The organism is Streptomyces sp. NPDC056883 (assembly GCF_042788835.1).
Taxonomy (GTDB): Bacteria; Actinomycetota; Actinomycetes; order Streptomycetales; family Streptomycetaceae; genus Streptomyces; species Streptomyces stoeckheimensis.
This window is the reverse complement of record NZ_JBHUBS010000001.1, coordinates 1028970-1118758: the sequence shown is the minus strand read 5'-3', so window position 1 is coordinate 1118758 and position 89789 is coordinate 1028970. Positions and strand designations below refer to the sequence as shown.

The following is an 89789-nucleotide window of genomic DNA, read 5'->3' as shown; positions in this document are numbered from 1 at the left end:
CCCCAGGGCTCCGCCCTGGGCAAGGGAAGGTGGGCGCTTCGCGCCTCCCACGCTCGCGCTCCGCGCGAGCGGATGCGGTTCGCTCCGCTCACCGCTAGGCGGAGCCGCTCCGCGACCCCGCCAACAGCAGGGGAGCCGGAGCGCCTTCGGCGCCCCGGCGGCCGGCCTCCGGCCGCCCTGTGGCCTCCGCTCCGCTCCAGCCACCACACGCGCTCCGCGCGTGCGCCACAACCGGCAGCAAGAGGAGAGGGGGTGACGGGGCGTTGCGGGAGGGAATGTGGGGCGTTCGATGAGTCAAGGGCTCATTCTAAAATGCGTCAAACTGGAGCAGGGATTGATTATGGACTGAGGCACATGCAGCGGTCAACCTTGACAGAGCGCGAAGACTGGTTGATGAAAAAGGGCAGCCGGATCGAGCAAACAGGCTGCTTCGGTCGATCCAAAGTTAACCAATTCGGCAGATTGGGTGAGATGAGAAAAGCAGCAGAATGATTCAGTCCAGAATATCGAGACTCGGGTTCGCTGAAAGGTTGGAGCCTGGAGGGTGGAGAACGGGCCCGGAGGGCTTCAGGGGACAGGGGTGGGTCCCGAGACCCCAGACGCCGCGCGAGGCGCCACAAAGGCCACCTGGAGGCCTTCACGGCCCCACGGAACTCCTGACCGTGGATGACGCAGGCGCCAAGGCCAGCTTTGGGACTGGAGAGGGTGCCGGCTCCTTACGCGCCCGCGAGGCCCTGGGCGCGCCCTTCGCGCGCGCGTGCGTCTTAGGGAAAAGAGGGCCACTGCGCGAAACAGGCCTTGACCTGCAGTTTCGCGCAATGGCATGTGTCGGCGCTGACACATTGACCTGCAGAAATGTGTCCGTGGTGCCACACCGACACCCAGATTGGCCAAGCTAGCTTGTACAACGAAGCATCGCAGCTGGTGGGAGCTGGTTTTGAGGAAGCACTCCCCCGCAGGGTGTGTCGGTGGCGACACCAAAGCGACACGCCAGCATGTACAAATCTGCCAACTGTGGTTGGACAACTGCTAGGGTCCGTCGCGACCGTCAAGATCGAGGAACAGGACGACCGTCGATGGCTCCCCAGCCAAAGCGCCCTGCCTCCGGCCGCAGCAAGGGCCGGATCGCCGCCGTTCAACCGGGAGGTGACAGCGCCTTCCGCGAGACCCTGTCCTCCAAGCTGGGGCAGAACATCAAGCCGCCGACCCGGAAGCGGCCGGTGCAGCAGATGGACGTCAAGGTCCGGTACACGTACCGGGCGCCCCACGAGATGTACGGCGAGTCCGGCTACAGCGTGGTCTCCAATGACTTCCTCGCCGACGTGCTGGCCGTCCTGATCGCCCAGCACGGCATGTCGCCGATCCAGTCCGCGGTCCTGCTGTGGTGCATCGGCCGCCAGCGCGAGGGGTGGCTGAAGGCCACGCACAAGAAGATCGCGGACAAGCTGGGCGTGGAGCGGTCGAACGTCACCCGGGCGCTCGGGCGGCTGGAGGAGTGGCACATGCTCCAGCGCGTCGACACCGGCTTGATCTTCGTCAACCCGCTCCTCGGCTTCGAGGGCAACGGCGACGTCCAGCAGGAGGTCCTGGAGGCACTGCGCAACGGTGCAGCAGAAGGCGCCTTCCCTGAAGTGAAGCCCCCGCCGGCGCCGCGTAGCGTGCAGCTGGAACTCGGGTCCGAAGGCGGGGAAGATGAGGGTGTCGACAAGAAGGGGCAGGCATGCTGATCCAGGCGAGTGCCGGTTTCGGAATGCTCTACCGGCTGGACCTCACCAAGGCCGCCATGGAGCTGCTGAGCGTCCTCATCGAGCGCCAGGAGCCCGGCGGTGAGGTGAACGCCTCTCAGGCCGAGCTGGGGGCCCGCGTGGGCCTGTCCCGCAACTCCGCGAACACCGCGATGGCGCTGCTGGAGAGCCGGAACCTGGTCCTGAGGCCTGAGAACCGCAAGTACCGCACGTACTACCTCCACCCCTACGTCGCTTCCTACGCCTCTCAGGAGGAACTGGAGGAAGCGATCGAGGATGCCTCCGAGCGCATCGCCACCGGCGAGCTGCCCGAAATCACGGCTCCCTTGTACGAGACGGCCCCGCCTAAGCGTCAGCCCCAGGTACCCCTGCGGGCGGTCCGAGCTGCCGGGTAGGGCGGCCTCCCAGGCCGATGCGGCGCCTCGCCCTCATCCCGAGGGAGCGGCGCCGCTTTCGCGTGCGATCACGGAGCCGCCCGGATGTCAGGCGGCTCACCTGATGCCGGGACCCTGCTCGGGTCACCGATCTGGTGAACTTCTTCAGAGCTGTTCTCCAGGCATGCCGCGAGCCCTAACGTCCGTGCCATGACGACAGAGTTCCGTGAGCGCTGGCCCGAGATTCTCGAAGTTGTGCGGCAGCGGCGCCGATTCTCCTGGCTCTTGCTCAGCCAGAACGGCAAGCTCGCGAACGTTGACGGCCAGGTGGTGACGGTCGCCTTCCCGAATCAGGGCGCCACGGACAACTTCGTCAGCACCGGCAGCGACCGGGTTCTGGCGGACGTCTTGGACGAGCTGCTTAGCGCCGGCTGGCGGGTGGAGTGCACGGTGGACCCCGACGCAACCCCCAGGACATCCGAGGCCCCGCGCAGGACAGCCTCCAGGACGCCCGGGACTCCGCGCCGGCGGACCGGGCCACCCGTGGACGACAGCGTGAGTCTCGACCATCTTCCAGTCGCCTACGGGTACAACGAGGATGACGACTCGGGATACGGCCCTGGGTCCTACTTCGAGCACGCCATGGGCAAGGACTGAGTGGGCGGCTGCTGCGGCATCGGCAGCGAGCTCCTCGGCCCAGTGCCTCCAAGGAAGTGGAAAGGAAACCACAGCCCGACTCCACGAAGGCGGTTGTGGTTCAGGTGTATAAGCAGGGTTGAATTCCAGTGGCTTAAAGTCCAATATTGCGGATTTCGAGGTCTGCGAAGAGCACCTCAAGGTCACGTGCCGGCCACCGCCGACCCGAATATATTTGTCGCCTTCTGTCGATGAAATGAGTCATTGCGGTGCTGCGTCCGTCGCTCAGGCCCCCAGGAGGCCAGGATTGCGACGGCGCCCGAGGGGGGATCTATCGCCTGGGCGGCGCGCACTCCTGATGTCCAAGAAGCCTCCAACTCGCCCCGATCCAGGGCGCCCTGACGGTGCCCCTGCCGGTCAGGCAGTCTTCAGCGCAGTGGTCGGCAGGGCGATGACGGCGGCCTGCTTGGCGGATTCGAGGGCAGCGCTGAAGCTCGCGGCGACGGCTGCTGCTTCACCGATCAGGCCTTCGATCTCGGCGATGGCGAGGCCGTCGCGGGCGGTACGGGCAAGGAGGTCGAGGACGTCTCCACTGCCATCTGTGAGCCGCTGAATCTGCTTCAGCTCTTTGAGCTGCAGATCCGCTTCCGCGACTTGGCTGGCGTATGCCTCCAGGGCGATGACCCGTCCTTCGATGCCGGCCAGGCTCAGGTCCAGGGCCCGCCGCCGGGCTTCGAGGACGGTGACGACCTTCTCCCCGTCAGCATCCTTCGGTGCCCTCCTCACGAGCCGGCTGTACTCCCGCAGGGACTCAGCGATCTCCCACTCCTGCAGCGGCAGCGAGACCTCGTTTCGCTGCCGGTCGATCAGCCCTTGCTGGCTGACCGCAGACTTGAGGACCGCGCTGGCCGCCGTACTTGCCCGGGACAGGAGAGCGCGGCACTCCTCGGTCAGCCCTTCCCAGAGCATGTACTGATCGCGTATGGCGTGCATTCGATCGCGTCGGGCGTGGTTGTGCCTGCGCTGCACGACTGAGCTGGCAGCCCAGCCGACGACCACGACGGCGCCGATGATCAATGACCCCCTCAAGAACGGCTCGAAAGCTGGAGGGGTCGTCAGCCACAGACCGGTCCAACCGGCCGCGGCCATGGCGGTGTCGGTCCGAGCTGGAGCGAGCAGACCCCACCAGGCGCTCCGGCCGCGGTGCGCCTTGGGGTTCCGAAGCACCCTCGGCTCACTGGCCAGCAGCAGCCTCCGCATGTCGTCCGGCACGTCTGGGCTGATGATCAGCTCAGGAGTCGTGACGATGCTGGCGCCCGGCGGCCGGCTCGTGTTCTCGTTCAACGTAGCGTCCCCCCTCTTGAGCTGGGTGCAGTCGGTGTGCGACCACGTTCTCACGCACCGACTACACGACAGCACCCTCCCCAGCCAGCTCTGCGCCAAGCGTCCCGGGAACTCGCCTCGATCGTGCAGGCGCTCCGAGGCGTCGTTGACGCGGCCTTTGGCCTCAGGAGTTCCGGGACGCGATCAGGCGGTTGGTTAGCTCCACCGTGCCCAGGTACCACCAGAAGATCCAGTCGAGGAATGCCTCGTCGTATTCGGCGCGCTGATCGGCTCGTCGATGGCGCAGGTCGAAGCGGTTGGCGATCTCAAAGAGGGCCCCTTCGTCCTTCCCGAGCTGCTCCTTGATCAGGGCACGGCGCTCCTCAAGGACACGGCCGAGGTTGAAGATCGCCGACCGCTTGCTCTCGGGCGACGCCTCGCGGCTGCGGAAGAGGGCGATGGCGTGCCGGACGTCGGCGGTGATGTCGGGCGGGCTGTCGTTGAGGGTGTGGTGCACCAGGGCGCTGCGGACGTCGTCGGTGATGGCGATCAGGCGGCCCAGGTCCTCGCCCTCGGCGGCCAGCTCGTAGTCCGTTCCAGCTGTGCGCAGTAGCTCGTTGACCTTCGTTCGGTACAGGATGCGGGCCGGCCCGTTGTGGAACTCTGAGTGGTGCCAGCCGCAGCTGCCGTAGGGGTGGAAGCGGCGCATTCGGGGGCGGCTGACGAGGTCGTGGAGGACTTCGATCAGACCGTAGAAGGTGTCCTCGTCCCAGGTCTCGGGGGCCAGGGGCCACAGGTCGGGAATGCCGAGGCGCCGTTCGATCAGCGCGGAGCAGTCGGGCATGTCGTTCGGGTCGTCGATGCATTCCTCGCCGAAATGCTCGACGAGGTAGCCGTTGTCCTCGAAGCCACCGATGATTCTGGCGAAGTCTCGGCGGGCGTCTCGCGCGGTGCTGCCGTCGACGGATATGCCGCGTCCCTGCCGCTGCGGCCAGTAGGGCCGGGGCGCGGCCGCCGGCCGGATCTCTGCGGCGCGGCTGATGAGCTCGGAGAACCAGTCGTGCTTCGTCACCACGACGGACCGGCTGCCCCATCCAGGGGCGGTGGTGGCCCAGGGGTCGTCGTTGTGACCCGAAAGCTCACCGAAGTCCGCCACGGCCGTGGACCCGGACAGGGCCTCGGTCATGAGCCACTCTGCGCGTTCTTCCCAGGAGGAGCCGGCTGTCTTGAGGAGGCGTTCTCCCTCGGAGACGAATAGGGCCGGGGGCCAGAGGAGTTCGTAGTTGCTCAGGTCCAGGCTCACCGCAGCATCATCCCCCATCTGCTGCGTGTCCGAAGCGGCTCCGTGGGGTCCGGTCCCGGCGTGAAGCCGGGACCGGACCGCTGGGCGACCTACGTGCCCATGGACGCGGCGAGCGCCGCAGGCGGCGCGGCCAGGTCGATGCACGGGTGGGCGTTCCCGTCCTGCGGAGAGAGGAGGCGGGCAGCCCATCCTTCCGCAGCCCGAACGATCTGCGGCGTCGCATCGGAGCGGATCGGCAGAACGGTCAGCAGGGCCCATTCGGCCTGCCGCTCCCGGCCTTCCGTCGGGTGCTTGTGGTGCTCGGCGAGCCGAGCACCCACCGCTGTCCGTTCCTGGCGGTCCACGCTGCCGACGTAGCGGCAGCGGCACCGGACGTCCCAGGCGATGTACACCGCGTTGGCCTCGTTGATGCTGCGACGGACCGCTTCAGCCGTGGCTCGGGAGGTCAGGCGGGTCGAGAGCCCGCCACCCTGGTCCAGGGCGCTGGTGTCGAGCAGCGGGGCCATCGTCCGGAGTACGGGCGTGAGCTGGCGGAGGATCTGCCGGGGGATCGCGGCGGGGCTCACTCGTCGTCGTCCTCGTCGTCGTCCAGGTCCAGCAGGCCGGTCGGGTGGGGGCCGTAGGCGATGAGGAGCTCGTCGATCTTCTTCAGCTGGTCGCGCATGGTCTGCACGCCCTCGGAGCTACCGAAGACGTCGCGGGTGCGGATCTGGCTCAACTTGGCCAGCGTGTTCGCGGCCTTTACGGCGCTCTTGATGCCCCCGTCCAGGAGCCGGCGCTGACGTACGTCCTCCGCGGTGCCGTCGTCGCCGGTGCCGCTGCCGTCGCGCTGCTTCTGGTTCTCGGCGGCAATGGCGGCCTCGGCCTCCACCGGGTCCGCGGCGTAGACGAGGTCCCACTCGTAGACGATGGTCACCATCGCGCCGGCCTTGTCACGGCGGGGGTCGCCGTCGCGGACGAGAACTCCGTCGATGTGGCGGTTGGCGGTGTGGAACTGCTTCGGCAGGATGGCGGGGTCGGCCGCCACGTGTGCGTACGCGATGGAGTGGAGCATCCGCAGCCCACCGAGGGTGGACGCAAGCATGTGCAACATCTTGTTCGGCACGGCACGGAACGGCGCCTTGCCGCTCTGACGGGTGGCCCCGAGCTTGGAACCGCGGTCGCGGGAGATGTAGCCGTCGAGGATCGCCGCAGTGCCTCCCAACACGGTCAGCTCAGCGATGGCGCCGGACTCCCCGGCTTCGGCGCGCTCGAGGATGTCGTCGAGGACCTTGAGCGGGTCGAAGCCGGTCGTCAGTTCCCACGGGCTCTTCCACACCGTCTCGGTGATCGTGCCGCCGTTGCCGAACGTGCGGACGGCCTGGTCGATGTTGGGAGAACTCCGGTAGGGAGACAGGGCCATGGGCGCCATGTGGGCGCTGATGCGCTGCCGGTCGGCCTTGCCCATGCCGAATTCCTGCTTGATGATCAGGTTCATCTGCGTGGCCGAGCCGGCCAGCACGACCTGCTGGTGGAGGGCCGAAGCCCACAGCCGATGCGGCGGCAACTGGAGCAGGTCGTGCATCTGCCCGGGGCCGACCTGGCCGAGCAGCACCTTGTAGGCGGCTGCCTTGATCAGGCCGTTCCCGGACGCGTGCCGGTAGACGCGCTGCATGCCCTGGGTGTGCTGGGCTCCGTCGGTCCAGGGGGTGACGTGCACGTGGGTGCTGGCCAGGAGGTCGTCGCGCGCAGCGACCAGGTCGGGCAGGGCCGTGTTCTCCTCCGTCTGGGCGCCGACTACGACGGTGGCCGGGAAGGTGATGGTGTGTCCCTCCCGCCGGGTCGCCTCGGTGAGCAGCGGCTCGGCGAGACCGTTCCGGACGCGCGTGGCCATCTGCGTCACCATCGTCCGGATGGAACGGTGATCGGCCGGCCGACGCGGTCCGTGGTGGTCGACGGGACCGATCACGGCGGCCGTGCAGGCGGCCGCCGCGGCGTCGATGTCGCCTCCGGTGCGGGCCAGCCACATGCTCACGAGTCGGCTGTTGCCGTCGCCGGTGACGAGGTAGGTCTCCGAGGTGCCGTCGTCGAACACGACGCGCACCAGGAACAGGGTCAGCGGCTCCTTGACGCCCTGCTGCAGCACGCTGTCGGTGTAGATGTTCTGCTGGCCCTGGGCCTCGTACGTCTTGCGCATGCTGTCGACGACCACGGCGGCCAGGGCCTTGCGGTCGGCGACGCGGACGACGAACATCGCGCGCGGCTGTCCGCTCTCCTCGTCAACCAGGGTGTCGTAGGTGACCGTCCCCCTCGGGGAGGGGTCGACGTCCATGGCGGTGCGGACCTGGTGCAGCCACCGCTGGTTGACGAAGTCGGGCAGCACGTTCATGTCCAGGTAGCGCGAGTGCGGCGGGATCACGTAGAGGGTGCCGCCCACGACCGGCTTGGCGAGGAGGAGGCCGGAGTCCGCCATCTCTCCGTGCGCCTCGACCAGCTGGCGCAGCCGGTGCGGATCCACCACGCCGCCCGTGACCACGCTGACCGCGTCGTCGTCCAGCGAGTTCACCGGGTTGTTGAGGAGTGCCTTGCGGGGACCGCGCAGCTGCGTCACGGAGACCGGGTCGGGCACGTGATTGGGCCGACGCAGCGAGGGAGGCAGGTTGCCGTCGTCGAGGTCGTCGAAGTCGTTGAAGTTCACGTAGAGCCCTTTCAGGGACCAACGCGCCGCAGGAGCAACCTGCTGTCCTGGCAACCGTGCCGAGGATTCCACTGCGCGCTGTCGCAAGGGCAGCGAGCGCCGTCACGTTCCCTCGCCGGCTCTTTGTCCGGGACGTCCCGTGCCGACCGGCGTTCCACGGGACTAGGCGAGCTGCTGGTCAGCCAGGTCATGTTGACCTGAACTCCCGTTGAGACGGGTGCCAGCCGCCCTTCACGCAGCAGGTCGAACCCTGCCACGTGCAGTTCCGTATATCCGGAGCGGTGCGCGGCCGACACGCAACTTCCATGTCGGCAGCGGAAGCGTAACGCACCGTCACCCGGATGCTCAAGCAGTGCACTTCAGGAGCCATCTCGTCCGTCGGCGTGCCTGATCGCGCCCTTCCCGAGGCCCTGAACGCCGTCCTGGCTGGCGAGACCGCCTCCCGTTTTCGGGGATCTAGAGCTGGACGTCGATGTGGTCGACGTCGGTGAACTCGACGAGGAGGCCGCCTGCGCGGCGGCCGCGGTCCTTGAAGTAGATCTCCTGGAATCCCTCGGCGGCGATGTCGAGGAGCTGCTGCTCGGTGGCGCCTTGCTCCTGGGCCTCGAAGAGGCGGGCGGCGTAGGCGGGGGGCAACGCCTGGGTGAGGTGGCGCATGCGGCCGTCGTCGGTGGTGCCGGCGGCGGCGGTGTAGCCGAACCGGGCGCGGGTCTCGATGACGAGACCGCCGCTGGTGGCGGCGGCCTTCTTGGCCTTGGCGCGGATCTGGGGCTGCCACCGCTTGCGGACCTCCCCCGTGAGACGGGCTGCGAGCTCCGCACGGGGCCGCTTGAGCTTCCCGGCGATGTACCGCTCCACGGTGCGCTGGGAGACGCCCAGGACGTCTGCTGCGGCCTTGGTGCCCTTGAGCTGCTTGACGAGGTACTTCATCTGCGCCTGCGCCGACTTGGGCGCGGCGCGTGTGAACGCCTTCGCCACCGCCTGGTCGAGGCTGTCCCCGAGCTTGCCCATCGCGGTCTACTCCCCGTCGTCCGTGGCGGTGTTGCCGCCGCTCTTGATGATCCGGGCGATATTGGTGTGCGGCCCGTCCTGCTCGTACTGGGACTCGGCCCAGAGGGTGGTCTGGCTGCCCTCGTGCTTGACCAGGCCTGGGGTGACGCCGAGGCGGAACTCGCCTGGCCCGGGGGCGGCGGGCAGGAAGTCGAGCGGGCTGGGTCCGTCGGAGGGGTAGACGATGCAGTCCGAGTTGATGGCGACCGGGTACAGGCCGCGCGCGGCCATCTTCATGATCTTGCGGTGCATGATGATCCGGCTCGTCGACAGGACGGCGGCGCGGATGTCGGGGCGCCAGGTGGGCCTCGACAGCGCCGGCCACGGCTGGCCGGGCTTCGTGTCGCGGGGGCGCTCGCGGAGCTTGCCGATGCCGCCCTTCGCGGTGGCCTTGATCGCGCGGAGCACCATCGTCAGTTCCGGGTCCACGGTCTTGGAGGCGGCCATCGCGTCGAGGAACGCCTGGCCCTCCAGGTCGGTGGTGACGCCGAGGTCGGCCATCGTGGCCAGGTAGGCGTCCTTCAGCCGGGTGTACCAGGGGTCCAGGTAGCGGCCGCTGTCCGGGCGCAGGTGCGCTTCGAGTGGCGTCACCGGGAAGCCGAGTTTCGTGGCGTAGGCGACGGTCGGCGTCGCGTACCAGGCCGGCCCTTCCGGGCGCTCGCCGGTGCGGGTGAACGGGCTGGGCAGACGGGGGTCGAGTTCCACGTGGGAGAGGTCGACGAGCCACGATCCGGGCGTCTTCGAGTCGAAGGCCGGGGTCTTCACGTGGATGGGGGCGCCGAGGCCGACCATGGTGCCGTTGGCGGCGGCGGCGAAGGCCATGTTCACGTCGATGCCGACGACATGGCTCTTGAGACACTCCTCGTCGGTCAGGGGCCGGCCCCAGTCGTAGGTCTCCTCCATCAGCATCTCGGCCGGGCCCCTCTGGTGGAAGCGGGGCAGGTCGGCGAGGAGGGGGTGGCCGTCGGGCACCTCGCACGGCACCGCGTCCAGGATGCGCTCCGAAAGCGAGCTGGGAATCCGCTCGCGTACGAACTTGCCCTCGGCGTCGGTACGGAACTCGCCGGTCTCCTCGTCCCGCGCGCGCCGCGACGGCGGCCGCAGGGCGGTCATCAGTTCCAGGCCGGTGACGGCGGTGGTTCCACGCGGGGTGAGGACCCGGGTCGCGAACGTGCCGAGGATCCGCGCGAGCTCCGGCGCGGGCAGCGTGGTGGGCAGAAGGCCCTTGTCCCGGTCCCCCCACTCTCGGACATCGAGAGCGTCCCAGGAGACGACGCACAGCTGGACGCAGCGCCGCTGCCCGCTCTCGGCAGGCCGGTAGATCCGTGCCCACGGGCCGAAGCCACGCTGGGTGAGCTGCCAGTCGGCCTTCGCCAGTTGCTTGAGGACCTTGTGACCTTCCGGCAGCCGGCCAGCCTGGCGCTCCGCATCGCTGAGCTTCGCGGGAAGCCCGTACCGGACGGCGGCCGCCTCGGTGAGTACGACGAGCGGATCGCTGTCCTTGCCGAGCGGGTGCAGCCGGGGTGCGCCGAGCTTCGAGTGGGTGAGCGTCCATTCCACGAGCGACGGGAGGGACTTGGCGGGGACGTCGAGAACGAGGCCGTTGACGCAGTACGCCGACACATCCCCGTCCGTGACGTCCAAGACCGCCAGCGGCCCGTTCTCGAACCGCGGGGCGGGGGCAGCGGCCGCTGCAACGGAAGGGGAGATGCTCTTCGCGGCCGTCTTCGGAGCCGTCCGCTGCAACGAAGGACCGGGACTGGTGGCCTCCGTATGGTCCGGAGCGGCCTCCACCGCCGGGACGACCAGCGTCGGCGGCTCGGCAACGGGCCGATTCGGAGGGGGCAGGACGTGGGCGGCCGGCGCCGCCGGCGCCATCGCGCGCGACTCCAGGGCCTGACCCGAGGTCGGTTCCGGCGGTGTCGCGGACGATCCGCTGTCCCCGTACGAGCCAAGTGCCGAAGAGGGGAAACGTGCGGCCAGGCCCTCCAGGAGCCGGGCGTAGGCGGCGCGCTTCGGCGGCCGCGGCTCGGTCCGGCCGGCCTCCCAGTTACCCACTGCCTCACGGCGGGCCTGCAGCACCTTGGCGATCTGATCCTGGCTCAGCCCCGCCGCCTCACGGAGCCGTCTGCGCTCTGCGGGGGCGGGCAGCACGTCCTGTGCGACCTGCTCCAACAGCGCATCGACCGCACTGAACAGCTCGTTCTCATCCGTGGACACAGGGGTCACCTCCACCGACATCTTAGTTCAATCGCGCGTGGATCGCGCAATGGATCGCGCAATGGATCACTCAGGGGGTGGAGCGCCGTGTGCCGCAGGGGTGTCGTGCTGTCAGAGTTCTCGCAGGTCAGAGACCCAGAGCGATGCTTCAACGACCAGTTGCTCGGGCTGACACACTCGCTGCGGCTTCGGCGCCGGTCTGTTTGCGCGGGACATGCTCGTTGGCCACACACCGTCTTTCCACGTACCGGGGATCCGTGATCCTCTGGGCCTGCGGATCAAGGGGGACGCTGTGGACAAGGCACGCCTGTACCAGAACGACACGATCGGCAAGAGGGTCTTCGCCCGCGAGATCGACGACGAACCCTGGTGGCGTAGCCAGAAAGTTCCGCTGATCTGCCCTTTCTGCGGAACGCGCGTGGTGTCTCAGCGCACCACCGTGGGCCGAGCTCCCCGGGGAGCACTCTTCCGGCTCGCAGCAGACCAGCTTCACGAGGCCGTCTGCCCCCTCAACCCAACCGAGGTCCTCCAGAAGATCGCCCACGGCTCCCAAGGCGTAGCCACCATCCACGGCGATGAACTTCACCTGGCTCTGCCCGACGACATGGGCCAGATCGACGCCACGGCCCCCATCGCCGACCCCGGCGCCACCGGCAACGGCGGCTCCTTCGGGGTGGACATCTCCACGGTGCACCCCCTGCTGCCCCCGCTGATCAACAGTGCGGTTGTCATCGCCCGCTTCCTGCAGAAGCACGGCTTCGACGCCGACGTCGTCGCCCAGTTCAAGGTGCGCCGCCGTGGCGAGAAGGCGGCGGTGAGCTGGAGCGAGTTCTGCCACGGACCCGCGCCCGCCGATCAAGCCCGCCTCCACGAGCGGCTGGCCGGCGGGCTGAAGCCGAAGCACCCGGTGGCCGTCTACGGTCGCGTCACCACGGTTGAGTACGACGGCCAGGACAGGCCGGTCCTGCGTCTCGCGGACGGGAGCGGCTTCACCGTACGCATCCGCTCCCAGCACCCCAGCCTTCTGTCCCCGCTTACCGTCGGCACCTATGTCCTGGCCGTCGGCACCTGGAAGGTATGGACACCGCGCCGGGGCAGGCCCGAGCTGCAGCTTTTCGCCGAAGAACACTGGCAGCTCGCCCACTGGACCTACGACAACGTCACCGGCCGGAACAGCGCGCCCGCCTGCCCTCCACCGCTCTCCCTCGCCCAGCGCGCCCTTCGTCAGGCCCGCACAGCAGCCGCCACACCCAAGCCCTCACTGGGGAGAGCTGCCGGGCCCTCCCCCAGGCCCCGGTCGAGCGAACCGCGCCCGCCCATCACGCCCGCCCCGGCCGCTCGACCGCCGATCCCGCCGGCACCGGCCGATCCCGTCGCGGCTCCTGCCGCCCACCCGAAGCCGACTGACCCGCCAATTCCCGCCGTACCTGAACCTGCACCAGCACTCGCCCCACCTGAGCTCCCCGCTCCGGCAACGCCGCTTCCGCCGCCCCGGCCTGCAGTGCCGCCGCGGCCAACTGCAGTGCCCCGCCTCGCGCGACGGGGCTGGTGGCTGTTCGGCCGCCGGCGCTGAACAGCGGACGGCGGCGGCCCTGTGCTCAGCCGGTCGCGCTCCGGACCGTCACCTCTCCGTTGGAAAGGGAGAGCCCCGCGTACTGGTCGACCTCGAACGGCGCGCTCCCCGAATCTGCGGAGCGGTCCTGCCCTGATTTGCCGTCGAGGACCACGGATCCGTTCGAGGTTCTGCCGTATGCGGCACCGTGCCAGAAGGCCGTCACCCGGGGGATCAGCCGTCCGGAGCCGTCGGGCAGCTGCCACAGCTTCTGCATGCTCGACGCGTTGAAGACGACGATGCTGCTGGTGCTCCCGCCACCGGTCTCGAGCGCGCACAGCACGAGGGACTGCTCGTCGTATCGGCAGATCCACGACCCGCCGAGCTTCTCGGAGTTGTCGGCCGTAGCCCGCACGGCACCCGTGGCGGCGTCGAAGATCGTGAGCTTCGCGGCGCTGCTCGTGGCCAGCATCCCGGGACCTGCGGCGGAAACGGGTAGGGGGCCCTTGCCCTTCAGCGCCGTCCAGCTCGGCTGCCCGCTCTCCACCGCGAAGCCGGAAATCTGGCCCTGCATCACGTCGGTGGACTGGGAGCCTGCCACCACGCCATCTGCGAGGACGGCGGCGCGGAAGCCGGGCTGCTTCCAGCGCACGCTGCTGTCCTGCCGGCTCAGCACGTATGTCGCGTTCGAGGCCACCACCACGACGTTGTCGTTGTCGACGGCGACGACCTGCGGAGCCCGGACCTCGCTGAGACTGACCGGCCCTCCCGACACCGGCTGGAACTCGGCCGTCCAGATGGATTTGCCCGTAGTGGCGTCTACGGCGAGCACCTCGATGACGTGGCTGGAGGGTGTGGTCCCCTGCGCCTTGACCGTCCGGTCGAACGCCGCGAGTACGGTCGTGACTCCCTCAGAGGCTTTCACCAGAGGAGCAGTGCGTTCGTGGCCGAAGCCGCCCAGCTCGGGAGGGTTCTTCGTGTCGGCCTCCCACTTCGCGGCGCCGGTCTCAGTGTCGATGGCCTTCAGGCCGCTCTCCGCAGTGACGTAGGCGGTTCCGTCGGCCAGCGTCACCGCGGGCCGGCTCGCATCGCCGCTGCTGGTGCTGGGCTGACGCGCGTCCGACAGGTCCACCCGGCTCGTCCCGGATCCGTCGAACTTCAGGGGCGGATCGAAGGCACTGCGAGCGGGCCTGGTTGGCGAGGGGGAGTGGACCTGCGGGTTCCCGTTCTTCGCGGGCTGCTTGAGGTCCTCGCCTCCGCAGCCCGTGAGCACTGAGCTGGCTACGACGGCGCCCAGCGTCAAGCCGACGAACCTTCTCGAACCCCATTGAGACGGCATTTCTCCCCGATCGCGTGTCTGACCAAATGGTTCGGCCAACCATATTCGCCGGGTTGATCAAGGGGCTGTGGTTTCCCGCAAAGCTGGCTCGGCTTTCGGGCGTGTCCGGAGATCAGGCCTCTACCAGGCCCAGCGCCGGGCAGAGGTCGAGTTTGAGCCGGTGAAACGTGCTAGCACCGGATGCGGAAGTGGCTGTTCCAGACGCAGTCCGGTTCCTCGGGCCCGAAACCGCCGGAAACCTAATATCAACTGCCCCTGAGGGGCCAGCGCAGATGGTTGCGGAGATTTTCAGCCTTTCAGGTTCCAGATTTGGCCAACCCTCTGAGGGGCTACTGGTCCGTAGGCGAACTGACGAGGCTCCGCGCCCAGGCGCCGCTCGTCGTGTATTCCTGCTGCCGATGTCCGACCTTTCGGACTTAGTTCCGAGGAGACCTAGTCGGTGTGCGAAAACATGCCGGTTTGTTCCCATCGCGTGTCCGTGAACTGCACTAACCGCTTTCGGTGTTGACCAAACTCTGCGTAACGTGTGGGAAGGTCCGGCTGGATGTGGCGGTTGAGGTTTAAGCGCGCAACGGCTTGCGGCTGCCTGCGCCAGCAGATTCTGGCTCGGTTCTACGGGGAGGTAGCGGTACCCATGGCACTTGTTGAACTGCGCCGTCGGACCGGAAGGAATCGCAGCCGGTCCATCCCCCTATTCCTCGCCGCCTGCGCAATCTTCACTTCAGCCTGCACCTCGTCCAAGGAACCCGACAGCAAGGCGAGCACGCCCGTCAGCCCGCCCGTATCCACAGCACCAACCAGCAAGGCGCCAGCTGATCCGGCGGAGACCGCGAAGGCGGATGCCCTCACCGCCTATAAGGGGTACTGGACGGAGGTGCCCAAGGCCTTCGCGATTCCGGCGATCGAGGGTACGGACCTAAAGCTATATGCCGCCGCTGAGGCCCTCAGTAAGGCCGAGGCGACCGTCGGCAACCTGACGAAGAACGGCAGGGTCATGACCGGCGAGCCTGTCGTCTCCAGTTCCACCGTGACCTCGGCCGAGCTGGAGAAGAAGACCCCGAACGTCAAGGTCTCCAGCTGCCTGGACGTATCGAAGTGGCAGATCGTCGACAAGAAGACGGGGCAGCCGGCTCCCGTGGCTTCCAGCCCGGTGAGCAAGTACGTCATCACCAGTCTTCTGGAGCGATGGGACGGCTCGTGGAAGGTGCTCAAGTACGAGCTGCACGCGGATCAGCCGTGCTAGCCCGTCGGTACGCCGTGCTCATCCTTCCCTTTGCGGCTGCGCTTACTCTCCCCACCCCAGCTGCTGCCGTGCCGCCCGGGTGTGATGCCGACTTCGTCTGCCCGATCGTCATAACGCCTCCAGGTCCCGGCGCGACGCACCCGCCGGGCGGCGGGGACACTGGCGGTGGTGGTGGCGACACCGGGGGTGGGAAGGGCCGGTACACCTGCACCTACACCCTGGCGGACCCGCAACCGGCAGACGACAGCTCGCTGTGGGGGCCTAACGGCCGGCAGCCCGGTGTCTCGATGTACTTCGAGGACTGCCTCGACAACGTGACCGGCATGCACGAGGTCAGGAACATCTTCACCACGGCCCCGCCCGGCGGCGGAGGCCCGGTGATCGACCCTGCGGTCGTCGCGCAGCAGGCCGTGGACAAGATGCTGCTGCGTCCGCCGGCGATCGGGATCACGCCGAAGCCGGGCGGCACGGGCGTGGTCGGCATGCCGGTCTACATGTGGACCGCGACGGGCCCCGAGACGTACGGCCCGAACGTCGCGTCCGCCTCCATCGGCCCGGTCAGCGTCACGGCCACCGCCAGGGTCAGCAAGATCGTGTGGAACATGGGCGACGGGAAGTCCGTCACCTGCACTACAGCCGGGACCCCCTACAAGGCGGAGTACGGCAAGACGCCCTCACCGGACTGCGGGCACCGCTACACGGCGCCGTCGTCCACCGCAGGCGGGAAGTACCACGTGACCGCGACCTCGACCTGGTCGATCGACTGGCAGGTCACCGGCGGCGCCCAGGCCGGGCAGCTCACCGAAGTCCGCACCACCTCCGTGGACATCACCGTCGCCGAGGTCCAGGTCCTCAACTAGCACGTCGCACCTGCTCTTCCCCGAGAGGCACCCGTATGGAATCCCCCGTCGCCCCGCCGGTGCCGCGCCCCGCCGGCCCGCGCACCGACCTGCCCATCACCACCGCCGTCCCCGTCAAGCGCCAACGCCGCTACGGGGTCGCGGCCCTGTGCACCGTGCTGGCCGTCGCGGGTGCGCTCGGCGCCGCCGCCGCGGTCACCTCGGTCGGCGAGCGCACCAAGGTCCTCGCGATCGCGCAGGACGTACCGGCCGGGCAGGCGCTGACCGACGCCGACGTGGTTATCGCCGAGGTTTCCGCCGACGCCGCGCTCACCCCGTTGCCCGCTACCGACCGTGCCTCGGTCATCGGGAAGCGCCCGGCCGTGGACCTGCGCAAGGGCGGCCTGCTCCTGGCCTCGCAGCTGAACGCGGGCACCGGGCTCGGAGACGACAAGGCCCAGGTCGGTGTACAGATCAAGCGCGGCCAGGCCCCGGCGGGCGCCCTCGTCCCCGGCGACAAGGTCCTCGCGGTCACCGTGCCCGCCCAGGGTGAACAGGGCAGCGGGAAGGAAGTCGAGGCCCCGCCGGTCTCGGTGAAGGCAGTCGTCGTCTCCGTCAGCCGGCCAGACGCCTCCGGCGCGGTCGTCATCAACCTGGCCGTGGCCGTCTCGGACGGCCCGCTCCTGGCCACCCGGGCCTCGGCCGGCCGCGTCGCCCTGGTCCGCGAAGCACGGAGCACCTCATGACGGTGACCGCGCTCGTCTCCGCGAAGTCCTGCGGCGTCACCACCAGCGCCCTGGCCCTCACCCTTGCCTCGTCGAGGCCCTCGCTGCTCGCCGAGTGCGACCCGGCCGGGGGCACCGTCCGCGCCGGCCTGTTCGAAGGCCGGGTCGATGCCTCGTACGGGCTGTACCACCTGGCGGCCGCCGAGCGCGCTGGGGACGACGCGCTCGCGCACACCTTCGCCAGCCACCTGATCCCGCTGGACGCCTCCGGCAACCGCAAGGTCCTGCCCGGGCTGACCGACCCCGGGCAGGCCGCCGCGCTGGGCCGGACCTGGCCCGCGCTCGCGCAGGTGATGCGGGTGCTCTCCGATGAGGGCGGCTACGACGTCGTCATCGACGGCGGCCGCATCGCCCTGGAGTCCGGCAACCTGCACCCGGTCCTGACCCCGGCCCCGCTGCTCCACGGCGCGGACCTGGTCCTGCTCGTCGTACGCGGCACGAAGCAGTCCCTTTCGCTGGCCCGCCACATCGTCGAACCCCTGCGCAGCGAACTCGCCGAGCGCGGCTCCGGAGCGGACGCCCTGGGCCTGCTCCTCATCGAGGACGGAGCTGTCCGCGCCCACGAAGTCGCCGACACCCTGCGCCTGCCGGTCCTGGCCACGCTGCCCTTCGACCCGGAGACCGCCAGCTACCTCACCTACGGCGGGCCCCCACCACGCAGCAAGCGCGCCACCCTGCTGGCCCGGGCCCGGACCGCGGCCGAGGACTTCCGGGCGGCGTCCTCGCGCCGTGCGCTGCAACGCCAGTACCCGCAGCCGGCCGCAGCGGCGTACCCGCAGCTCTCGGGTGTGCTGCAGCGCCTGAACCAGGGGGCGGGTTCGCGTGGCTGACACCCACCAGCGCCCCGGCCCCGCCGCTGCCGGGCCGGCGGACATCACCAGTCTGCTGGCCGGCCGCATCGGCCCCAGCCGCGCTCCCGGCCACAGCCTGCCGCCCGCGGCGCCAGCCGCGCTGCCCGCGGTCCCCGCGACACGCCCTGCGGCCATTGCAGCGCCGGCCGGAGCGGCCTCGGTCCCCCGACTCGCCGGGCTGCCCGGTGAACTGCCCGTCACCTGGGACGTCATCGAGTCCCTGCAGGCCGAAGTGTCCCGCAGCCTCACGGCCGAGGACCCCACCCGGCTGCTGGATGACGAAGACCGACGGGCCCGGGCCCGCTCCCTGGTCAACGCGTCGGTCGCGAACTGGGCGACCCTCTATGCCCAGGGCAACACCCCGCTGAGCTCGCTGCAGGAGCGGGCGATAGGCGATGCCGTCTTCGACGCGATGTTCCGCGGCGGCCGGCTGCAGTCCCTCCTGGACCAGGACGGCGTCGAGGACATCATGGTCGACGGTCTCACGGCCCACATCGAGTACTACGACCAGCCCCGGCGCACCATCGACAAGGTCTCCGACTCCCACGGCGAGCTCATCGCCTGGGTCAACAGGATGGCCGGCCTGTCCGGGCACGGCGAACGCTCGCTGACCCAGTCCACCCCGAACGTCGGCTTCCGTATGCCCGATGGCTCCCGCGTCACGGCGAGCCTGCTCACCAGCCGGCCCTCCGTGGCGATCCGTAAGCACCGGATCCGCGAGCACGGCCTGGACAAGCTCCTCGAGTGGGGCACCATCAACCCGCTCCTGAAGGCGTTCCTGATCGCCTGCGTCCAGGCCAAGCTGAACCTGCTGGTCGTCGGCGACATGGGCGCCGGCAAGACGAGTCTGCTGCGCGCGCTGGGCCGCGAGATCCCCGCGAGCGAGCGGCTGGTCACCCTTGAGTCGGACCGCGAGCTCTACCTGGACGACCCCGGTCCTCCCGAGAAGCCCGGCCCTCTCACCTTTGCCTTTGAAGCCCGTCAGTCCAACGGCGAGGTCCGAGGCGGCGACAAGGCCGGCGCGATCTCCATCTCGGAGATGTTCGAGACCGCCCTGCGGTACAACGCGACCCGGGTGATCGTCGGAGAGGTCCGTTCCAAGGAAATCCTGCCCATGCTCGACGCCATGTCCTCGGGCGGCAAGAGCTCCATGTGCACCCTTCACGTACGCCGGCCCCACGGCATCATCAGCCGCCTCGTGCAGCTGTGCACCAACGCCGGTGTGCAGACGGAGGCGGCCCACCACTTGATCGCGTCCTCCATCGACGTCGTCATCTACCTCACCTACCTCGACGAGACCGCGATCGGCGGCAGGAAGCACCGCTTCGTCAGCCACGTGTACGAGATCCACGACGTCGTCGGTGAAGGCGGCCGGCCCACCACCACCGAACTCTTCGCCCCGCAGGGCAGCGAGCGTCGCGCCGTCTACCGCAACATGCCCTCCTTCATCGACTCCCTCGAACTCACGGGCAGCTTCTACCGGCAGTGGCTCACCGCGCACGAGCCCGAGAACGCCTGGGGACCCGCTCTGCAGCTGGTGAGCCGATGACCGCATCTACCTGGGAGGCCCGGTGAACTCCAGCCAGCTGGCCCTGGTCGCCGCCTTCTGTGCCGTCCTGATGGTCCTCGCGGGCATCGGCGCCGTCCGCTCCTTCCGGGGACGCATCGTGGACCCGGGCAAGCCCGCGACCCGTACGGCCGGGCGGCTCCAGCGGGCACGATCCGAGCTGCCCGCGGCCTGGCAGAGCCGGTGGCGGCACCTGTGCATGGCCGCCGCCGTGGTCACGCTCGGCGTGTGGGCGTGGACGGGCTGGCCCGTCCACGGCCTGCTCGCCGGCGCCGCTGTCATCGGCCTGCCCTTCCTGTTGAACCCGGGCACGGCTGCCGAGCAGCGCATCGAGCGCCTGGAGGCGATCGGGCAGTGGCTCAACGGGCTGGCGGGCATCCACACCGCGGGCATCAGCCTCACCCAGACCATCCGCTCCAGCGCCCGTAACGCCCCCGGCCCGATCGCGCCCCAGGTCCGGCTGCTGTCGGAGCGGCTGCGGTCGGGGATGGACGCCAAGCTGGCGTTCGCGGGGTTCGCCGACGAACTCGCCGACGGGGTCGCCGACCACGTGGTGCTGCTCTTCCAGTCCCACGCCGTCTACAAGGGTCCGGGCCTGTCCCACGCGCTCGAGGCCCTCGCGGTGACGATCCACCAGCAGGCTGCCGACGCCCGGGACATCGAGTCCGACCGCGCGAAGGTCCGCAAGTCCTCCAGGATCGTGTCCGTGGTGATCTGCGTGGTCTTCATCGGCTGCATGCTCAATTCGGCCTGGTCCGCCTGGTACCAGTCCCCGCTGGGGCAGGTCGCCCTCGCCATCCTGGGCGGCCTGTTCGCCTGGACGCTGTCCTGGCTGCGCCGTGCCGCCCGCACCAAGCCCGACCCGCGCCTCCTCAACCCCCTGCCGCAGCTCGCGGACCCGGCCACCCTGTCGGGAGGACTCCGATGATCCCTCTCTCCGCGATCCTGCCGGCCGCAGCAGCCGGCGCCTTCGTCGGCCTGGCGATCCGGGCGCTGAGGCCGGCCCGGCCCGACCTCGCCACCGCTCTGAACCGCCTCGACGTCGCCCACACCTCAACCCGTCTGACCCACGCTCCCACCGAGGGAACCGGGTCGATGCCCGAACGAGTCGGTGTCAGGATCCTGGCTGCGGCCGGCGACCGGATCGCCCTCCCGATGCGGGACTTGGCACTCCTGCGCATCTCGCCCGCCGAGCACCTGGGCAAGCGCTTCCTGTTCGCGCTGTACGGGCTGGTCCTGATGCAGCTCGCGGCAGCGTTCCTGGCTCTCCTGGGCGTCGTCTTCCCCTTCGTCATGCCCGTCGGAGCCTCCCTGGCACTGGCCGTGTTCTTCTGGATGTGGCCGGTCCGCGAGGTCAAGAAGGACGCCGCCGCAGCCCGCCTGATCGTCCGGCACGCCGCTGCCTCCTACCTCGACCGGGTCGCACTCGCCCGTATCGCCAACGCGGGCGCAGCCCAGGCCCTCACGGAGACAGCGGAGGTCGGTGACGGCTGGATCTTCGAACGGATGCGGCAAGCCTTCGCCGAAGCCGACCTGTCCGGCACCACCGTCTGGGACGCCCTCAAGCAGCTCGGGGAGCAGCTCGACATCCCCGAACTGACCCGTCCCGCCGACACCCTCGCCCTCGCGGGCGACGGCGCCGCCGTCTACACCACGCTCCAAGCACAGGCCCGCCAGCTGCGCGTCGCGATCCTCGCCGACTCCAAAGCCCAGGCCAACGAAGCCTCCACCGTGATGGTGCTGCCGGTGACGTTCGGCGTGCTCCTCATGCTGATCTTCGTCATCCTTCCGCCCATCGTCTCGCTGTTCAACGGCTGACCCCAAAGGGAGAAAAATCATGAACCTGCGCCCGCTGACCGTCCTGCTCGCCGCCCGCTGGGAGCGCCTGCGGAAGAACCGCGGCGACGCCGGACAGACCTCGGCCGAACTCGCGCTCATCGCCGGAGTCGTCATCGCCATCGCCATCGCCGTCGTGGCCGCGATCAAGACCTTCACCGACGCCAAGATCCCCCTCATCGGGGCCTGAACCACAGCACGAAGAAGGGGAGCGGAGTGAAAGACCAGGACAGCAGCCGATGGGGGCGCCTCCGGGCACGCCTGCAACAACGAGGGGACCGGGGCTCGGGCAGCGTCGAGCTCGCCGTCCTCGCCACCATCGTGCTGGTCCTGGCCTTCGCCGCGATCCAAACCGGCATGTACTTCCACGCCCGCAGCGTCGCCCGCTCCGCCGCCGTCCAAGGTGTGGAAGCCGGCCGGCAGATCGGCTCCGGCCCGGGCGACGGCATCGCCCAGGCCCAGGAGCTCCTCGCCAAGTACGGCAGCGTGCGCGGCGCCACCGTGTCCTCTGAAGGCAGCGGCGCCGAGCAGATCCGCATCACCGTCCGCGGCACCGTCGCCACCCTCGTCCCCGGCCTCGAGCTCTCCGTCGTCCAGCACGCCGAGGCACCCGTCGAGCGCTGGGTCGCGGCCCCGTGACGCGGGCACGGCGCTTCACCTGGCGCGAGCGCGGCGACCGGGGCAGCTACTCCGTCGAGACGGTCATCCTCGCGCCGGCCATCATCGGCCTGATGCTCCTCATGATCGCGTTCGGGCGGGTCACCGACGCCTCCGGCGCCGTCGAGTCCGCCGCCCGCGCGGCCGCGCGAGCCGCGTCCCTTGAACGGGATGCCGGGACCGCTCAGGCCGCCGGGTCGGCGGCAGCGGCCCGCAGCCTCACCGGAGAGGGAATCCGGTGCGCCTCGTCCAGCGTCTCGGTCGACACCTCCGGCTACTCGCTCGACCTCGGCCAGGACGCCACCGTCCGGGTCACCGTCTCCTGCACGGCTCCGCTCGGCGAGATCGGGCTGCCCGGCCTGCCGGGATCCCGCACCCTCCAGTCGTCCTGGACCAGCCCGATCGACAGCTACCGAGGCCGCCAGTGATCGCCATCCTCATCCGCTGCGCCGCACGGCTGCGGGCCCGCCGCTCTGACCGCGGCTCGCTCTCCCCGTTCTACGCGGTCGCCGCGCTCGGCATCATCATGATCATGGGGCTCCTCGTCGACGGCGGCGGCGCCCTCAACGCGACGAACCGCGCAACCGGCCTCGCCCAGGAAGCCGCCCGCGCCGCCGGCCAACAGCTGAACGTCGCCCAGGCCGTCGAAGGAACCGCGATCACCGTCGACCCCGACGCCGCCATCGGAGCAGCCCAGGACTACCTCGCCGCCCAGAACGTCCAGGGCGAGGTGTCGATCACCGACGGCGGCCAGCGCCTGCAAGTCACCGTCCGCGACACCTACCAGACCAAATTCGCCGCGTTCGTCGGCAAGACGGCCATCAGCGTGTCCGGCACCGCACACGCCCGACTGCACACCCAAGCTGGAGGCTGAGCCACCGTGGCCACCCGAACCCCCGCTCCACTCCGCGCTCTCGGCCGCCTGTTCCGGGCGCTCCTGGGCCTGGTCGCGCTGATCGCGCTCGTCGCCGGCATCCCGATCCTCCTGCTCGCGGTCGGACACCAGCCGACCGAGTTGGCCGCTGGCTGGGACCTGCTGACCCAGCAGGACGACGGCAGCCTGTTCCTCACAGCCCTCACCTGCATCGGCTGGGCCGCCTGGGCCCTCTTCGCGTTCTCCACGCTCGTCGAACTCTTCGCACTGCTGCGGCGGCAGAAGGCACCCCGGCTCCGGGGGCTGGGAGGTCTGCAGTCACTGGCCGGGTTCCTGATCGGCTCGATCGTGCTGCTCGCCCCGGCGGCCGCCGCCAACGCCGCAACCCCTCCAGCAGCCGCCACGGTGAGCGCCCTCCAGACGAACGCCTCGGGCGGAACGAGCGCTACCTCGACACCAGCGTCCTCCAACAGCTCCGCGGCGCCCGCGCCGAAGCACACCGTGTCCTCTTCGACGGAGCTCCCCTGGGACCTGGCCGAGCAGTATCTCGGGGACGGAAAGCGCTGGAAGGACATCGCAGCCCTCAACCCGACCATCCCCGAACTCGTCGCCGGCGACCAGTACCTTCCCCAGGGCGTGGTCCTCACTCTCCCCGCCGACGCGCACCCCGCAGGGCCGGCGGCTGCCCATACTCCCCCGTCACCCGGGGAGCAGTCGGCGCCCGCTGCGGCCGGTCCCTCCGCGGCCGTGCCGGCCGCGGGCACTACCGAGACGGTGCAGCCGGCCGACACCCTCTCGGACATCGCCGACCGCCACGGTGAAGCGGATGACTGGCCGGCCCTCTTCGAAGCCAACCGCGGCAAGCCGCAGCCCGGCGGCGGCACCTTCACCGACCCGGACCTGATCTACCCCGGCCAGGTACTGGACCTCCCGCAGTCCTGGACCACCACCCCGCCGCCCACCACAGCAGAAGTCCCCGCGAAGCCCCCCGCAGCAGACACCGACACGCACACCCCGAGCCCCGGTACAGATGAGCCATCGGACCAGGCACAGCAGCCGGCACCGCCCTCGGCTACCCCTGCCACTCCCCCGCCGAGCAGTGCCGCACCCAGCACACCGGCACCGGTCGCATCACCGACGCCCACGACGCCCCACCATGAAACGCCGGAGGCAACTGTGGCAGAGGACGAGGACTCGGACACTGCCCTGCCGGCCGCCGTGTTCATGGGGGCAGGGGCACTGGCGGCGGCTCTGGTCGGAACCCTCACGGTTCGCCGGATCCTCCAGCAGCGCCGGCGGCGACCAGGCCGACGCATCGCCATGCCCAGCGGTCGCGCCGCCGAGACCGAGCAGCAGCTGCGAGCCGCGCAGCACCCCACCGGGTTCGCGCTCCTGGACCGGGCCCTGCGCAGCCTCGCCCTCAACCTCGCCGGAACCGGCCGCGACCTACCCGCGATCGAGGCGGTTGTGGTCCACGACACGAAGATCGAACTCCACCTCGCCCACGACAGCGCACCGATGAAGCCCTTCACCGCAGCGGTCGCACGCCAAAGCCTGTGGACCTGCTCAGCGAGCAGCCCACACCTGGCCGACGATGACGCGCTGAAGACCGCGGAGGTCCCCTACCCCGCGCTGGTCTCCCTGGGCTGGGACACCGCGGGTCACCTGGTCATGGTCGACCTCGAGCACATCGGCATCCTGCACCTTGGCGGCGACGCCGACTTCGCCCAGCACGTCCTGCAGGCCATCGCCGTCGAGCTGGCCAGCACTCCCCTGCCCGGACACCTCGAAGTCACCACGTACGCCGACGCCGCGGCCGGCCTGGAGACCGCGGTCCCCGAACGAGTCGTCCGCGCCAGCTCACTCAGCGAGGCTGCCGACGAGCTCGTCGACCACACGGCCGACCAGCGCCGGACCCTTGCGGCCCTCGGCGCGACCAGCCTGCGGGCCGCTCGCCTCCTCGACGACGCGGGCGACTCGTGGACCCCGCACATCCTCCTCGCCCAAGACCTAGCCCACGGGGATGTCCCCACCTTCCTGCTGGACGCCCTCACCGCGACGCCGCGCGCCGCCGGCGCCTTCGTCGTCTCCGGCACCGGAGGGAGCGCCGCCGCCGGTTGGAGCCTGGACTGCCAGGGACCCGACGGCATCGTCATGCTGCCGGGCTCCAACCTGCCCATCCGTCTCCAGGGATTGAACGCCGCGACCTTCGCCGACGCCATCGAACTGCTCACCATCGCGGACACCGACACCGATGTTCCGGCCCCTGCCGGGACCAGGAGCGACAACGATGAGGACGACATCGCCGGGATCGATATCGACGGCGCCCAAGGGCATCCGGTTGAGCCCGGGCAGCCGAGCGAGGACCTTCTCCTCGGTGCGGACATCGACGGACTCCCCGACGAGTACGACGAGCCCATGCCGGACGACGCGATCAGCGCGGACCTCGCGGAGGCCTCGGAGGACCAGGACGACGCCGGCCCCACCCCTCCCACGGCCAACACTCCGCTCACACCGATCACTGGCGAGGCGGCCGGCCCTGTGGGCCTGACCCTCGCCGACGTCCTCGCCGAAGACGACGCGCTCCCCACGAAGACTCTCGGCAGCACAACGCCCGCCTGCTCCGCAGCCGGGCCGGCTGTCCACGTGACCATCCCGGAACCGGCACCACTGCCCCCGGAATCCTCCGACGCCCAAGGTGCAGCCGAGGACGAGCCTGCGCGAACCGAGTCCGCTGACGCGGCAGCACCTTCAGTGCTGCTCCTTGGGCCCGTGCTCATCGAAGGCGCGACGGGCCGGATCGACTCCAGCCGCCGCACCGTCAGCACCGAACTCATCGCCTACCTCGCCCTGAACACCGGTGTCGACCACCACGCCATCGACAACGCCCTGTGGCCCGGTCACCTCGGCAACCCGAGCATGCGCAGCGGAGCCGTCTCCCGCACCCGCTCCTGGCTCGGCAAGGACGCGGAAGGCAAACCCCACTTCCCCCTCGTCCAGGACACCGGCGACAGCCGATACCGCCTCGGACCCGCAGTCACCTGTGACTGGACCCGCTTCCAGCGCCTCGCACACACCGGGCTGGCCCACCACGACGAAGACGGCGACCTCGCACTGCGCCGCGCCCTCGCCCTTGTCCGCGGACGCCCCTTCGAAGGCACCAACCCCCGCCGCTACGCCTGGGCTGAACCCGCGATCCAGGAGATGATCTCCACCATCACGGACGTCGCCCACGAGCTGTCCACCCGGCGCCGCGAAGCAGGCGACACGGCGACCGCCCTCTGGGCCGCAAGGCAAGGCCTCCTCGCCTGCGAGGAGAACGAGGTGCTACACCGCTGCCTCTTCCTCGCCCACCACACCGCCGGCGACCTCGGCGCGCTCCGCGACGCAGCCGCCCGCCTCGCACACATCAACGAGCAACTCGGCGGAGACGGGGGCGTCGACATGGAGGCCGAGACCAGCCAGCTCCTCCAGAACCTTCTGCCACGCCCCAACCCTGCTCGTACACGTTCGCGCCAGTCAGCTGCATCGGGCTCGGCGTAGGACTCGCGACCGCTGTTCCTTCACGCTCACCCCGGCCCTCGGCGGTGACGGCCGCGTGGCCGCCACGGTAGGGAGGAAGTCGACGTCGGACTGTCTCGCCAAGAGCAAGGGCCCGGCCACCCCCGAAGGCGGGTGGCCGGGCCCTTGCCGCTTCCATTGGAAACGGCAGTCGAGTCCCGTCGGGGATCATCAGCTTCCGGTAGCCGGATCGGTCATGACCAGTTGACCGACGAGGCTCAGATCGGTCACCGGTCGCAGATTCGTGCTCGACCGCACCCGGCCGGTCGTCGGTCACGGCATCGGTCACCGGGCCATCAGCCATCGGTCACGGCATCGGTCACGCCTTCATAGGTCACGGCTGGCACCCTCGGGGACATGGTGTGGCCGATGGCCGGGCTCCGGTATCGGTCACTCCTGAAGCGGCGGTCGATGAGCCGCTCACCGACCGGAAGCGTGCGCGGCCCGACGTGGCCACAGCTCCGGGGGTTCAGGTAGGTCTGGAAGGCAATCTCCGCAGAACCCAGAGGTCGCCGGATAGGGGGCCCGGTTTATCCAAGGGGGGCGGCCGGGTCCTTGCCGTTTCCATTGGAAACGGCAGTCAGGTCAGGCGGGGAAGCCGGTCATCGGCTTCCGGGGGCCTAATCGGCCATGACGAATTGACCGACGCGGCAGCTTGGTCACCGGTCACGGATCCGTTCTCGGCCGCACCAGGTCGACCATCGGTCACGGGTATGGAGAACAGGCCACCGGTCACTGGTGACCGGTCACCGCATCGGTCACGGGGCTGTCGGTCACCCGTCAGGGCATCGGTCACGCGATCACCGGTCATGGCATCGGCCACCGGTCCATCGGTCACCGCCACGGCGTCGGTCATACCGCCATCGGTCACGGCCGGCGCCCGAGGGGACATGTGGGTGGCCGATAGCCGGGCTCCGGTCATCGGCCATTCTCGAGGCGCCAGCTGATGAGCCTTTCCCCAGCCGGAGCGTGCGCAGCCCCACGAAGTTACGGCGCCGGCTCAGGTACGGCTGCAGTACCGCCGACACCGGAGGAGGCCGTCGTAGAGCAGAAGGGCCCGGCTACCCCACGAGGGGATGCCGGGCCCATGCCGTTTCCATTGGAAACGGCGGTCAGGTCAGGTCGGGAAATCCGATGTGGGTCATCAGCTTCCGGTAGTCAACGGCCGGCACCGAGTTGGGCAGCAGGATGGGCAGGGGGCAGCAGTCGTCGTACAGCTTCTTCGCGTCGGCGGAGTAGCGGATGTACGGCGTGAGGATGTCGCCGTACAGCGATTCGGCGAGAGCCGTCGCCTTCCTGGCTGAGGCTTCGGTGTAGCTGGCGGTCGGGGTGCCGGTGAGGATCAGGTGGCTGACCGTCGGTCGGCCGGGCACGGAGCGGCGGAGGCGGTTCTTCTCCCGGACGCGGTCCAGCTCCTCGAACAGCGGGACCAGCAGCTTGACGTCCTTCGGGTCGGCACGGACCGACGGGATGACCGAGTCGTCCTCGTCGAGCATGCGGATCACGGAGTAGACCATCTTGCCGTAGCTGGCGGGGAAGTCGAGCCAGAAGACGTCGTCCTCGTCGCCTTCGTAGCCGAGGAGGATCTCGGCGAACCAGTCCTGCCGGTCCGCGTCCTCGGCGATGGCGGTGTCCGCGGTGGACATCTCCTTGCAGCTGGGCACGATGCGCAGTCCGGGGATGTAGGCGAAGGCGTCGTCGTCGTATCCGTCGCCGATGCGGTAGCGGGCCGGCAGCGCTACCTCGTCCAGGGTGGCGGTTCCGTGGATGAGGTCGAGGACGGTCTTCCGTCCCTTCATCGCCTCCTCGTCGTAGCCGAGGATCGTGGTCGTGGACCGGTTGGCGTCGAAGTCGAAGATCGTGCCCTTGTACCCGCGGAGTGCCGCTTCGGTGGCCATCGACGTCGCGCTGGTGGTCTTGGTTGAGCCTCCGCACTCAAGGATGAAGGCGTAGATCTTGGGATGGCGCCGCCCACGGGGGCGGAAACGGGGCTCTACGATGCGTGTCACGCGGTCTCTCCTGTGGTGTCCAAGCCCAGTTCCTTCTTCTCCCACGCGGTCTCAGGCAGGTACTGAGCGTGGTCCTGGAGGAGGCGGAGGTAGCCGACCTCGCGGCTCCCCCACGAGTGCCGGCGGGCAGCGGTACGGAGCTCCGCGGCGGCGAGGGCGCTCGCGAAGGCAGCGAGCTTCTGCAGGTCGCCGTCACCAGACTCCTGTACGGCGTTGAAGTAGGCGCCGGCGTTCTGGTCGTCGATGCTGTGGCGATCTGCCCGTCGGAGCCAGACCAGGGCCCGCTGCTGAGCAGCGGACTGCTGCTGCGGTGCCAGCAGGGCGCCGGTCATGGCCGTCAGGAGGAGCTTGGCGTCGCCCGCGTCGCCGGTGTCGACGGTCTCGACGAGGAGCTGGCAGGCAGCGTCCCGGGCCGCGGCCGCGGTGCTGCGGTCCTGCTCGTACTGGTCGGCCGACGGCTTGGGCTCTTCCTTCTTCGGCGCCCGGGGCTTGGTGGCAGCGTTTCCATTGGAAACGGCCGTGGGCTCCGGAGCCGGACCGTTTCCATTGGAAACGGCGTCTTCGCCCGGGGTCTCCTCGGAGTCGCGAGCGTCCTCGGCCTGCCGCTGCCGCGCGAGGATCTGCGTCTGCGCCTCCACCGGACGCATACCGCCCTGGACGAGGGTCACTGCCTCCCGCTGGTCCTCGGCGCTCATCTTCTGGAACTTCTCCGCAGAGCTGACGGCCAAGGTGCCGTCTCGCAGCGCGCCCTGGACCGTCGGGTCCAGGTTGAGCAGCTGCACGCGCTTCCAGACGGTGCCCTTGGAGATGGCTCCCTTGGCGGTCTCCCCGACCTTCTGCGCGATCTGTTCGTACGACAGCCCGCTGCTTCGCAGGGCCTCGTAGTGCTCCGCCTCCTCGAGGGGGCTCAGCTGGGCGCGGCGGAGGTTCTCGATGAGGGTGATGAGCCGGGCATCGGTGACCCTGTCGTCCATCAGGACGCTGGGAATCTTCTCCCAGCCCAGGGACCGGACCGCGCGCCACCGGTGCTCGCCGAACAGGATGACGTTCGCGGCGGTGATCTTCTCAGCTGTCTCCGGGTAGTGCGTCAGCCAGACATCGGCCGGGATGTGCGCGATGTTCTGGAGGAGGCCGACTTCCTCGATCGTGGCCGCGAGCTCCTCGATACCCGACATGGCCCGCCGGTTGAACGGGTTGGGGCAGAGGTCATCGGGGTGGAGCTCAACGGTGTCACCGCTGCGGTCCTTGCCACCCCGGTAGAACGTCTCCGCCTTGGCGGGAGCCGCAGGGGGCGGGTTGGTGCTCGTGCGCTTGGGCCTCGGGAGGGTGGCAGCCATAGATTCTCCAGGACGACAGCATGAAAGTACGGCCCGAGAGTAGCCGTTTCCATTGGAAACGCTCAGCCCCTCGCGCGTACCCGAGTATGGGCAGCCAAGGTCCCACTGCGCGCGGCGCTGCCGTTTCCAATGGAAACGCCGGTCCCCCCACGGGATCTGACGGAGGACCATGTGCGCTGCGGTTGCCTTGGACTGGGTGCCGTTTCCATTGGAAACGGCAACGGACAGAATCTCAGAAATCTCACAAAACAGAAAAAGCCCTGTCCCCGGCGGTGCCGGGAACAGGGCTTCTGCGAGGGGAATTGCGGATCAGGCCGCCCAGGTCGCGGGGGCACCTTGATCAGGGTTCGGGATGTCTGCGGCGGCCACCAGTGCGGCCGGGTGCCGCAGGGCAGTAATCGGAACCGCTCCGGACTCGGTTGCTGGTGCCCAGATCATGCGCCACGTGTCATCCCACTCGCAGCCACAGCCGTGTTCGGGGTGCGGGTGCCGTAAGAAGACGCCGTGGGTGTGGACGGCTCGCGGGATGCGGAGGATGAGGTCTGTCGGGTCGTCGCCGGGGTAGAGGTGCAGGTTCCGCCAGCCGTGGATCCGGGACATGTACGCGGCGGTAGCCTCGATGACGTCGCTCCACCTCTGATGCCCGAGGACGACGAACGCGATCGGGTAGAGATGGTCCTCGGTCGGGCCGTCGATTCCGGTCACGTATAGGCCGCGATGGGAGACGAAGCCTTTGTCGGGTGCGTCGTCGGTGCGCGGCGTCCAGAGCTTCTCGACGGGGTGCCTGGTGCCGTCGTCGCCCTCGCTGGTCGCGATCTCGTACCGGATCGGGGTGGTCATGCGCTCACACTCGCGAGGGCGGCGTCCAGGAGCGCGACGGCGTCGGCTTCGTACGGGTCGGCGAACAGCTGGTGGTCGCGGACGTCGAACGGCCCGAGCTTCGCGGCGACTCGGAACCCGGGCGCCGCGATGGTTTCTCGGCCCTCCAGCGTGGCGGCGATCCGGTCGAGGTCCTGCTGGGCGTGCCGGGTCTGGGTATACGGACCGAGGCGCAGCAGGGTGTGGCCGGCAAGGGCGTCGTCGTGCTTGCGGGCCTCGACGTGGAGGGCGTAGTGCGCGGGGTGCATGCCGATGTCGTCGGGCAGGGGGAGGTTCGCGGCGGCGTGGGTGAGTAGCGCGTAGCCGGGCTGCCAGGTGCCGAGGATCGTGGTGGTGTCGCAGCGGAGCCAGCCGCGTTCGGTGTAGCCGAGGTGGCGGCCGCTCAGGTAGGCGACGGCGTTGGGGGTGTCGGGGTGGACCAGGGCGACGGCGATCATCTCGGGGCCGTGGTTGTCTCCGGGCCGGGTGTGTGCCCGCTCGATGAACGGACCGACCCGGACGGCGATGTCCTGCGTGTGGCCGGGTGTCCAGGGCTGCGGATTGCGTACGGCGGTGAGCATCGCGCGGAACTGGTCGACGACGGCCTGGTCCTCGGGAGAGGGGGCACCGGGCGCGTGACCGCAGCGGCGGAAGGAGGGTCGCTTCATCGGGTGGACTCCCGTTCAGGGGTGAGGTGGCCCGGGCCGCTCGACAGGGCCGGGCTCAGGTAGCGGGCGGCGGTGTTCACGAACTGGTCGTGCGCGTTCTTCGCGGCCTCGCGGGCGGCGGTCAGGCCCTCGGTGGTGGCGTACGCGTCCCGGATTGCGTACGTCAGCGTGATCATTCGGTCGGCGGCGGCTCGCACGGCCTGGTCCTCGAAGAGGACGCGCAGGGCAACCAGCGGGCGGGTGACGGCGCTGCGGGTCATGTGGCTCTCGCCGCGCAGCGTCTCGATCCGGTCGGGGCCGGCGCCCTTGAGGACTGCATCGCCGCGCCTCCACATGGCCGTGCGGTGGTCGCTGGCGGCGCAGGCCAGCGCGGTGACGGCCTCCAGGCGGTCGCGTCGGATCGCCTCTCCGTGGCTGACGCGCACCTGCCGTTCAGCGGCGCGCTCCTGGAAGCGGCCGGAGACGATTGCGCCCAGCAGGGTGGCGACGATGGCGAGCGCTGCGGTGATGAGGGTGGCTAACACGCGGGACCTTTCGGAGTTGCTGACGGCGGTGGGAGTGAGGGAGCGGCGCGCCTTGGGCTGGAAGGGTGGGGCGCGGCGCTCCGGTGTCGCGGGGCGTGCGGCGTGTTCAGGCCCTGGGAGCCGTGGCCGCGCGGAGGATGTCGGCGTGGTCGAACGCCAGCCGGCCCGGCAGCTTGCTCAGGGGCCACCAGCGGGCGGTGCGGGCGTCATCCCCGGCGATGATCGGAGTGCCGGCGGGGACGGTGACGGTGTAGGCGACGGTGACGTACCGGCCGCGGGGGTCGCGGTCGGGCTGGTCGAAGACGCCGATCTGGCGCAGGTCGTCTGCGGCCACGTGGACGCCGGTCTCTTCGGCCAGTTCGCGGGCGGCGGCCTGACGGCTGGTCTCTCCAATGTCTACGTGCCCTCCGGCGATGGCCCAGTGGCCTTCGAACGGGGGCCAGTCGCGCTCGATCAGCAGGGCATCGCCGTCGGGTGTCAGGACCACCACGTCGGCGGTGTAGCGGATGGTCTCGAACGTCTCGGTCTCGCTCATGTGCACCTCTCGGTGGGGCGTTGGGTGGGGGGTCGGGGTGTGCGCTGCGCGCCCAGCAGGAGCTCGCAGTTGCGCTTTTGCTCAGCGGGCGTGAGGGGCCGGGCTGTCGCTGCGCCGTGGCGGTGCCAGAGCGGGGAGGCCGGCGGCTCGGGGTAGACGAGAGCGCGGTCGACGTCGCGGTCAGTGCTGCTCATGGGGGCCTCCGAAGGGGAGGGTTCAGGCGTGAGTGGCGCTCTGGGTGCTCTTGGGCTGGGTGTCGGAGGCGAACCGGCCGAGGCGGGCCTCAACGGGGTTCTCGGCGATCCAGTCCTCAGCGCACGCCTTGTGGACGGCCTCCCCGGCGTGGGAGCGCAGCCGCGTGGACTGGTCGCACAGCGCGCAGGGGCGGTCTTGCCAGTGGTCGAAGTGCTGGCTGTCGCGCCATTCGAGGAGCGCGCCGGGAGCCGGGACCAGGCCCGGCTCGAACGGCGGCTTCTTCTTGCTCCGAGTGGTCACGGCCGGAAGTCGGGCCGCTGCTGGAAGACGCGCTCCAGCAGGTCCGGCGTCGGCTTCCACGGCACGACCTGCCCCCGCGCGGGGACGGGCAGGGGCAGCTCTTGGACGTCGTCGAGCACCAGGTGCCAGGCGCCCGGGTGTGCCCACGGCGAGCAGAGCGGCGCGCCGGCGGGGTCCTGGTGGCAGTCGGTGATCCGGGCGATGCCGACGACCGCGCCGGTGACCAGCTGGCTGTCGCGGATCGTGCGGCCGATCAGCGGGACGCTCAGGGCGGGCCGGTCGAGGGTCTGACTCGTGTGCAGGAGCACCCAGCCGGTCCGCCACCGGTTGGGGCGGTTCTCCACGGTCTTGGCCCCGGTGAGGATGCAGGCCGCGTGTGGCTGCCGGATGCTGATGCCGCGGATCCAGTCGCCCTCGGGCAAGGTCGCGGTGCTCATGCGGCCCGTCCCCACACGCTGGTGCCCGGACGGCCGGCCCGGCGCCCGTTGATGGACGCCACCGTGACGTGCTGGCGCGTCGCAAGGACAGCGTGGCCAGAGTGCTTGCCGTCGTAGAGAGCGGCGTCGGCGGCCCTCTGCAGCACGGACAGGTCGCGGGAGCCGACCGAACCCGGGGCCGCGGCGCCGACCGAGGCGGCGACGTCGACGATGCGGCCGTCATCCAGGGTGACCGGCCTGTGCAGCATCCGGATCAGCTGCTCCAGACGCTGCGCCCGGTGGCCGGCGCTCAGTTCCAGAACCACGGCGAACTCATCGCCCCCGAGCCTGCCGACGGACGCACGTGGGCCCGCCCACGCGGTGAGCCGGGCACCGAACGCGGCGAGGACCGTATCCCCGGCCGCATGTCCCATATCGTCATTGATCTGCTTGAACCGGTCGGCGTCGACCATGACCACGGTCGTGTTGTCGCCGTGGCGGGTCAGGAGGCGGCGGGCGCGGGCGGTGTAGGCGTCGCGGCGCAGGAGGCCGGTCAGCGGGTCGCGCTTGGTGGCGGCGAGCTTCTTGTGCAGCGCAACGGCGTGGACCACCCAGCCGGTCAGCGGCACGGCGGCGGTGGTGATCAGGAGGGTGCGCGGGCCGAAGCGGCCCCGGGCGTGTAAGGCGGAGTCCATACTGAGGATCTCCCTCTCGTCTCGTACGGGTTGGGTGGGCCCGGGACGGGCAGACTGGTTTGGACGCCGATGTGCGCCTGTCCCGGGCAGAGCTACAGCTCGAAGGCGCTGGGCTTGGCCCACCTGTTGGGGTTCGTCCAGCGGCCGGCGGTCGCGGCGGGCCAGTCGAGTTCCCAGCCGGGCCGGTACCCGCAGGCACCCCAGCCGTCCGGCCGTCCGTGGGGGATCTCGTGCCCGGCCTCCTGAGCGGCGCGTGCCGCGTCGTAGACCTCGTGGGCGATTCGTACGGCGGCACTGTGGCTGTCGGCCCGGCCGGTGAAAACGTGCAGACCGTGCAGGCCGGGTGCCTCGGTGCTGCGTATGGGGACATCCACCTCGAAGTAGGGCAGCGGCACGTCCGTCTCCTTCCTGTGTTGAGGGGCCACTGCGACCGCCCCGTCCCCGGCGGTACGGGGTCCGGGGCGGCACAGAGTGCGCTCAACTCAGGGCGGGGTTCAGCTGGCCGTCTCGATGGCGTCGCGAAGGTGGGTCCGCGCGCGGGCCAGGAGCGCGGGCTGATCGGCGCCGGGCTCGGTCAGCGCGTCGGTGAGGTAGGTGGCGGCGGAGTCGAGTTCCTCGCTGGCGTCCTGGAAGTTGCCGAGGCTGGAGTCGGCGAGGATGTCGCGGACCTCTTCGACCAGGTCGAGGAACTGGTTCGGGGTGAGGCCGCGCGCCGGTTCGCTGCCGATGAGGGCGGCGAGGTCCGCGGTGAAGCAGGTGTCGAGCGCGGTGAAGGTGTTGGTGTGGGCGGTCTGGACGGCCATGAGGGCCTCCTTTGTCAGAGGTCGAGCCGGATGGTGATGGGGGTGCGGTGGTCGCCGTAGTCGCGGCGGGGGTCGTGGACGGTGCGGCGGTGGGCGGTGAGGGCGGCCGCGCCGCCCTGGATCGGGGTGGTGCAGTCCGGGCAGCCCTGCCACCAGTGGTCACCGGTGGGGAGTTCGGCCGGGGTGAGTGGGTGCGGGTGCGGTCCGTCGGCGGCGCGGCTCACCGGCTCGCGCCTCCGGCCGGCTTCCGGTCGGCGAGCGCCAGGAGCTCTGCGGCGAGGTCCGGCGCGGCCAGGATGGTGCGCAGGATCGAGGCGAGGCCGTCGCGTTCGGTTGGGTTGAGGCGGTCCCACACGGTGTGGGCGTCACCGTGGGCACGAACGGCCTTGAGGTAGTCGGTCTCGGTCGTGGCGGTGTGCTCGGTGCCGCACCGCCCGCACCGGGACACGGCCTGGTCCCATCCGCGCGTGGGGGTCGTGCCCGTCATCCGCTGATCGCTTCCAGGACCTGCGCTTCGAGGTCGGCACCGCCCTCGGAGTCGTCCTCCTGGTCGTCGCCGTCGTTGGCTCCGTGGACGGTGCAGACGATGTCCTCGTCGTCGTCCAGGTCGCCGTTGAGTGCCCGGAAGAGGCAGGTGACGCTGTAGGCGGGCGCCCAGGCACGGCCGGTGCATTCGTCGTCGTGCGGGCACGGGACCGCGACGTCGAAGCCGATGTCTCCCCCACCGTCGATGTCGGTGCGCAGGGCGAGGGTGAGGTACTGCTGGCCGAGGCGGATCTCCGCGACACAGTCGCCGCCGGCGGCGTTCGAGCCGGGCTTCCAACGCCACAGCGGCAGGATCTCCTCGCCGAACACCCGCCGTACGAGGTTCAGGTCACCGAGGCCGGTGCTGCCGTCCAGTCCGAGGTCGGCCTGCCGGGTCTGGCTCAGACGCTCCAGGTACGGCAGCAGGCGGCAGAGGCTGTCGGAGAAGACGATCTCGGGGATTCCCTCCACCTTCAGGGTCCGGTGGGAGTTGACCATGTCCTGCCGCTGCTGAATGACCACGTCCTGCGGCACTGTGCGGTTGGCGGGCCGCGGGCCCTGGCGCTCGATGCAGACGCTGCCGGGGGTGGAGACCATGACCGCGATGGGGAGCATGCTGTGACGGTTGGCGGCGGCGACCAGCGGCTTTCGGGCCGCGGCCGTGACGTTGGTTGCGTCGATGACCGTGAACAGCCGGCGGCGCATCCTCGCCTCCAGAAGCAGGTGCAGGGCGGCGACCGCGTCGGCGGTCGCGGCCTGGTCCCCGGCGTCGTCGCTGACCGTCTCGCGCAGCGCGTCCAGGGACAGGACCTGCGAGGCGGGCCACGTCTTCGCGATGGTGGTCTTCCCGGCGCCGGAGGGGCCGATGAGGATCACGAGGCTGTGCTCGGGCATCTCCGGGTAGATCAGCTCGGTCATGCGGATTCTCTCCTTGCGGGTGAGGGCGCTGGGCAGCGCGGATGAGGCGCTGCCCAGCGTGATCAGTGAGGAGTGCGGCGGCTGCGTGTGGCGCCGTCAGCGGACGATCATGTGGTCGGGGTGGCCGTTGTTCATGTGGGCCACGCACTGCGAGCAGTCCTCGCGCGGACCGAGTCCGGCGTGGGCCTCGCGGCTGGCGTACGCGTGGTACCAGCACTGCGTGCACTGCCCGCGGGGCGGGTTCGTTGCCTTGGTGCTCGCCATGTCAGACGTCCTCATGCGGGTCGAGGCGCGGGTCACCGGCGGGCGCCGGGGCGGGTGGTGAGCCAGGTGGTGACGGCGGCGGCGCCGATCCCGATGGCGCGGTGGAGTGCCGCATCCAGCTCCATCCACGAGCTGCCCGGCCCGGTGAGCTCCTTGCTGACCGCGCCTTCGTCGTTGAGGCGGACCGCCTGGCAGTGCTCGATGTAGCCGGTCTTCTTGGTCTTCTTCGCCAGCCACAGCAGAACGGCGCCGCGGTCGATCGCAGCGTGCGTTCCGGCGTTGATGGCCGCTCCGGCGAGCAGCGCGGTAGGGGTGACGCGGTAGCCGAACGCGCGGGTGATCGCGATGGTCGCCCCGAGCTGTACGGCGGTGTACGAGGCGACGTGGCTGGCCACGGCGCGCCTGCCGAGCGTGCTGGTAGTCATGGTCGGGCGGGTGGAGTCCGGCGTGGCGGGGGAGCCGTCGGCGTGGACCAGGTCCTGGCCGTACAGCCGCTTCCGCGAGGCCGTCTTCGAGCCCTGGACCCAGTGGTCGCAGGCGGGATGCAGTTCACCGAAGGTCGCCAGCAGGGTGCCGAACAGGGCCAGGCGCTCGGTGGTGAGGGAAAGACGGTGCATGCTGGAGGTCTCCTGATCTCGATTTTCGGGTGACGGGGAAGCGGGGCGGCCGGCCTCTTGCCGATGCTGCGGCCGACCCCGCGAGCGGTCTCCGCCCCGGCCTGCGTGGCCGGGGCGGAGGTCGTTTCAAAACGGCGGTTCGTCCGGCCAGGCCGCGCCGTGCCGGAGCCGGATGCGCAGCTCGCGCCGGGTTGCCCAGCAGCCACACGCCTCCATCTCGGGGAAAGCGCCGCCGGTCCACCAGCCGCCCGCGCCCCGGCAGTCGGTGCAGGAGCGGCGGGGACGGGGCTGAAGCTCGATGCGGTACCGGTCGGCGTGCAGCTGCCAGTGGCCGGCCTTGAGGATGGCGGCGGCCGCGGCGACCGTGACGGGCACTGCGGCCGCGACCAGCACAGCGGTGCGGGCGCGCATGGTCAGGGCCGGCCGAAGGGCTGGACGGTGAAGCGTGTGCCCTGTCCGGAGTTGGCGGGCGCAGCGGTGAGGAAGCCGGGGTCGGACCGTGCGATGTCGACCAGCAACGCCTTGATCCAGTCGGTAGGTCGCTGGACGTCGACGCGGAGCGCGGTGAAGTCGGAGAGCCTCACCAGGTGCGGCTGGGCGCCGTAGCGGCGCGCCCACAGTCGGGTGCGGATCAGCTTCGCGGCCTCGGTGTCGTCGGGGCGGGCGGGCACGCTGCGCGGCACGGCCCGGCAGGTCGCAGCGTGGGCGTTGGCGCCTTGGGCTGCCTCCGTCTCCGACATCACGTTGCCCGCAGTGTTGCGGTCCGCGCGGTGCGTGCAGCCGAGGCAGGCGATGGCGTAGCGGGCGCTGACCCGGTCGGTGTCGGCGGTGTAGACGAGGACGGTCGCGCCCTCCAGCGCCCGGAAGCGCTGGGAGACGAGCGTGCCCTCGGGCGTCCAGGTCTCGGGGGCGGGCGCGGAACGGGTGAACAGCGGCATGGTGACGCTCCTGGGTGGGGTTCGTTGGTCAGGCGGCGAGGCGGTGGGTGACCGGGGCCGTGGACGCGAGGTAGGTGTCGGGGCTGGGCTCGTAGCCCTGGGCGCAGGGGTCGCAGCGGCCCTGGGTGCGCAGTGGCAGGCAGAACCAGTACCTGCGCCCGCATTCGGGGCAGGTGGATCGTGCGGCCATCGCCCGGTCCAGGGCCCATTCCTGGGCGAGCGACGGGGCGCGCTTGGGCGCGGCCAGGTCGACGCGGAGCAGGAAGCCGCGGTTGGGATGGCGGCAGGACCATTGCGGGCGGGTCGCGCACAGCTTGCAGCGCAGGATCGCGACCGGGCCCGCATTGGCGCCGGGGCTCAACTGCATCTCCCGTAATTGCCTTCGGGTCACGAGCCCTTCGGGCACCGTGTTGCGGTCGAACTCGGGCAGCGCCGCCTCGCTGCGCGGCACCCGGACCGCCACCTCGCGGCGGCGCCTGATGCGGCGGCGCGGCATCACCGGCTCCAGGTGCCGGGCAGGCGGTGGGGGAGGTTCGGGTAGCGGGGGCCGGGGCGCTGCGGGCGGGGCCGGCCGATCCGGCGGCGCGGGCGGGGAGTGAGCACGAGCGGTTCCTCCTGATGTCGGTGGACAGCAAGCGCCGCGCCCCGCCGACGTCGTGCTGGTCGGCGGGGCGCGTGGTGGCCGGTCGGCCTGTCCGGCCCTCGCTCGACCCGAGGTGCGGGTGAGCGAGGACCAGGCGGAGCGACCGGGTCAGTCCCGGAAGGGGCAGCCGGTGTGCGGGTGCTGTTCGGCGGCCGGGGCCGGCGGCTGGACGGGGACGTGGATCTCGGGCTTGACGGTGACCTTGGCCGGGCGGCCGATGACGACGCGGCGGCGCAGGGTCAGGCCGCGCATCGCGAACGCGGACAGGAACGTCCAGGCGAGGACGGCCAGCCCGGCCGCGACGGTGCGGCCGGTCTCCGGGGTGGCCGTCCAGACCATGAACACGGTGGCCGCGCCCCATCCGCTCCACATGGCGCGCACCCCGTTGTTCTTGGAGAGGAAGCCGAGGATCAGGCCGGCGAGGCCGGTGAGCAGCCACAGCGTGTAGACGGTGGAGCCTTCGACGACGAGGCCGGCGGAGTGCTGCGCGATGTACGTGCGCACCGGCTGGTCGACGACGGCGGCGACCCCGCTGGAGGTGTCGACGCCGACCTGCACCTTGGGCACGGCGGTGAGCAGCTGGTGCAGCGCCTGGAGGACGACATGCCCGGCGGCCTTGGCCAGCAGGACGACGAAGGACACTCCGGCGACCATCAGGACGGCCCGGATCCAGGGGGCCATGTACCGGGGACCGTCCTCGGGAGCGCGAAGGACGTCCTGCCACATCTCGTGGAGGACGCCGTCGACGTCCCAGGCGTCGTTCCATCCGGCCCGCAGCTTGTCGCGCAGCGCGGCGAACCGCGGCGCCCTGGGCGGCGCCTTCGGGAACGCGACGGGGAGGTGGGTGAGCTCGTGGCGGTTCTGGCGGGGGGTGTTGTCGTTGGACGGCACGGAGCAACTCCTGCTTGTCGATGAGGTGTTCACGGGGCGTGCGAGTGGGACAGGCTGTGCGGGACAGGACCGGAGAGGGGAGGCGGCGCGATGGGGTGGTTCACCAGCGATGACCCGGAGGAAGTCGTCTTCGATCAGGTCGTGGACACGGGCGGGACGATCTGGCCCGCGTTCACCGACGACGACGGCGTGCTGTGGATCGACGTGGACTACGACGTCGAGGTGACGGTCAACGGCGCGATCGTCGATGGTCAGATCCGGGGTGCCGAGGTCGATGACTACGGCCGGATCTGGATCGACTACGACTGATCCGTGAGGCCGGACGGCCTGTCACGCACCCGAAGCCCGGCCTGCGTGGCGGGGTGTCGGATACGAGGCAGGGCGTCCGGGATTCAGCGGACGTCGTTGCGGGTGCGGGAGAACATCCCGCGCTGGTTGCTGGTGTTGCTGATCCGCGTGTTCTGCACGACCGGGCCCTGGAACACGTTCTTCGTGACGGAGCTGCGGGCCTTGTTGATCGCGCCGCCGATCGCGGTGGCGGCCATGGCGAGGCCCGCGAACGGCAGGGTGACCATCAGGACGCCGTAGAGCGTGACGGAGGCCAGGCCCTGGAGCACGAGCCAGGCTCCGCAGCCGATGCCGGTGATGCCGGCGCCCACCCCGATGGAGGCCACCGCGAGCCCGGCCGCCCACGCGGGCACGATCCGCTTGTCGTCCTGATGGACGGGCGGGGTGTCGCCGTACGCCGGGACCTCGGAGTCGTCGCGAAACGACGTCGGGAACTGCCGCACGGGCGGTGTCTGGGGCTGGAAGGACCGCGTGATGATCCGCTCGGCTTCGGCCCTGGCTTCGTCGTCGGTGAGCGGGCGGGTGATGTGGTCGAAGTCCACGGTGATCTCCGTTTCGGGGCAGACCCAACGCGCCCTCCCCGCCGGTGGGCGGGAAGGGCGCGTTGGGTGGGGGTGTGGGCGGGCTACTGCTGGGTGGCGGCCTCGAGCGCGCTGGGCGTCGGGTACTGCCAGTGGGGCAGCGGACCGCGTCCTTCCAGGCGGACCGCCAGGCCGTTGCGGCGGCCGGTGCGCAGCAGCTCGTTGACGAGCTCGCGGGCCTCGGGGCTGGCCGCCAGGACGTCGGCTGCGTCGTCGATCACGAGGACCAGGGGGCGGTTCATCGTCGTGTTCTCCTTCTCGGTTCGGCGAGGTCGGGCTGGGTGGTCAGAAGCTGCTGATCCATCCGGTGACGGAGGAGACGGCGCTGGTGATGGTGGGGGCGATGCCGGTGTTGGCGAGGAAGAAGCCGAACATGCAGACGGCGATGCCCGGCGCGATCCGCTGGTAGCCGGTGCGCACGAGGATGAAGACGATGATGCCGAACAGGACGACCAGGGAGATCGACACGGCCACGGGTATCGGTTCCTTCGGTGAGTAGGTGGGTGGGTCAGCTGTCGGCGAGCTGCCAGTAGCCGCGCTTGCGCGAGACGGCCAGGCCCTTCGCCTTGAGCTGGGTGCAGGCGTTGCTGACGCTGGAGGGCTGGAACCCAGGAAGCGCGGCGCGCAGGTCCTTGAGCTGCTGGGGTCCGTCGGCGAGGAGTTCGAGGATCTGGTCCTGAAGGCCGGGCTCTTCCCCGATGTCGGGGGTGCTGTCGCCGAACGGGCTGCCGAACGGCGTCTCGAACGGGACCGGCGCCTCGCTCTCGTCGTCGCCGTTGGTGTCGGGGGGCGGGGGGCCGGCCGCCGGCTTGCTGCCGGGAGCGTCGGAGAACGCCTGGGCGAGGGTGTCGCAGTCCGCGTACGGGTTGGTGTGCCGGACCTCGTAGATCTGGACGGCGGTCTGTGCGGCCCTGGCTTCGCCCTCGGTGAGGCCGTTCGCCGGTGCGTCGCCGTACAGGGCGATCAGGTCGGGGTAGACGCCGTCGACCTTCTCGGCGAAGAAGGTGCGCATGAACTTGGCGCGCCCGTCGAGGAACATGTACGCCATGCCCGCGGTCGACTCGCCGTCCTCGTCGTCCTTGCCGGAGAACAGCGCCTCGATCTGCCCGTTCTCGTAGATCCGGGCGGGGATGTTCTCCATCTGGAAGCCGGGAGGGGCGATGCCGTCCAGGCCCATCTCCTTGGTGGAGGAGGAGGCGGTGCGCATGAGGAACAGTGCGCCGACCTTGCCCTGCTGGCGGATCGCGTCGTCGTCGCCCAGGTCCTTGAGGTGCAGGGACTGGACGGCGAGCCGGATGCCGATGCCGACCTTGCGGCCGGTCTTTTGGATGTCGGCGATGAGGTAGGCGGTGGCCTTGCGCATCGCTTCGTCCGGGTGGGACAGCAGCCGGTTGATCTCGTCCAGCGTGATGTTGATGAGCGGCCAGGGCCGGCCGAGCGCGAAGTCGCCGCGCCCCATCTCGTTGGAGAGCCGCTCGCGGTACTTCATGACCGCGTGCGCGGCCGTGAGCATCAGGAGCGTTTCGACCGGGCCCTTGGCGAACCAGTCGACGCGCCCTTCCGCCTCCGGGAGGGACATGCCGCCCTGGACATCGCCGACCCAGGAGACGACGCCGGAGCGCTTCTCCGCGGCGAGGATCAGGTTCTGCAGGACGGACTTGCCCGCGCCGGTGACGCCGGCGGTGATGCCGCGCAGCGCGCCCTGGCTCGGGTCCCACAGCCGCATCCGGGCGGGCTTGCCGTCGTGGCAGACGCCGATGGTGACGCGGCCCTTGGAGTCCATCGTCAGGTCTTCGACGGTGGCTTTGCGGACCTTCATCAGCGGGTTCGTCTTGTAGATGGAGACGACGCCCTGGCGGATGCCGTCGGTCTCGATGACGAGGCGGGACGGGTCGTCGATGCCGAACGCCGAGCAGATCGCCGTGTGCGGGAGGCGGATCTCCTTGCCCGGAGGGGAGGCGACCAGGAGCACGATGCGGTGCGGCTCGGAGCGGTAGTCGATCAGGTCTACGCCCGGGGCGGCTTTGCCGGGGGCGGCGACCGCGGTCTCCCACAGCCCGCGCAGCCCTTCGGCGGCGGCCTCGAGGTCCTCTGAGGTGGGGCGGGCGACCAGCCGCATCCGGCCGGGCCCCGAGCCCTGCACGGGCCGCATCTTCACAGTGCCGACGGGGAAGTCGAACGCGGCGGCCAGCTGCACGTCGGTGAAGGCGGGCACCGCCTTCCCGGCCTGGGCGACGACGACGGCCTCGAAGTCGGGCCGGTCGGCGCGGAACGGGGTGATGGACACCAGGCGGGTGCCGTCGCCGGTGGCCTGCGCCCACTTCGCGGCGAGGAACTCGGTGTACGTCAGCTCCCGGGCGGGACCGGTCTGCGCCTGCTGCTCGCTGAGCTCCAGGACCAGGCCGGCGCTGCGGGTGATCGGCGCCATCCAGCCCATCAGACCGGCCCAGGCAGCGGCGTCGACGATCTCCCACCAGTTGAAGCCGGGGGTGATCAGGTTCGCCACGTAGGTGCCGGCGGCCGTCAGGAGCGGGAGCGCCCGCTGCGCCCGGGTCAGTACGTTCAGGCCCTGGTCGGGGTTCTTGGTCTTCGCGTACAGCCAGGCCAGGGTGCCCAGTCCGATGCCGCCGGAGGCGAGGTAGGACCAGGCGCTGTCGTCCAGCTGCGGGCCGATGGCCATACCGGCCGCCGCCAGGGCGTAGGAGGTGCGTTCGGCCAGGACGCGCCGGTAGATGACGTGGCTCGGGACGGCCTTGGTGGTGTCGGCGGGCGGCGCCGCCTGGTCGATGGTGCTCAACACAGCCTCCGTTCGAGGGCAGGGGCAGCAGGGGCCGCGCCCGGTGTGGCGCGGCCCCTGCTGCGGTGGGGGTGGGGTGGGTCAGCGGCGGCGTCCGGTGCGCCGGTAGAAGCCGGGCTTGCCCTGGCGGACACCGGAGCCGTTGGAGGCTTCGTAGCCGGAGCGGTACTCCCGTTCATGCGCGCCGTTGAAGCCGCGGGCGTCGGTGTCGACGGCGTCAGCGGCGTTCACCATCTCCCCGGACGCTTCGGCGACCCCGGTGAGGGCGGTGGAGGTGTCCATGATCATGGAGGTGAAGCGGGGCTCGACTTCGGCCTGGCCGCACATCTCCGCCAGGCGCATCGCCGCGGTGGCGTTGGCCTGCATGTGGGAGCGGAGCAGGTGCATGCCCTCCTTGAGGAAGAGGGCGGAGGCGGCGAGCTTCGCGGTCCGGCCGGCCAGGGCGAGGAAGCCGAGGCCGCTGCTGGCGCTGCCGGTGCTGCTGGCGACGCCGTTGTTCATGCCCGGGATGGCGGGAAGGTTGTCGCTCACGTGATCTCCTTTCAGTTCTCGTTGTGGACGCGGGCGGCGGGCACGGCCAGGCCCGCGTCCTCCGTGGCCTGCTGGAGGGGCCGGTAGGCGTCGAACATCGCGTTCTCCGCGCTCTCGGAGAGCTCCGCCGCGACCAGGGACTTAGTGGCCATCTCGTCGGCCTTGCGGGCCAACAGCTCCATGGACTCCGCGAGCCTGGCCATCGCGGCGCCGGTCAGGCGGCCGATGACGTTGTGCGTGGAGCGCAGGTCAGCGGCGAGTTCGTCCAGCTCGTACCGGATCTGCCGCGCCTTCCTGGCGAGCTTGCGGCAGGTCTCGTGCGCCGTGAACGACTGCGCGGTGAGCTCCTCCAGGACGTCGAGCGTGTCGTCGAGGGTGACCTCGGTCTCGTGCTGCGCGTCCATGTCCGCGATGCCGCCGCTGCCCCACATCGCCATCCAGTTGTCGCGGGTCAGATCCGGGGCGGTGCTCACACTGTTCTCCTTCGTGCTCGGGTTGCCGGCGGGAAGACCCGCGCCGGACGTCGCCGGGCCGGGCCCGGGGGAGTCGGCTCGCTCGACCGTGATCGGACCGGCCGGATCGGACACCGCCGTCGCCATGCCCATCGCCTCGAACGGCGAGAGGCGCGGCGTGCCGGTGCCTGGCACCGTTCCGCCGCCCGCCGGGGCCGTTGCGGCTGCCGCAGGAGCGGCTCCGCCCGGCGGCGGGGGCGGTGTGGGGCCGGTCGTCGGCGCCGGGTGGGGTACGGGGACCGTGGTGGTGCGCATCCGGGCGCGCTTGCGGGCCCGTGCCTTGGCCGTGGACCAGGGCGTGCGCCGGGTCGGTGCCACTGCGGCGGGACCGGCCGGCGCCTTCGTAGCGGGACCGGCGGGCTTGGTGCCGCTGGGCTTGGTCTTGGTCTTCGGGCCAGCCTTCTTCTTCGGCTTCCTGACCTTGACCTTCGTGAAGACCGGATGGCCCATGTTCTTGCGGCGCCGCCTGAGCCGCTTCTCAGCGGTCTCGTGGACGGCCTGGCCGAAGGTGGTCCGGCCCCGGGCCGCGGACTTCATCGCCCCGAGGACCTTGCGGCTGTACTCCTTGTGGAAGCGTCGGCACTTGCGGCAGCGGCAGCCGTACTTGTCGGTCGCCGCGAACGTGCCGTGCTCGATGCCCGGCGTGAGCGTGATCTTCTTGCCCTTGCGGGACTTGCCGCCCGGCGACCTGGGCACCGAGGCCGGACCGCTCCCGCCCTTGCCGGGGCGGGTCTTGCCCTTCTTCCCTCCGCGCTTGCTGCCGGGCGCCGTGGTGCCCGCACCGCCGCTGCCCTTCCCCTTCGGCTTCGTCTTCGGGCCGGTGCCGGAGGTGGTGGTGCCGGGCTTCTTGCCCAGGGTTCCGGACGGTCCTGTCGTGCCGCGCGGCGACTTCTTCGTCCCGCTCTTGGGGCCGGTCCCCGATCCCTTGCCGGTGCCAGGGCCCTTCGAGCCGGTCGTGCCGGGAGGGGTCTTGCCGCCCGTTCCTGTGCCGGTGCCCGTCCCCTTGCCGGTGCCGGGGCTTTTGGTGCCGGGGCCCGTCGTCTTGCCGGTTGCTGTCCCGGAGCCCGGTCCGCGCTTGGCGGCCGGGCTGCCGGACGAACCGCCGGCCCCGGCACCGGTGCTGCCGGGACCGCGCTTGCGGTTCGTGGTGGAGCCGCCTCCGGAGGAGCCGGACCCCCCGCCGCCGCCGGAGGCGCGGTTCTTCCTGACGCCTCCGCCGCCGGTGTTGCCCGATCCCTTGCCTCCGCCGGAGCCTCCCGAACCGCCTGCGCCGGACGATCCGGGGCCGCGGTTCTTCTTGAGGCTGTGGCCGCCGCCCTGCGAGTTCCGCTTGAGGGGGGTGATCCCGGAGCCGTTCTTGTCGGGCGAGGTGGTGCGACCGCCGCCGCCCGAGCCGGAGCCCGGACCGCGTCCGCGACCACCGCCCAAGCCGCTGGGCGACCTGGTCGTCGACCCGCCGCGCCCCCGGCCCCCCGAGCCGCTGAACGCCCCTGAGCCGCCCCGTCCAGACCTGCCCGGACCAGAGCCGCCGGAGCGGCCTCCCGGACCGCCAGGGCCCTGCTGGAGGGTCTTGCGGCCGTATTCATGCCCGGGCTGCACCTGCCGCCTCGAACTGCCCCCGGGGGAGCCGTCCTTGGCGGTGCTCGCGGTCTTCGCGACCGCCTCACGCTGCTCCCGGTTGGCCCGGCCCGTCGCAACGGCGGAGTGAATCCCGCGCATCGCGGCCAGCGACACCGCGAGGATCGCCGCCAGAGACAGCGCCCCCAGCCGCGGCCCGGCGGCCGGCTGCCCGCCCTCCGAGCGGAAGGTGTCCGGGACCTGCGCCCCCGTCCCGAACGGAGCCTCGGCAGGCTCCGAACCGGCGGCGAACGGGGTGCCCAGACCCGGCTCAGGGAGCGCCGAGATGGCATCCAGAGGCGAGGTTCGGATCGCGGGTTCAAACGTTTCGGGGGTGTCGGTGGGGGCCGGAGTGACATCGGCGGGGGCCGCGAACGGCACGTCGGAGGGTGCCGGACCGGTGCTCTCCGCAGGGGGGTCGGCGGGGGCGGTGTAGCCCACGCGGGGGAAGTGGATCAGGTTGTTGGGGCCGTCGTCGTCGGCCATGACGTCTCCCTCGAGGAGTTGACAGACGGTCACGCCTGGGGCACCCTCGCGCGCGCACGGCACGCGCGCGCCTCGGGGTGCTCCAGGCGGAGGGGAGGAGGCGGTGAAGAAGAAGAACTTCGTCACCCTCCGTTGTTCTTGAAGAAGTCGTGCAGCTCCTCGGTGAGCTTGCGCCACACCTCGGGGCGGCCCTCGCGTTCGGCCTTGAGGGCCAGGGTCCGGCACGCGTCGTACCAGACCCCGGCCCGCTCCTTCTCGGTCCGGGCTTCCGCGATCCGCGCGTTCCAGTGCTTCGCACGGTTTTGCGTCTGCCGAGGCGTCGTCAACGTCCCTCTCCCTGCGGGAAGTAGTCGTTGATCGTGCTGGTCGGCCGCTCACCGCCGGCTGCCATCGGCCACTGCTGCCAGGGGTTGTCCGGGGCCAGGAACTCCGCCGGCCTCGCCTGCGGGACCGCGCCCAGCATCTGCTCCTGGGGGGTGTTCAGCGCGGTCACCGTCCGGTTCAGCGAGCCCGCGACGGCCGCGCCGACGGCGGCCTGGCGGCCGCTCTTGCGCTCCAGCTTCTTGGCCGCCGCCGTCTCCCGGCGCTTCGGCAGCGCCAGGACCTCGTTGACGTAGGTCGCGTACAGGGCCTCGGCCTTGCTCGCGGCCTCACCGGACGCCTTCTGCATGGCCTTGAGCTGCCGCGACACCTTCCAGGCACGGATCTTCTTGGCCGCCCAGACCCAGCGGTCGCCTTCAACGGGCGTCTGCTCCAGGCGCCGGCGCACGATGTCGGCGATCTGCCCGTACTGCTGGGCATCGCGAACGTGCTGGTCGCGGACGGTGGCGGTGAAGGCCCTCAGACCCTGATCCGTGAACAGGGAGTTGATATCCATGAGCTGCGGCTCCTCCTTGGAAGGACAGGTTGCTTTGTGGTCATTTGCGCGTCTCGGCGAGAGCGCGGCAGCTTCGTCGGGACCAGCCGATACCGGCCTCGCAGGAGCCGAAGACAAAGGAGGTCCCAGTACGGGAGACCGGCCTGCTGAAGGCGGTGAATCTGGTGTACTGGGCGGGCTGTGGCTGCTTCCGGCAGTCGCGGCGAAGGCCAGCCCAAACTCCAATTGGGCTGGCCTTCACTGGTGGTGTCGGACGCGGGTGCGGGGCGGGTTCAGCGCTAGCGGCGCGTGCCCGGGATGCGCGGGTGGCACCAGAAGCAGCCGGGGCCGTGGTCGTACGTCGCGCGGGAGTGGGCGATCAGCAGCGGCGTGGCCACGACGGTGGCCAGGGCCACCAGGACGAGGACCATGCCGATCACGTACTGGAGCGTGCTCACAGGACGAGCTCCCATCGGTCGGGGCGGGGTAGCGGCGCGGCCTGGTTGGCCGCGTTGTCTCACGAGACGTTCTTGAAGCGGGACCGTGCGATCTCAAGACGGCGGCCGGCGGTGGCCCGTGAGACACCGAGGATGTCCTTGGCCTCGTCGACTGAGACGGTGTCAATGCCCTGCCGCCGGTACATGAGGCTCAGCAGAGAGGTGACCTGTCCTTCGATCTCAGCGTCCCTGGCGAGGATGGGGCGGTTCGTCTCAACCGACCGCAGCGGCAGGGCTACCGTGCCCCCGGTGCTGGTGGTCGTCTCACGCTCTGACCTGCGGGTCTCACTCGTGTGAGACGTCGTCTCAGTCGTGCTCACCGGGGCCCCGGTCTCACCGGGTGCCGTCTCAAGGGCCCACCGTGTCTCACCCTCGCCTGTCTCAACGGAGGGGGCCGGAGCGGTGCGGGGGTGGGGGACCGTCTCACAGGGGGCGGTGAGATCGGCGGAGCGGGCGGTGCCGGTCTCACCGGCGGCCCGGGTGCGGTCCGTCTCAACCGGCTGCGCCATCGTGGCCGTGCCGGTCTCACCGGGTTCCTTGGTGATCTGGTGGATCCGCCACATCACCCACGGGGCGATGGCGGCGACCGAGACGATCAGCCACCACAGCGGCTTCAGCTTGTCGCCGACGGGCGTCTCAACGCCGACGAGCCCGGCAGCGGCCAGGTGGTAGGCGGCGTTCGCGGCGACCATGAGGATGAGTGCGGCGGCGACGTCGCGGTGCCGGCGGAACGCCTGCACGACGTACACGTCGATCGCCAGCGGCAGCGCCCAGGCAACCTGCCAGGGCCAGCCGGACAGCTTGGCCAGAGCGAACTCGCCGGACGCGGTGAGAACGATCGTCGCGCCGAGCGCCACGCGCGGGCCCCAGGTGTTGACCAAGTTCTTCCTCTGGGCCTGACGTGTGATGAGCGCCTGCGCCTGGGCCACTTCCTCCCGGGTGGCCGTCAGCTGCTGCTGAGCGCTCTGCTGCTCGGCCCGTGCCCGGGAGCGGACCGCGTTCGCCTGCTCCTCGGCCTCGGCGACCAGGCGGGCGGCTTCCTTCTCGGCGACCGCGATCCGCTCGGCGGCGGCAGCCTCCGCGCCGGTGATAACCCCGGCGGCCTTCGCCTCGGCCAGCGAACGGACCTTCAGGACCTCGTCCTCGGCCTGCTCCTGCGCCGCCTGAAGCGTCTGCTGCGCCTCCGTGCGGCGGTCATCGGCGTCGTCCTCGGCCTCGCGCAGGACCTCGCGGGCCTGGCTGCGGGCCGCGTCCAGGATCCGCGCCGCGTCCTCCTCGGCGGCCGCCACTCCGTCCCGGGCCTGTGTGCGCAGCTGGTCGGAGTCCTTCTCCGCCTGCTCGCGCATCTGGGCCGCGGCCTCGCGCCGGGCCTCCGCGTCGGCCTCGGCCGCCGCGATGAGGTCGGCGGCCCGCTCCTTGGCCTCCTCCACCAGGTGCGCGGCGTGCGTGGCGGTGGCGTCGGCTTCGCTATGGGCGCGGGTCTTGTCCTCCTCGGCCTCGGCGCGGATCTGCTCAGCCCGGGCGCGGGCCGCGTCCACGATCCGGCCGGCCTCCAGCTCGGCTTCGGCCTGGAGCTTCTCAGCGGCCTGGCGGCGGCGGGCCAGGGTCTGCTCAGCGGCGGCCAGGTCGCCGTCGGCGATCGTGCGGGCGCGCTGCACGGTCTCCTCCGCCGCGGTGATCTGCTCGTCGGTGAGCTTGCGCATCCGCTCGGCCTGCACGGTGGCGGCCTCGAGGATCGCCTCCGCCTCGTTCTGCGCCTTCAGTGCGGCGGCGTCCGCGTCGTTGACCTGCCGGCTGGCCTGGTCCACCAGCAACTCGGCCTCGGTACGGGCGGCGGCGAGGAGCTGGTCGGCCTCGGCGCGCGCGGCGGTCACCAGCGCCTCGGTGTCCACGGCCGGAGCAGCGTGGGCGGCGGCCGCGGGCTGTTCAGGCGCGGTGTCCACGGCGGTGGTCGTTCCGGTGTTCTCGGCGGGCTGGTCGACGGTCTTCTTCGTCGGGGTGGTCTTCGTGGCGGGCCGGCGGGCGGGGCGTCGGGTGGTCACAGCGGGGTCCTTTCTCGTGGCGCGCTCCCTGCGTCTGCCGCCCGGGCGGGGGCCGGGCGGCAGACGCAGGAAGGGAGGGGGAGACGGTGGCCGGGTCAGCCGCGGCGCGGCGGCAGTTCCGGGCGCCTGGAGGCGGTGGCGGTCTGCTGCGTGAGCCAGGCGACGGCCGCCGGGGTCATGTCGGCGGCCGTGCCGGCGTTGAGGGGGGCGGTGTCGATGTCGCACATCGCGTCCTCCGGCGGCAGCAGCCGCATGTAGCGGCTGCGGGCCTTGGTCACCAGGCCGCCGGTCAGGACGGTGAGGGTGTAGCGGATCTCCCCGTTGGGATAGGGGAAGACGTCGTCGACCCGGCAGACGAACGTGTGGTTCGCCTCCCCCTTCCAGAACTTCTCCGGGTCGCGGTAGAGGACGAAGTCGTCGCGCTTGAACCCGGCCGCCAGCGCGGCCACGGTGTCGGTGTAGGAGTGCATTCCTGCTCCTTGCGGGTCGTGGACCGGGCTGTCCGGCTCCCCTTCACCGCCCGGCCCGGCCGCCGGAGTTCGGCGTCGGTGCGGGCGGATCAGGCAGCCGTCAGACCGTGGTGAGGGGGCGGTGCGGGGCGATGATCTGGCCCCCGGGAAGCAGTTCACCGGTGTCGTCGAAGAGGACCAGCGCGTTACACAACAGGCTCCAGCCCTGTTCGGGGTGGGAGGCGATGGTGTGCGCGGCCTCGCGGTCGGGGCTGTCGGCGGTCGGGCACGTCGGCCGGTGCGTGCACAAGGACTCCGGCATCCGGGTCGTGCCGGTGATGGCGGTGGTCGTCGCGGTGTCGAGCTGGGTGCTGCGCTGCATGAGGCTCTCCTTGCGAGGGCGGGCCCGAGACTCTCCCGGACCGACGGCATGTGGAAGGGCGGCGTCCCTGGGGGCGGGCGGCCGGTACGCGGCGGACCAGGGCTGCGATCGAAAACTTGTCTTCCGGGCCCGTCAGGCGGGACACCGGCAATCAGCTCTGGCCGCGCCGGACGAGGGGCGGGTGGATGTCGGTGACGCGGTGGCCGGCGTCCCAGGCGGCCGTCGCGGTGAACACGGCGGCCGCCAAGAGTGCCTGGGTGAGGGGGTGGGTCAGGCCGCGTACGGCGATGGCCCGTACCGCGTGGTGCTGTGCGGTGCGGGCGGCCGGTATGTGCAAGCCCTACTCCTTCTCGGGCTGCGGCTGCGGCGGCGCCCCGCAGGCGCAGGGCTCGTGCTTGACGGACTGGTACGGCTTGCCGTCCGCGCCGGTGGAGTTCACGGTGACCAGGGTCGGCGGGTGGCCGCAGCCGCTCACCGGACCGTGCCCGTCGCGCTCGGCGACGGGGCCGGAGCGGCGGCGTTCTGGCCGCAGTGGCAGGTCCAGAAGCCGCACAGCCCGCAGGCGTCGTCCGCCGCACGGAACGACAGCGTGGTGAAGGAGAGCAGCGGGGGCCGGACGTAGCCCGGGGCCATCTCGGCGAGGGTGCGCCGGGCCCGGCGCCCCTCGGGGATCCAGGCGTCGTCCCGCTCGGCCATCGTGAGCAGCAGGCTGCCGACCTGGTGGAGGGAGTCGGTCTCGTCCCGCTCGTAGCCGCGGGAGTCGTCTTCGCGCCGGATGTCGTCGATCTTCCCGGCGCGCGGGGTGAGGGTGGTGGTCATGCCGCGACCTCCCATCCGGTACGGGCGCGGCGGGCGGAACGGACCGCGGCGAGGTCGGCACGGAGCTCGTCGACCCGCTCGTTGTGCTGCGCCTGGAACTCGAGCCGGCGGTTCAGACCGGCCGCCCGGTGCAGCTTCGCGGTGAGGTCGGTCAGCTTGTTCCACTCCTCGCCGCTGGCGGTGTCGGCGGCGATGGCGGCACTGATCCGCCGGGCCTGTGCCTTGCGACGCGCCGCCAGCTCGGTACCCGACCGTCCGCCGCGCACCATGTCGTCGTGGTTGGTGCCGTCGCCGTCGCGCAGGGCCAGCTCCTCGCAGGCCGCCCGGGCCGGGCAGCCGTGGCAGAAACGGAGCGCCTCGGTGCGCTGCTCCTGCCAGACGAGCAGCGGCGCACCGTCACCGCGGAAGAACATGTCCGGATGGGCCCCGACACATCCGGCGCCGGCGTCGACCTCGGCCTGGAGGACCGGCCGGCGCATCCGCCGGGCCTGAGTAGATGTCATCCTGTGCATGTGCGTCTGCCCTTTCTGGAGGGGGACTGCAGAGCCGAACCCCCGGGGGCCTAAGCCCGGGGGTTCGTCGTTTCTGGCTGCTGTACGAGCAGCCACGGCCCCGGCCGCCCCCTGGCACTGCGGGGCGGCCGGGGCCGTGGTCGTTCGTCCGGGGCTGACTGGCGAGAGTCGGACCGTGGGTGGTGGTGTGGGTCAGGCGGCGAGTGCGGACCTGCGGCAGCGGACGGTGTACGCGACGACGCTCTCGCCCTGGGCCGGTGCGGGCAGCGCGGCCCTGACTGCATCCACTACGGCGGTGTACGTGGGCTGGTCCGCAGAAGTCAGGGGACGGCGCCAGACCGTGGCCAGGTGCGTGTAGGCGGCGCGGGTGAGCTGCTCCGCGAGGACGTCTCCCGCGCACCGGTCCTGGTCGACGTCGGCCAGGGCGTGAAGGACGCCGGTGGCAAGGGCGCGAACTGATCGCCGGTCTCCGGCGGTCTGGGGGACCGTGGCCACCGGGGCGCCGGCGGGTCCGTCGACGGCCCGACCCCGGGTGGTGGGGATCGCGTCGGCGGTAACCGTACGGGCGGCGTCGGCCTTGCGGGCGGCGGGCACCGCACGCTCCCACTGGGAGCGCCGGTCGGCGGGCCGCTGCTGGGGCCGGGCGACCTTCAGGGTCTGGACGGTGGCGCGGCGGTGACGGGTGACATCGACGGCGAGCCGCTCTTCGCTCGCCCACTCGCTGTACTGGCGGCGCCAGGCGTAGTCGGTGATGTCCACGTCGACGAGGCGGTTGCTGGAGCCGCAGCGGATCGCGTCGGCAACGCCAGCCTGGCCGGTGTGGTGCGGGACGAGCTTGAGCAGGTAGGTACCGCGGTGGGGGGTCACGGCCACCCAGGTGCCGCAGTCCGGACACACCAACGAGATGCGGCGGGTCTGCGTGGACTCCACAGTCCGCATGTCGATGTGTCCGGGCGACAGGGCCGAAAGGGCGATCGCGTCGAGGGGGCTGACGCGGGAGGTACGGGTGCGGCCCTGGCGCTTGGCGGCCTTGGGCATGACGAGCTCGGGCATAGCGACTCCTCGGCAGGGGGAGGGAGGGCTGTTTGCGGGGCGGATGCTCTCTCCACCCACCAGGCCCCCGGCCAACGCCCGAGTCCTGGCAGACAGACAGCGCATCAGCGCTGAGGTCGTACAAGCAGTCCTGCCAGCCGGGGGGTTTGATCGTGCTACCGCCTCCGACCACCGCCCAACTCCGAAGAGGCGAGCCGCAGGAACCGCGATGGTGCAGTGGTACGTACGTCTTCGCTGTTGACGCCGGGTAGGCGACCAACCGTGTCGACGTGGCTAACCTAACCAGTACATTCGCTACCGTGTCAACCAGGTTGGGCAGGCTATCTATCCGAGCGAGGTGGCTCTACGATGTGGCTCATGACGGACGAGGCCATGCAACCCTTCGAGCGCATCGCGCAGGACGTACGCGAACAGGTTCGCCTCAGGCAACTCAAGCCTGGCGACAAACTCCAGAGCACCAGGGAGTTGGCGAACAAGTACGCCGTCGCGCCCGGAACGGTGCAGCGTGCCTTCGCCGAGCTTCGACGGGACGGAGTCATCTACTCCCACACGGGCCGCGGGAGCTTCATTCGCGAGAACGCCCTCGATGCGCTGGCCGACCCGACTGCACAGACCATCCGGCGCCTTGAGGAACAGGTCGCCGATCTGACTGCGCGCCTCGAACGTGTCGAGCAGAACCAGGGCAACGGTTCGGCTCAGTCCTGAGCCCGACCACGACGCCCTCGTGCCTCGTTCTCCTGTAGCGGCAACCACGGTGTCCCCCCGTTCGTCATCGGCATCACTTCGACGGAGATCAGCTTCGGGGTCGCGGGCGTCTCGGCGAGATGTCCCGGCGTGGAAGGGGTGTCGCAATAGCGTCGCAACCGGGTTCTTCCTGCCTGGCAACAAAGCGTCATGGGGGTGTGTAGTGATCGCAGTCGAGCAGTGGACAGGCGAGGAGGCACTGCTGTTGCGATCAGTAATGCGCGCGTCGGTGCGAGGATTCGCCGCCCATCTCGGGATCAGCCCGCGGACGGTTTCGCACTGGCAGAGGAACCGGACCAGCGTGTGCCGTCCGCAGATGGCGCAGATCCTCGATACGACGCTGAACCAGTGCACCCCCGAGGAGCAGGAGGCGTTCCGCCTTCGCCTGGCGAGCCTTCACGGCACCGCCGTCGCGGCGGTGGGCCTCGATACTCCGCAGCCGACGCCTTGCACCGTCGTCTCCCACAAGTTCCTGCCGGCCTATGTGGGCGAACAGATCGCCCCCCTATACGCCGGCGGCGCTCCCGCGCCGTCTGGCCCGGGGGGCTTGGAGCGACGGACCCTTCCGGCCGGACACCGATCGGCCCAGTCGTCGGCGGTCCACGTCTACGGGTGCGGCGTCGCCGTAGTGCACCTGGAGGAGCATCACCGCGTCGAATCGCTGACCGATCTGGCGGTGTGGCGATACCGCACGTATCTGCAGGAACCTGACTGGGCAGGCAAGCAGATCACGCAGCTCATGAAGCTCCACTCTGCCGATGAAGCACCCCATCATGAGGTGCCCGCGCCCCAGTACGTGCTGTCGGTCTACGAGCTCCGCGAGAACTCCTGGACGGGTGCGGGCCTAGACACCGCGCTGCAGCTCTTGGCCACGCCCTCTGTTCTGGTCAACCGACAGGATCCGGAAAACGTCGTCTCGCTAGGGCCGCACGTCGAGGCCGCGAAATTCCGGGAGGGCTGGTCTCACGCCGAGGCCGTTCCCTTCGGAGGTGGCGTCTCGCGGGGTGTCGCCGGATGGTCCGGAGTCTCCTACCATCCTCAGCCGGATGAGCGCGCCCTGACGACAAGCCAGATCGTCGCACTGGAGCTGGACGTCCAGGCGTTGTGGGCGCTCTCCTCCCACGTCCTGCACACCGTCGAGGACGGACACGACCCGGTGATGCCGCCCGAGTACGGCTGGCGTTTTCTGCGGAGTGCGTACTACCGGCTCACAACCGCGCGTCCCACCGAGACGGCTCAGCACCGCGTGATGCGCGAAGCGATCTTGACCACGAGCGAACTCCCCGATCGGCTGCGCGCCGCTCAGGACGCTCTCCGAGACAGCAACTCTTGATGGCCATGGGAAAGGTGGACGGGTTGGACCCGAGATCGACAGCGCTGCTCGTGATTGACGTACAGCAGGGCTTCGTCAACCAGCACAGCCGCGACGTCGTCCCGACGGTCGTGCGACTGGTGTCCGGCTGGCGAGCAGCCGGCGCTCCGGTGGTCTTCACCCGGTTTCACAACGCGCCAGGCTCGCCCTACGAAACGATTTCCGGTTGGAAGCGGCTGCGCACCGCCGAGGAGCAGGCGTTCGTAAAGGACCTGGCTCCCTTCATCGACGACTCGGCCCGGATCATCGACAAGTCCCAAGCGTCCGTCTTCACGCCCGAGGGATCGCAGCTCATCCGGAACTCCGGCTGGACTGACCTGGTGCTGTGCGGCATCGACACAGATGCCTGCGTGTACGACTCCGCCACAGCGGCCTACCAACGGGGCTACCGTCCGTGGGTCGTCACCGACGCGTGTGCCTCCAGCGGCGGCTCCCAGTACCACGAGGCGGCCTTGCTGCTCGGGGCCCGGAATCTGGGCGCCGCGCAACTCATCACCAGCGACGTCGCTCTGTCCCGCATCAGCGGCACCGGGAGAATCCAGTGAGTACACCTTCGTTCGACGCCGACGTCCTGGTCGTCGGGGCCGGCCCCGCTGGCGTGGCGGCCACCCTCATGGCCACCAGCCTCAACATGACGGTCCTCGTCGTGGAGGCCGACAGCATCGGCGGCAAGCTCCAGACCATCGGCGCGCTGGAGAACGTCTCCGGCAACTGGACGACCGGCCCTCAGCTGGCCGACGCCTTGGCCGCGGATCTGTCACGCCTCGAGCAAGCCGGCCGATGCTCGCTGGTCCGATCTCGCGCCGTGGGGGTCAAGGGGCACTCCGACCGAGCGGAGGTCATCCTCGCGGACACCCAGGTGCTCAGCGCGCGGGCGGTCGTGGTCGGCACGGGCGTGACCGCGATGGCGCCCTCCGACACCGACTGGATCAGCGCCGCCCCTTCGCTGGCCACGCCTCCGCTCTGGCGCGCCAAGCCCGAGCAGATCGGTCCACGGACCTACGTGCTTGGGGGTGACAGGCCGCTCGGCACCTGGCTGCGAGCGCATCCTCAGTCCTCCGCCACGCTCCACGTTCTCGCCCCACCGACCGACGACTACAAGCTGGCCGAAGTATCCGGTGATGATCGAGTTCGGATAGTTCCGGTCTCCCACGTCTCCCTCTCGCAGCCAGACCACGGCGACGGCTTCACGGTGGAGGTGAAGGATCGCCAGGGGATTCACCGCACCTACACCGCAGCTTCGGTCCTGGCGAACCTCGGCAGCAGGCCAGCAGCCCTGAAAGGGCTCAAGGTGGACGAGAACGGCTACTGCCCGCCAGAGATGCAGCATCCACGGATCTTCGTGGTCGGCGACCTGCGGTCCGGCCGCTACCAACGCATCACCACGGCGCAGGGGTCCGGGGCTGAAGCGGTTCTCTCGTACTACTACTCCGTCGCCTAGGCCCTGTTTCTCGGATCTCCTGACGTGAGTGGGTTGTTGGGGTCAGGCTCTCTGTATGGGTCGAGGAGATCTGACGAACGCGGAGTGGGACCGGCTGGAGTCGTTCTTACCTCCCGGTGGTGCCCGTGGGGGCCGGTGGAGTGATCACCGCCGGGTGATCAACGGGGTCCTCTACCGGGTGCGGACGGGCGTGCAGTGGAGGGATCTGCCAGAGCGGTTCGGTCCGTGGGAGACCGTCTACAAACGTCATCGCCGCTGGTCAGCCGATGGAACGTGGACGATGCTGTTGTCTCGGATCCAGGCAGCCGAAGACGCCGCGGGCCGGATCGACTGGGACGTCTCGGTGGACTCGACGGCTGTGCGGGCCCACCAGCATGCCGCCGGTGCGAGGAAGACACCGGCGGCCGCGGTCTCTCAAAAGGGGAGTGTTCGGGGGACGAACCAGGTCGATCCGGTGTTGCAGAAACTGGTGGCCCGACTCGAGGAAGTGGCCAGATCGGCGAGTGTCTGGGACGTTCGCGCGGCGGATTCACCACCAAGATCCACCTCGCCGCGGACGGGCGATGCCGGCCCCTCGCCCTCGTCCTGACACCCGGACACTACGGTGACGGGCCCCAGTTCGAGCGGGTGCTGGAGCAAGTATCCGTGCCTCGTGTCGGAGTCGGTCGGCCCCGCACCCGACCTGACCATGTCCTGGCGGACAAGGCCTACACATCCCGGAAGAACCGCCGCTACCTGCGACGACGCGGAATCCGGCACACCATCCCCGAACGCCTCGACCAGCAAAGACACCGCAAGAACCGCGGGTCCCGAGGCGGCCGGCCCACCGGCTTCGACAGCGAGCGATACAAGAAGCGCAACACCGTCGAACGCACCATCAACCGGCTGAAGGGCTTCCGAGCCGTCGCTACCCGCTACGACAAGCGTGCCTACGTCTACCTCGGCACCGTCACCCTCGCCGCCCTCATCATCTGGCTCCGAACATGATCCAGGAAACAGTGCCTAGAGGACACGAGCACTGCTGCCATCGATGATCACCCAAGTGAGGTATGGTTCACGATATGGATCGAGGGTTGGGGGTTCACTAATGTCCGATGCTCTACGCCGAATTGACGATCTGGTGGACCACAATCCCGTTCTGCCGCCGCCTCACATCCGGCAGCGACTCCGTCTCGCTGCTGGACTGACGCAGGCCCAGGTTGCTGAGGCAATTGGGGTACGGGTGCTGGCCGTCAAGACCTGGGAGTCAGGCAAGGCGGTACCCCGCCAGCCTCACCGGGATGCGTATGCGCATTTCCTGCAGCGTCTGGCCGAGAAGTTCCCGGAGGTGGCCGATGCTGGCTGACCTGACGCTCGCAACCGCCAACGGGCATGCTGACGCCAGCCTCCGGTTCAAGGGGGATGGGATGACCTAGGGCCATCGACCGTGCGCGCCATCGGGTGGATTGCCGTCCACCTCGGCCTCGCGCGGCCCGTCCGCCGTCTGGAAGAACATCCAGGACGGCCGCTCAGCTCCCCACGCCAATGGGGTCTGAGCAGCGGCTCATCGAGCCGCACTTCATCTAGACAACGGCCCTAACCAGGCCACAAAGAGGGCCCTAACCAGGTCCGACCGCGGGTCCCCCACCACAGGGGCTCCGCAGCATCACCGTTCGATTCGCAGGGTCGAGATCCACGAAGGGAGGTCGCCGCTGGTCTTCGTTCGGAGGCCCGTCCACTCCTCACGGAGCGGGCGGGCCCACATCCCCACATAGAAGCGATCGCGTCCCGCAAGGGGGCCGGTCTCGATTTCTGCATGGATAGGTGGACGAGTTCATAGTGCCCGATCTGGTGTCCCCTGAAAAGCTGAGCCCTGCTCGTTTCGCCGCGAAGCGAACGGCAGAGCGCCGGTTTGCTCCTATTTTCACCTCTTATAAGGCCCGTCGACTGAAAGAGGCTCTTCCTGGACAACCCGCGCCTCGTCGTGTAGCCGAGGCTGGCCAGTGAGCGCCGCGGCGCCGTCGGCCGTCGTGACGATCCCGGCTCCGCGCACGTCGGCCGACGACATCGTCGTCTCCGTGTTGCCCGGCCTGTATGTGCCGGAGGCATTCCAGTGGCTGTCGACGTCGTCGGGCCGGGTCGCGCTGGACGGCTACTCCTGGATGCAGGCGGTCCACTGGGTCGCCGGGGCCGGGCTGTACGTACCGCGGCGGCACCGGTCGCACGGGCCACGCACGTTCGGGCTGTCCACGGTGCGGGTCGCCCAGGAGCTCGCGCTGCTCTTCCCGTGCCGTCCGGGGATCGGCTACCTGGTACGCCGTACGGGCTTGTCGGAGCGTTCCGTGGAGTACCACCTGGGGATGCTGCGGGAGGCCGGGCTGCTCGCGTACGTAGTGCGGGGAACCCGGGTGAAGGGCGAAGCGGCGCAGGCGAGCGAGTTCGCCCGGATGATCCCCACCGAGTTCGACGTCGCGCTGGGCATCCGCACGGTACTGCGGGACGAGGCGACGCCCGCGTACACCCGGGCCATGACCGGGATCGCGGAGGCCGGCCGGGAGCTGATGGCCAAGCTCGCGAAGCAGGCAGCCCGGAAAGTCCGCAAGCCCCGAAAGAAGGCCTCCAAGACCTCGTCGAAGACCTCCGGGACGGGGGCTGCTGAGGGCGCTGAGACGGTTGTTTCGGGCGGGGCCCGTTGCACCCCAATGCAGGTAGGTACCTCAAGTTCTCCTTCTGCCGGTACTACTTCGCTGCCCTCTGAGACGACAGGCATCGCCAGCGGGAAGAGCGAGTCGTCCACCAGGAAGAAGTCCGGCGCCACGGCGCGTCGTGGGGTCAACCGGGTCGGGCGCCGCTACCAGCTGGCCGCGGACCTGATCCGGGAGATCCCCTGGCTCGGGCGGGCCTCCACGCCGCGGATCGCCTGGGTCATCCGGCACGTTGCCGACGCCGGCTGGAGCTCGGCCGAGGTGCGGGCGTGGCTGCATGCCCGCGGCGAGGTCGACACTGTCCACCGCGCCTCCGGACTCCTTGCCACCCTGCTGCGCGGCGCCGAGCAGACCGTTGCCACCCCCGAAGCCCGCGCCGGGATGGTCTCCGACTGGCGGGACTCGAAGGCGGCGGCTGCCCGGCGCCACCAGGAGCTCGAAGCCGTCCCCCAGGGCCCCCGCAGCCAGGCCGCGAAGGCCGCGTGGCTGCCTTACCTCGCCCTCGCCCGCCCGGTGGTTCCCGCCGACTACGACAAGACCGTCGGCATCCTCGTCGACCAGAACGTCGACCTGGGGCTCAGTGCCCAGGAAGTCGCGGATATGCGTGCGGCGGGTCGGGAGGAGTACAGCTACGGCCAGAGCTCCATGGTCCGCACCACGATCACGACCTTCGGCCGGCCGGCCGCGGAGTACATCCTCGGCGCCGAGCTCGTTCACCGCGCTCTGAACATCCCCCGCCCCACCCGCCCGATGGCCCTCGCTCGCCGGTAAGGAGAAAGCTGGATGTCCGACTCCATCAACCGCGCGCAGGCTCCGTCATCCGGTGTGGACCTCGCCCGCCAGGCCCTCGCGGCCGCCCGTGCCGCCGCGCAGCAGCGCGGTGACCGCCCCTCCGGATCCCGGAAGGCACAGCGCAGCCGGCTCGCGCGGCGGCAGGATGGTCGTGAGCCCGTCGGATTCGCTGCCCTGCTGAGTGACCTCGTCGCTGATCGGGCTTGGGAGCTCCCGGCAGCCGGCGCCTCGCTGACCGATCAGTGGCAGAGCATCGCGACCGACCTCACCGGATACGTGGACCTGGCCGGGTACGACGCAGACAGTGGCGAGCTCGCCGTGCGCCCTGTCTCCAGCGCGTACGCCACCGCCGTCCGGCTGCGGACCCCGCAGCTGATCGCTGCTGCGAACACGGCCATGGGCAGCCCCATGGCGGTCCGCGCCATCCGCATCCTGCCTCCCGGAGCCACACCCACGCCGGTCGTGCTCCGGCCTGGCGCAGGTCCTGCCGGGCCGCCCGTCCAGGCCGCTGCCCCCGCGGTGGAGTACGAGCAGCCCGCTGGCTACCGGGAAGCCGTCGCCCAGCACCGCGCCCACCGCTACACGGAACCCGGCAACCCCCTCATTTCCCAGGCCCGCCGCGAACAGATTCGCAACCGGATCCTGGAACCCGAGAGTGCTTTCGCTCAGGGACAGGCCGAGGCCCAACGCCTTCGCGAACAGGCTGAGCGGCAGCAGGCCCGGGGATCCTCCGAAGCTCATGCGCTGGCCCGAGCCCGAGCCGAGAAGGCCGGACTCACTCAGCTGCCCTTCCAGGCCTCGCCGCCCGCGTCCCGGCACATGGAGTTCAGGACCGGCTGAAACCCTGTCCAGCGCGGATGTTCCGTCGCAGCGAAGGCTGAGCGTTCTCACCGTCCGCTTCTTCCCCAGCGATCGTCAGCTGTGAATCGCGAAGGCGAGATTTCCCTGCTCCAGCTCGCGTACGAGGCTCACAGCCAGCATTAGTACCGTCAGCGCGTTCGCTGTGGTGTATTGACTGGCTCCGGCGGCGTGAGTAGTGGCATGACGATTGAAGGCGCTGGGGATGGGGTGACCATCACGGAATTCTTCGAGGCCTTTTACGATCGGCGCAAGGACGCAAGCGTGACGGAATGCCAGCAAGGTAGAGTCGTCAAGGTCAGCCTTGGGGAGTTTCCTGGTGACTTCCTTGTATTTGAACCATCCCGGTGTCTTCAACAATGGATCTGCGCGCCAAACTGCCCGGTAGACGGTGTCCCAGACCGAGGCTGCGAGCGCCTGGGCGCCTGCCGGTAGGTCGGCCTCAACCATGGCCAGGCAGTCTTCAAGCAGGGCAACCTGTTGCTGGAGACCTGGCTGGCTGACTTCACTGAGAGCCTTTCGGCACGCAGCTACGATTTCCTCGGTGTTCGCCTCCAGCACTCGCAGGCGAGCTCGCGCATCTGGCGCAGCCAGCAGCCCATGAATGACGGGGGCGGAAGGCACCCAGGCCAGTGGTATGCCTTCGTTCAGGACCGACACCATCACGGTGTAATCGAAAGATTCCCCTAGCCAATTACTCGGCAACGTCTTCCGAATTATGCCGTGAGCTGTGACCAACACATCGGCCAGACCGCGGAACCATTCCGGGTCGATCTGAGGTGCGATCGAGGAAAGAAAGGAAAGGTCGGGCATGTTGTCCCGGATCGTCTGCCCGTAGCGCTGGATATCGGCAATGACGGGTATCAGGGGACTAATTGCCTGCCTCAGGGCCTCTCGGGTGCGTGCCGCGTCGGCAGCCAGGGCACCAAAGACAACAGCTGCCTCCCGGATCCACTCGTCGGGCGGCGGCACGGCGTCTGCTTGAGCCTCAGAGTCCTCTGCTCCCTGACCCTCGGTTTCGTCAGGCTCGGAAAATTCGTTGTCATCATGCATCCGTCCATGGTGGAGCAACCATCTCCACAGAGCACCGCAATTCTCAGTCCCGCTCAACCCCTCCTGAGGAACAAGCGGCGCCGGTACGGGGCCGCCGGGCTGGCACTGTACTGTCTGCGACTGACCGACGAGGGTATGCATCGACGCATGAATCAGCTCACCCGACGGCGTTGGATCTATTCCCCCATCACTTCCTGGCAGGCCAGACGGCTTTCACGCACGACCGGCATCCCTCACGACGCCGCCTGGGTCAAGCTCCGCACGACCACCCACCCAGAGGAAGCGGTCTGGGCCGCCCCATCCGAGCCGGACCCTCAGGACCGCTAGGTGCAGCACGCCCCGGACCGACTGGTCCGGGGCTTCGTCATGTCGCAGACCGGGAGTCGCTCTCAGGCGTCTGGATCGTGTTCGTGCAGGCGGCGGGCGAGGTCATCGGACCAGAGCTGCGCCCAGGTACGCAGGGCGGCCATGGCGCTCTCGTCGAGGCCGTAGGCGGTGAACTCGGCGTCGTCGATCCAGTCAGCGCCGGCCAGGCGGCTCTGGAGGTCTTGGGGACTGAACCGGCCTCGGGCGTGGCGGCGGCCGAACTCTTCGAGGTCGGTGGTGGTCCAGCGGCGGGACGCGGCGTACACGTCGAGGAAGTCGCGGGCGGCGCCCCGGTCAGCGAGGGCGCGGACCTTGGTGCCGATCACGTCCTCCTCGGCGAGGACGGGACCGTAGGCGCTGTGGGCGATCGGCCGCCAGAAGACCTCCTTCAGCACGTCGACCTCGCACGCTTCGCCAGTGGCGGGGTCGGTGACCTGGAAGCGGGCGGACAGCGGGGCGATCTCGACCTCGGCGACCTGCCAGCCCCGCTCCGTGAGCCCTGCGCGCACGGCCTGGGCGATCTCGTCCATCGGGGTCGGGGACTCGGTGGCGAGGTCCAGGTCCTGACTGACCCGTTCCAGCAGCTCGTGCGCCTGCACCGCGTAGCCGCCGGTCAGGACCAGGGGATAGGGGGAGCCGAGCGCGAGCACGTCGGCGAGGAGCCGTGCGTGCAGTTCCGGCATCTTCACGCCGCGGCCAGCTCCCGGAGCTGAGGGAAGGCCTGCTCCCACACGCCCCTCACGCTCGGCCCGGCCAAGGTCCGCAGGACCGGCCACAGGCTGGCGAGCAGTTCAGCGTTCAGGAAGCGGCACAGGTCCTCGCGGGTGCCTTCGGCCAGGACGGTGCGGTAGAGGCCCATGCGCTGGCGGGGCTGGTCGAGGTCGAAGGCGCGCAGCCCGGACCAGGCCACGTGCAAGGGAAGCTCGATGACTCCGTGGACGGGCCCGGTCAGCGCAGACAGGCTCGGGGGAAGCCGGCGGGCAAACTTCAGCCTGTACAGCACGGCGTCGTCGAGACCGGGGTTGGAGACAGTCATGCTCCGAGTATCCACCGGACCGGCGCCGTACGGGTCGATCCTCCCGGGCCGCGGTCTCGTCGATGTCGAGCAGACCCTAGTCGCTGGTGTTCCCTACAAGCTGCTGCCGCGGGTGGATCGGGAGCGCCTCACCGCCCGGTTACTCGGTCGGAAGCGCGGGACCAGTGCCGTAGGGTGGTGTTCACCGACGCGGGGTGGAGCAGCTCGGTAGCTCGCTGGGCTCATAACCCAGAGGTCGCAGGTTCAAATCCTGTCCCCGCTACCAACGCGACAGCCCCCTCGACCACCAGGTCGAGGGGGCTGTTCGCATTCAACGCCCGCGTGTGCCGTGAAGACGGCCGAGTGCACGCGAATCGGGCGACCCTACTCGCCGGGCTTCACCTTCACGATCTTGATGTCCGTGGCGCCCTCGGCCTCTAGACCTGCCCTGCGGTGCTCGGCGCTGGGCAGGTCGTAGCTCACCGCGGACACCATGGCCTTGCCGTCGCTCGCGCGTACCCGCTTCACCCGGTAGTTGACCATCGCTACGCTCCCTCGTCCGCTCCGCAGTCGTCGGCCCAGATCAGCGGGCCCTGTCTTTGCAGCCGGTACGGATATCCGCCCGCCCCAGACCGACCGGATCTCATCCAACAACTTCGGGTAGTGCTCTCCGTACGTGCCCAGCGCATCCCAGACCGCATCCAGAGCCGCTTTGAGCGGGTCGGGTTCGGCAGCAGCGCGTACGGCGGGGAGAGCGGAATGCGGCTGTGAGATGGGCCCACGGACCTGCGGTGTGAAGGCAGGGAACACGAGCTCGGTGTACACCATCGGTGCCTCGCTGCCCGGTAGCCGATCAGGCCTGTAGCTCGTCTCCCCGTCGCTCTCTTCTGCGGTCTTGACCCACACCAAGCCTTCCGGCAGCGGGGGAAAGTACCGCCCCCGCTGGGGCGGTACTGCCCCGAGAACATCCGGACCCGGTTCGAGAGGGGTGGACTCCAGAGCCTCTCGCATCCGGGCCGCGTCGTCGAAGGGGGGCGGTAGCGGATGCCCTTGCGTCAACGCGGCGAGCGCCCCAGCGACCCACGGCACATCGGCCAGGCCCGCCACCTCGCAGGCCCGCTGAGCGGCGAGCACCGCCACAGCACGCAGGACGGCCGGGTCCGCGGCGCCGAGGTCGTGGACCAGGTTGCTGTCGAAGTCGAGCAGCCCCAGGACGTTGCTCTCTCGGGCACGGCGCAGCGACTCACTCGGCAGTCTTCCGCCCCAACGCCACCTCTCGTAGTGCAGGTCCGGATCCTCCGTGACCCCGACCTCATCTGAGACCAGCTTGTGCACAACGCCCCCCGTTCGGGACGGCCTCTGAAATCCCGGATCTGCCGTCACGTCTTCCGCATCATGCCGCAGGCCACTGACACCCCGGGGACACGGGCCGGGGTGATGAGGCCGAGCGGTCGTTCATGTCCGGTCGTGTAGTAGCGGGTCACAGCCGTGCATCCGGCACAGCCGCCTGCTCAACCACTTGTCCGTGGAGATCGGAGGGTGGCTAGGCGGAGCGCCCGGCCTAGCTACTGCGCGCGGGTGTGCACCCACGCGCGGTGTCCCGTTGCCGGATTTCCCCGTGCCGCTGTGGATGCCCCAGCTACCGTCGTATACCCGTTGGGGGCGGAAGAGGGTGGGGTCGCCGATGGCGATGATCGTGGTGGGGTTCCGGCTGGGCCGCGCGGCCACCGGCAGGCAGGTGACGGTTCTCCTCACGGAGTCCGGCGTGCTGCACCGCTCCCACGGCGTATACGGGCAGCCGCCCAAGCTCGATCCGCCGAAACTGCCGCTGCGCTACCTACACCCCGACCTGTCGTGGATGAAGGGCGAACACATCCTGACCGGCCCAATCAGCTCCCTGCGCGACCTACACGTCGCGGCCACGAAGAGGGGCTACACCGAGGTGCTCATCGCGCCGGCGTGCGTACGCCTGGACGTGGAGGAGCACCCGCTACCCCCGCGGGGCAACCCGCGCGCTGCCCGGCCGCACCCGCAGCTCACCGAGGCCTTCATCGGGACCGCGCCCGACACCGACCAGCCCCTGGATACGGCCGTCGACGAGTTCCGCACCACCCTCGGCCTGCCCGTCCGGCAGCGGAACATCACCTGGCAGCCCCGCCAGGCACCGGTCCCGCCCCGGGTCGCGGCCATGATGCGGACCCTCGCCCACGGCGAGGCGATCGCGTCGCCCGGGCGCCTGCCCGTGGGCTGGAGCGTCACGTCCGAGTCCGTCACCCTGCGCGTGGACCGGACCGCCGAACCGCTCGACCGGCCGGCCGTACTCGAGCTGCAGGCCGCACTCACCGCCTGGCTGCGCCTTACCCAGCCGCCGGCCTCGTAGCGGGACCGACGGCGTGGGCGTGGGCTTCTGCCCGGGCTGGTCAGCTGGCGCGCTCGAAGGCGATGGTCGCGTTCGGGCAGTCCGCGGCGTACCGGAGCAGCGCTTCGCGCTCGGCCTGGTCGACGGCGAGGCTCCAGCGGTGCTTGGTGGCTACCCACTCGCCGATGTACCGGCAGTGGACGGCGGGCGCCGGCATCCAGGTCGCCGGGTCCTGGTCGCTCTTCTGACGGTTGGAGCGGGCGGTGACGCCGACGAGCGTTACGTCGGAGCCGAGGTCGTTGGCGTACCGGCGGCGCCGCTCGGTCGTCCATCCGTAGCCACCGGAGTCGTGGAGTTCAGCTAGGGGTACGAGGTGGTCGATGTCGATTCCGGATGGACCCTGGACCAGGACGTCGTCGTAGTACGAGTGCCAGACGCCGCCGGTGAGGGTGCAGCCGGCACCGACCGTCGGGGCCTCGAGAGCCTCCGCGATCAGCACGTCGTTACGGGCCGAGCAGCCGTTCTTGTCGTCGTCCTTCCAGTGGGGGTAGAGCTCGCGCTTGTAGCCGTCGCGGATCTCCTCGGCGATCGGCAGAGAGGTGATGGCCTCGGTGAGGGTGTACTCGTCGGCGTACGCGGGCGTCGGGGCGAGAACGGCGAAGGCCAGGGCGGCGGCGCTCAGGCCGCGGGCAAGATTCTTGATCACGGACAGGTACTAGCGCCCCGCCCGGATCGGGATCGACCCCGAGCCGAAGGATCTCACTCCGCCGGGGGAGCGAATTCACCGAAGAACCGATCATGCCCAGCGCCGGACTTGGCCCCCGCGGGCCACGAGCTCTTCGTTGTCGAGGAGGTCGTAGTAGCTGGTGATCATGACAAACAGGGCAGGGGAGCGCCCGACCTAGCGATTGCTCTCCTCTACGAAACCCCCGGCGACGTCGAGCCGCCCTGTCCCAGGACCCGCCGGCCCTGCGGCTGGACCACCGACTGGTCCCCGCCCCCGACGACCACCACGCTGTCGGCCCCAGCCTGTTCGACGGGCAGCAGGCGCTGCGCGGTGTTCTCGGAACGCGTGGACATCCCGGTTGCCGGACCGTGCCCCAGAGGGCGGCGTGTGGTGCTCATACGAAGAGTCTGCGGGTTCCGCAGAGGCAACTTCCCATGACGACACCCTGACCGTGGTGGGTGCTCGGATATACGAGGTCGCTGTGCGCTGTGCGTTTCCAATGGAAACGGCGCCCCGTTCCGTGGGTAGGCGTCGGAGCGGAGCTGGTGGTTCAGGGTGAGCGCACAGGGCACTTCGACGGCGACACCCGCGTTCTGGAGCTGGCCGGCGGCGCCCCAAAGACCCGCGGCTGCGGTGAGCCGCTATCCGGCCGTCTTCTCGCGGCTTGCCTTCGCGGCAGCCAGGCACGGAAGACACAGGCTGCTGGCCCCGACCCCATAACGGCAACAGGGCTGGCGGCACCTCGCGCACGGGCCGATCTGGGCGGGGGCGCAGGTCAGTACGGGCTGTCTCACGGGAGGCTGGGGCGTGGTCATGATGTTGTTTCCTTCGGGTCAGGTCTGCCGGGCAGGAGCATCGTCCTGCCCGGAGCGGGGCGGGTACCCGCTCCGGCGAGGGTGGCGGGGCGGATGGTTCCGGGTCCGTACCGGGCTCGCGCGCGGTCGGTGACGGCCTCGACGGCCAGGGCGCGGTCGTTGGTGGGGTCCAGGCTGAGCTGCTCGGCGGCCTCCGCTGCCGGGCGGAGGTCTTGTGCGCGCAGGGTGATGGTGCGGACGCGGGCCCGCTGGAGGCCCAGGAGGTCGTAGAGCTCGTAGGCGGCGCCGGCGAGTGGGCGGGTATGGGCGGTGGGTTCAGGCAGCGTACGGCTACGGCTGCTGGTGGAGCGGTCGGCGTACCGGATGGTGAGCGCGAGTTGCCCGGCGATCTGCTGCTCGTCGCGGAGCCGGCCTCCGAGTTCCTCGGCGACGGCGAGGAGGGCCCGGCGGTGCTCGACGGGGTCGAGGACGTCGTGGTCGAAGTCCCGTTCCGTGCTCATGGACTTCGCGATGGGCTGGGGTTGGACGGTGCGCAGGTCGTGGCCGTGGGCGTGGGCGTGGAGGGAGCGGCCGGTGGCGGCGCCGAAGATCCGGGTGAGGGCGGGCAGGGGTGCGTCGGCGAGGTCGCCGATGGTGTGCAGTCCGTAGGAGCGGAGTTTGGTGGCGGTGGCGGGGCCTACCCCGTGGAGGGCCGCGACGGGGCGCGGCCGCAGCCACGCTTGTACGTTGCCGGCCTCGATGACGGTGGTTCCGCCGGGCGGGGTCGTGGCGGCCGCCATCGTGGCGAGCATGCGGGTGGGGGCGATCGCGCAGGTGGTCTGTACGCCGTGGAGGGCGAGGGTGCGCATGCGCAGGAGCGCGGCGATGCCTTCGGGGTCGCGGTCGAAGTAGCGGAGCGCGCCGGTGATGTCGAGGTGTGCGGCATCGGGCGGGATGGCCTGGACGCGTGGGGTGAGGCCTTCGGCGAGCGCGAGGAGCTGCTGGTACAGGTCCGGCTGGGCGCCCGCAGGCATGTGGAAATAGGCGTGAACGATGAGGCGCGAACTCATGGTGATCACCCCGCCGAGCCGGGGCTGGTGTAGCCGAGGGCTTTGAGGTCGGCGGCGCGGGTACCCGCGGGCTGGAGGTCCGCGTACGGATGCAGGCGAGCGCCGCTGAGCCCGTTCGGCAGGGTCCGCGAAGGTGCTTGCGCCGGAGTGCGGGCGGGCTCGCTCCGGCCGAGGAGGGCGAGGACCGCTTCGGGGCCGTGGTCGCGGCGGGCGGCGGCGAGCTCGTCGAGGTTCCAGACGGCCTGTCCGACGACGGTGCGGCGCGGCCCGCGGGCCTCCACGGTGCCGCGGACGAGGAGGAGTCCGCAGTGGAAGACGGTGTGGGCGACGGCGTCGTGGCTGTCGTCGAAGAACGCGATGTCGACGAGCCCGAAGCCGTCCTCCAGGGTCACGAAGATCACGCGCTTGCCCGAGGGGATCGGCGGGGTCTGGGTGGAGGCGCGGACGCCGGCGACGAGGACCTGCTGCCCGGGGTGCATCGCGCGCAGGTGGGCGGAGTCGGTGGCGCCGATCTCGCGGAGCAGCCGGTGGTGGTGCTCCATCAGGTGCTGGGAGACATCGATCCGCAGCACGCTGAGCTCGGCGTCCAGGGTCTCGCGGCTGGTCATCTCGGGCAGCCCGGACGGCTCTGCGGTCACCAGGTGTCCGTCGAGAGGGAGCTGGCCGTCGGCGGGCCGGGCGGCGGTGTGCCGGTGGAGTTCGGTGGTCTGCAGGAGGAGGTCGCGGCGCGTGAGCGGGCCGCGCAGGCTGTCGAGCGCGCCGATCTGCACGAGGCGCTCGGCGGTGGGCAGCGCGGGCCGCCCGCGCTGCCAGAGGTCTTGCAGCCCGTTGTAGGGCTGGCTGGCGGCGATCCGGGCCACCTGCTCCTCGCTGATCCCCTTCACCGTGGACAGCGAGAGCCGTACCGCCCAGGTACCGTCCGCCGTCCGCTCGACGCGGTGGTCGGCCGCGGAGGCGTTGATGTCCACCGGGAGGACGGGCACGCCGTGGCGGCGGGCGTCGGAGACGATCACGCGGGCGGGCCACATGCCGGGGTCGTGCTCCAGCAGGCCGGCGTACAGGGCTGCGGGGTGGTGGGCCTTGAGCCACGCGGACTGGAGGGCGGGCACAGCGAAAGCCACGGCATGGGCCCTGCAAAATCCGTACGCCCCGAAGGACTTCACGGTCTCCCACACCTCATCCAGGACGGCGGGGGAGTATCCGCGGGCGCCAGCGTCGCGACGGAACCAGCCCTCGACCCGGGGGAGCCGGTCGGGGTCGGCGAGGGCGCGGCGGGCGAGTTCGCCGAGGGCGCGGTCGCAGCCGGTCATCACGGCGAAGATGTCGATGATCTGCTCGTGCCAGATGGTCACGCCGTACGTGGAGGCGAGGACGGGTTCCAAATCGGGGTGGGGAAAGTGGGGGGCGGCGCCGTGGCGGGCGGCGATGTAGAGGGCGGGCATGCCCCCTCTGACCGGGCCCGGCCTGAAGAGCGAGATGTCGGCGATGACGTCCTGGACCCCGCGCGGCTGGAGCCGGCCGACGAGGTCCTGCTGCCCGGGGCTCTCCAGCTGGAACATGCCGACGGTGTCGCTGGCGCAGATCAGCGCGAAGGCGCCCCGGTCGTCGAGCGGTACGTGGTCGGGGTTGTCGAGGTCCAGCTGGCGGCCAGTGGTGCGGCGGATCTCGGCGACGGCGTGCGCCATCGCCGACTGCATCCGCACTCCGAGCACGTCGAGCTTGAGCAAGCCGAGATCTTCGACGTCATGCTTGTCGGCCTGGACCATGGCGTACTGCCCGCCCGGCGTCGGCTGCACCGGCAGTCGGTCCAGCAGCGAGACGTTGGAGATGATCACTCCGCACGGGTGCATGGCGTAGCCGCGCGGCAGCGCGTCCAGCCCCTCGGCGAGCTCCCACAGCGGCCCGAAGGAGGCGGCCTCGGAGGCGAGCTGCTTAAGTTCGGGGAGCTCGGCGAGGGCGCCGCGGATGTCGCAGGCCCGGATGTGGGGGAACGCCTTGGCGATCCGGTCCACCGTCTGCGGGGGCAAGCCGAGGGCGAGGCCGGTATCCCGGAGGGCGTGGCGGGCCCGGTAGGTCTCCGGCATCCCGGTCACGGCGGTCCGCTCCGTGCCGAAGCGCTCGATGATCCGGTCGTAGACCTCCAGCCGGCGTGCGGACTCCACGTCGAGGTCGATGTCTGGCATCGAGGACCGTCGGACACTGAGGAACCGCTCGAAGAGCAAGTCGTGTTGAAGGGGGTTGGCCGTCGCGATGAACAGCGAAAAGTTGACCATGCTGCCGGCGCCGGAGCCGCGAGCGGCGACCCGGATGCCCATGGCCCGGATGTCCGTGACGACCTGCGCGACCGCCAAAAAGTAGGACTCGTAGCCGAGCTTCCCGATCACGCCGAGCTCGTACTCCAGCTGCCCGAGCGCCCGCTGATCGCGGTCGAGGCCGCGGGCGAACATTCCGTCGGCGGCGCGCCGGCGCAGCAGCTCCATCGCTCCGCCTGGGCCCGGCCGCGCGCCGACGACGTCGGGCTCAGGGAAGTACGGGCGGCCGCCGATCCCGAGATCGGCACGCGGGTCCACGACGCAGGCCTCTGCGGTCCGGGTGGTTTCGGCGAGGAGCGCGGCGCTGCGGCCCGCTCCCGCACCGGAGGCCTCGGCGATCCGGTCGGCGGCCTCGCCCATCTCCGCGGATCCCTTCAGCCAGCGCTGCCCGCAGTCGAGCCGGCGACGGTCGATGGGACGGAGCAGCCGGGCCGAGTCCAGGACGTCGGCGAGCTTGTGCTGGCCGGGATCGGCGTAGCGGACCGCGTTGGTCAGGACCACCGGGACGCCGAGCTGGTCGGCGAGGCCGAGGGTGCGGGCGGCGAGCCGCAGCGAGCCCGGCCCCGTACCGGACAGCCCCCACCACACCGCCTCCAGCCGCAGGCCCCCGCCGACGACCTCGCGCCACGGCTCGATCAGCTGCTCGGCCAGGTCCGGCCGCCCGGCCGACAGCGCGCGCACCGGCTCCGACGACGGCCCCAGCATCACTACCAGGCCCTCGTCCGCGTACTGGCCGAGGGTCTCCCAGGACACCACCGGTGGCCCACCGTCCGCGCCCGCGTGCGCGGCGGAGACCAGGCGGCACAGCCGTGCCCACCCCGCGGCGTGCTGCGCCAGCAAGGTCACCCGCAGCCTCGGCTCCACCACGTGCGCACCACCGCGATCCGGGGTCCGCGGGCGAGCGGCGGCCGGGTGGGGCGGTGTCCAGGGGGCGACTGCGACATCGACGCCGAAGACCGGCCGGACACCAGCGGCCGCGGCGGCCTTCGCGAAGCGAACGGTGCCGGCGACAGTGTCCCGGTCGGTGAGCGCCAGCGTGCCGATCTCGCGCTCGGCTGCGCGTTGCACCAGGTCAGCAGGGTGTGAGGCGCCGTAGCGGGCTGAGTAGCCGCTGGCGACGTGAAGGTGGACGCCACAGCTCACGGTCCACCTCCAGCCGTCGCCTGTTTCAGCCGACCTGGCCGAATCTCTCTCGTCTCTCTAACAACTTACCGAACATGTATTCGAACAGACCAGTCGGTTACTCCATCCGCGGCGAGCCGGACGTGAGACTTAGCGTTCTAGTTGGCGATTTAGCGTTGTAGTTGGCGTCGATGCGCGTTCTAGTTGGCATGCGAGGTGACAACGCTCGTATCTACCTGCGATGACTTCGACGGAATGCCTGTGCGGTCCGTCCCGGTTCTGCTGTGCTGGCTGCATGGACTCAGCAGTGGAGTCGCGAGATCCCGGACTCCAGCCCGTGTGGTCGCACCTCTGCACCCTTGACGATCTTGTTTTGCCTCATGGCGTTGATCCGGCTGTCTCCGGATGCCTGGATACGGGTCCGGGATGGGCACGGCGGTGGACGGCGAGGTGGAAGACATCGGGCGCCGAGGTTGTGTGTTCCGTTCGAGACCTCAGCAGCAGGCCAGCCCTGACCTCGGTCCCAGTGCGCGGGTTCACGTGGCGTGCCGGGCAGCGGCACCGTCCCGGCCTGCAGTATGTGCAGGCCACGGGCCGTATGCACGGCTTCGAGAGTCTCGCTGAGCGCCGTCTTCTCCTGGCCTTGGACTTCATCGGCGGGATGGAGGAGGTGCTGTCCCAGCCGTTGAAGCTTCGATTCTCCGTCGATGGCGGCTGGATGGAGCACACACCGGACTTTCTGGCGGTCCTCTCGGGGACAGCGATTCTCATCGATGTCCGGCCAGGCCTTCTGATCAAGGACCGGGATGCGGTGAAGTTCGCTGCGTCGGCGGTGGCCGCGGCCGCGGCTGGGTGGCGGTACGTGGTGGTGGCGGGGTGGCGCCGTCAGGTGGGTGCGGGGCTCGACGCGCTGTCCGCGCGGCGTCGCCCGATGGCCGATCCCCTCGACCTCCAAGGTCAAGTCCTCAATCTGGTTGAGGAACGCCCTCGGCTGTTCGGGGACCTGGTCGCAGCGACGTCGGTGCCGGCGGCCGCTCGTGCGTACGCCGTGCATCTGCTGTGGCACCGTCGGCTGGCCATGGACTTGGCCCAGCCACTCGCAGATACCACCTGGATCTACGCCGCCGGGAGGACGGTGTGACCGCAGAACACCAGCAGCCCCGTCCCGAAGACCTGGACGGCGTTCAGCTGGAGCAGGCGAGGCTTCGAGCAGCGCACCTGCTCGAAGTGGAGACGGGGTACCGCAGCGGCAGCCGGTACTGGGCCCTGCCGGGTGAGCCCCGACCTGCATATGACCCGGCTCGTACGTCCTTGGGGGAGCGTCGCCGGGCGAAGGTGGCCGAGCTGGAAGCTATAGGACGCCAGGAGGCCCGGCACCTGGGCCTTGCTGCGGTAAGCGAGCGCACCCTGCAGCGGATGGCCGCCCGGTATGCCGAGCATGGGCTGATCGGGATGGCGGACGGTCGGTGGACGCCGACGCCGACCGGGCATCGGGTGATCACAGAGGAGGTCGCGGAGGCGATCCGGGCGGTGCATGCCGAGTCGCTGCACCGCTCGAAGCTGAGCATGAAGACCCGGGAGCGGCTGGTCAACCAGTACGTGCGGGAGAAGTTCCCCGGGAAGGAGGTGGTGGTTCCGCACTACACGACGCTGGCGAGGGTGTGGCGGGAGTGGTTCGGGCCCGACGGTGCCCGTCAGCGGTACGTGCGCTCCGCCGCCGCAGTGGAGACAGGCTGGGGCAGGGTGGTCGTCAGTCGGCCGGGCCAGGTTGTCGCGCTGGATACGACGCCGCTGCCGGTGAAGGTCCTCGACGACGTGTTCGGCGAGCCGATCGACGTGCACCTCACGCTTGCGCTCGATGCCTGCACCCATTCGCTCGTCGCCTTCCGCTTGACACCGGTCTCCGATTCATCGGTGGAGGTGGCGATGTTGCTGCGGGACGTGCTGCTGCCGCTCCCGATGCGGCCCGGGTGGGGGCCGGAAATGGAGTGGCCCTATCCGGGAGTTCCGGGCGCTCTGGTCGCCGAACTCGCCGGTCACCCGGTCGCCGCCCGACCGTTCTTCGCGCCGGAGACAGTGACCAGCGACCACGGCTCCGTCTACAAGAACCACCACCTGGTCCAGGTGGCCCGGACCCTCGGGGTCGACTTGCTGCCGGCCCGGATGATGCGCCCCACCGACAAGGCCGCCTGCGAGCGCGCGTTCGCCGGGATCCAGTCGCTACTGCTGGAACTCCTTCTGGGCTACCGGGGCGTCGACGTCGCCGACCGAGGGGCTGATCCGGAAGGGGACGCGGTGTGGACGGTTCTTGAGATGGAGCACCTGATCGCCACCTGGATCGTCGAGGTGTGGCAGAACCGGCGCCTGGAGCAGTACGCGCCAGCCTGGGATCCGGGCGGACGGCATAGCCCGAACACCCTGTTCGCCGCAGCCGCCGCACGGGACGGGATCTCCCTGGAGATCCCGTGCCCGGAGCTGTACTACGAGTTGCTGCCCGTCCACTTCGTCGCCATCGACCGGCGTCGCGGGGTGAAAGTCGGCGGCCTTTGGTACGGGGCCGGTGCCCCGGTGCTGGAGCCTCACCGAGGCTTGCCGTCCGCCCGCACCGGCCGCCATCGGGGTAAGTGGGTGATCCATCGGGACCCCCGGGACTGCCGGGAGGTGTTCTTCGAGACCGGCGGCACCTGGCATGCCTTGCGCTGGAACGGTCTTCCGCCCGGCGACGACGTTCCCGCGTTCTCGGATGCTCGCGTCCGTGACGTCCTGCGCGAGGTGGCCAGGGCGGGCCTGCGGCCCAAAGCCGATCACGAACTCCTTCCCGTCCTCCTCGGCCTGGTCGCCGCGCAGACCCCTGTGAGTTCCTGGCCCACGCAGATGACGAAGCAGCAGAAGACGGACCGAGCCCGCGAGCTCACCCGCGCCCGCGCTGCCGCCGCGGACCGGGCAGCACCCCACCTGCCTACCGGCCCACCGACACCGGTTGCGGACATCAGCGCAGCGGGCAGGCAAGCGCGGGAGGCGGTGAGTGCGGACCGGCGCCGGCGCCGCGAAGCGGCAATGCCCGAACGCCCTGTCCCTCCGCCACTGCTCGGCGACGCACTGCGCGAGCGGGACCTGTTCTTCCTCCCCGGCGAGGAACCCGAAGACCTGCCGGACAGGCCCGCCCAAGAGGAGGCCCCGTGACGCACGCCAAGCCGCCTGAGCCCGCGTTCTTCAGCGACACGTCTCTGCCCCGAGATCAGCTGGCCGGGTGGGAGCTATGGCGGCGTACCCGCAACGCCTTCGTCCCCGCCCCACAGATCACCCTGGCAGCTTGGACGGCGATGAGCCCCCGGGCGCGGGCCGTTCATGATCTGCACCGTGCCGCGACCCACGCGAACCTGCCGCTGCTGCACACCCCGATGAGTCGGCAGGTCGCCCGCCTGCTCAACGCCCGGATCCGTACGAACGCCTTCAAGAACAAGCCGACCACCCGGGCCGGGGTGATGATTACCGGCGGCGGCTACCAGGGCAAGACCGAGACTGCGTGCGAGATCGCCGCCGCGTTCGAGGATTCATGGCGGGCCCTGCACGAGAACCTCAACCCCGACAGCGCGCCCGGCACCCGGGACCTGTACGCGCCGGTCGCCTACGTGCAAACCCCGGTAACGGCGAAGCCAAAGAGCACCTGCAAGGCGATCTTGAGCTTCTACGGTGCCCCCACCCCGAAGCGTGCGGACCTCCCGGACCTGATCCGCCAGGTCGCCGCTTCCCTTCACGACCACGGCACCAAGGCCCTGATCCTGGACGACATCACCCGCCTGCGCATGCACCGCGCGGACGATCAGGACACCCTCGACCTGATCCGCGCGTTCATGAGCATGCACGTCACCCTCATCCTGATCGGCGTCGACATTCCCGGCTCCGGACTCCTGCGCGAGGGCCGCCCCGACCCCGCCACCGGCCAGACCGTGATGCCGCCGTCGAAACACGCGATCGCTCACGGGCTGGAGGCCACCCAGACCGAGCGCCGCTTCGACCTCGTCGAACTCGACCGGTTCCGCTATGACACACCTGCCCAGATCGCCGCCTGGACCACCCACTTGAGAGGACTCGAAGACCAGCTCCGGCTCCTGAACACGAAGCCCGGCATGCTCACCGAAGGCCGCATGCCCGAGTACCTCTTCGAGCGGTCCCATGGCGTCGTCGGACTGCTGGAGCGCCTCATCGAGGACGGCTGCCAGGAAGCCATCGACACCGGCACCGAACTCCTCACCGAGACCCTCCTCGACGGCCTGCCACTCAGCCTCGCCGGAGCCCCCGGCCGAGATCCCGGAGCCGGCGAAGTACCCGCCCTCCCCGCGGCCCGCCCAGCCAAGAAGGCCCCTCGGCGGCGACCGCGCAACACCGTCTTCGACGACCACGGGCCGGCGGCGGCCAGCCAGTGACCACGGCACAGCGCCTGCCCCGCAGTCTGGACCCGGCCCCCGGCGAACTCCTGCCCGGCTACCTGCTCCGCCTCGCCCACCGTCTCGACCTGTCGCCCCACGACCTTGCCGAACGGTGCGGCCTCACCGTGGCCAGCGTCTGCTCCGCCAGCCACCTCATCCGCCTCAATGACGCCCAGAAGGAAGCGACCGCCACGGTGTGCGGGCTCACCCATGCGGAGGTCAGGGCTCTGACCCTGTCCGAACAGGCCCCCGGCTACGGCCCCCTGCACCCCAACTACCTCGGCCGTGTTCAGACCTTCACCATGCTTGTCAACGACGGCTGGGTCTTCGCCCGCTTCAGCCGCTACTGCCCCCAATGCCTCGCCGATTCTCCGCATCCCGCCGGATCAGGCTCGGTGTGGTCCGGCCTGTGGCGGCTGCCCGTGGCCTTCGCCTGTTCCCGCCACCACCGGCTTCTGCAGTGGGCCTGCCCGGCGTGCGGCAACCTCGCCTTCTCCGCCCGGCTGAACCGCACCGAAAACCGCTACCGTGCCTCCCTCCTGCCCAACGGGAACCTGCGCCGTCTCCACCCCGCGCAGTGCCGCAGCCGGCCCGCCGGGTCACCCGGCACTTGCGGGCAGCGCCTGGACCACGCCGCGCCCCACTCGGTGCAGCCCACCGCCGACATGTTGGCCACCCAGGCCCTCCTCCTCGACGCCGTTGCAGGCCGGTCCGTCATCTCGCTCGGCGAAACAACCACCCCAGAGCGGTTCTTCAACGACCTCCGTGCCGTACTGCTCCTGATCCGCGGCACCTGGCCCACCCCCACCGAGCTGTGGCCTGCATTTCCGCACTTCGACCTGCTCCCACCCGCCCACGCTCCCGGTGACAAGCCGGCCCTGGCCTGGAGCACCGACCCGCACTCCCGCTCAGTGCATGTCGGCGACGCCCCGCCCGCAGACACCCGCACCGCAGCCGCCCTGACCACCCTGGCGGTGCAGCTCCTCACCGCAGGCCCCGACGACGCGGAGCTGATCCGACTGCTGGAACACCGCCGCATCGGCTGGCCGGGCCGCCTGCGCCTACAACAACTCGCCCCGCACGCCTCGCCCGCCCTGTCCCGGGTCTTCCAACACACGCCCCCGCTAGGAAAGCCCCGCGCACGCTCCGCCGCCCGCCGGGCCAAGCCGATCCCCGGGCGCCACGAGCGGTTCGAGGCCCGCCATATCCCCGCACGCCTTCCCCACGAATGGACCGCGCTCCTGACCGGGCTCGACGTCGAACCCACGGCCCTTCGCCGAGACGCGGCCCTCCAGCTCATCCAGATGTCCCTCGGACTCCCGCGCCCCGCCGCGGCCCGCTACCTCGGCCTCAGCCGCGCCCTCCTGCAGCACACCACCAGCGTCATGAATCGCTCGCTGCATCACGGCCACAAGAACCACGAATATGGGCAGCAACTCCTCCGCCTGGCCGACCTCGTGAGCAGGCTCGATGCCCCCATCGACTACCACCGGCGCCGCCAGGACCCCCGCGCAGCCGGTCTGCCCGCCTCCGACTGGGCAGAGCTCGCCGATGCCGTCCGTACCCACACTTCCACCCCGTACCACGGGCCCGCGTGGTGGAGCCCGATCCGACACCTGGCAGCTTCCGCAGTCCTGTGGACCCATCTCACCCACGGCGAACTCGAACTGGCGCCGGCCCTGCACACATGCGCCGGGCGGGAAGAACCTGGGCGGCTCCTCCGTGAGGCCCGCTGGATCCAGGCCCCCGGACCCCAGGACCGTGTACGCCACCACCTGCGCGACCGGCTCCTCGCCTATGCCGCACAACTGGCTCAAGACATTGACAGCCCGCATCGGGAGAGGATGCTCCTGTGAGCCCTTCCCTTCCGTACTTGCCGAAGCCCGAGTTCGTCTTGATCCCCGCCGAGGCTCCGCCCGGGGTACCCACCCAGATCGCCATCGATCTGCGGGAGACCGGCATTCCAGGCGGGTTGATCGGATACGAGTACCGGCCGCTGAGCGAACCGGTGTACTTCGGGGGGATCGGCGAGCAGGGAGTGGTCGCCATCGCGGCGAGTGGCCTGTCCGGACACGTCGCCGTCGACGTGGCCAGTGGCCACGTGGTGCAGATTCAGTCCGCGACGGCCTGGCACGTGAACAGAGACCTCGACTCCTTCAACCGAAGCGTCGCGGCCGTGATCGCACGCTTTCCGTTCTATGCGGACGGCGACGACGAGGTGTGCACGGAGAGGGCGGACGAGCTGCGCGATCTCGTCTACAGCATCGACGAGACCGCTCTCGTGCGCGACGGGTTCTGGGACACCTTCTGCGACGACGTGGCGATCGGGGACTACGCGGACTGGGATGCCTGAACCAGGAACGACCCCGGCAACGCCAAGCGGCACCAGCGGTTGCCGCTTTAACCTTCGGTGGCCGGCGAAGGAAGTTCATTCTCGGAGGCGAGGGTGACTTGTGCTGTCCATGACCAAGGCTCCGTGGGTGGATCCCAGTGAACCTCGACAACGGTGTCGTGGAAGTCGCGAGCGAGTTCCGTCACCATGACTGCCGCAGAGGCCCGCGCGTCTTCTGGGTTCGTGTTGATCGGAACGTCCAGGCGCCCGCAGAGCATGCCGCCTTCCATAGTGAGGACGCTGGTGCGCCAGCCGTCCGGCGTCGCCAACAGGACTATCCCCTTCGGAATGCCCCAGGCAGACTGCTTCTTCTTCTCCTTCTTGCGTCTCACCATGCCGCCATCCAACATCGTCGGGTTCGTGGCGATCAGCCGGGTGGAGAATCGACTGCCGCGGCGCGGTCTGGTGCCAGTCGCCGTCTCGCGTGTTCGTCACCGGTCGCGTGAGGCGAGGACTGCTCGTCATAAGGCATGCGGCAAGATGCGGACGCATGACCCTCTCATCACGTTTCACCCTGCCGGGCCAGGTCTGGGCCGTAGCCGCGGCGGATCCCTCCGGGCCGCTGACCGTGACCAGCTACGGTGCGAATCCCCTGGCGACCGTCATCACGAGGGTCGACCTCTCAGGCAGGGTGGAGTGGCAGCGGACCTACCCCGGGACAGGTAGGCCGCGCTCCCGTATGTCCACAGACGGCATGCTGTGGGTCGCCTACCCGGATCGTGACGGTCGGCTCCTGGAAGGTGTTCTGGCGGACGGATCCACCGGCCCCACTGCCTGCCCGGAGTGCGGCCCCGATGAGGAGATCGGGGCGTTCGTCCTCCTCAACGACGGGTTCATCATTTCCTGGGTCAGTGCCTCCCGCCTGGTACGTGGGAAACGAAGCCGGCCCACGTCCGTACCGGAGCCTCGCGTGGCCCGGTATACACGAGAGGGCGAGTGCCTCTGGTCCACGCCGATCGTGCTTGGCGCGGTGTCGTTCCCGGGTGTGATGGAGATGGGAGTCCGGACCGGATGGGAGCTTCGGCCGAGTAGTCCTTGGATCCCTGATGAGATCGGCGTGGACCATTGGCAGCCACTGCTCGTATCGGCCGACCGGATCGCAGCCACCTTCACAGACCCAAGCAGCGGCATCGGGCGGACGTTCTTCCTCGACGTGGACAGCGGCGAGACCGTGTCGGCTACCTCTCCTGCTCCCACGGGCCGAAAGACGATAGCGGGCCCCGGCCAGTTCCTGATCGGGTCTCAGGGCTACGGTGCGTTCACGACCGGCCGCTTCGGCCGCGACGGCGCCGAAACCGCGCGCTGGGCGACCCACGGAGCCATGCTCGTCGACAAGAGCGGCAGCGTCAGCGGCCCCGAGCTCGAGAACCGCCTGCCCTCCAGATCACGCTTCCGGAGGCTCGCATCGGATAACAGCCTCGTGGACGGGCCGGCGCTGACCGGCTACTACACGTCCGACCCCGCAATGGACTGCGAGGGAACCGTGGTGTTCTGGCGCGACGGCAAGCTGCTCGCCGTGGACGCCGACCTCACCGGACACGAGTTGTTCGCCATGGACGACAGCCGAGCAGTCATTGGGCGTGCGCTCCTGCTGAGCGAAGGCAGCGTCGTCGTCTCCCTGGACAACGAGGTCCTGGTCTTCCGTACACCGCTGGGTCCCCTGGGCGAGGGTCCTTGGCCGTGCGGGGAGGCGAACCTCCAGGGCAATCCTCTGTTGAGCTGAAACCATCGGCGTTGCGCCGGCGGAGTCTGGCCAGGTGCGCACGCGCGAAATGAAGATGCTGGCTCCTGGCCTGCGCAGGCAGGATCTCTCCATGTCGACCGATGTCAGCGGAATGATCGAGTGCCGGCCTGGGGCCCGTCTATGGGGCCCCGACGACGAGGACTCCGTATGGGAGGTGGGCATTGATCTCTTCCTCCTCAACAGGGGCAACGCCTACGACGGCCTGGCCTGTCTCTTCGGAATCCGAAACTCGTACGGTTTCCGTCCCTTGGCGGAAGATCGTGGCTTCCCGGACGACGCCTCGGATGGGCTGCGAGCTGAGTTCGCCGGGTACGGCGGCCCCCATGATGTGCACGGGACCACTTGGCTGACCTGGGCCGAACTGGACACCACGGACTGGCAGGAAACCAACGCCTCAGGCACACGAACCCGTGCCTCTGCCGCAGGGATCGACACCGACTGGGGCCGGGTCTGGAGCGTCATGCACATCCTCAGCGAAGTGCACGGCGCGGAGAACGTACGTCTCGTCGTCTGGTTCCACTGACAGACGGTTGCGCGTGCTACTTGGCCAGGCGGGGCAACGATCGCGATCTTTACCAAAGCCCGTAATTCCCCAGGTCCCTGTTGTGCGAGCCACTAGGTTGGTGTGCGTGGAGACGCGGGGGCAGAGGTATCGGTATGTGGGGCCGGCTGAGCTGGAGGTGCTCGTCCGGGTGGGTGGTGATGGTCGGAGCATCCGCTCGTCGGCGGACTTCGGCGAGTGGGTCTCTGCGCTGTCCCTGGATGAGTTGGCCGAGCCGTTCCCGTTCGTCGTCGATGGCGGCGGGGTGCTGAGACTGGCTCCGCGCCGCAGCGAGCACGTGGTGTGTGCTGGCGGCGGAGAGGTACTGAGCGCCGGCGAGATGAGCTTCCGTGAGGAGTCCGGGCGGTGGCTGGTCGAGGAGGTCAGCAACCAGTCGACCGGCTACTGCCCGGACATCAGCTCATGGCCAGCCGTGGCCGAGGCTCTGGATCGGATCGGGATCCATCGACCGTCCGGGTTCACGCACGAGGTGGTCTTTCGTCGATGCCGCTCTTGCCGGGAGCTCAACATCGTGCGGGAGGAGGACTTCGTATGCGTGTTCTGCGGCGAGGATCTGCCGCGGGGTTGGAACGTTGGGGAGCCCGGGTGACTGGTCAGACCGCGAAGATCGCATCGCGTTGTGAGTGCGGCAACATGGCGGTGCGACAGGTGAACCAGTTCATCCTTCACGATGAGTTGTGGTGGGACTCGGAGTTCTCTTGCGGGTCCTGTGGCACCTACCTGTGCGAACACGCTGGTCCGGGACCAGCGCCTGACGATGTTCGGGGGGCTCTGCTCGCAGCGCACGGGGCTGTCAGGCTGCGGTTGGTCGGTTCGGTTCCCAGTCTCGTGCCAGCCTTGAAGCTCTTTCGGGAGGTCTCAGCGGCCTCGTTGTCGCGGGCTCGTGAACTGGTCGGGGAACTGAGCCACGACGGTCTAGTGGGGACGTTGTCGGAGATGGAGTTCCTGAAGGCCCGGCTGCAGATGCGTGGAGTTCCCGTCGACGTGGATCGGTAGCTGTCCTCAGAGGACTGAAGGTCAGCTGCGGACCGGCGGTGCCACCATGGGAGATCCGCAGGAGAGCGGTCAGGGACGCCGCGATCCCAAAATTGCTCGGAACTGGTTCCACCATGAATGGCAATCCACCGCAGGTTGCAAGAAGCGTCACCTAGGCCCCCGGCGGGACGCGAAGAGGCCCCCTCTACCCTGGCCCGATGATGGATGCGGATACGCGTGACTTCCGGGTCGGCGACGTGTTGTCGATCGCCTGCCCCTTCACGCCGGCCAGAGTCGAGCAGGGCGTGACCTGGGACTATGTGTCCGTGCGCTGGCCCTGGTGGGAAATCGACAGTGACAGCGACTTCATCCAGTGGAACGGCGTCGTTGCCTTGGGCGTGGACACTGGCGAGCGCGCCGCGCCTGACGTGCAGGCGGAACTGTTCCGTACCGAACCGCCGCCCCACCATCTGAAGGCAGGAGACATCTGCCGCGTCGGAGTGCCGCCGACGGTGGTGCACGTGACGGCTGTCGATCACCATGACCCGCCCCTTGAGACGGGCTGGTTGCCCCGCCCGCGGCAGACGGTTGCGGTGCTGCGCCGCGGCGTGTCCTACCGCGAGTTTCCGGACGGGAGCCACCTGGACGGCTCGGGATACACCATTCATCCCGATGACGGGATCCCCTTCAGCTTTGAACTGCTGCTGCGGCCGTACGCCCAGCTCAACCTGGGCGACGAGGTCGCAGACGCCACTGGCCGGGCATGGCGTTTCGACGGCCCCTGGGAGTGGACACCCTTCGATGGCGAGCCAGTTGGCACGGGACCCGGGTGGCCACTCGTCCTGCTCACCCGCGCAGGAGCACCATGCTCCGTCGAGCAAGCCGAGGCAGTGGCCGCGAGCACGGTGAACGGTTCACACCAGGAGACGGTCCGAGACTGGATGTCGCTCACGGAGGCCTCCCCGACACCCTGACCGACGGCGGCGCCTCAGCCGTCACCTTCCTGAGCACGGACCACCTATATCAGCCCTCTGCGGAATTTCCGCAGGTCAACGACGTCCGTGATTGAGCGTTCTAGTTGTCCATCGGGGCCAACTACAGCGCTAAGTCACACGATGAGACTTGGTGCTCACCCTGATCTGCAAAAACACCGGCAGCGGGAGTGAGAGCTGGTGGATGGGAATCGGCTCTCACGGGGCGGGTGCGACCTGGGTTTCAAGCGGAATCCCACAGGCAGGGCTACAGGTACGTTCGTAGTACGGGGTGCGGCCCTGGCCATTCAGGGGCCGCGACGGGGGCCGTACCCCGGCACCGGCTGGTCAGGAGGCAGCGGCGGTGCCGCGTTCCCCGCGACCAGCCTCACCTTGTCGGGTCAGGTGCACGATGTCGGGTTCGGGCTCATCAGCTGTGCAGCACTCTGGTGCGCGCGGCGATGCCTCGGAGTTCGGGTGTGGTGCGTCCGGAGAGCAGCAGGCCGGAGACGAGGGATTTCACGGCGGGGCGGGCGTGGGTTTCCTGTGGGGCCCAGTACTCGGCTTGGAGGAGGGCTCGGATGCATTCGTCGCGTCGGCCCCATTGGGCGAAGGCCTTGGCGCGGTCGGTGAAGTAGAGCGCGCGCCGTTCCGTGGTGGGGAGGGCCTGGGGTGCGAGGGCGTCGGCGGCGGCGATGGCGGCTGAGGGGTCTCCGGCGGTGTTCTCCGCCGAGATGAGGTGGAGCTGGACGGTGGCAGCTGAATCCGCCGTTGGTGTCCCTCAGATGGGTGACAGAGCCCAGGGTCTTGGCGATGGCGGTGGCCTCGCTGGTGAGCTCGCGCATGTCGTCTTGGTCGCGCTGGTGGGCGACGGTGTAGGCGGCGCACTGGACCAGCAGGCCCCGCTGGGCGGTCCCGGCGTTGCCGAGTTCGCGCAGGGCCGGGTCGTCGGCGGCGTTCAGGGCGAGGGTCAGGGCCTGGTCGTGCCAGCCGGCCTTGCGGGCGAGGACGGCCTGCTGGCGGGCCGCTTCCGCGACCGCGAGCGGCGTCCCGCCGGCGGCGGCGAACTGTCGGGCGCGGTCGGCTGCCATCCAGCCGAGTTGCGGCTCGTCGAGCTTGATGAGGATGCGCGTGGCCAGGAGGTACGCCTGCGCCAGCACAGCGAAGGCGTCGCCGCTCCCGGTGGACCGGTGTCCGACGGAGATCAGGCGTGGGAGCCGTAGGGCGAGGCTGGAGTACGCGCAGTTGTTGAAGTCGGCCGTGGCGCGGTGCAGTTCTGCCGCGAGGAGGTCCGGGGGCGTGTCGGGGGCTGTGTGGTCCAGTCCCAGCATCGCGTCGCGTAGCCCGGCGGTGAGGGTGTCGCCGAGCTGTGCCTCCTCGGTCTTGGCCGGGGCGGTTCCGGCGATGGCTGGTCAAGGAGACCGTCGAACCGGGGCTCGGCAGCGCAGGGGCCGCCGGAGTCGTGGCCGAACTGGACGGGGTCGGCGCAGGCGGAGGCGTGGGGGTCGGCGTCGGCGACTTCGTGGGGTGCGCAGCGGTCGGAGCCTCGGAAACCGGCGGGGCGGCGGGTGCCGTACGACCTCCGGAGAGATAGGTGAACAGCGCGATCACGACCCCGATCGTGGCGGCCAGTGCCGAGACCGCCCCGGTTATCTCGGCAACGCTGTGTCGTCTACGAGGAGGGTCAGCCGGGCGCGGAGGGGCAAGCGGCCGCGGTGGCACAGGCGGGGTGGTGGGTTCCTCCGGCGACGGCGCATCTGTCGACAACTCGGTCTCCATGGGCGTGAGTTCAGGGGATGGCGGCCTGCATTAAACGATGTTTGTCGGCCCTGGCGAAAGATGCTCTGGAGCCTCGTTCCGAACTTGTTGAGCAGCACCGCCCCAGCGCGCCGGAATGCCACACGCCGATCCCGGCACGAACCGGCACGGATTTTCCCGTTCCATCCATCGGAGGGCGAGAGCCGAGTTCGCCGGGCTCCTGATCGCCCCGACCGCCGGCCACGCCTCGCAGCAGAGTCCGAAGTCAAACCGGGAACAGGTGGCCAGCCCGCCAGGCGGCCGCGAGCAGCACGCCGTCGACAGCGATCCGGTCCCGGGCCGACAGCATCCACCAGGCCGCCCGTACCCGGTCCGCGCGCGCCCGGGCACCCCTCCATTGACGTTCGAGGGGAGCTCTGGCCGTCACCGTGCGCGGCCTGTCCCCTTGACGCGCGAGACGGCCTGCCGGTGGGCGGGCACCGCGGCTTCGGCCGGAGCCGGCTGCCCCGGCGCCGTCCCGCCGGAGGTTGTGCTGGAGCGGGAGCGGGCCGCGCCCGGGGACACCCCCCGCACCCGGGAGACCGGTCCCGACGGTGTGGTCAGGGCCTGGTGTGTCTGCTCGACTAGGCGCCCCACCAGCGCGGAGGCCGGACCCTGCTTCCAGGAAGTGTCCGTGCCCAGACGGGCGGTTTACACAGAGCCTCGAGTAGCGATCGCTAGTTCAGAGAACTGACCAGCCCGAGCGACAGATTCCCGGCCCACACAGGACGCGCCACGGACGCCACCTCCTCCAGATGAGTCCCCCCTCCAGCACACGGCGCCTACCCACTCAGCGCCATTCGACCTCATCGGTGACTCAAGGCAGCTGGAGGGATCACCGACCGTAGTGCCGCCCATTTATGCGGGTCGTCCGATGGAGGCGAGCCTCGGCCGGACGCCGGGGCCTTCGGGACGAGACGGGAACTCGGGAGATGTCCCTGCTGTCGCCGGGATCGAAAGGATCGGAAGGCCGGGGCGTTTGGAAGCCTCGGCGCGGTGCAGACGAGTGCTGCCACCGGCTTTACTCATCGAGTAGGAGAAGCGCATGGGCATCATTGCTTGGATCCTGATCGGATTGCTCGCGGGCTTCATCGCGAAGGCGCTGATGCCGGGCAAGGACCCGGGCGGGATCGTCATCACCGTGCTCATCGGCGTCGCAGGCGGTCTGCTCGGCGGATTCCTCGGCAAGGTCATCTTCGGCGTCGACTCCATCGACGGGTTCTTCGACCTCTCGACCTGGATCGCCGCCATCATCGGCTCGGTCATCCTCCTCGCGCTCTACCGGCTCGTCACCAGTAACAAGCGCCACCACAGCCACGCCTGAACCACCCGGCACCTGTCCCAATCAGTACGGCTCCCCCTCGCCTGAGGGTCAGCCGTACTGCTGTTCCGCGTCACCGGGCGGTCAGATCTTCGTTTTGTGTTCCCGAATATGGCCGGCATTTCGGGGTATCTGGCTGGAAGTAGCCGCGTGTGGCTTGCTCAGGATGAGGGTGGCGTATGGCTGCTGTGGTGCCCCAAGACGAGTGTGAGTCGCTAGTCGGCCGTCCGATCGTGTCGACGATGGCTTTGGACGGCAGTGAACCGATCGCCGGCGCCAGGCATGCCGCCCGCAGTTTCATGACCGCGCTGCAGGCCGTCCACGGGATTCCGGTGTCGGACCGGGCGATGAGCATGGTGGAGCTGGTGGTCAGCGAGTTGGTCACCAACGCCTACAAATATGCGCCCGGGCCGTGTCTGGTGGACCTGGAGGTCCGCGACGGCGCCGTGGAGATCAGCGTGTGGGACACCGACGCGCAACTGCCCGCGGCAAGCCCGGCTGACGCGGGACGGATCGGCCAGCACGGCCTGGAGATCGCGATGGCGGTGTGCCGCAGTTTCGAGGTGCGCCGCGAGCCGGTGGGCAAGCGCGTGAAAGTCACCATCGGGCTGGCCGACGACCCCGGCGGGCATCCAGCCGGTCGCCTTGCCTGACGCTGCTGACCCTCTCTTGCTACTCGGTCGCGCCCTGTTTACGGTTTGCGATCCACCCCCGTCAGAGGAAGGCCGCAGGAGGACCCCCTGAATGACCGAGGGCTGGGCGCCCGTGACCATAGTCGGCATCAGTCCGGAGGCCTCGAGCGGAGCCCAGGGCGGTGATCCGGCGCGGGCTAGAGGGTGTCTGGCGCCCGGCGGCCGGGAGCGCTCGAATCATTGGCCCGTATGCGGACGTGCTGGGTGTACCAGTTCCGAAATGGCCCGGAGCGTCAGGTCCTCAGAGTTCCTGGCTGACGGGGACGGAAAGCCCCGGCAGATTCAAGTACGGCAGTCCCGTGCGCGTGGGCTGGTAGATGGGTACGTTCTGCGGCATGCCGACGCCGCATCGCGGCTTGCCGTCTACACCTGGGTACGGCGGGGCGAACCTGAGCTAGGTAACCGCCCATCTACTGGAGCTCTGGCCGAGGTCTGCCCCCAGGAAAATGCCTGATAGGTCGTGGCAGCGCGGGCCGGCCGGGACAGGAGCAGCCTGGGTCACTGATGGCACTAGCGGAACCTGACCCGTCGGCGGAGGGACGACAATGGGCTCGGTCTCAGGCTGTGGCCTTGGGGCCCGCGGTGGCGCGCGCCAGGCTGCCCGGGCATTCCTCGCCGCCCGCCCCGGCGTCATCGAGGTCGCCGTGGAGGATCCCAGCCCGAGGATGCCGCGGGCGCGGACCCCCGACCTCGTGGAGGGGACGGGTGGATTCGGCTGGCACATGGTCAACGACCTCGCCCGCCACGCCGACGTCAGGCCCGGGCCCGAAGGCGGCAAGACCGTCCGCGCCTTCCTCCCCCGATAGAGCCACCCATGTGATCTCGGACCTGCCACGAGGAAGCCGCAGGAGGCAGTGCGGCGCCGGGCCCCTGCCGGGGGCGCGGGGAGGGATGGGAAACTGGTGGGTATGGATATCCGTCGCAGGAACAACGTCACCGTCTCCGGCCGCCCTGACGGGCCGGTGGTCGTGTTGGCGCATGGGTTCGGCTGCGACCAGAACATGTGGCGCCTGGTGGCCCCTTCCCTGGCGGAGAGCTACCGGGTGGTGCTCTTCGACTACGTGGGCTCGGGTCGGGCGGACCTCTCGGCGTGGGACGAGAGCCGTTACAGCTCCCTGGACGGCTACGCGGCAGATGCGCTGGAAGTCTGCGAGGAGCTGGGCCTGCGGGACGTGACGTTCGTGGGTCATTCGGTCAGCGCGATGGTCGGCGTGCTCGCAGCCGCGAAGGCGCCGGAGCGGATTTCCCGGCTGGTGATGGTGGCCCCTTCGCCCCGCTACATCGACGACGTGGACTACCGGGGCGGGTTCAGCGCCGAAGACATCGACGAACTGCTGGAGTCGCTGGAGTCGAACTATCTGGGCTGGTCGGCGGCGATGGCCCCGGTCATCATGAGCAACGCGGACCGGCCCGCACTCGGCGAGGAGCTGACGGCGTCGTTCTGCGCGACCGACCCGGACATGGCCCGCGTCTTCGCCCGTACGACATTCCTGTCCGACAGCCGCCAGGACCTGAAGACAGTGACCGTCCCGACGCTGGTGCTGGAGTGCCGACAGGACGTGATTGCCCCGCGCGAGGTCGGCGCCTACGTCCACGCGGCGATCCCCGGCAGCCGACTGGTCACCCTTGAGGCGACGGGTCACTGCCCGCAGCTGAGCGCACCGGAGGCCACCGCGGAGGCGGTCATCGACTTCATCGGAGCGGCCCGCTGATGTGCCGCACCGACCAAGCGGCGCCCGAACCGGATGAGGAGCAGGACGTGGACGCCACGGACCCGGCGTTCACCGCGCTGCTGGAAGACAGTGCCGAGGAGCTGTACGAGCAGGCGCCGTGCGGGTACCTGTCGACCCTGATGGACGGCACCATCGCGAAGATCAACACCACCCTGCTGGACTGGCTGGGGCTGGAGCGTTCCCAGGTGGTGGGACGGCTGCGATTCACCGACCTGCTCACGGTGGGCGGCAAGCTCTACCACGAGACCCACTTCGCCCCGATGCTGCAGATGCAGGGCGAGATCAGCGGCATCGCCCTGGACATCAAAGCCGCTGGCAAGCAGAGGATGCCGGTGCTGGTCACCTCGAAGGTGAAGACCAGTAACGAGGGCGAGCCGCTGCTGATCCGCACCACCGTCTTCGACGCCCGAGACCGCCGCGCCTACGAGGTCGAGCTTCTGCGCGGCCGCCAGGCGGCCGAGGAAGCCCGACGCGAGGCCGAAGCCGCGCGCCGTCAGGCGGAGGCCGACCGTGAACGGCTACAGGAAGCCCTGGCCGTCCTCCAGCAGAACCTGCTGCCCGCCCAGCTGCCCGCGGTGCCAGGGCTGGAGGCCGCCTCCTACTACCACACCGCCTCCCCGGACCTGCTGGGCGGAGACTTCTACGACCTGTTCCCCCTGGACGCCGGCCGGTGGGCGTTCTTCCTCGGCGACGTCTGCGGAAAAGGGCCCAAGGCCGCCGCCGTCACCTCACTCACCCGTTACACCCTGCGCGCCGCAGCCCTGCACGACGGCGACCCCATCACCGTCCTCACCACCTTGAACACGGTCCTCCACGAGCGGTACTCCAGCGGCGACACCCGCTACTGCACCGCCATCTTCGGCACCCTGGAACCGGGCAGCGATCATGTGGAGGTGCACCTGGCCTCCGGAGGACACCCCTCTGCGCTGATCCAGCGTGCCGACGGCAGCGCCGACTACCTCCCCACCCCCGGAGGCATGCTCATCGGCGTCCTGCCCGAGGTCCAGTTCACCGACGCCCACACCCGCCTGCTGCCCGGCGACACCCTGCTTCTCTACACCGACGGGCTCACCGAAGCCCGCACCGGACCCGACCGCCAGCTCTACGGCGAGGACGCCCTGCGCGCCTTCACCACCGGCCGGCCGCCGGCCGGCCCCCAGGCGCTGATCACCGCCCTGACCAAACTCCTGACCGGGTTCGGCGACGGACTCGACGACGACACCGCGCTGCTCGCCCTCGGCGTGCCCGCCCTTCCCACCGCGGAGTGAACACCTGATGAGCCCGCTGACGATCACCCTCCGAGACGCCGCCACCGGTCCCGTGCTGGAGATCACCGGTGACCTCGACTACGCCACCGCACCCGAACTCCGCACAGCAGTAGACACACTGATCGTTCCCGCAGGTCAACTCCTG

93 protein-coding genes, 1 tRNA gene and 1 pseudogene (1 of these 95 only partly in view) are annotated in these 89789 nt (G+C 69.9%); 43 read left to right on the top strand and 52 right to left on the bottom strand.

Annotated features, from left to right (window positions below):
- The first annotated feature begins 1076 nt into the window (after positions 1-1076).
- From ACFRU2_RS05395 to ACFRU2_RS05385, 3 genes are all read left to right on the top strand, one after another.
- Positions 1077-1727, top strand: coding sequence for a replication/maintenance protein RepL (locus ACFRU2_RS05395; protein WP_382967773.1), 651 nt, complete (start codon positions 1077-1079; stop codon positions 1725-1727).
- Entirely contained in the window at positions 1721-2140 is a 420-nt protein-coding gene (locus tag ACFRU2_RS05390; protein WP_382967771.1) for a hypothetical protein, read from the top strand. The genes ACFRU2_RS05395 and ACFRU2_RS05390 overlap by 7 nt, the downstream gene beginning before the upstream one ends.
- A gap of 189 nt (positions 2141-2329) precedes the next feature.
- Positions 2330-2776, top strand: a complete 447-nt coding sequence (locus ACFRU2_RS05385) for a hypothetical protein (protein WP_382967769.1) — start codon at positions 2330-2332, stop codon at positions 2774-2776.
- 396 nt (positions 2777-3172) lie between these two features.
- Here ACFRU2_RS05385 and ACFRU2_RS05380 read toward each other — a convergent pair whose 3' ends face one another.
- From ACFRU2_RS05380 to tap, 6 genes are all read right to left on the bottom strand, one after another.
- On the bottom strand, positions 3173-4099 hold the full coding sequence (locus ACFRU2_RS05380) for a hypothetical protein (RefSeq protein ID WP_382967767.1): 927 nt from the start codon (positions 4097-4099) through the stop codon (positions 3173-3175).
- Positions 4100-4262: 163 nt separating this feature from the next.
- Positions 4263-5381 (bottom strand): hypothetical protein, encoded by a 1119-nt coding sequence (locus ACFRU2_RS05375; RefSeq protein WP_382967765.1) that lies wholly within the window; start codon positions 5379-5381, stop codon positions 4263-4265.
- A gap of 89 nt (positions 5382-5470) precedes the next feature.
- Positions 5471-5947 carry a hypothetical protein gene (locus tag ACFRU2_RS05370; RefSeq protein ID WP_382967764.1) on the bottom strand — a complete coding sequence of 159 codons (477 nt, stop codon included), beginning with the start codon at positions 5945-5947 and terminating at the stop codon, positions 5471-5473.
- Positions 5944-8058: a hypothetical protein gene (locus ACFRU2_RS05365; RefSeq protein WP_382967762.1), complete on the bottom strand. Its 2115-nt coding sequence runs from the start codon at positions 8056-8058 to the stop codon at positions 5944-5946. The genes ACFRU2_RS05370 and ACFRU2_RS05365 overlap by 4 nt, the downstream gene beginning before the upstream one ends.
- A 456-nt stretch (positions 8059-8514) precedes the next feature.
- Complete coding sequence (tpg, locus tag ACFRU2_RS05360) at positions 8515-9069, bottom strand: telomere-protecting terminal protein Tpg (RefSeq protein ID WP_382967760.1); 555 nt, start codon at positions 9067-9069, stop codon at positions 8515-8517.
- Between the two features lie 6 nt (positions 9070-9075).
- Positions 9076-11349: a telomere-associated protein Tap gene (gene tap / locus ACFRU2_RS05355; RefSeq protein WP_382967758.1), complete on the bottom strand. Its 2274-nt coding sequence runs from the start codon at positions 11347-11349 to the stop codon at positions 9076-9078.
- Between the two features lie 271 nt (positions 11350-11620).
- Between tap and ACFRU2_RS05350 the strand changes: the two genes are divergently transcribed.
- Positions 11621-12901, top strand: a complete 1281-nt coding sequence (locus ACFRU2_RS05350) for a hypothetical protein (RefSeq protein WP_382967756.1) — start codon at positions 11621-11623, stop codon at positions 12899-12901.
- A 25-nt stretch (positions 12902-12926) separates the two neighbouring features.
- Here ACFRU2_RS05350 and ACFRU2_RS05345 read toward each other — a convergent pair whose 3' ends face one another.
- Positions 12927-14183, bottom strand: a complete 1257-nt coding sequence (locus tag ACFRU2_RS05345; RefSeq protein ID WP_382967754.1) for a PQQ-binding-like beta-propeller repeat protein — start codon at positions 14181-14183, stop codon at positions 12927-12929.
- Positions 14184-14853: 670 nt separating this feature from the next.
- On the opposite strand from ACFRU2_RS05345, the gene ACFRU2_RS05340 reads away from it, so the two are divergent.
- From ACFRU2_RS05340 to ACFRU2_RS05285, 12 genes are all read left to right on the top strand, one after another.
- Positions 14854-15462 (top strand): hypothetical protein, encoded by a 609-nt coding sequence (locus ACFRU2_RS05340; RefSeq protein ID WP_382967753.1) that lies wholly within the window; start codon positions 14854-14856, stop codon positions 15460-15462.
- A 287-nt stretch (positions 15463-15749) separates the two neighbouring features.
- On the top strand, positions 15750-16322 hold the full coding sequence (locus ACFRU2_RS05335) for an ATP/GTP-binding protein (protein WP_382967751.1): 573 nt from the start codon (positions 15750-15752) through the stop codon (positions 16320-16322).
- Between the two features lie 35 nt (positions 16323-16357).
- Positions 16358-17047 (top strand): SAF domain-containing protein, encoded by a 690-nt coding sequence (locus ACFRU2_RS05330; protein WP_382967749.1) that lies wholly within the window; start codon positions 16358-16360, stop codon positions 17045-17047.
- Positions 17044-17916, top strand: coding sequence for a hypothetical protein (locus ACFRU2_RS05325; protein WP_382967747.1), 873 nt, complete (start codon positions 17044-17046; stop codon positions 17914-17916). Before ACFRU2_RS05330 ends, ACFRU2_RS05325 begins: the two co-directional genes overlap by 4 nt.
- On the top strand, positions 17909-19486 hold the full coding sequence (locus ACFRU2_RS05320; RefSeq protein ID WP_382967745.1) for a CpaF family protein: 1578 nt from the start codon (positions 17909-17911) through the stop codon (positions 19484-19486). The genes ACFRU2_RS05325 and ACFRU2_RS05320 overlap by 8 nt, the downstream gene beginning before the upstream one ends.
- A gap of 22 nt (positions 19487-19508) precedes the next feature.
- Positions 19509-20432 carry a type II secretion system F family protein gene (locus tag ACFRU2_RS05315; protein ID WP_382967744.1) on the top strand — a complete coding sequence of 308 codons (924 nt, stop codon included), beginning with the start codon at positions 19509-19511 and terminating at the stop codon, positions 20430-20432.
- Positions 20429-21322: a type II secretion system F family protein gene (locus ACFRU2_RS05310; protein WP_382967742.1), complete on the top strand. Its 894-nt coding sequence runs from the start codon at positions 20429-20431 to the stop codon at positions 21320-21322. The genes ACFRU2_RS05315 and ACFRU2_RS05310 overlap by 4 nt, the downstream gene beginning before the upstream one ends.
- Before the next feature lie 19 nt (positions 21323-21341).
- Entirely contained in the window at positions 21342-21530 is a 189-nt protein-coding gene (locus ACFRU2_RS05305) for a hypothetical protein (RefSeq protein ID WP_382967740.1), read from the top strand.
- Between the two features lie 26 nt (positions 21531-21556).
- On the top strand, positions 21557-21979 hold the full coding sequence (locus ACFRU2_RS05300) for a TadE family protein (RefSeq protein WP_382967738.1): 423 nt from the start codon (positions 21557-21559) through the stop codon (positions 21977-21979).
- Entirely contained in the window at positions 21976-22425 is a 450-nt protein-coding gene (locus ACFRU2_RS05295) for a TadE/TadG family type IV pilus assembly protein (RefSeq protein WP_382967736.1), read from the top strand. The genes ACFRU2_RS05300 and ACFRU2_RS05295 overlap by 4 nt, the downstream gene beginning before the upstream one ends.
- Positions 22422-22871, top strand: a complete 450-nt coding sequence (locus tag ACFRU2_RS05290; RefSeq protein WP_382967734.1) for a pilus assembly protein TadG-related protein — start codon at positions 22422-22424, stop codon at positions 22869-22871. The genes ACFRU2_RS05295 and ACFRU2_RS05290 overlap by 4 nt, the downstream gene beginning before the upstream one ends.
- 6 nt (positions 22872-22877) lie before the next feature.
- A complete protein-coding gene (locus tag ACFRU2_RS05285; protein ID WP_382967731.1) occupies positions 22878-26414 on the top strand; it encodes a LysM peptidoglycan-binding domain-containing protein in 3537 nt (1178 codons plus the stop codon).
- Between the two features lie 1130 nt (positions 26415-27544).
- Here the strand turns inward: ACFRU2_RS05285 and ACFRU2_RS05280 are convergent.
- From ACFRU2_RS05280 to ACFRU2_RS05185, 20 genes are all read right to left on the bottom strand, one after another.
- The gene (locus ACFRU2_RS05280) at positions 27545-28441 is read right to left on the bottom strand and encodes a ParA family protein (protein ID WP_382967729.1); all 897 of its coding nucleotides are present in this window, start codon (positions 28439-28441) and stop codon (positions 27545-27547) included.
- The gene (locus tag ACFRU2_RS05275) at positions 28438-29778 is read right to left on the bottom strand and encodes a ParB/RepB/Spo0J family partition protein (RefSeq protein ID WP_382967726.1); all 1341 of its coding nucleotides are present in this window, start codon (positions 29776-29778) and stop codon (positions 28438-28440) included. Before ACFRU2_RS05275 ends, ACFRU2_RS05280 begins: the two co-directional genes overlap by 4 nt.
- Positions 29779-30087: 309 nt before the next feature.
- The gene (locus tag ACFRU2_RS05270; RefSeq protein WP_382967725.1) at positions 30088-30618 is read right to left on the bottom strand and encodes a hypothetical protein; all 531 of its coding nucleotides are present in this window, start codon (positions 30616-30618) and stop codon (positions 30088-30090) included.
- The gene (locus ACFRU2_RS05265; RefSeq protein ID WP_382967723.1) at positions 30615-31304 is read right to left on the bottom strand and encodes a hypothetical protein; all 690 of its coding nucleotides are present in this window, start codon (positions 31302-31304) and stop codon (positions 30615-30617) included. The genes ACFRU2_RS05270 and ACFRU2_RS05265 overlap by 4 nt, the downstream gene beginning before the upstream one ends.
- Positions 31301-31828, bottom strand: coding sequence for a hypothetical protein (locus tag ACFRU2_RS05260; protein ID WP_382967722.1), 528 nt, complete (start codon positions 31826-31828; stop codon positions 31301-31303). The genes ACFRU2_RS05265 and ACFRU2_RS05260 overlap by 4 nt, the downstream gene beginning before the upstream one ends.
- Before the next feature lie 106 nt (positions 31829-31934).
- Positions 31935-32363, bottom strand: coding sequence for an NUDIX domain-containing protein (locus ACFRU2_RS05255; RefSeq protein ID WP_382967720.1), 429 nt, complete (start codon positions 32361-32363; stop codon positions 31935-31937).
- 216 nt (positions 32364-32579) lie between these two features.
- Positions 32580-32858, bottom strand: coding sequence for a hypothetical protein (locus ACFRU2_RS05250; RefSeq protein WP_382967718.1), 279 nt, complete (start codon positions 32856-32858; stop codon positions 32580-32582).
- A complete protein-coding gene (locus tag ACFRU2_RS05245; protein ID WP_382967716.1) occupies positions 32855-33295 on the bottom strand; it encodes a hypothetical protein in 441 nt (146 codons plus the stop codon). Before ACFRU2_RS05245 ends, ACFRU2_RS05250 begins: the two co-directional genes overlap by 4 nt.
- Positions 33292-33969: a GGDEF domain-containing protein gene (locus ACFRU2_RS05240; protein WP_382967714.1), complete on the bottom strand. Its 678-nt coding sequence runs from the start codon at positions 33967-33969 to the stop codon at positions 33292-33294. The genes ACFRU2_RS05245 and ACFRU2_RS05240 overlap by 4 nt, the downstream gene beginning before the upstream one ends.
- A gap of 92 nt (positions 33970-34061) precedes the next feature.
- Entirely contained in the window at positions 34062-34364 is a 303-nt protein-coding gene (locus ACFRU2_RS05235) for a hypothetical protein (protein ID WP_382967712.1), read from the bottom strand.
- Positions 34365-34463: 99 nt separating this feature from the next.
- On the bottom strand, positions 34464-34772 hold the full coding sequence (locus ACFRU2_RS05230; protein WP_382967710.1) for a hypothetical protein: 309 nt from the start codon (positions 34770-34772) through the stop codon (positions 34464-34466).
- A 14-nt stretch (positions 34773-34786) separates the two neighbouring features.
- Entirely contained in the window at positions 34787-34996 is a 210-nt protein-coding gene (locus ACFRU2_RS05225; RefSeq protein ID WP_382967708.1) for a hypothetical protein, read from the bottom strand.
- On the bottom strand, positions 34993-35259 hold the full coding sequence (locus ACFRU2_RS05220; protein ID WP_382967706.1) for a hypothetical protein: 267 nt from the start codon (positions 35257-35259) through the stop codon (positions 34993-34995). Before ACFRU2_RS05220 ends, ACFRU2_RS05225 begins: the two co-directional genes overlap by 4 nt.
- On the bottom strand, positions 35256-36215 hold the full coding sequence (locus tag ACFRU2_RS05215) for an AAA family ATPase (protein WP_382967704.1): 960 nt from the start codon (positions 36213-36215) through the stop codon (positions 35256-35258). Before ACFRU2_RS05215 ends, ACFRU2_RS05220 begins: the two co-directional genes overlap by 4 nt.
- 96 nt (positions 36216-36311) lie before the next feature.
- Complete coding sequence (locus ACFRU2_RS05210) at positions 36312-36479, bottom strand: pRL2-8 (RefSeq protein ID WP_382967702.1); 168 nt, start codon at positions 36477-36479, stop codon at positions 36312-36314.
- 32 nt (positions 36480-36511) lie between these two features.
- Complete coding sequence (locus ACFRU2_RS05205) at positions 36512-37096, bottom strand: hypothetical protein (protein WP_382967700.1); 585 nt, start codon at positions 37094-37096, stop codon at positions 36512-36514.
- A 126-nt stretch (positions 37097-37222) separates the two neighbouring features.
- Complete coding sequence (locus ACFRU2_RS05200) at positions 37223-37507, bottom strand: hypothetical protein (protein ID WP_382967698.1); 285 nt, start codon at positions 37505-37507, stop codon at positions 37223-37225.
- A gap of 2 nt (positions 37508-37509) precedes the next feature.
- A complete protein-coding gene (locus ACFRU2_RS05195; protein WP_382967697.1) occupies positions 37510-38034 on the bottom strand; it encodes a hypothetical protein in 525 nt (174 codons plus the stop codon).
- Positions 38035-38062: 28 nt separating this feature from the next.
- The gene (locus ACFRU2_RS05190; protein ID WP_382967695.1) at positions 38063-38530 is read right to left on the bottom strand and encodes an RRQRL motif-containing zinc-binding protein; all 468 of its coding nucleotides are present in this window, start codon (positions 38528-38530) and stop codon (positions 38063-38065) included.
- 255 nt (positions 38531-38785) lie between these two features.
- A complete protein-coding gene (locus ACFRU2_RS05185) occupies positions 38786-39568 on the bottom strand; it encodes a hypothetical protein (RefSeq protein ID WP_382967693.1) in 783 nt (260 codons plus the stop codon).
- Between the two features lie 90 nt (positions 39569-39658).
- On the opposite strand from ACFRU2_RS05185, the gene ACFRU2_RS05180 reads away from it, so the two are divergent.
- Positions 39659-39877, top strand: coding sequence for a hypothetical protein (locus ACFRU2_RS05180; protein WP_382967691.1), 219 nt, complete (start codon positions 39659-39661; stop codon positions 39875-39877).
- A gap of 83 nt (positions 39878-39960) precedes the next feature.
- Here ACFRU2_RS05180 and ACFRU2_RS05175 read toward each other — a convergent pair whose 3' ends face one another.
- From ACFRU2_RS05175 to ACFRU2_RS05100, 16 genes are all read right to left on the bottom strand, one after another.
- Positions 39961-40458, bottom strand: a complete 498-nt coding sequence (locus ACFRU2_RS05175) for a hypothetical protein (RefSeq protein WP_382967689.1) — start codon at positions 40456-40458, stop codon at positions 39961-39963.
- Positions 40459-40541: 83 nt separating this feature from the next.
- Complete coding sequence (locus ACFRU2_RS05170) at positions 40542-40739, bottom strand: hypothetical protein (RefSeq protein WP_382967687.1); 198 nt, start codon at positions 40737-40739, stop codon at positions 40542-40544.
- 43 nt (positions 40740-40782) lie between these two features.
- Entirely contained in the window at positions 40783-40971 is a 189-nt protein-coding gene (locus tag ACFRU2_RS05165) for a hypothetical protein (protein ID WP_382967685.1), read from the bottom strand.
- 34 nt (positions 40972-41005) lie between these two features.
- Positions 41006-43294 carry a hypothetical protein gene (locus ACFRU2_RS05160; RefSeq protein ID WP_382967683.1) on the bottom strand — a complete coding sequence of 763 codons (2289 nt, stop codon included), beginning with the start codon at positions 43292-43294 and terminating at the stop codon, positions 41006-41008.
- Between the two features lie 81 nt (positions 43295-43375).
- The gene (locus ACFRU2_RS05155) at positions 43376-43825 is read right to left on the bottom strand and encodes a conjugal transfer protein TraB (RefSeq protein WP_382967681.1); all 450 of its coding nucleotides are present in this window, start codon (positions 43823-43825) and stop codon (positions 43376-43378) included.
- A gap of 11 nt (positions 43826-43836) precedes the next feature.
- Positions 43837-46440 (bottom strand): hypothetical protein, encoded by a 2604-nt coding sequence (locus ACFRU2_RS05150; RefSeq protein ID WP_382967679.1) that lies wholly within the window; start codon positions 46438-46440, stop codon positions 43837-43839.
- Between the two features lie 122 nt (positions 46441-46562).
- Positions 46563-46766: a hypothetical protein gene (locus tag ACFRU2_RS05145; protein WP_382967678.1), complete on the bottom strand. Its 204-nt coding sequence runs from the start codon at positions 46764-46766 to the stop codon at positions 46563-46565.
- Complete coding sequence (locus ACFRU2_RS05140; protein WP_382967676.1) at positions 46763-47317, bottom strand: hypothetical protein; 555 nt, start codon at positions 47315-47317, stop codon at positions 46763-46765. The genes ACFRU2_RS05145 and ACFRU2_RS05140 overlap by 4 nt, the downstream gene beginning before the upstream one ends.
- A gap of 278 nt (positions 47318-47595) precedes the next feature.
- Positions 47596-47754, bottom strand: coding sequence for a hypothetical protein (locus ACFRU2_RS05135; protein WP_382967674.1), 159 nt, complete (start codon positions 47752-47754; stop codon positions 47596-47598).
- A 59-nt stretch (positions 47755-47813) separates the two neighbouring features.
- Complete coding sequence (locus ACFRU2_RS05130; RefSeq protein ID WP_382967672.1) at positions 47814-49835, bottom strand: hypothetical protein; 2022 nt, start codon at positions 49833-49835, stop codon at positions 47814-47816.
- A gap of 95 nt (positions 49836-49930) precedes the next feature.
- The gene (locus ACFRU2_RS05125) at positions 49931-50305 is read right to left on the bottom strand and encodes a hypothetical protein (RefSeq protein WP_382967670.1); all 375 of its coding nucleotides are present in this window, start codon (positions 50303-50305) and stop codon (positions 49931-49933) included.
- 100 nt (positions 50306-50405) lie between these two features.
- Positions 50406-50594, bottom strand: a complete 189-nt coding sequence (locus tag ACFRU2_RS05120) for a DUF5999 family protein (protein ID WP_382967850.1) — start codon at positions 50592-50594, stop codon at positions 50406-50408.
- A 223-nt stretch (positions 50595-50817) separates the two neighbouring features.
- Positions 50818-51003, bottom strand: a complete 186-nt coding sequence (locus ACFRU2_RS05115; protein WP_382967669.1) for a hypothetical protein — start codon at positions 51001-51003, stop codon at positions 50818-50820.
- Between the two features lie 134 nt (positions 51004-51137).
- Positions 51138-51485 carry a hypothetical protein gene (locus ACFRU2_RS05110; protein ID WP_382967667.1) on the bottom strand — a complete coding sequence of 116 codons (348 nt, stop codon included), beginning with the start codon at positions 51483-51485 and terminating at the stop codon, positions 51138-51140.
- The gene (locus ACFRU2_RS05105; protein WP_382967665.1) at positions 51482-51988 is read right to left on the bottom strand and encodes a WhiB family transcriptional regulator; all 507 of its coding nucleotides are present in this window, start codon (positions 51986-51988) and stop codon (positions 51482-51484) included. Before ACFRU2_RS05105 ends, ACFRU2_RS05110 begins: the two co-directional genes overlap by 4 nt.
- A 201-nt stretch (positions 51989-52189) precedes the next feature.
- On the bottom strand, positions 52190-53050 hold the full coding sequence (locus ACFRU2_RS05100; protein WP_382967664.1) for a hypothetical protein: 861 nt from the start codon (positions 53048-53050) through the stop codon (positions 52190-52192).
- 357 nt (positions 53051-53407) lie between these two features.
- Here ACFRU2_RS05100 and ACFRU2_RS05095 point away from each other — a divergent pair, with 357 nt between their 5' ends.
- The 8 genes and pseudogenes from ACFRU2_RS05095 to ACFRU2_RS05060 all read left to right on the top strand — a co-directional run bounded on the left by ACFRU2_RS05095 (position 53408) and on the right by ACFRU2_RS05060 (position 60923).
- Positions 53408-53755 (top strand): GntR family transcriptional regulator, encoded by a 348-nt coding sequence (locus tag ACFRU2_RS05095; RefSeq protein ID WP_382967662.1) that lies wholly within the window; start codon positions 53408-53410, stop codon positions 53753-53755.
- A 202-nt stretch (positions 53756-53957) separates the two neighbouring features.
- Complete coding sequence (locus ACFRU2_RS05090) at positions 53958-55127, top strand: XRE family transcriptional regulator (protein ID WP_382967660.1); 1170 nt, start codon at positions 53958-53960, stop codon at positions 55125-55127.
- Positions 55128-55132: 5 nt separating this feature from the next.
- On the top strand, positions 55133-55711 hold the full coding sequence (locus ACFRU2_RS05085; RefSeq protein ID WP_382967658.1) for an isochorismatase family cysteine hydrolase: 579 nt from the start codon (positions 55133-55135) through the stop codon (positions 55709-55711).
- Positions 55708-56607 carry an NAD(P)/FAD-dependent oxidoreductase gene (locus ACFRU2_RS05080; RefSeq protein WP_382967657.1) on the top strand — a complete coding sequence of 300 codons (900 nt, stop codon included), beginning with the start codon at positions 55708-55710 and terminating at the stop codon, positions 56605-56607. The genes ACFRU2_RS05085 and ACFRU2_RS05080 overlap by 4 nt, the downstream gene beginning before the upstream one ends.
- Before the next feature lie 55 nt (positions 56608-56662).
- Positions 56663-57594, top strand: a pseudogene (locus ACFRU2_RS05075) (IS5 family transposase).
- Positions 57595-57637: 43 nt separating this feature from the next.
- Positions 57638-57952 (top strand): helix-turn-helix domain-containing protein, encoded by a 315-nt coding sequence (locus ACFRU2_RS05070; protein ID WP_382967655.1) that lies wholly within the window; start codon positions 57638-57640, stop codon positions 57950-57952.
- Positions 57953-58589: 637 nt separating this feature from the next.
- Positions 58590-60062 (top strand): winged helix-turn-helix domain-containing protein, encoded by a 1473-nt coding sequence (locus tag ACFRU2_RS05065; protein ID WP_382967654.1) that lies wholly within the window; start codon positions 58590-58592, stop codon positions 60060-60062.
- Between the two features lie 12 nt (positions 60063-60074).
- Entirely contained in the window at positions 60075-60923 is an 849-nt protein-coding gene (locus ACFRU2_RS05060) for a DciA family protein (protein WP_382967652.1), read from the top strand.
- Positions 60924-60998: 75 nt separating this feature from the next.
- Here ACFRU2_RS05060 and ACFRU2_RS05055 read toward each other — a convergent pair whose 3' ends face one another.
- The 3 genes from ACFRU2_RS05055 to ACFRU2_RS05045 all read right to left on the bottom strand — a co-directional run bounded on the left by ACFRU2_RS05055 (position 60999) and on the right by ACFRU2_RS05045 (position 63396).
- The gene (locus ACFRU2_RS05055; RefSeq protein ID WP_382967650.1) at positions 60999-61994 is read right to left on the bottom strand and encodes a hypothetical protein; all 996 of its coding nucleotides are present in this window, start codon (positions 61992-61994) and stop codon (positions 60999-61001) included.
- Positions 61995-62383: 389 nt separating this feature from the next.
- Positions 62384-63043, bottom strand: coding sequence for a nucleotidyl transferase AbiEii/AbiGii toxin family protein (locus ACFRU2_RS05050; protein ID WP_382967848.1), 660 nt, complete (start codon positions 63041-63043; stop codon positions 62384-62386).
- A gap of 2 nt (positions 63044-63045) precedes the next feature.
- Positions 63046-63396 carry a transcriptional regulator gene (locus tag ACFRU2_RS05045; protein WP_382967648.1) on the bottom strand — a complete coding sequence of 117 codons (351 nt, stop codon included), beginning with the start codon at positions 63394-63396 and terminating at the stop codon, positions 63046-63048.
- Positions 63397-63584: 188 nt separating this feature from the next.
- Between ACFRU2_RS05045 and ACFRU2_RS05040 the strand changes: the two genes are divergently transcribed.
- Positions 63585-63661 (top strand) — tRNA-Met (locus ACFRU2_RS05040).
- 98 nt (positions 63662-63759) lie between these two features.
- On the opposite strand, the gene ACFRU2_RS05035 is transcribed toward ACFRU2_RS05040, so the two are convergent.
- Positions 63760-64710 carry a hypothetical protein gene (locus tag ACFRU2_RS05035; RefSeq protein WP_382967646.1) on the bottom strand — a complete coding sequence of 317 codons (951 nt, stop codon included), beginning with the start codon at positions 64708-64710 and terminating at the stop codon, positions 63760-63762.
- A gap of 349 nt (positions 64711-65059) precedes the next feature.
- Here ACFRU2_RS05035 and ACFRU2_RS05030 point away from each other — a divergent pair, with 349 nt between their 5' ends.
- Positions 65060-65755, top strand: coding sequence for a hypothetical protein (locus tag ACFRU2_RS05030; protein ID WP_382967644.1), 696 nt, complete (start codon positions 65060-65062; stop codon positions 65753-65755).
- 40 nt (positions 65756-65795) lie between these two features.
- Here the strand turns inward: ACFRU2_RS05030 and ACFRU2_RS05025 are convergent, their stop codons facing one another.
- From ACFRU2_RS05025 to ACFRU2_RS05010, 4 genes are all read right to left on the bottom strand, one after another.
- On the bottom strand, positions 65796-66440 hold the full coding sequence (locus ACFRU2_RS05025) for an HNH endonuclease family protein (RefSeq protein WP_382967643.1): 645 nt from the start codon (positions 66438-66440) through the stop codon (positions 65796-65798).
- Between the two features lie 212 nt (positions 66441-66652).
- The gene (locus ACFRU2_RS05020; RefSeq protein WP_382967641.1) at positions 66653-66859 is read right to left on the bottom strand and encodes a hypothetical protein; all 207 of its coding nucleotides are present in this window, start codon (positions 66857-66859) and stop codon (positions 66653-66655) included.
- Between the two features lie 413 nt (positions 66860-67272).
- A complete protein-coding gene (locus tag ACFRU2_RS05015; protein WP_382967639.1) occupies positions 67273-68325 on the bottom strand; it encodes a hypothetical protein in 1053 nt (350 codons plus the stop codon).
- A 5-nt stretch (positions 68326-68330) separates the two neighbouring features.
- Positions 68331-71780 carry a DNA polymerase III subunit alpha gene (locus ACFRU2_RS05010; protein WP_382967637.1) on the bottom strand — a complete coding sequence of 1150 codons (3450 nt, stop codon included), beginning with the start codon at positions 71778-71780 and terminating at the stop codon, positions 68331-68333.
- A gap of 220 nt (positions 71781-72000) precedes the next feature.
- On the opposite strand from ACFRU2_RS05010, the gene ACFRU2_RS05005 reads away from it, so the two are divergent.
- From ACFRU2_RS05005 to ACFRU2_RS04985, 5 genes are all read left to right on the top strand, one after another.
- Positions 72001-72900, top strand: a complete 900-nt coding sequence (locus ACFRU2_RS05005) for a TnsA-like heteromeric transposase endonuclease subunit (protein ID WP_382967635.1) — start codon at positions 72001-72003, stop codon at positions 72898-72900.
- Positions 72901-73094: 194 nt separating this feature from the next.
- Positions 73095-74942 (top strand): transposase, encoded by a 1848-nt coding sequence (locus tag ACFRU2_RS05000; RefSeq protein WP_382967633.1) that lies wholly within the window; start codon positions 73095-73097, stop codon positions 74940-74942.
- Entirely contained in the window at positions 74939-76186 is a 1248-nt protein-coding gene (locus ACFRU2_RS04995) for an AAA family ATPase (protein WP_382967631.1), read from the top strand. Before ACFRU2_RS05000 ends, ACFRU2_RS04995 begins: the two co-directional genes overlap by 4 nt.
- A complete protein-coding gene (locus ACFRU2_RS04990; RefSeq protein WP_382967629.1) occupies positions 76183-78045 on the top strand; it encodes a TniQ family protein in 1863 nt (620 codons plus the stop codon). Before ACFRU2_RS04995 ends, ACFRU2_RS04990 begins: the two co-directional genes overlap by 4 nt.
- Positions 78042-78542 carry an SUKH-4 family immunity protein gene (locus ACFRU2_RS04985; protein ID WP_382967627.1) on the top strand — a complete coding sequence of 167 codons (501 nt, stop codon included), beginning with the start codon at positions 78042-78044 and terminating at the stop codon, positions 78540-78542. Before ACFRU2_RS04990 ends, ACFRU2_RS04985 begins: the two co-directional genes overlap by 4 nt.
- A gap of 47 nt (positions 78543-78589) precedes the next feature.
- Here the strand turns inward: ACFRU2_RS04985 and ACFRU2_RS04980 are convergent, their stop codons facing one another.
- The gene (locus ACFRU2_RS04980; RefSeq protein WP_382967625.1) at positions 78590-78916 is read right to left on the bottom strand and encodes a hypothetical protein; all 327 of its coding nucleotides are present in this window, start codon (positions 78914-78916) and stop codon (positions 78590-78592) included.
- 722 nt (positions 78917-79638) lie between these two features.
- On the opposite strand from ACFRU2_RS04980, the gene ACFRU2_RS04975 reads away from it, so the two are divergent.
- The 11 genes from ACFRU2_RS04975 to ACFRU2_RS04925 form a co-directional block, all read left to right on the top strand.
- On the top strand, positions 79639-80304 hold the full coding sequence (locus ACFRU2_RS04975; protein ID WP_382967624.1) for a hypothetical protein: 666 nt from the start codon (positions 79639-79641) through the stop codon (positions 80302-80304).
- Positions 80305-80338: 34 nt separating this feature from the next.
- On the top strand, positions 80339-80848 hold the full coding sequence (locus ACFRU2_RS04970) for a hypothetical protein (RefSeq protein WP_382967622.1): 510 nt from the start codon (positions 80339-80341) through the stop codon (positions 80846-80848).
- Positions 80849-80954: 106 nt separating this feature from the next.
- The gene (locus ACFRU2_RS04965; protein WP_382967620.1) at positions 80955-81476 is read left to right on the top strand and encodes a hypothetical protein; all 522 of its coding nucleotides are present in this window, start codon (positions 80955-80957) and stop codon (positions 81474-81476) included.
- A gap of 604 nt (positions 81477-82080) precedes the next feature.
- Positions 82081-82836 carry a hypothetical protein gene (locus ACFRU2_RS04960; protein WP_382967619.1) on the top strand — a complete coding sequence of 252 codons (756 nt, stop codon included), beginning with the start codon at positions 82081-82083 and terminating at the stop codon, positions 82834-82836.
- 782 nt (positions 82837-83618) lie between these two features.
- Positions 83619-84056 carry a hypothetical protein gene (locus ACFRU2_RS04955; protein WP_382967617.1) on the top strand — a complete coding sequence of 146 codons (438 nt, stop codon included), beginning with the start codon at positions 83619-83621 and terminating at the stop codon, positions 84054-84056.
- Between the two features lie 1619 nt (positions 84057-85675).
- Positions 85676-85954 carry a GlsB/YeaQ/YmgE family stress response membrane protein gene (locus ACFRU2_RS04950; protein WP_382967615.1) on the top strand — a complete coding sequence of 93 codons (279 nt, stop codon included), beginning with the start codon at positions 85676-85678 and terminating at the stop codon, positions 85952-85954.
- Between the two features lie 176 nt (positions 85955-86130).
- Positions 86131-86604 (top strand): ATP-binding protein, encoded by a 474-nt coding sequence (locus ACFRU2_RS04945; RefSeq protein ID WP_382967613.1) that lies wholly within the window; start codon positions 86131-86133, stop codon positions 86602-86604.
- A 584-nt stretch (positions 86605-87188) separates the two neighbouring features.
- Positions 87189-87449: an ATP-binding protein gene (locus tag ACFRU2_RS04940; RefSeq protein WP_382967611.1), complete on the top strand. Its 261-nt coding sequence runs from the start codon at positions 87189-87191 to the stop codon at positions 87447-87449.
- A 102-nt stretch (positions 87450-87551) separates the two neighbouring features.
- Entirely contained in the window at positions 87552-88355 is an 804-nt protein-coding gene (locus tag ACFRU2_RS04935; protein ID WP_382967609.1) for an alpha/beta fold hydrolase, read from the top strand.
- Positions 88355-89644 (top strand): PP2C family protein-serine/threonine phosphatase, encoded by a 1290-nt coding sequence (locus ACFRU2_RS04930; protein WP_382967607.1) that lies wholly within the window; start codon positions 88355-88357, stop codon positions 89642-89644. Before ACFRU2_RS04935 ends, ACFRU2_RS04930 begins: the two co-directional genes overlap by 1 nt.
- A 7-nt stretch (positions 89645-89651) precedes the next feature.
- On the top strand, positions 89652-89789 hold the beginning of the coding sequence (locus ACFRU2_RS04925; protein WP_382967605.1) for an STAS domain-containing protein. The gene runs 219 nt beyond the window's last position; only the first 138 of its 357 coding nucleotides appear in the window; its start codon is at positions 89652-89654; its stop codon lies off the right edge, out of view.

What these genes read in the sequence shown, in the direction of transcription:
- ACFRU2_RS05395 (WP_382967773.1), top strand. Translation starts at nt 1,077, where the DNA reads ATGGCTCCCCAGCCAAAGCGCCCTGCCTCCGGCCGCAGCAAGGGCCGG.
- ACFRU2_RS05390 (WP_382967771.1), top strand. Translation starts at nt 1,721, where the DNA reads ATGCTGATCCAGGCGAGTGCCGGTTTCGGAATGCTCTACCGGCTGGAC.
- ACFRU2_RS05385 (WP_382967769.1), top strand. Translation starts at nt 2,330, where the DNA reads ATGACGACAGAGTTCCGTGAGCGCTGGCCCGAGATTCTCGAAGTTGTG.
- tpg (WP_382967760.1), bottom strand. Translation starts at nt 9,069, where the DNA reads ATGGGCAAGCTCGGGGACAGCCTCGACCAGGCGGTGGCGAAGGCGTTC.
- tap (WP_382967758.1), bottom strand. Translation starts at nt 11,349, where the DNA reads ATGTCGGTGGAGGTGACCCCTGTGTCCACGGATGAGAACGAGCTGTTC.
- ACFRU2_RS05340 (WP_382967753.1), top strand. Translation starts at nt 14,854, where the DNA reads ATGGCACTTGTTGAACTGCGCCGTCGGACCGGAAGGAATCGCAGCCGG.
- ACFRU2_RS05335 (WP_382967751.1), top strand. Translation starts at nt 15,750, where the DNA reads ATGTACTTCGAGGACTGCCTCGACAACGTGACCGGCATGCACGAGGTC.
- ACFRU2_RS05330 (WP_382967749.1), top strand. Translation starts at nt 16,358, where the DNA reads ATGGAATCCCCCGTCGCCCCGCCGGTGCCGCGCCCCGCCGGCCCGCGC.
- ACFRU2_RS05325 (WP_382967747.1), top strand. Translation starts at nt 17,044, where the DNA reads ATGACGGTGACCGCGCTCGTCTCCGCGAAGTCCTGCGGCGTCACCACC.
- ACFRU2_RS05310 (WP_382967742.1), top strand. Translation starts at nt 20,429, where the DNA reads ATGATCCCTCTCTCCGCGATCCTGCCGGCCGCAGCAGCCGGCGCCTTC.
- ACFRU2_RS05305 (WP_382967740.1), top strand. Translation starts at nt 21,342, where the DNA reads ATGAACCTGCGCCCGCTGACCGTCCTGCTCGCCGCCCGCTGGGAGCGC.
- ACFRU2_RS05275 (WP_382967726.1), bottom strand. Translation starts at nt 29,778, where the DNA reads ATGGCTGCCACCCTCCCGAGGCCCAAGCGCACGAGCACCAACCCGCCC.
- ACFRU2_RS05270 (WP_382967725.1), bottom strand. Translation starts at nt 30,618, where the DNA reads ATGACCACCCCGATCCGGTACGAGATCGCGACCAGCGAGGGCGACGAC.
- ACFRU2_RS05265 (WP_382967723.1), bottom strand. Translation starts at nt 31,304, where the DNA reads ATGAAGCGACCCTCCTTCCGCCGCTGCGGTCACGCGCCCGGTGCCCCC.
- ACFRU2_RS05255 (WP_382967720.1), bottom strand. Translation starts at nt 32,363, where the DNA reads ATGAGCGAGACCGAGACGTTCGAGACCATCCGCTACACCGCCGACGTG.
- ACFRU2_RS05245 (WP_382967716.1), bottom strand. Translation starts at nt 33,295, where the DNA reads ATGAGCACCGCGACCTTGCCCGAGGGCGACTGGATCCGCGGCATCAGC.
- ACFRU2_RS05240 (WP_382967714.1), bottom strand. Translation starts at nt 33,969, where the DNA reads ATGGACTCCGCCTTACACGCCCGGGGCCGCTTCGGCCCGCGCACCCTC.
- ACFRU2_RS05230 (WP_382967710.1), bottom strand. Translation starts at nt 34,772, where the DNA reads ATGGCCGTCCAGACCGCCCACACCAACACCTTCACCGCGCTCGACACC.
- ACFRU2_RS05220 (WP_382967706.1), bottom strand. Translation starts at nt 35,259, where the DNA reads ATGACGGGCACGACCCCCACGCGCGGATGGGACCAGGCCGTGTCCCGG.
- ACFRU2_RS05215 (WP_382967704.1), bottom strand. Translation starts at nt 36,215, where the DNA reads ATGACCGAGCTGATCTACCCGGAGATGCCCGAGCACAGCCTCGTGATC.
- ACFRU2_RS05210 (WP_382967702.1), bottom strand. Translation starts at nt 36,479, where the DNA reads ATGGCGAGCACCAAGGCAACGAACCCGCCCCGCGGGCAGTGCACGCAG.
- ACFRU2_RS05205 (WP_382967700.1), bottom strand. Translation starts at nt 37,096, where the DNA reads ATGCACCGTCTTTCCCTCACCACCGAGCGCCTGGCCCTGTTCGGCACC.
- ACFRU2_RS05200 (WP_382967698.1), bottom strand. Translation starts at nt 37,507, where the DNA reads ATGCGCGCCCGCACCGCTGTGCTGGTCGCGGCCGCAGTGCCCGTCACG.
- ACFRU2_RS05195 (WP_382967697.1), bottom strand. Translation starts at nt 38,034, where the DNA reads ATGCCGCTGTTCACCCGTTCCGCGCCCGCCCCCGAGACCTGGACGCCC.
- ACFRU2_RS05190 (WP_382967695.1), bottom strand. Translation starts at nt 38,530, where the DNA reads ATGCCGCGCCGCCGCATCAGGCGCCGCCGCGAGGTGGCGGTCCGGGTG.
- ACFRU2_RS05180 (WP_382967691.1), top strand. Translation starts at nt 39,659, where the DNA reads ATGGGGTGGTTCACCAGCGATGACCCGGAGGAAGTCGTCTTCGATCAG.
- ACFRU2_RS05170 (WP_382967687.1), bottom strand. Translation starts at nt 40,739, where the DNA reads ATGAACCGCCCCCTGGTCCTCGTGATCGACGACGCAGCCGACGTCCTG.
- ACFRU2_RS05150 (WP_382967679.1), bottom strand. Translation starts at nt 46,440, where the DNA reads ATGGCCGACGACGACGGCCCCAACAACCTGATCCACTTCCCCCGCGTG.
- ACFRU2_RS05140 (WP_382967676.1), bottom strand. Translation starts at nt 47,317, where the DNA reads ATGGATATCAACTCCCTGTTCACGGATCAGGGTCTGAGGGCCTTCACC.
- ACFRU2_RS05125 (WP_382967670.1), bottom strand. Translation starts at nt 50,305, where the DNA reads ATGCACTCCTACACCGACACCGTGGCCGCGCTGGCGGCCGGGTTCAAG.
- ACFRU2_RS05110 (WP_382967667.1), bottom strand. Translation starts at nt 51,485, where the DNA reads ATGACCACCACCCTCACCCCGCGCGCCGGGAAGATCGACGACATCCGG.
- ACFRU2_RS05105 (WP_382967665.1), bottom strand. Translation starts at nt 51,988, where the DNA reads ATGACATCTACTCAGGCCCGGCGGATGCGCCGGCCGGTCCTCCAGGCC.
- ACFRU2_RS05100 (WP_382967664.1), bottom strand. Translation starts at nt 53,050, where the DNA reads ATGCCCGAGCTCGTCATGCCCAAGGCCGCCAAGCGCCAGGGCCGCACC.
- ACFRU2_RS05095 (WP_382967662.1), top strand. Translation starts at nt 53,408, where the DNA reads ATGACGGACGAGGCCATGCAACCCTTCGAGCGCATCGCGCAGGACGTA.
- ACFRU2_RS05085 (WP_382967658.1), top strand. Translation starts at nt 55,133, where the DNA reads ATGGGAAAGGTGGACGGGTTGGACCCGAGATCGACAGCGCTGCTCGTG.
- ACFRU2_RS05070 (WP_382967655.1), top strand. Translation starts at nt 57,638, where the DNA reads ATGATCACCCAAGTGAGGTATGGTTCACGATATGGATCGAGGGTTGGG.
- ACFRU2_RS05060 (WP_382967652.1), top strand. Translation starts at nt 60,075, where the DNA reads ATGTCCGACTCCATCAACCGCGCGCAGGCTCCGTCATCCGGTGTGGAC.
- ACFRU2_RS05055 (WP_382967650.1), bottom strand. Translation starts at nt 61,994, where the DNA reads ATGCATGATGACAACGAATTTTCCGAGCCTGACGAAACCGAGGGTCAG.
- ACFRU2_RS05050 (WP_382967848.1), bottom strand. Translation starts at nt 63,043, where the DNA reads ATGCCGGAACTGCACGCACGGCTCCTCGCCGACGTGCTCGCGCTCGGC.
- ACFRU2_RS05045 (WP_382967648.1), bottom strand. Translation starts at nt 63,396, where the DNA reads ATGACTGTCTCCAACCCCGGTCTCGACGACGCCGTGCTGTACAGGCTG.
- ACFRU2_RS05030 (WP_382967644.1), top strand. Translation starts at nt 65,060, where the DNA reads ATGGCGATGATCGTGGTGGGGTTCCGGCTGGGCCGCGCGGCCACCGGC.
- ACFRU2_RS05020 (WP_382967641.1), bottom strand. Translation starts at nt 66,859, where the DNA reads ATGAGCACCACACGCCGCCCTCTGGGGCACGGTCCGGCAACCGGGATG.
- ACFRU2_RS05015 (WP_382967639.1), bottom strand. Translation starts at nt 68,325, where the DNA reads ATGAGTTCGCGCCTCATCGTTCACGCCTATTTCCACATGCCTGCGGGC.
- ACFRU2_RS05005 (WP_382967635.1), top strand. Translation starts at nt 72,001, where the DNA reads ATGACTTCGACGGAATGCCTGTGCGGTCCGTCCCGGTTCTGCTGTGCT.
- ACFRU2_RS04980 (WP_382967625.1), bottom strand. Translation starts at nt 78,916, where the DNA reads ATGGTGAGACGCAAGAAGGAGAAGAAGAAGCAGTCTGCCTGGGGCATT.
- ACFRU2_RS04960 (WP_382967619.1), top strand. Translation starts at nt 82,081, where the DNA reads ATGATGGATGCGGATACGCGTGACTTCCGGGTCGGCGACGTGTTGTCG.
- ACFRU2_RS04955 (WP_382967617.1), top strand. Translation starts at nt 83,619, where the DNA reads ATGGGTGACAGAGCCCAGGGTCTTGGCGATGGCGGTGGCCTCGCTGGT.
- ACFRU2_RS04950 (WP_382967615.1), top strand. Translation starts at nt 85,676, where the DNA reads ATGGGCATCATTGCTTGGATCCTGATCGGATTGCTCGCGGGCTTCATC.
- ACFRU2_RS04945 (WP_382967613.1), top strand. Translation starts at nt 86,131, where the DNA reads ATGGCTGCTGTGGTGCCCCAAGACGAGTGTGAGTCGCTAGTCGGCCGT.
- ACFRU2_RS04940 (WP_382967611.1), top strand. Translation starts at nt 87,189, where the DNA reads ATGGGCTCGGTCTCAGGCTGTGGCCTTGGGGCCCGCGGTGGCGCGCGC.
- ACFRU2_RS04935 (WP_382967609.1), top strand. Translation starts at nt 87,552, where the DNA reads ATGGATATCCGTCGCAGGAACAACGTCACCGTCTCCGGCCGCCCTGAC.
- ACFRU2_RS04930 (WP_382967607.1), top strand. Translation starts at nt 88,355, where the DNA reads ATGTGCCGCACCGACCAAGCGGCGCCCGAACCGGATGAGGAGCAGGAC.